Here is a 115343-nt window from a genome sequence, read left to right as displayed (position 1 = left end):
ACCTTGCCGGCCGGCAGATACCGCGTCCCCCACCGCTCGGCCAGCTGCGCCACCAGGAACAGGCCGCGCCCGCCCTCGTCCGTCATCGCCGCGTACCGCAGATGCGGCGAGGTGCTGCTGCTGTCGAAGACCTCGCAGATCAGGCTCCGGTCGCGCAGCATGCGCACCCGGATCGGGTCACCGCCGTACCGGATCGCGTTGGTCACCAGCTCGCTCAGGATCAGCTCCGTGGTGAACGACAGCTCCTCCAGCCCCCAGCCCTCCAGCGTCCGCGTCACCGCGGAACGCACCCGGGCCACGGCTGCCGGGTCGGACGGCACCTCCCACTCGGCGACCAGGTCGGCCGCGACCGCCCGGGTGCGGGCCACGATCAGCGCGATGTCGTCGCTCGGCCGGGCCGGGAGCCGGGCCTCCAGCACCGCCTGGCAGATCTCCTCCGGCGTCCGGCCCGCCCCGGTGAGCGCCTCGCGCAGCGACTCCAGACCCTCGTCGATGTCCCGCTCGCGGTCCTCCACCAGCCCGTCCGTGTACAGCACGAGCCGGCTGTCCTCGTCCAGCTCCAGCTCGGCCGTCTCGTACGGCAGCCCGCCCAGGCCCAGCGGGGGCCCTGCGGGCACCTCGGGAAACTCGACGGTGCCGTCCGGGCGGACCAGGGCCGGCGGCGGATGGCCCGCGCGGGCGATGGTGCACCGGCGGGAGACCGGGTCGTAGACCGCGTACAGACAGGTCGCGCCGGTCACCGCGGCGGTGTCGCCCTCCTGGGCCTCGTCCTGGTCGATCCGGGCGACCAGCTCGTCGAGGAGTGCCAGCAGTTCGTCGGGCGGCAGATCCAGCGCGGAGAAGTTGTGCACGGCCGTACGCAGCCGCCCCATCGTCGCCGCCGCGTGCAGCCCGTGGCCGACGACGTCGCCCACCACCAGCGCCACCCGGGCACCGGACAGCGGCAGTACGTCGAACCAGTCGCCGCCCACCCCGGCCTGAGCCGGCAGATACCGGTACGCGATGTCCAGGGCGTTCTGCTCGGGCAGGCTGCGCGGCAGCAGGCTGCGCTGGAGCGTCACCGCCATGCTGTGCTCGCGGGTGTACCGGCGGGCGTTGTCGATGGACACCGCCGCCCGGGCGACCAGTTCCTCGGCGAGCGCCACCTCGTCCGCGTCGAACGGCTCGGCCTTCTTCGACCGCCAGAAACTCACCACGCCGAGCACGAGGGACCCCGCCCTGAGCGGCACCGCGATCAGCGAGTGGATGCCGAACTCCATCACCTGCGCCGACCGCTCCAGATCCTGCGCCCGCCAGCCCGGCGCCTGCCGTAGCCGCGGCTCCGTGACGGCCTGAGCGGCGCCGAGCGCACGGGCCTGCGGCGAGGAGTCGACGAACCGGATCTGCTCGCCCACCGGGTACAGCGGCGCGTCCTTGCGTATCCCGCTGAACGCGGTGCGCCGCAGCCGGGTCACCGCCTCCGGCTGCCCGCCGCCCAGCACGGCGTCGAACAGGTCGACGGTGGCGTAGTCCGCGAACCGGGGCACCGCCAGCTCCGCCAGTTCCTCGGCGGTGCGGGTGACGTCCAGGCTGGTGCCGATGCCCACCCCGGCGTCGTACAGCATGTTCAGGCGCTCGCGGGCCTCCTCGGCGCGGCCGGACAGGGCGCGCAGCTCGGTGGAGTCGCGGAGGGTGGCGACGCTGCCGGAGGGCTTGCCCCTCAGGTGCGTGGGGCGCTGGTTGACCGCGAGGAGCCGGTCCTTGACCAGATGCACCTCGTCCGTGGCCATCCGGCCGGAGTCCAGCAGCTCGGCCGTGTCGGACGCGAGACCGAGGTCGAGGACCCGGCGGCCCTCGGCGTCCTCGGGCAGGTCGAGCAGGCGGTGCGCCTCGTCGTTGGCGAGCAGCAGCCTGCCCTCGTCGCCGACGATGAGCACGCCCTCGCGCACGGCGTGCAGCACGGCGTCGTGGTGCTCGTACATCCGGGTCATCTCGTCCGGACCGAGGCCGTGCGTCTGCCGCATCAGCCGTCTGCTGACCAGCGCCGTGCCGCCCGTGGACAGGGCGAGCGCGGCCGCGGCCGCCGTCAGGACGAGGGGCAGCTGCCGGTCCGCGGTGCCGCCCACGGTGTCCGTGGTGATCCCGGCCGACACCAGGCCGACGACCTTCCCGTCGGGATCCTTGATCGGGACCACGGCCTGCACGAGGGGTCCGATGGTGCCCGTGATCTGCTCGGTCACCACGTTGCCCTGGAGCGCGGGCTCCAGGTTCCCGACGAAGTGCTTGCCGATGCGGTCGGGCTTGGGGTGGGTGTAGCGGATGCCGTCGGTGTTCATGACGACGATGAAGTCCACGCCGGTCGCCTCGCGCGCCGCCTCGGCCCGCGGCTGGAGCACGGCGGAGGGATCCGGCTCGTCCAGCGCCTCACGGGTGCCCGGCGCGTTGGCGAACGCCTCCGCCACCGCGACCGAACGGTTGCGCGCCTCCTGCGTGCTGTCGTACCGCACCTGAAGGACCAGGGCCACGACCGCCGCGACGACCAGCAGCAGCACGATCACCACTTGCAGCAGGAAGACCTGCCCGGCGACGCTGCGCCCACCGACCGCCGACCGCAGCCAGGCGAGCGGCCCCTTGCGCTGCCCCGGATCCCGCGCCATGTCCCGCTCGGGCACGACAAGGGCGCGGTCGGGCGCACGCCGGGTGCCCGGACCGCTGGGACGGCGGGACGACCGGGCCCCGGATCGACCCGATAGTCGGACCATGTGCTCATGTCTACACTGCCGCGCCTCCGGAGGCGAGAGACGTCACGCAACGTGACAGGAGCGGTTTCCCGTCTCACCGGTGGTATGCGTCGAGTGGGGGCAACTCCCGTACCCGGGACAGGGTTACGGGCCGTCACTTCCGGCGCAGCGGCGTGGCCCGCCGGGTGGCGAGCAGCAGCGCGATGTCGTCGGGGCGGTCCGCCATGTGCCGGGCCGTCGCGGTGAGGCGGTCGGCCACGCCCGCCAGCGAGCGCCCGCCCGGCCGGGCCCCGGGAGCGCCGGCCTTGGCCAACGCCACCCGCAGCGCGCTGATGCCTTCGTCGATGTCGACACCGGGCCGCTCGACGAGGCCGTCCGTGTACAGGGCCAGCACGGCACCGGGCTCCATCCGCAGTTCCGAGACCGGGTACTGGGCCTGCTGATCCACGCCGAGCACTACCCCGCCCGGCAGGTCCACCAGATGCGTACGGCCGTCGGGGCGACGCAGCAGGGGCCGAGGATGCCCGGCCACGACCGCCTGCGCGACGCCGGTCGCCGGGTCGAGGCGGATGTAGCAGCAGCTGGCGAACAGGCCGGTGTCGAGGTCGATGAGGAGATGGTTGGTGCCGCTCATCACCTCGTCGGGCGGCCGGTCGCCGAGCGCGAACGCCCGCACCGCGCTGCGGAGCTGGCCCATCGTGGCCGCCGCCTGCACGCCGTGTCCCTGTACATCGCCGATGACCAGCGCGAGGGCGTCCCCGGCGGGCACGACGTCGTACCAGTCACCGCCCACCTCCATGCCCTGGGTGCCCGGCAGATAGCGCCCCGCGGTCTCCAGCAGCGGATGCTCGGACAGCCGCCGGGGCAGCAGCGCCTGCTGCAGGCCACGGGCCAGCGCGGCCTCGCTCTCGTAGCGCTGCGCCTTCTCCAGGGCGTGCGCGATCAGCCCGGCCATGGCGGTCAGCACCGCGCGTTCCTCGGAGCTGAAGCTGCGCGGCCGGTCGAAGCCGAGGATGCAGGAGCCGACGGGACGCCCGGAGGCGATCAGCGGCAGGAACGCGCGGGCGCCCTCCGTCGCGTCGAGGGGGATGCCCGGATAGGCCTCGGCGAGCTGCTCCATCGAGTCGAAGAACAGCGGGCGCCCACTGGTCAGCGTCTCCACCCCCGGCAGGCTCTCGTCCAGGCCCACCCCGTCGAACGGGGCGAGGAACCCCTTCGGGAAACCCGTCTCCCACGCCAGGTACAGATGCCGCTCCTGGAGCAGATAGATGGCCAGCCGACGGCCGCCGAACGCGGGCAGCAGCTCCCGCATCACCACGGCGGACACCTGACGCGGGGTGACGGCCTCCGTCAGCGCGATGGCCAGGACGATCGGCCGGTACAGCGGCGCGAGCGACGGCGCCCCCTCCGGCGCCGGCGCGGCATGCGCCTCCGGCGGCTCGGACGGGGTGTCCGCCACCCCGTGTCCTGGGCGGATCGTGCAGGTCAGCAGGTCGGGGCCGGGATAGACGGACAGGGCGAGCCAGTCGCCGGCGAACGGGCGGTCGGCGTCGTCACGCTCGGGGACGGACGGTCTGCGGACGTGGAAGTGCACCGGGTCCGGCGACAGCAGCGCCACCCGCAGATGGTCCTCGACGGCGGGCTGGTTCAACCAGGGCACGCCCTCCCACAGCGTCCGGCCCAGCAGCTCGGTGCGCGACCGGCGCAGCAGCCGCGCCGCATGCGGATTGACGTAGACGACCGAGCCCAGCCGGTCCAGGCAGAACACCCCGTCGGGGAGCAGATCGGCCGCCACGTCGGCCACCGCGCTCTCGCCCGGGTCGAGGACGACACCGCGCACCGGCGACACCCCGAAGGGCGCCGAGTCGTCGTACGGTCCCCAGACCTCGACCAGCCGCAGCGCACCGTTGGCGGCCCGCACATACAGCGGCAGCGCCGGCGGCCGGCCGCCCGCCGCCTCCCGCAGCGCCGCGAGGATCCGGTCCGCGTCCCCCGGGGCGACGGCCACCGCGAACTCCTCCACGGTGGCGTGCGCCTCGCCCGGCACCGCACCCAGAACGACGTTCAGCCGTTCCTCGGCGCTCACCACTCCCGACGCCGGGTCCCACGCGAACCGGCCGAGGTACCCGGAGGGCCGGCGTCTGGCCGGCGGGCGGACGCACAGGGGCCCGCCGTCCCAGGACACCGCCGAGGGGTCCGCGTCCTCCAGGTTCCGCAGCGCCGTACCCATCTCCTTCGCCACCTGCGCCATCCGCTCACGCACCGGCAGCAGCTCCGTGGCGTCCGGCGCCGAGGGCCGCAGCACGGTCAGCACACCGAAGACGGACGATCCGGCGGTGACGGGGACGTACAGGGACCCGAACTGGAACGGCAGACTCGCCGCGAACTGCGGATAGCGCCGCATCGTCTCCGTCGCGTTCGGCAGCACCACCTCGACCCCGAGCCGGTAGGCGTCCGCGACGGGAAACGGCCGGTCCACATGCAGTCGCCACCATGGCCGGAACAAGGGGCCCGGCAAGCCCTCAAGGACCGCCAGACGGAGCAGTCCGGGCGTGCCGGAGCGCAGATAGACCCCACCCGCGTGCCCACCGGCCGCGCTGATCGCCTCAGCCGAGGCATCGATCAGCAGCGCCGCCAGCCCGCCGGGCGTCCGCTCTGCGCCCTCGGCGCTCACAGTCATTCGGCCCTACCTCGTCCGTACGCCGTCACGCGCGCGACACAGCAAGAATGCGCCACGACGCCCCCCGCCCGCGACTGGGCGGCACGGATATTCCGGCCGGAGAGGCGTCACACGGTCCTGTTCACGGGTGGGCGGGTACCACGGAAGCGATGTCCGAAAGCAGGCCGCCCCCGGCCCGCAACCGGGAAAGCCCTCACCCCGTTGTCGGTGCGAAGCCGCACCCGCCACCGCCCCGGAGCGCAGGAGAGCAGACGCATGGAGTACTACGACCTCGGCACCCACACCCGCTCCGTCACCACGTCCTCCGCCCAGGCCCAGCTCTGGTTCGACCGCGGCCTGGTGTGGACGTACGCCTTCCACCACGAGGAGGCAGTCGCCTGCTTCGAGGCCGCCGCCCAGGCCGACCCCGACTGCGCCATGGCCCACTGGGGCATCGCCTACGCGCTCGGCCCGAACTACAACAAGCCCTGGGAGTTCTTCGACGACGAGGACCTCGCGCGTACCGTCGACCGCACCCACGCCGCCGTGGAGCTGGCCCATGAGAAGGCGGAGCACGCCACACCCGTGGAGCGGGCCCTGATCGCCGCACTGCGTGCCCGCTACCCGCAGGCCAAGGCGGTCGAGGACTGCTCGATCTGGAACGCCCCTTACGCCGACAGCATGCGCGCGGTGTACGAACTCGCCCCCGACGACCTCGACGTCGCCACCCTGTACGCCGACGCCCTGATGAACCTCACGCCCTGGCAGCTCTGGGACCTCAGGACCGGCGAACCCGCCGAAGGGGCCCGCACCCGGGAAGCCGAGGCGGTGCTCGACCGGGCCCTCGCCACCGCCACCGGACGCGACCACCCGGGCCTCATCCACATGTACGTCCACCTCATGGAGATGTCCCCGACCCCGGAGGCGGCCCTGACCGTCGCCGACCGGCTGCGCGGACTGGTGCCCGACGCGGGCCACCTCAACCACATGCCCTCGCACCTGGAGGTCCTGTGCGGCGACTACCGCCGGGTCATCTCCGACAACACCGCCGCGATCGCGGCCGACGAGAGGTACCACGCCCGGGCCGGGGCGATGAACTTCTACACCCTGTACCGCTCGCACAACTACCACTTCAGGATCTACGGCGCCCTGTTCCTCGGCCGCTCCGAGGTCGCCCTGGAGACCGCCGCGCAGCTGGAGGCGTCCATCCCCGAGGACCTGCTGCGGGTGCCGAGCCCGCCCATGGCCGACTGGCTGGAGGGCTTCCTCGCCATGCGCGTCCATGTGCTGATCCGCTTCGGCCGCTGGGACGACATCCTGGCCCTGCCGCTGCCCGCCGACCCCGAGCTGTACTGCACGACGACCGCGATGCTGCACTACGCCCGAGGCGTCGCCCTCTCCGCCACCCACCGTGTCCCCGAGGCGGAGGCGGAACGCGAGCTCTTCCGGGCGGCGGTCGCTCGGGTCCCCGAGACCCGCATGCTGTTCAACAACACCTGCGCCGACGTCCTCGCCATCGCCTCGGCGATGCTCGACGGCGAACTGGAGTACCGCAAGGGCGACCACGAGGCCGCCTTCGCCGCCCTGGAACGCTCCATCGAGCTCGACGACAACCTGCCGTACGACGAACCCTGGGGCTGGATGCAGCCCACCCGGCACGCCTACGGCGCCCTCCTGCTCGAACAGGGCCGCGTCGAACAGGCCGAGGCGGTCTACCGCGCCGACCTCGGCCTGGACGGCACCCTCCCGCGCCCCCTGCAGCACCCCGGCAACGTCTGGTCCCTGCACGGCCTCCACGAGTGCCTGCTCCGGCTGGGCCGGACGGGGGAGGCCCAGATGGTGGCCCAGCAGCTGCGCCTGGCCGCCGCGCTGGCGGACGTACCGATCGAGTCGTCCTGCTTCTGCCGCCTCGACACCACCGCCGCGGACGCGGGCGGGGGAGACTGCTGCGCCGAATGACGGTGCCGGTACGCTGGGCGCTCACCATGGCGACGACACCCGAAGAGACCCTGTCCCCGCTTCCGAAGCTCGTCGCGACGGATCTGGACGGGACCCTCCTGCGCAGCGACGGCACCCTGTCCCCGCGCACCCGCGCCGCACTGGCGGCGGCCGAGCAGGCCGGCCTCGGCATCGTGCTCGTCACCGGCCGGCCGCCGCGCGGCGTGCCCGCCCTCCGGGAGACCATCGGCCCGCACCACGTCATCGCGGCCAACGGGGCCGTCGTCCACGCACCGGACGGAACCGCGCTGCGGACCTGGCCCATCCGGCCCGCCGAGGCGGTCGAGCTGGTGGCGCGGGTACGGGCGGCGGTGCCCGGCGTGACCTTCGCCTTCGAGTACGACACGGACTTCGCACACGAACCGGCGTACCCGAGCTGGTCGTACGCCGAGGACGCCGTCGAGCTGATCGGCCCGGCCGAGGAACTGCTGTCCCGGACGCCGGACCACCCCCTGGTGAAGATCCTCGCCCACCATCCGACGCTGCCCCTCGACGTCTTCCATGACCGGACACGCCGTGCCGCGGGCAGCCGCGCCGAGACCACCTACTCGACGGGGCTGTCCCTGGTGGAGTTCAGCGCACCCGGCGTGACCAAGGCCAGCACCCTCGTCGCATGGAGCAGCGAGCTCGGGATCGGCAGCGAGGACATCGCCGCCTTCGGGGACATGCCCAACGACCTGCCCATGCTCCGCGCGGTCGGCAGCTCCTACGCCATGGCCAACGCCCACCCGGCCGTGCTGGCCGCCGCCCGCCACCGCACCTCGTCCAACGACGACGACGGCGTCGCCCGCCGGCTCGAACACTTCGTCGCGGCCCTGCGCTCCGGAACCGCCTCATAGATCGCTGTCATGGGCCGCGATCCTCGGGCGGGTCCGGCAGCGGTTGCTCGAACCACACCACCTTGCCCGTGCTCACCCGCGTCGCACCCCAGCGCTGCGCCAGCTGATCGACCAGGAACAGCCCCCTGCCGCCCTCGTCGCTCAACCGCGCGTGCCGCATCCTCGGCACCACCGGCGAGTCGTCGCCCACCTCGCAGCGCAGCACGTCCGTGGACAGCAGCCGCAGGGTGATCGGCCGGGACGCGAAGCGCACGGCGTTCGCCACCACCTCGCTGACCATGAGCTCGGTGGTCTCGATCAGGGCGTCCAGGCCCCACTGGCGGAGCGTCCTGCGGGTCAGTCGACGGGCCTGTCCCGCGGTCTGCGGGCGGGGCGCCATGTACCAGTACGCGACGGTCTCCGGGAGGATGCCCTCGAACCGGGCGGCGAGCAGCGCGATGTCGTCGTCCCGGTCACCGGTGCCCAGGGTGCCGAGCGCCTCGTCGCACAGGCCCTCCAGCGACAGCGGCGCCGGTCCGGAGGCGGCAGCGCGCAGCCGTGCGCACAGCCGCTCCACCCCGGTCAGTACGTCCGAGTCGCGGGACTCGACGAGGCCGTCGGTGTACAGCAGCAGGGCTGCCCCGGGCGGCGCGTGGGTCTCGACGGTCTCGTAGCCGCCGCTGCCCACGCCGATCGGCGCCCCGGGCGGCACCTGGAGGACCTCCGCGGTGCCGTCGGGACGCAGCAGGACCGGCGGCAGATGGCCGGCGTTGGACACCAGCAGCCGGTGCAGCACCGGGTCGTACATGGCGTACAGACAGGTCGCCGTGTGCTCGCTGCCCAGCCGGCCCGCCTGCTCGTCGAGGTGGTGCAGCACCTCGTCCGGGGGCAGATCCAGCCCGGCCAGGGTCTGCACGCTGGTGCGCAGCTGGCCCATGATCGCCGCCGAGGTCATGGAGTGGCCCATCACATCGCCGATGACCAGGGCGACCCGGTTGCCGGGCAGCGGGATCGCGTCGTACCAGTCGCCGCCGACCTGCGCGGTCCGCGAGGACGGCAGATAGCGACTGGCTAGCTGGACGCCGGGCGGTTCCGGAAGCGACGGCGGGAGCATCGTGCGCTGCAAGGTGTCCGCGATGGACGCCTCACGCTCGTACAGCATCGCCTTCTCCAGACCGAGCGCGGTGTGCGTGGCGAGCTGGGACGCGACGAGCAGGTCGTCGCCGGTGAAGTCCGGGCGGCCGGGGTCGCGGACGAGGACGACGCTGCCCAGGGCATGGCTGCGGCCGTGCAGCGGGGCGATGATCAGCGGGTGTCCGGATGGCACCGGCAGGGGGACGTCCGGCGTCCCCAGCAGCTCGGCCGCGGCGGGGGCGATGCCCGGGGTGTGCCCGAAGACCGGCCTGCCCTCGCGGAGCAGCTTCGCGAGGAGTCCGCCGGGAGCCGGGCGCACGACCTCCGGCGCCCGGATGGTGTCCTCGTCGGCCGGCGGAGGTCCGAGGCCCTGTGCGCCGGGGGCGCGGGGGGCGGCGTGGTCCACGGTGTGCAGACGCAGCACGGCCGGGGCGATCCCGGTCTCGTCGCCGACCGGCAGGGGCGCGTAGAGATGGACGAACGCCGTGTCGGCGAAGGCGGGGACGGCCGCCCGGCACAGCTCGTACAGGGTCTCGTCGAGGTTCATGCCGCGGGCGATCCGGCGGGTCGCCGCGTCGAGATAGCGGAGCCGGTCGGTCTGCGGCTCGGGGTGCGGCCGATGCGGCTCGATCATGCCTGGCCTCATGGCTCATGCCTGTCCACGCGGGCCGTCAGGCGCGGCGGCGGCACTGTAGGAAGATCTGCACCTCGGGCTGGATGTCGGCGGCAGCCGGAGCGTAGGAGTGCGAGGACTCCTCGACGATCTCGAAGCCGGCCGTCTCGACGACCGCGCGCAGGTCGTCCCGCAGATAGCCGGAGACGCGGATGTTCGTCCCGATGAACGGGATCGTGAAGTCGTCCACATCGGCCTCCACCATCGACAGCGCGAACAGGCCCCCCGGGACCAGCAGATGGCGGACCGTCCCCAGGGCGAGGGGGATCTCGGCGCGCGGCAGCATGAGCAGGGAGAAGAACGCGGTCACCGCCTCGAAGCGGCCGAGCTCCAGCGGGCCGCCGGGCCGCAGGTCGGCGATGTCCGCGTGGTGGAAGACCCCGCCGGGCACATGGGCGCGGGCGATCTCCACCATCCCGGCCGACAGATCCACCCCGACCACCGCGAAGCCCGCCTCCGCCAGCTGGCGCGCGGTCGGCAACCCGGTGCCGCAGCCCAGGTCCAGGACACGGGATCCGGGTGCCAGGGAGCGGATCAGCCAGTCGACGGCCGCGACCTGCCCCTCCTTGTGCGGGAAGGCCTCGTCATAGCGGTCGCCGAGGGCGTCGAAGGCCTCGGCCTGGCCGGTGCGGTCGAGTCGCAGCGTCCCGTAATCGAGCTCGTCGGCTGGGTTGCTCACCAGGAGTCTCCTCGCGAGAATTATGCGTCATTTTTTCATATCCATACAGATTCAGCCCTCTAGGCGTGCTCCAGCCCTTCCCCCATCTTCCGCAACTCCTCCTGTGCGGGACTGTCCTCGTCGAGGAAGCCGCCCGACTGGTGCTGCCACAGTTTCGCGTAGGCACCGTCCGCCGCCAGCAGTTCGCCGTGACTGCCCTGCTCGATGATCCGGCCGCGGTCGAGGACGACGAGCTGGTCCATGGTGGCGACGGTGCTCAGCCTGTGAGCCACCACGAGCGCGGTCCGCCCCTCCATGAGCCGCCACAGCGCCTCCTGGACGAGGATCTCGCTCTCCGAGTCCAGGGCGCTGGTCGCCTCGTCGAGCAGCAGGATCGGCGCGTCCCGCAGGATCGCCCGGGCCAGCGCGACCCGCTGGCGCTGGCCCCCGGACAGCTTGATGCCGCGCTCGCCCACCATGGTGTCGAAGCCGAGGGGCAGCGCGTCGGCGAACTCCGTGACATGCGCCGCCTCGGCCGCGCGGCGGATCTCGGCGTCGTCGGCACCGGGCCGGGCGAAGGCGATGTTGTCCTTGAGGGTGCGGTGGAACATCGCCGGGTCCTGCGGCACATAGGCGATCAGACCGCGCAGGTCGCTCTGGCGCAGCCTGCTGATGTCCTGACCTCCGATCAGGATCCGGCCGGCGTCGATGTCGGTCATCCGCAGCAGCAGCCGGGTGAGCGTGGTCTTGCCGCCCCCGGAGCGGCCCACCAGGCCCACCTTCGTCCCGGCGGGCACCGTCAGGTCGAGGCCGTCGAACAGCGGCCGGCCGCCGGCGTGGGCGAAGGCCACCCCCTCGAAGCGGACCTCGGCAGGGCCGGGCAGCAGCGGCTCCGGCACCGGCGGATCGACCACGGTCGGCGGCGTCAGCAGCAGCTCGGTGAACTGCGCGGCCTCCGTCATTGAGTTCTCCAGGCGACGGTAGATCTGGTTGAACTCGAACATGATCCGCGTCGCGTTGGAGTAGTAGGTGAACGCGACCACGACCGCCTCCACCCCGCCCCCGCCGAGCGCCACCGCGAGCAGCAGGCCCAGCGCGTTGGTCAGCACCGACATCGGTGCGACCAGGGTGTCGATGCGCAGATTGCCGTAGTCCCACGACCGCAGCATGAGCCGACGGGACGCCGCCACCCGGGAGCGGTGCTCGGCGGCCTCGCGGTCCTCGGCGGCGAACGCCCGCACCGTGTCCATGTTCATCAGGCTGTCGGCGACATGCCCCGACACCCGCGCGATCGCCTCCTCGCGCAGATCGACGAGGGCCTGCCGGCGCCGGACCAGAGGCACCACGCACACTGCCGTCAGCACGATCATCGTCAGGAGGCCGACGACCAGCATCGGTTCGTAGCGCCACAGCACGACCGTCCCGAACAGCAGCGGCACGAAGCTGCCCACGATCTGGAACGCCAGTGTGTCGACGAACTGTTCATAGCGGGCGGCGAAGCTGAGGACGCGCTTGGTCAGTGAGCCGGCGAAGTTGTCGTGGAAGAACGCCGCGTCCTTGGCGAACAGTTCGTCCATGCCGATCACATACAGGTGCTCGATGCCCAGGGCGTCCAGGCGGTTCAGGCAGTGCAGTGCGATCCGCCACAGCCCCTCCGAGAGCAGCAGCACACCGACGAAGCCCAGCACATACGGCAGTGCCGCGGCGAAGGTGATGTCCGTGTCGTCCGCGACATCGCCGACCAGCTTGGCGACGATGAGCGGCGCGATGTAGTTGAGGCCGATGTTGCCCACGGCCGTCAGCAGCATGGCGGGTACCGTCAGCCGCCGCAGCCGGACCAACTCCCGGCCGTAGTAACGAAGTGCGAGTAGCACCGAGCGCTTGCCCGGCAGGACCCTGCGTGACTCAGGCGTTCCCATCCCACCCCTGTATGGCTACGTCGAGTAATTGCGCGAGTACGCAGTGTCCCGTACGGGCGGTGGTGGAGTCCAAGCGTTTTTCGGGCCGGAATGCCCCAGGTCACGACTTTCCGCTACCACAAGTAACATGATCAACTTTCACCTCGGGTGCCCGTCGCGGTCACCCCGGCACCCGCGCTGCCGTCACCCCCCATCAGTAATTCCAAGGACCTCGATGTCGTCTCAGAGCGATGCCCTCCAGCGGGCGCGTACCGACTACGAACACCACATGCGGACCTGCCGGCAATGCCATGCCGACACCGTGCCCTGCGCGGTGGCCAAGCACCTGCTGCGCCTGTACAACAACGCTCGAAGAACCGCTGCCCACCCCTGATCGAGGCCCAACTCCCAGGCCCCATGGAGGACTTCGTGCGACTCCTGCCCCGCTCCCCGTCCGGCTGGACCATGGCCGTGTTCGGTGTCCTGGCCGCCGGCATGGGCCTGTTGGGGCTCGTCGCCCCCGACGTCCTGCTCCGGCTCATGGGATTCACACCCGTGGCGGACGCCCGGCGTGCGGCAGGGGACCACACCGAGGTCTTCGTCACCGCCTCGTCCATGGCCGCGCTCAACATGGGCGTGTACTACGTGCTGGCCGCCCTCTCCGACTGGAAGGCCTTCTTCCGCTGGACCGTGCCCTTCCGCCTGCTGACCTGCACGGTCTTCACCCTCGCGGTCCTCGGCGGCCGAGCCCCGTCTGGCTTCCTCGGCGTAGGCCTGTGGGAGGGGATCGGCGCGCTGGTCACGGGCGCGGCCCTGCGCCACGAGAACAGCCGCACCGCGGCCCGCGTCAGCTGAGGACCGTCTCCCAGGTGTCCACGGCGTAGTGCACGCCCATCCCGCGCCGGGCGTACAGGGCGGGAGCCCCTGTGGGGTTGGCCGTGTCCACGCCGAGCCCTACCGTCTGGCGGCTCCGGGCGGCGAACGGCTGCCGCAGCAGCCCTGGGCCAGGAGGCAGGCGCGTCGCGGATGTCGGTCGGGTCGCGGCCCGCGTCAGCTGAGGACCGTCTCCCACGTGTCCACGGCGTAGTGCACGCCCATCCCGTGCCGGGCGTAAAGCGCGGGCGCCCCTGTGGGGTTGGCGGTGTCCACGCCGAGGCCCACCGCCTCGCGGCCCCGGGCGGCGAACGTGGCGAACGCCTGGCGCAGCAGCAGACCGGCCAGCCCGCGTCCCCGGGCCTCGTGGACGACGCCGATGCTGCGGATCCAGCCCCTGGCCGCGAGGTCGTCGCGGGAGATGAGGAACCCCGCGTCGCCCAGGTCATCGGTGCCCACGATCCACACCAGGGACCAGTCGAGGGCGTCCGCGTCGATGTCGTGCAGCCACTGCTCGTAGGCACGTGGCTGGAAGTCGAAGTGCTCGGCGAAGCTCGACTGGTACAGCGCGTGCACCCGCGCACGGTCGGCCTCGTCGGCGCACGGACGTAGACGCACGCCCGGTGGAACCTCGGGATCCACGTCGTCGGTGGCCGTGAGTTCCCGTTGCAGCACGTGATAGCGCCGTACGACGGACCACCCCCGCCGCTCGATCAGGCCCGTGTCCAGCGTCGGTTCGGAGTTGAGGTGCAGATGCACCACCGCCCGCCCCGCGCCGTTCTCCCGGGTCTTGTGCAGCGCCCGGGCCTCAAGGGCGTCCAGGATCAGCTCGCCCGCGCGCTGATGGTCGGGCAGCACATAGTGGTCGACGTCGACGCGCTCGCCCCCCGACTCGTCCCACAGCAGGCCGTACGCCACCAGTCGGTCGCCGTCGAACACCAGCCACGAGTCGCTTTCCAGCGCGATGTCGGGCCGCTTCAGATCGGCCTCGACGGTGTGCAGATCGGTCTCGGGCCTGCCGATCTCGATGCGGTCGATGGCGTTGAGCAGATCGGTGATGGCCGCCGCGTCGGTGAGGCCGGCCGGGCGAAGGACGTAGGACATGGGCCCAGGGTCCGGGGGAGGGCGGCACGGCCGCAACGGAATTTCGGCGGCGGCCACCCTCCCCCGGCAGTGCGCGCACCCTCCCCGGCACGGTGCGCGCGGAGGTCAGCAGGTCGCGGAGGCCGGCAGGTCGCCGTACTGGTTGCCCTTGAGGTAGATGGCGCTCACATAGCCCTCGACGAGCTTGACCCACACATTGTTGGTGTAGCCGTTGTCGGTGATGGTCTCGCCCCGCACCCAGCAGTACGCGCCACGCGGCTGGCCCGCCGTGACCTTGCCGACCTTGTCGTACGAACGCGCCGGTCCGGAGCGGACGTTGACCGTCTCGTACGGCACGACGGCGTACGGCGCGGCCATGATGCGGGCGCCGCCACGGTCCGTGTCGGAGGCCGCGACGGCCGTGGCCGCGGTGAGCGGTCCCAGCAGCGCGAGCGCGCCGGCGCCGACGAGTGCGGCCCGGGCGAAGGTACGCGTGGTCATGAGATGTCCCCCTGTTTCGTCGGGTCACTCGCCCGGCATCCGGCCGGGCGCTTCGAACTGTAGGGAAACGGGAGGTCACAAGGACCCTGAGAGTTGTCAGGTACCGCCGCGGAGGCCACGGACCCTACGGTCCTGACAACAAGCGGTGCACGGCCGGGACGACGGCCGGCTCCGCGGACCGACGACCCATCAGAGAGGGCTCGCATGCGCCGCCGAACGCTCCAGACCCTGCTGGCCACATCGGGCGCCGCCGCGATGCTGGCGCTCACCCCGTTCACCGCCCAGGCCGCACCTCACTCGGGCGGCAACTACGGGGCCTACGGCTTCGAGGGCCAGTACCCGACCGTCGGCGGCTGCGCCGGATCCTTCCGCCAGGTCGGGCCGACGAAGACCGCCGACGGCATGTCGCTGAAGTACTTCTACTCCGACCGGTGCGGCTCCTTCGCCCGCATCGAGAACTCCCGCGCCAACTGCGCCGCCGTGCTGGAGCGCTCGAACTCCGGGGCCGCACGCGCCGACGGCTGGGTCTCGGAGACCGTCGACGCCGGCATCAACTACGCCTACACCAAGATCGGCAACAACCTCAGCGGCCGCGTCTCGCGCGCCCTGCTGGCCTGCGACGGCCACGCCCTGGCCAGCACGAACTGGTACTGACCGACGCAGGCCCCGCGCCGGGGCCGGAATCCGGGCAGGGCAACCAAGACGGCCAGCGGCTCGTCCTTGGGATCATGTACACCGCCAGCCCCTCCGGCCCCCTGGGCGCCCCGTTGCGCCAGCTGCTCGAATTCGCGTGGCTCCAGGCCCGGTCCTGCGCCTTCGCCATCGCCCTGATGTCCGGCGTGGCGGCGTCCACCCTGCTGCCCGGCCTCCCCGTGGCCCGCTACGACCTGCTCGTCGTCTACGGGGTGCTGCTGACGCTGCTGTTCTGGCTGCGCGGCTGGGAGAACGGGCGGGACGTCGCCGTCATCGCGGTCTGCCATGTCATCGGCCTGGCCTTCGAACTGGTGAAGGTGTCGCTCGGCTCATGGAGCTATCCGGAACCGGCCGTCCTGAAGTTCGCGGGCGTCCCGCTCTATGGAGGATTCCTCTACGCCGCCGTCGGCAGCTATGTCTGCCGCGCCTGGCGCCTGTTCGACCTGGAACTGGTCCGCTACCGCCCGCGCGCCACGGCCGTCGTGGCCGCCGCCGTGTACATCAACTTCTTCAGCCACCACTGGCTCCCCGACATCCGCTGGCTCCTGGCCGCCGCGCTCCTCGCCGTCACAGCGGGCACCTCGGTGCGCTTCACGGTGCGCGGCACACGCCGCCGTATGCCCCTCGCGCTGTCGTTCGTCCTGATCGGCTTCTTCCTCTGGATCGCCGAGAACCTCGCGACCTACGTCGGTGCCTGGCGCTACCCCTATCAACTCGACGGCTGGCAGCCCGTGGGAGTCGAGAAGTTCGGCGCCTGGTCCCTGCTGATCAGCGTCACTTTCGTCCTGGCGGCCATCACCCGGTCGCACCACAATGCCGATCATGAACGCATACGCTGACCAGCCCGCCCGGCTCGGCCACACCCGACTCCCGGAAGGGCGGACGCTCGGCTGGGCCGAATGGGGGCCGTCGGACGGCGTGCCCGTCCTGCTGTGCCCGGGCGCGGCAACGAGCCGGTGGCTCGGCTTCGGCACCGGGGCCGTCGACGCGCTCGGCGTGCGGCTCGTGTCGGTGGACCGCCCGGGGCTCGGCGTATCGACACCGGCACCCGGCAGGACCTTCGCCGACTTCGCCGCCGACATACGTCACCTGTGCGCACTGCGGGGGCTCGGACACCCGGCGCTCGTCGGGAACTCGCAGGGCGCGCCCTTCGCCCTCGCCTGCGCCGAAGCGGGCATCGCCTCGGCCCTGGCGATCGTCTCCGGAGCGGACGAGATCGCCGCACCGGAGTTCGCCTCCGCACTGCCGGCCGAACTGCGCGGCCTCGTCGAGCGGACCGTGCGGAACCCGGAAGGCGCCGAGGAGTTCTTCGCCGGCTTCACCGCGGACGCGATGTGGGACATGGTCATGGCCGGGAGCCCCGCATGCGACCTCGCGGTGTACCGGGATCCCGATTTCGCCACCGCCTACCGCAGGGCCCTGGACGAGGCCTTCTCTCAAGGAGCCGCCGGGTACGCCCGCGACACGGTCCTGGCCATGGGGCGGTGGCCGTTCACGCTCGACAGCATCACCGTCCCGGTCGACATCTGGTACGGCGCGGAAGACACCACCCACTCGCCCGACGACGGGGCACTGCTCGCCGCCCGGATCCCGGGCGCCCGGCGCCACGTCGTACCCGGCATCGGCGGCGCACTGCTGTGGGCGCACGCCGAACCGGTGCTCGCCCCGCTACTCGGGAAGGCGGGGGAGAGCGGATGAGCGACGGCGGGAGCGACACCGCCCCCGCCGCCCGCCCACTACTCGCCCTTCGGCCCCGCCTGCTGCACGACCTCGAAGGACCACAGGGTCGAACCGCTCGCCGCCGGCTTGGGACGCTCCCCGCCTCCCTCGCCGCCGCCCTGGTGGGCCGACTTCATCGGACCCTCCATCCAGGCCTGGAACGAGGCCTCGTCACGCCACCGCGTGTACACGAGGTAGGTGTCGGTGCCCTCGACCGGCCGCAGCAGCTCGAACCACTCGAACCCGTCGGAGCCCTCCACGGCGTGCGCACGCGAGGCGAACCGCTTCTCCAGCGTCTCGCGCTGCTCGGCGGGCACGGTCAGTACGTTGATCTTCACTACGCTCATGGTGCTCATCCTGCCGCACACCCACCGCCGGACACGCGGCGGCTCGTGCGAGGAGCGGCCCGGCGCCGCCGGTGACCGCCGGAACCGCTCCTCCCATCCGGGATCAGGCCGTGTGCAGGGTCAGCCCGTAGCGGCCGAGTATCTCGTTGACGGGCTGGAACCAGGTCTCCCCGCCACCGGAGCAGTTGCCCCAGCCGCCGGACGTGACGCCCTGCGCCTGCTCACCGCTGATGAAGGAGCCACCGGAGTCGCCCGGTTCGGCGCACACACTGGTCTTCGTCATCTGGTGCACCGCGCCCTGGCTGTAGTTGACCGTCTCGTTCTTGGCCAGCACATTGCCGCAGTGCCAGTGCGTCGTGGAACCGGAGCGGCAGATGGAGGCGCCGACCGGGGCCTCGGCCGAGCCGCGCACCAGACGGTCGGGGACCGTGCCCCAGCCGAGGACGACCGGTACGGTCCACCAGCCGCTGCCGACGCTCACCCAGGCGTAGTCGTTGTCAGGGAACGACGAGCCCTGGAAGGTGCCGATGTTGGAGCCGTCCCAGCCCCGGACGCCCGCGCCCGGCTGGCCGCAGTGCCCGGCCGTGATGAATCCGCCGTGCACCGAGAAGCCTATGGAGCAGCGGACGTTGCCCGTGTAGTAGGGGTCGCCGCCGACCGTGCCCGCCGCGAAGGTGCTCGGGGCCGCGGCGACCGTTTCGACGGCGACGGGGCCCGCCTCGCGGGCGCGCGAGACGAATTGGCGGACATCGTTGTCAGACCGCTGGTCGCGAACCACGTTCACGACGACGGTGTTGCCGACCGGATCGACATGCCAGCTGCTCACACCCGACGGTGCGGACAGCCGGTCGATACGTGCCTTGGCCGTGTCCAGTTCGCGCGCGCTGTGCGTGACGGTGCGCACGCTCGCCCCGGTGGACCGCACGTCCCGCACGGTCGCGGACGGGGCGTCGGAGGTGACGGCCACGGTGAGCCGGTCGCTCTTCGCGTCGAACCAGGCGCCGCCGTAGGAGGATCCGGCGGCCTTGCGGGCCTTCGGCATGACGCTCATGGCGGTGCGTTCCGCCGCCAGCCTGGCCTGTGCCCTTTCCCTCGACAGGCCGAGGTCGCGCTGCATCGCCCGGACCAGTTCGGAGGCGGCCGGTTCGCTGTCCGCCGCCGTGGGGGAGTCGACCGCCGAGGCCTGCCCGGTTCCGCTCGCCGTCCAGCCGCCGAGCACCAGGAGCGCGGCGAGGCCGGCGTAGGTGAGTCTGCTGCGTCTCAAGGGAGTTGCCCTTCGTCGTTCCAACAAGGTGGGGTGGAACAACCGCAAACTGAGAGCGCTCTCATCAGGGTCGGGCAGAGCATAGCGACGCCGGAATGTCAGGTCCATACCAAAGGCATGAAAAGGGCCGCACCGCGAATGCCGCACGGGCACCCGCGGTGCGGCCGGGGCCGCCTCGCCGTGTCTCAGCCGACGTTGCCGGTGCGGGCGTCCCGCCACAGGTCGACGCCGCCGTCGGTGGCGTACTTGTCGATCTCGGCGAGTTCCTCGTCCGTGAAGTCGAGGTTCTCCAGCGCCGCCACGTTCTGCTCCAGCTGCTCGGCGCGCGAGGCGCCGATGACCAGCGAGGTGACACGCTGGTCGCGCAGCGCCCAGGCCAGGGCCATCTGGGCGAGGCTCTGGCCGCGACGGGCGGCGATGTCGTTCAGGGCGCCCAGCCTGCGCCGCATGTCGTCCGTCAGCCACGTCTCGTCGAATGACTTGCCCTGGGTGGCGCGCGAACCGGCGGGGACCCCCTCCAGATAACGCCCGGTCAGCAGCCCCTGGGCGAGCGCGGTGAAGCCGATGACCCCGAAGCCCTCCTCCTGGGCGGCGTCCAGCAGGCCCTCGGTCTCGATCCAGCGGTTGAGCATGCTGTACGACGGCTGGTGGATCAGCAGCGGCGTGCCCAGCTCCCGCAGGATGGCCGCCGCCTCCCGGGAGCGCTCGGCGTCGTAGGAGGAGATGCCGACGTACAGGGCCTTGCCCTGGCGTACGGCGGTGTCGAGCGCGCCCATCGTCTCCTCCAGCGGCGTGCTCGCGTCGAGCCGGTGGGAGTAGAAGATGTCGACGTAGTCCAGCCCCGTCCGCCGCAGCGACTGGTCGAGCGAGGCCAGCACATACTTGCGCGAGCCGCCGCCCTGGCCGTAGGGGCCCGGCCACATGTCCCAGCCGGCTTTGGTGGAGACCACCAGCTCGTCCCGGTACGGCGCCAGGTCCTGCTTCATCAGCCGGCCGAAGTTGATCTCGGCGGAGCCGTAGGGCGGGCCGTAGTTGTTGGCGAGGTCGTGGTGGGTGATGCCCAGGTCGAATGCGCGCAGGGCGATCTCGCGCTGGGCCTCGAAGGGCTTGTCGTCACCGAAGTTGTGCCAGTACCCCAGGGACAGCACGGGCAGGTCGAGTCCCGAGCGTCCGGTGCGCCGGTATCGCATGGTGCCGTTGTAGCGCTCGGGATCAGCGACGTGGTTCATCGAGGGTTTCTCCGCAAGGTTGTGCCATGGGGGTCGTTCCGTCCCTGGTGGGGGACGTGCTCACTTTGCTCCTGACTGATTCTGACGTCCAACGCATCCTTTTCATCGGATTCAGCGACGTCGTTTCTGAATGCCTAGGCGCCGACCTTCACCGTGGGCACGTTGTGGCCTTCCACCCGCACGGCAGGCCTGCCGGACGCGAGGGAGGTGGCGGGCCAGGACAGTGCGAGGGTCCGCGACTCGCCGGGCAGCAGCCACAGGTAGTTGTCGCCGTACAGCGTGGGCAGCACCCGGTGACCGCTCTTCGCGTCCAGGAGCGAGACGCGCACCATCGCCGCGACGGTCGTGCCACGGTTGCGCAGCCGCACCGTGAGCCCGGTGCGGTCCCTGTCGGTGATCTCCGCCGACACTCGGGTGCGCCCGACCTCGTTCAGCGCGCGCATGTGGGCGGGCTCGCGGTAGCGCCAATACGTGTTCTCGGCCAGCAGTTCCCCGCGCGCGTCCACCAGCCGTAGCCGCAGGAGGTGGAAGTCGGGCAGCTCGTCCGTCCAGCCGGCGGTGAAGGCCGGCGCGGTCGACGAGGCGGCTACGTCCACGGTCGCGCGCTGCTCGGGACCGAGGGCGCGGCCGGAGAGGTCGTAGCGGTGTGCGGTGAGCGTGGCGCCGGAGATGCGCCGGGGTGTGTGGTTGACGGCGATCACCTGCCCGCTCACCGGGTGGGCCTGCACATGGACGGGCTCGCTGGCCTTGCGGACGCCGTAGTAGGCGCCGTTGACGTCGAAGTCGTAGTCGTAGTTCTGCCACACCGTGCTGTACCAGGCGGGGTGGGACATCCACAGCATCAGCCCGCTCGCGTCGTCCCACAGCCGGGCGTTCCATGCCTCGAACATGGCGCGGAAGTTCTCGTAGTTGACGAACTGCGCCTTGCGGCAGAAGTCGTCGAGGCCCGTCGCCTCGCCGAGTCGCGCCTCGATGGCCGCGCGGTAGTTCTGCGGTGCCTGATTCCCGCGGGTGCTCCAGTCGTGGTAGTACCAGGCGCCCTTGATGGGCCACTCGGGTTCGTCGCCGACGAGCCGACCCATCGTCTCGGCCGTCGGTACGACCGGCATGCCGATCTCGGTGTGGAAACCCGGACTGCTCTTGGCTGAGAAGTAGTTCTGCGGCTCGACCCAGCCGTACGGGCCGCCGCCGGAGACGATGCCGCCCGCGGAGTTGTTCTGGTACAGCAGATCGGGCGCCTCCGCCCGCACCGCCGCGCGCATGCCGTCGTCGACGGGACCGGGCGGGTTGCCCTCGTTGGCGCCGCACCACACGACGATGCTGGGGTGGCTGTGATAGCGGCGCACGGTGTCCTGCGCCAGGCTCAGGAAGGCCTCGTGGTCCGGCGGGTCCATGGCCCAGGCGTTGGGGAAGTCGTTCCAGACCAGCAGCCCGTGTTCGTCGCAACTGGCGTAGAACTCCTCGCGGTTGCTGGACCCGAGCCAGTTCCGGATCATCGTGAAGTTCATGTCGCGGTGCATGCGTACGGCCGTGTCCATCCGTTCGGCGGGCATTCGCCGCAGCAGCTCGTCCCAGCCCCAGTTGCCGCCCCGGCAGAAGACACGGACACCGTTGACGCTGATCTTCAGCGGCACGGTGGAGTTGTCCACGGACTTCACGTCCGTCCAGGTCTCGGCGTCGTCGGAGACCTGGATCGTGTAGGTCTTGGCGTACGCCTGTTCCCACAGGATGGCCACACGGTCGAACGTCACCCGCTCACCGAGGTCGATCTGGATGGACTGCTCGTCCTCATATGCCGAGGACCAGCGGGTGTTCGGATCGCCGTCCACGGCGTTCGTGGCCCTGCTGCCCGAGCCTTCCTCCGAGGAGGCGGTGGCCGTCTTGCGCAGGGCGAGATCGGTGGCGGGGGAGGAGCTGTCGATGACCGACAGGCTCCACATCGACGCGCCCCAGCTCGTGGCGCGGCTGTGGCAGAGCACCCGGACGTGGCGTGCGGTCCGGGCCTCGAACTCCACGTTCTGCAGGGCGGCCGAGCCCGTCGTGCGGAAGGGCAGGGGAGTCGCCGTGTTGTCGACCGAGGCGGCGTCCCGCCATTCCTGGCCGTCGTCGGAGACCTGGATCGTGTAGGTCTTCGCGTACGCCTGCTCCCAGGTGACGACCACGCGGTCGAAGGACACCGAGGCGCCCAGGTCGACCTCGATCCACTGGTCGTCCTCGAACGCCGACGACCAGCGTGTCTTCGGATCGCCGTCCGTGGCGTTGCCGGGCCGGTTGCCGGGATCGTCGACGGACGACGACGTGGCCGGTCGGTGCAGGGCGAGGTCGTTGCCGGGCGAGGAGCTGTCGAGGACCGACAGGCCCCACATGGACGAGCCCCAGTCGGTGGCGCGGGTGCGGCACAGGATCCGTATGTGCCGGGCCTTCTGCCGGGTGAGGTCGACGGTCTGCGCGTAGGCGTCGCCGCCCGACTGGAAGGTGAGCGGGACGTCGTACTCGTAGCCGAACTGCCGGATGCCGAACCGGGTCGTGCGCCGGTCGCTCTCCTGTCCCGCGACCGACGCGGTGAGGGTGAGCCGGTGGAGGGCGGGGTCGCCGTAGCCGTTGGGCCACCACAACTTCGGGTTGCGGAGGCGGAGTTGTGGGTGAGCGGCCGGGCTGAAGGTGACGTCGGCCGTCGCGCCCCCGGGGACGGTGACCGTCCGGGTGAGCCGTACGCCGTCGAAGGCGGCGGAGATCGTGACGCGCCGGCTGTCGGAATCGGCGTTGCGGACCGGGACCACGATCGTCAGCTCGGCCGTGCCGGTGTCGGGGAGGTCGGGCAGCCGGGTGTCCACGCGGGGGTCGCCGAGGACGGTCGCGCCGGTGGAGCGGAGGCGGACGTGGTTCCAGATGCCGGCGGCCCGGTCGCGTACCGCGGGCATCCAGTCCCAGCCCGAAGCGGCCAGATACGTGGGCGAGTTGCGGTTCATCATGTTCGCCCCGGCGTCCACGAACGCCAGGCCGGCCGGGCCCTTGTCGCCGGGGCTGCCCGGGAACGGCATGGGCGTGATCCTTACGGCCAGGGCCTGCTCGCCCGTGCCGGTGAGGAGCTTCGTCACGTCGAAGGCGGCGCGGGCGAAGGGGAAGGTGACGTCGCCGACGGGGCTGCCGTTGAGCCAGGCCTCGGCCCGGTGGTTGACGCCGTCGAACTCCAGCCAGACGTGGCGCCCGGCGCCGGTGCGCAGGCCCTTCGGCAGGCGGAACTGGCGTCTGTACCACCACGAGTGGCGGGAGAGGGCCTCCGGCACGTGCAGGTTGTTGAAGCCGGAGACGGGGTCGGGCAGATGGCCCTGGTCCACCAGCGAGGCCAGTACGGTGCCGGGCACCGTGGCCGGGAGCCAGCGGCTGGTGTCGACCGACGGCTTGGACAGGTCGGCGCCCTCCGCGCCGGCCCAGTCGTCCATCGTCAGGTCCCAGCCGGACTCCAGCGGCACGGTGCCGTCCGCGGCGACCTTCAGCGCCGGGGGAGTGCGGTGGTGTACGCCCCAGTCGGTCCAGCCGGTGGCGGCCGGGCGGTGGGTGGCGCAGGTGCCGTACACCTGGAGGCCGTTGAGGCCCAGGGGGTTGGCGTTCGAGCGCTTGTGTACGGTCATGCGCACCCAGCGTGCGGTCACGGGCCGCGCCAGGGGGATCTCCAGCACCCCGCCCCGGCCGGACTCGGTGCGGTACACGGCCGTCCATGTCCGCTGATCGCGGGAGGTCTCGACGACGAAGTCGACCGCGCAGCTGGAGAGGATCTCCTGCCCCGTGGTGTTGTCGCGCGGATTGCCCCCGGGCGCGTCGACATACGGCGGATCGTCCACGGTCGCCTCGAAGACGAGCCGTAGGGACTCCACCTCGCACATCGCCTGGAGGTCCACGCAGATCCACTGCGGGTCACCGGGCGCCGCCCGCCAGCCCGTCCCGCGCACCCCCGCACCGTCGAGGCCGTCCACCGCGAACTCGGCGGGCGTCGGGGCGTAGTCGGTGGAGGAGACCGTCACCGGGCGGTAGGCGGCGAGTTCGTCGAGGGAGCGGGCCTGGCCGGAATCGGCCGCGACGGATGCGGTCGGCAGGCTCATGCCGAGCCCGAAGCCCGCGAGTAGGGTGGACCCGGCGGTGAGAACGGTGCGACGGGACGGCGCAGAAGGCTGATCCGGCATGGGGCGACGGCTCCGATCAGGGGTGTCCGGTGAACGAGGCGGCCTGGAATCAGGCTGTGACAACGTTGCCAAAGGCTTGGCCGAGTGGTCTCTGACAACGTTGCCGAACAGTGCACCGCCGACGTGGGCGCGTCAAGACTTCCGACGGATTCGGACCCATGTTTCTTTAAATTAGTAATTAATATTGACAGGGTTTCGGCCGCGCGCCACAGTCTTCGCCGTGACGCCGACGGCCCCGGCCCTCCGAGTGGCCCGCGTCACACCTCCCCTCGCTTCCCAACCTCCGGGAGAGGCACGTGGCTTCACTCGTCCTCGCAACCGCGATCTCCGTAGCTCTGACGGCGTCCGCGTCCGCGACCCCCACCGGGACCGTCGACCAGGGCGCGCCCGCCTACTACGACAGCGGTCTGGCACCGACGCCGTACATGGGCTGGAACAGCTACTACGGGCTCGGCGCGCCCACCGAGAAGGAGGTCCGCGCGGTCGCCGACAAGCTGGTCAGCAGCGGGCTGCGCGACAGCGGCTACGACATCGTGTGGCTGGACGGCGGCTGGCAGGCCGACAACCCCCGTGACGCACAGGGGCGGTTGACGGCCCACCCCGACCGCTTCCCCTCCGGCATCCCGGCCCTGGTCTCCTATCTGCACAAGCGGGGACTGAAGGCCGGCATCTACACCGATGCCGGAACCTACGACGGCGGCAAGACCTGCGGACTCGGCAGCCGGGGCCACTACGACGAGGACGCGCGGCAGTTCGCCGACTGGAAGGTCGACGCCATCAAGGTCGACTTCCTGTGCGGCATCGGTGCCAAGCTCGATCCGGGGCCCGCGTTCAAGGAGTTCAGCGACGCCGTCGCCAAGTCGGGCCGCAGGATGGTGCTCAACCTCTGCAACCCGCTCACCGACGACTGGGGCCTGCCGCACACGCCCGAGCAGGACGCGCACAACACCTATACCTACGCCCCGACCATCGCCGACTCCTGGCGCACCGGGACCGACATCGCCTGGGGGACGCCCAGCCCGGGGCAGTGGCCCAACGTGCTGCGCAACATGGACGCCAACGCCTGGCACCCCGAGGCGCAGGGGCCCGGCCACTACAACGACCCCGACTACCTCATCCCCATGCGCCGCATGGCCGACGGCTCCCTGGAGCTGACCGAGGAGGAGTCGACCACGCAGTTCGTGATGTGGGCCGAGATGGCCTCACCGCTCGTCCTCGGCTCGGACCCCCGTACCCTGTCGGCCGCGATGATCAAGACCTTGGGCAACCCGGAGATCATCGCCGTCAACCAGGACCCGCTCGCCGTCCAGGGCGTCCGGGTGGCCGCCGACTCCGTGGGCGACGTCTACAGCAAGGACCTCGCGGGGCGCGGACAGCGGGCGGTCGTCCTGCTCAATCGCTCCGATCAGCCCGCCCTGCGCACCGTGAAGTTCGCCGACGCCGCCCTGGGCGGCGCGGTCAAGGTGCGCGACCTGCGGGCCCGCGCGGATCGCGGGACGCACACCGGGTCGTACACCGTCGAGGTCCCCGCGCACGGCACCGCGTTGCTGAAGCTGACCGGCGAGGAGGCCCTGCCGGGGGTGAGCCTGGGTGAACGAGCCAGTGCGAGCCCGGCCGTCGTGCGCACCGGTGACGCGCTGACCACCTTCTTCCGGGGACCGCGCGGGAATCTCGTCCAGCACACGACGGCGGGCGACGCCACCTCGCGGACCAGGGACCTGGGCGGCGAGATCCTCGGCCAGCCCGCCGCCTACGCCTCCGACGGCGGTCGTATCGACGTCTTCGTACGCGGCGCCGACTCCCGTGTCTATCGGCGGGTGTTCGACGGTGGACGCTGGGGTGGCTGGCAGAACCTGGGCGGGCGGGTGACCGATGCGCCGTCGGTGGCGTTCAGCGACCCCGAGCACTGGACGCTCGTCGCGCGCGGGGCGGACGGGCAGGTCGTGCGGCGTGGGCCGGCGTCCGGCTGGGAGTCGCTCGGCGCGCCTGGCGAGCGGCCGGTCTACGGCAGACCGTCCGCCGTCGTCGATGCGCGGGGGCGGGTCCATGTCGCCGTGCGCACTTCGGCGGACGACGTGTGGACGCGGTCGCGGGACGCCTCGGGGGAGTGGTCGGAGTGGGCCTCGCTCGGCGGGACCGTGAGCGGCAGTCCGACGCTCGTGGCCGTGGGGGACGCGGTGGTGCTGTACGCGCGGGCGGGTGACTACACGCTCTGGCAGCGCAGCTTCGAGGGCGATGCCTGGCAGGGGTGGACCAAGCGGCAGGAGTTCCCCAGCGCCGCCTTCGAAGGTGCGCTCGGGGCGGTCGAGGGGCCGGGCGGTGCGGTTGACGTCGTGTTCCGTGGGGTCGACGGGTACGTCCACCGGACGCAGTTCGAGCGGCCGTAGTCCAAGTTCTGGTCCTGATTCTGGTCCAAATAAATTAGTAATTAATCTTGACGTGGCCGGTGTGCCACGCGAACCTGGATCCGCCGCGCGGACCCACAGGGAGCCACCATGATCAATCCTCGACCCAGCCGACGGCGCTTCCTCGCCGGTCTCGGCGCCACCGGCACCGCCGCGCTGCTCAGCGGCTGCGTCACCTCGACCTCGTCCTCGAAGTCCTCCTCGGACGGCGCGGTCACCCTCCAGTCCAACCTGTCCGCGCCGCAGGCCAAGGCCGCGATGGAGGACGTCGTCGCCGCCTACGGCAAGAAGGGCGGCGTCAGCCTCAACACGGTCGCCGCGGAGACCTTCCGCACCCAGCTGCCGACGTATCTCACCTCCGCCAACCCGCCGGACGTCTACACCTGGTACCCCGGCTCGGTCGCGGAGGCGTACGCGAAGAAGGACCTGCTGCTCGGCCTCGACGACCTCTGGGGCACCTCCGACCTCAAGCGCTACTCCAAGGCCCTGAACTCGCTGTGCACGTCGAGCTCCGGCAAGAAGGTCTTCGTCCCGGCCACCTATTACTGGTGGGGCATGTTCTACCGGAAGTCCAACTTCGCCAAGTGGGGCGTCAGCGAGCCGAAGACCTGGGACGACTTCCTCGACCTGTGCGACAAGCTCAAGAGCAAGGGCGTCGCCCCGATCGGCCTGGGCGCTGGAGGCAACACCCCCTGGGTCGCCTCCGCCTGGTTCGACTACCTCGACATCCGGATCAACGGCGCCAAGTACCACCGTGGACTGCTGGCCGGACAGCACCGTTTCGACGACCCCGAAGTGCGCAAGGTCTTCGACCGCTGGCAGGAAGTACTGCCGTACTTCGACCCGAACGGCACCGCGGGCGCCTTCCAGGACGCCACGACGGTGCTGCTCAACGGCCGTAGCGGCATGATGCTGATCGGCACCTTCTTCGCCGACGCGGCCCCCAAGGACGCCCTCGACGACATCGACTTCTTCCGCTTCCCGGTCATCGACCCGAAGGTTCCGCTCGCCGAAGAGGCCCCGACCGACGGCTACTTCGCCAGTGCCCGCACCGGGCGCAAGGACGGGGTCCTCGACCTGCTGGGCTATCTCGCCACCGCCGAGGCCCAGGAGCTCTACATCAAGGGATCCTCCGGCACCGTCCTGCCCTGCCACCCCGACGCCAAGGACGCCGGCACCCCGCTGGTGAAGAAGGGCCGTAAGCACATCGAGGAGGCGGCCGAGCTCACCCAGTACTTCAACCGCGACTCCAGCGACGCCCTCCAGCCCACCGCCGACACCGCGCTGACCAAGTTCCTCGCCAAGCCCAAGGAGATCGGCTCCATCCTCACCGACTGGCAGCGCGAGGCCGAGAAGATCTGGAACGCCTGACATGGCCGTCCTGACCGCCCCCCACCGCAAGTCTCCGGTCCCGGCGCCGTCCCGTGGCGGCCGGGGCCGGGGACCTGGGCGCACACCTCCGCTGGTGCTCGCCTTCGTCCTCGTCCCGCTGCTCGTCGAGGCGGTATGGGTGTTCTGGCCCGCGCTCCAGGGCTTCTATCTGGCCCTGACCAGCTGGGACGGTGTGTCGGCGCCGAAGTTCGTCGGCCTGGGCAACTTCCGGGAGATGGCGGGCGACGACACCTTCCGGGGCGCCATGGGCCACACCGTGCTGTGGCTGGTGCTGTTCGGCGGCCTCTCCGCCCTGCTCGGCCTCGCCACGGCCCTGCTGCTCCAGCAGGAGCGGCGCGGCATCGGCTTCTACCGGGCCGCCCTCTTCCTGCCCGTGGTGTTCTCCCTGGTCGCCACCGCCCTGGTCTGGCAGGCCATCTACCAGCCCGACGGCGTCCTCAACCAGCTCCTGGAGTCGCTCGGCCTCGGCAGCCTGCGCCACGCCTGGCTCGCTGACCAGGACACCGCCCTGTACGCGGTCATCGTGCCCGCGCTGTGGCGGCAGATCGGCTACGTCATGGTCCTGTACCTGGCCGGCCTCAAGGGCATCGACCCCGCCCTGTACGAGGCCGCCAAGGTCGACGGCGCGAGCGCCTGGCAGCGCTTCCGACATGTCACGCTGCCTCAACTCCGCAGCGTCAACGCGGTCGTCCTGTCGGTCATCGTCATCGACTCGCTGCGCTCCTTCGACGTCGTGTGGTCGCTGACCCGCGGCGGCCCCTACCACTCGTCCGAACTGCTGAGCACCTACATGTACTCGACCGCCTTCCAGTCCCTGCGCCTCGGCTACGGCTCCGCGCTCGCCGTCGTCATCTTCCTGCTGGCGTTCGGCGTCATCGCCTCCTACCTGGTCCGCGCCTTCAGGGAGGCCGACTGATGTCCACCGCCCTTCGCCGCAGGCGGGCCGCGACCGCCGGATTCCATCTCGGCGCCGGCGCCCTGGCCGTGCTGTGGCTGCTACCGATCGCCCTGGTCCTGGTGACCAGCCTGCGCTCCTTCGACGACATCGCCGCGAACGGGCTGGGCAGTTGGCCCCAGTCCTTCACCCTGGACAACTTCCGGCTGGCCTGGGTCGACGGCGGCCAGCAGCGCGCCCTGATCAACAGCCTCATCGTCACCGTGCCGTGCGTACTGGCCACGCTGGCCCTGGCCGCCATGGCCGCGTTCGCCCTCAGCCGCTACGAACTGCCCCTGCGCCGCTCCCTGTTGCTGCTCATGCTCGGCGGCAACCTGCTCCCGCCGCAGATCCTGCTCATCCCCGTCGCCAAGCTCAGCGAACTCATGGGCGTCTACGACACACTGCCCGCGCTGATCGGTGTGCAGATCGGGTTCGGCGTCGGCTTCTACGTCTTCGTGCTGCACGGGTTCATGCGGTCCATCCCCGCCGAGATCCAGCAGGCGGCCGTCGTGGACGGTGCCGGGCCCTGGCAGATCTTCTGGCGGATCATCCTGCCGCTCACCCGGCCCGCGCTCGCCGCGCTCAGCGCCCTGTCCTTCACCTGGATCTTCAACGACCTGCTGTGGGCGATCACCGTGCTGCGCAGCGACACCAAGATGCCGATCACCGCGGCGCTCATCGGACTTCAGGGGCAGTATGTGTCGATGTGGAACGTGATCGCGGCCGGCTCGGTCATCGCCGCCGCGCCCACCGTGGCCGTGTTCCTGCGGTTCCAGCGGCACTTCGTGGCCGGGCTCAACCTGGGGGCGGTCAAGTGACGTACCAGCGCTGGACCTTGCGCACGGAGAACACCAGCTACACCGTGCGCCTCTCCCCGGACGGCCCGTGGGCCGAGCTGGACGTCTGGGGCCCGCTCGGCGTCGAGACCGGCCCGTCGGCCCTCGACTGGTCCCACCGCACCCACTTCATCACTCCCGCCGACGCGGCCCCGGCCGAGTATCTGCCGTACGGACTACGGCCGTTCAACGGAGCCGAGCTGGTGGCGGCGGGGGCGGACCGGGGCGTCTGGTGGGACTTCGCCGGGGCGGAGGAAGGGGAGGGCACCCTGCGCCTCGCCTTCACCGACGACGTCCTCGGACTGCGCACCGTCCTCTGCTACGAGACCGTGCCGGGCACCGACGTCATCCTCCGCTGGACCGAGCACACCGCCCGGGAGGAACTCCGCCTGGAGCGGTTCGACTCGGCCGCCGTGAACGTGCCCGTCACCGCAGGGGCCCGCCTCACCTACCTCGCCGGCCAGTGGTCGCAGGAGTTCCAGCGCACTCAACTCGACCTCACCAGGGGCACCTTCACCATCGGCAGCACCCAGGGCGTACCCGGTCATGCCTACGCGCCCTGGCTCGCCATACAGGACGGGGCGGCCGGGGCCGCCTACGGCATCGCTCTCGAATGGCCCGGCAACTGGCACATCACCGCCGAGGCCGAACCAGGCGGCGCGATTCGGGTACGGGCCGGGCGGGTCCCGCACGAAGGGGCGGTGACCCTGGCACCCGGCACCACCCTCACCACCCCCCGTCTCGCCTGCGCGTTCAGCCCGGACGGACTCGACGGACTCTCCCGCGTCTGGCACCGCTACGAGCGCCGTCTCGCCGGGGACCGTCTGCACCGCACCCGCAAGGTCCTCTACAACTCCTGGGAGGCCACCGGCTTCGACGTCGACGCCGCCGGGCAGCTCGAACTGGCCAAGGTGGCCGCGGACATCGGCGCCGAGCTGTTCGTGGTGGACGACGGCTGGTTCACCGGCCGTGGCGACGACACCGGGGGACTGGGCGACTGGTACCCGGACCCGGTGGCCTTCCCACAGGGCTTCGACCGGTTCATCGGGGAGGTGCGAGGCCTGGGGCTCGATTTCGGGCTGTGGGTCGAGCCCGAGGCGGTCAGCCCCGGCAGCCGACTGCACGCCGAACACCCAGACTGGGTCTACGGGATCGACGGCCGGCCTGCCCGCCTGGTCCGCAACCAGCTCCTCCTCGACCTCGGCCGCCCCGACGTCCAGGACTTCGTGATCGGCACCCTGGACCGGCTCCTCGGCACGTACGACATCGGCTACCTCAAGTGGGACATGAACCGCCCGCCCACCGAACGCGGACGCCCCGGCGACCTGGACGCCGAGCACGTCGCCGGATATCTGCGCGTCCTGGACCATCTGCGCACCGCCCACCCCGACGTCACCGTCGAGGGCTGCGCGGGCGGCGGCGGCCGTATCGACCACGCGACGCTGGCCCGCACCGACGTCGTCTGGCCCAGCGACAACACCGCCCCGCTCGACCGGCTGAGCATCCAGCACGGCTTCCTGCACGCCCACGCGCCGCACACCATGAGCTCCTGGGTCACCGACGCCCCCGGCGTCTTCGACCCACGCCCGCGCAGCCTCGCGTTCCGCTTCGTGAACGCCATGTGCGGAGTGCTGGGCATCGGAGCCGACCTGCGGGCCTGGACGCCGGAGCAGCGGGCCGAGGCCGCGCGGTGGGTCGCCCGCTACAAGGAGGTGCGCGAGGTCATCCACCACGGGGAGGCCCGGCTGCTCGGCTCCCCGGCCGACCCCACCTGCGGGGTGCAGTACGACGCCGGTGACCGCACCGTCGTCGCCGCGCTCAGCACCGGGCGGCTCGACGGAGCCCCGCTCGTGCCCGGCCGGCCGGACCGGCTGAGGCTGCGCGGGCTGGAGCCTACGGCCCACTATCGGGACGCGGCGACCGGGACGACGTACGGCGGAGCCCATCTGCTGCACTACGGGCTGCCGTTCGTATGGAGCCGCGATCATGATGCCGACCTGGTGGTATTGACGCGTGAGTGAGCCCAGTAGCCCAGTCCCCGGATCTCATGAAGGAGCAGAACTCACGATGGACCGCTTCACCGGCCGTACCGCCGTGGTCACCGGCGCGGCATCCGGCATCGGCGCCGCCACCGCCGTGCGCCTGGCCGAGGAGGGAGCCGCGGTCGTGCTCGCCGATCTGGCCGAGGAGCGCGGGGCGGAGATGGCCGAACGGATCGGCGAGGGCGGTGGCCGGGCCCGTTTCGTGCGCGCCGATGTGGCCGCCGAGGACGACTGGCGGCGGATCGTGGCCGTCGCCCATGACTTCGGGCCCGTGGACGTTCTCGTCAGCAACGCCCACACCGTCGACGTGGCCCCCGCGCACGAGACGACCCTCGAATCGTGGCAGCGCCAGCTGTCCGTGAACGTCACCGCGAGCTTCCTCGGCTTCCGGGCCGTCCTGCCCGATCTGCGGGAGCGGGGCGGCGCCGTGGTGCTGACCTCGTCCGTCCAGGCGCGCGTGGGCATCCCCGGGCACCCCGCCTACGCCGCGTCCAAGGGCGCCCTACTGTCGCTGTGCGGGCAGCTGGCCGCCGAGTACGGGCCCGACGTCCGGGTCAACGCCGTCCTGCCGGGCCCCATCCTGACCGCCGCCTGGGACGGGGTGCCGCCCGAGGACCGCGAGCGCAGCGTCGCCGAGACGGCCGCCCGGCGCTTCGGCACCCCCGAGGAGGTGGCCGCCGCCATCGCCTTCCTCAGCGCCGACGAAGCCTCCTACATCACCGGCACGAGCCTCGTGGTGGACGGCGGCTGGAGCGTCGTGAAGGACTCCGTATGACCACCGTCCCCGGATTGCTCGAGAAAGGCTGTACGACATGACGCCCTACGCCCGCCGCGGCGTGCACGGCCAGACCGTGGAGGCCCTCGCCCGCCGCATCCTGGGCGGCCGGATCCCCGAGGGTGCCACGCTCGACCTGGTGGCGCTGCAGAGCGAGTTGGACGTCAGTCTCACCGCGCTGCGCGAGTCCCTGAAGGTGCTCGCCGCCAAGGGCATGGTCGACGCCCGTCAGAAACGCGGCACCTTCGTGCGGGCCCGCGCCGACTGGAACCTGCTCGACGCAGACGTACTGCGCTGGCAGTTCGAGGGCGGTGAACAGGCCACCGACGCCGACCGGACGTTGCTGCGCAACCTCGCCGAGGTCCGCGTCATCGTGGAACCGGCCGCCGTACGGCTCGCCGCCGAGCGCCGTACCGACGACGACCTCGCCGCCCTCGAAGCCGCCCTGGAGGCCATGGGCGAGGAGGGCTTCGACCCGGGGCAGGCCGTGGCGGCCGACCTCGCCTTCCACCGCGCCCTGCTCACCGCCACCCACAACGAACTGCTCCAGCGCATGGAGATGGTCATCGAGCCGGGCCTCGCCCACCGCGACCGCATCGTGCACAGCCACCCCCACAGCGAGGACCCCGTACCCGCCCACCGCGCCGTCCTGGACGCTGTACGCGACAAGGACCCGCAGGCCGCGGAGGCCGCGATGCGGGCGCTGCTCGCGCAGGCCGGCCGCGATCTGGACCGGATCGAGGCCGACGACGATGACGACGACACGAAGGGCACCGGCGGCAAGTGAAGATCACGCGCATAGAAACCTTCCTGGTCCCGCCGCGCTGGCTGTTCTGCCGGATCGAGACTGACGACGGAGTGGTCGGCTGGGGCGAACCCGTGGTCGAGGGCAGGGCCGAGGTGGTCCGGGCGGCCGTGGACGTCCTCGCGGAGTACCTCATCGGCAAGGACCCGCTGCGTATCCAGGACCACTGGCAGGTGCTCACCAAGGGCGGCTTCTACCGCGGCGGCCCGGTCCTGTCGAGTGCCGTCGCGGGCATTGACCAGGCTCTGTGGGACATCGCCGGAAAGACCTACGGCGCCCCCGTGCACGCCCTGCTCGGCGGACCCGTACGCGACCGCGTCCGCGTCTACGCCTGGGTCGGCGGCGACGAACCCGCCGAGCTCACCGAGCAGATCACCGCCCAGGTCGAGGCCGGATTCACCGCGGTCAAGATGAACGCCGCCGGCGCCACCTCACCGATCACGACGGCGGCCGAGACCGCTGCCGTCGTCGACCGTGTGGCCGCCGCCCGCGAGGCCCTCGGCCCGGACCGGGATGTCGCCGTCGACTTCCACGGCCGCTTCACCGCCGCCAGCGCCCGCCGGGTTCTCGCCGAACTCGCCCCGCTGCACCCGCTGTTCGTCGAGGAACCCGTCGTCCCCGAACACGGCCCTCTGCTGCCCGGCCTGGTCGCCTCGACCCCGATCCCCCTCGCCACCGGCGAACGCCTCTTCTCGCGCGGCGAGTTCCTGCCCGCCCTCACCGCCGGTATCGCCGTCGCCCAGCCCGACCTGTCCCACGCCGGCGGCATCTCCGAGGTCCACCGCATCGCCTCCCTCGCCGACACCTACGGCGCTCAACTCGCCCCGCACTGCCCGCTCGGCCCCATCGCACTCGCCGCCAGCCTCCAGGTCGCCTTCGCCACCCCCAACTTCCTCATCCAGGAACAGAGCCGGGGCATCCACTACAACAAGGACGCCGACCTGCTCTCCTACCTCGCCGACCCCACCCCGTTCCGCTTCGTCGACGGCCACGCACCGCTCAATGACGCCCCGGGCCTCGGCATCACCCTCGACGAGGCGGCCGTACGCGCGGCCGACCGCGCCGGACACGCCTGGCGGAACCCGGTGTGGCGGCATGACGACGGCTCGTTCGCGGAGTGGTGACGAAGGTGCTGACGGTGACGACCGACCCCGTGCACGGCGGGCGCTGGACCTCGCTGCGCGCTGGGGGACGCGAATGGCTGTGGCACCGCACGGCCCCGGAACGGGACAAGGCCGTACCGGGGGATGCGTTCGTGGACGCGGGCGGGCTGGAGGAGTGCGTCCCGACGGTGCGGGGTCGGCCCGACCACGGGGATGTCTGGTCCCGCCGGTGGACCCGGACCGGCGACGGCGAGAGTGTGCGCGCCGAATCCTTCACCCTCACACGCTCCATCGTGCCCACGGCGGACGGCGTCGAGGCCTCCTACACCCTCACCGCACGACCCGGCTTCCGCTTCGTGTGGGCCGCGCACGCCCTGCTGGACCTGTCGGCGAACGCGACCCTGCGCATGCCGCCCGGCGCCCCCACGCGCCTCTTCCCCGAGGCCGCCCCACTCCTGAACGAGCCCTGGCCCGCCGGGGCACCGTGGATCGCCGGGCCCTGGCCCACACCTCATGGCCTGCCCCTTCATCGGCTCGGCCCCGATGACGGAACGGCCGTCGGAGCCGTCGTGGACACCCCGCTGTGCTGCGTCCACGACGGCGACGACCGACTTGCCCTGGAACTACGGGCGGGCGGCCAGCCCGTGTCGACCGCCCTGTGGCGCAACCTCAGCGGCTACCCCCAGCCGCACCCCTACCGCAGCACGGGCGTGGAACCCATGCTCGGCCGCGTCTTCGACCTCGCCGACGCGGGCCCCGACGACGCCGCGGAGGTCCCGGAATCCGGTCGGGTCCACTGGCGGCTCACCCTCACCGGGGCCTGCCGCTGCCCCGCGCTCTCCCCACCGAAGGAGCACCACCCGTGGACCTGACAGCCGCGCTGGCCACTCACCGCCTGGTCGCCATCGTGCGCGGCGACGACCCCGACGCCGCGCTGCGCACCGTACTGACCCTGGTGGAGGAGGGCATCGAGCTGGTCGAGGTCTCCCTCTCCGGCAAGGACGCCCTCTCCGTCATCGAACGCGCCCGGCACGCCCTCGGCCCCGACCACCCCCTCGGCGCCGGCACCGTACTGACCGCCGAGGACGCCCGCGCCGCCCACCGCGCCGGAGCCGACTTCGCGGTCACCCCGGGACTCGGCGACGGCGTCACCACGGCACAGGAGCTGGGCCTGCCGGTGCTGGCCGGCGTCCTGACCCCGACCGAGATCATCGCGGCGCGAGCGATGGGTGTGGCCGCGCTGAAGGTCTTCCCGATCGCCCAGTCCGGGGGAGCGGCCTATCTCAAGGCCCTGCGCGGGCCGTTCACCGACGCGCCGTTCGTCCCCGTGGGCGGCGTGGACGAGGCCGCCGCGCGTGCCTGCCTCGCGGCGGGTGCCGTCGCGGTGGGCGTCGGCTCACCCTTGATCGGCGACGCGGCGGACGGCGGCAGCATCGCTGCGCTGAGGGAACGCGCCCGTCTGTTCCGGGCGGTCGTGGCAGAGGGGGAGAACCTGTGATCGCGGGCTTGCGTTCCGTTGTGGCAGAGGCGGCGACACGATGACCGCCGACCTGCGCCCCGCCCACCCCGACCGCCTAGAACTGGGCGAGGGCATCCGCTGGACCGGCACCGACGTCGTCCTCGTCGACATCCTCGCCGGCCGCCTCCTGTCCGCACCGCGCGACGGGGCGGCACCCCTGCGCACCCTGGCCCAACTCCCCGTCCCCCTGGGTGCCGTGGCCCCCGTGGCCGGGCACCGAGGCACCTGGATCGCGGCCGCCGGCACCGGCATCGGCCTGCTCCACCCCGACGGCACCCTCGACTGGCTCGCCAGACCGGAGGAACACGCCCCGACCCGGATGCGCATGAACGACGCCGTCGCCGACCCCTTCGGCCGGTTCTGGGCCGGCAGCATGGCGTACGACGCCGACGAGGGGGCCGGTTCCCTGTACCGCCTCGACCGGGACGGCACGGTCGTGCGGGTGCTGGACGGCATCACGGTGCCCAACGGGCCCGCGTTCACCCCTGACGGCGGTCACATGTACCTCGCGGACAGCACCCGGGGTGTCGTACGGCGCTATCCCGTGGACCCCGTGACAGCCGACCTCGGCGCACCCGAGGAGTTCGTCACGATCAGTGAAGGCAGCCCCGACGGCATGGCCGTCGACATCGAGGGCGGCGTGTGGATCGCCGTCTGGGGCACCGGCACGGTACGCCGCCATCTGCCCGGCGGCACCCTCGACCGCACCCTGCGGCTGCCCGCCCGGCAACCGGCCGGCGTGTGCCTCGCCCACGACGTCCTGCACATCACGACCGCCCGCACGGGCCTGACCGCACCGGGCGATGACGACGGCGCCCTGTTCACCACCCGCGTGGACGTCCCGGGCACACCGACGCCTGCCTGCAGACTCGATGCCGTGCGGCTGCCGCACCCGACCAGCGGGGATACGGCATGACGGGCGCGGCGTGCGGTTCTGTACGGCGCCTCGTGAGGTCGGGGGCCGGGGTGTGCGATCGGTTCGGTGCCGTCCTGCGCCCCCTGACGGCCGGCACCCCCACCCCCAGCGGCCCCCGGCCCCTCCTCCCCACCGGAGCCCCGGCATGACAGCCGCCCCCACCCCCTGGCGCCCCACCCCCGGCCCCGTCGTCTGCCTGGGCGAGACCATGGCAGCCCTGGCCCCCGACCCGCCGAGCCCGCTGCTGACCGCGCCCGAACTGCGGCTGTCCGTGGCGGGCGCCGAGTCCAATGTCGCCATGTATCTGGCCGACCACGGCATCCCGGTGGTGTGGGTCTCGGCGCTCGGTGACGATCCGCTGGGACGCCGGGTCCGCGGGACGGTCGCGGCGGCCGGCGTCGACGTGTCGCATGTGCGCACCGACCCGGACCGGCCGACCGGCCTGCTGGTGAAGGACCCGGGCCCGGCAGGCACGCGGGTGCACTACTACCGGCGTGGCTCGGCGGCCTCCGCTCTCGGCCCGGAGCTGCTCGACGCCCCGCCCGTCCGCGACGCCGCGCTCCTGCACCTGACCGGCATCACCCCGGCGCTGTCCGAGTCCTGCCGCGCACTGGTGACACGGGCCCTGACGACCGAGCCCGGCAGCCGCCCGTACGCGGTGAGCTTCGACGTCAATCACCGTGCCGCCCTCTGGCCGGAGACCTCCGCCCCGGCCGTGCTGCGCGAGCTCGCCGACCGCGCCGACATCGTGTTCGTCGGCCTGGACGAGGCACAGGCGCTGTGGGGCGAGAACCTGACCCCGGAGGCGGTGCGCGCACGGCTCCCGCATCCGCGGATCCTCGTCGTCAAGGACGGGCCGAACGTCGCGACCGCGTTCACGGACGACGAGGGCGACGTCACCGTGCCGACGCCACGCACGACGGTCGTGGAGGCGGTCGGCGCCGGGGACGCCTTCGCGGCCGGGTTCCTCGCGGGCCTGATGCGGGGCGCGACCCTGGCCGGTGCCTTGCGCCTGGGCCACATCACCGCCGCATCCGCGTTGCGGGTGACGGGGGACCACGGCCCGTTGCCCGAACCGCGGGAGATGGAGGCACTGCTCGCCCTGTCGACGCGGGAGTGGGCGGAGCGCGCGGTGGTGGTGCCGCAGGCCTGAGCGACCTCGCTCAAGGAGGCTCGACGCGCGATCGGCGTTTTGCCCGCCTATGCTCCATTCGTGTGACGACTATCTTTCAAGAGCTCGTGGCCAAGGAACGCGCGGCCGAGCAGGCGCACAGCCGCGTCGAGGAACTGCGGGACATGTACGGGCCGCCGACGCAGCAGGGCGGCTGGAGCCCGCGGCAGACCGAGACGTACAACACCGCACTGCGTGCCTGGCGGGACCTGGCCAGGGAGGTCCAGATGGCGCTCGCCGAGTACGCCAGGGAGCGGGGCGAGACACGCAGTGAGGTCGAGGAGCAGGTGAAGAAGGCGGTCTGAGGCGGTGCGGGACCGGCGGTGTCGTACCTTCTCTTGACTCGGTAAGTCTCGTTACGCAACTCTGAAGGTCACAGACGCTCGGCGGGGAAGGGGTTGGTGCGGGGTGGAGTGGACGGGCGCACGCTACGCGGACATGCCCACGGTCGAGGTGCGGGCGTGGATCGACGCCCCGCCGGGCCGGGTGTGGGACATCGTGGCCGACGTGACACTGATGCCGGCCATGAGCGACGAACTCCAGTCGGTCCACTGGCTCGACGGCGCGGACCGGCCGGCCGTGGGCGCCCGATTCGTAGGCCGGAGCCGGCACCAGTCCCTCGGCGAGTGGGAGACCACCTCGCACATCATCGAGTGCGCGGACCCACGCGTCCTGGCCTGGGCCGTGGAGGACGCCTCCCGCCCCTCCGCCGTCTGGCGCTTCCGGCTCGCACCCAAGGACGGCGGAACCGAGCTGTCCGAGTGGATGCAGATGGGACCCGGCCGGTCCGGGCTGTCCTTCGCCATCGACGCGATGCCGGACAAGGAGCAGAAGATCGTGTTCGTACGGATGCGTGAGTTCGAGCGCAACATGACCGCCACCCTGGGGCACATCAAGAAGCTGGCGGAGGCGTGATGAGGGCCGCGACGACGATCGAGGCGTCCGATCTCGGCTCCTGGCGGCGGCAGGCGGACTTCGTCGTCGAGGCGGAGAAGCTCGGCCTCGACATCTGCTGGGTGGCCGAGGCATGGGGTTCCGACGCGCCCTCCGCACTCGGCTACTACGCCGCCCGCACCGAACGCATGCTGCTGGGCTCCGGCGTCATGCAGGTCGGGACACGCACACCGGTCGCGCTCGCACAGACCGCGATCACCCTCTCCAACCTGTCCCAGGGACGCTTCCTGCTCGGCCTCGGACCCTCGGGACCCCAGGTGATGGAGGGCCTGCACGGCGTGCCCTTCGCCCGACCGCTGGCCCGCGTCCGTGAGACGGTGGAGATCGTGCGGCAGGTCCTCAGCGGCGGCAAGATCGACCACTCGGGCGACGAGTACCGCATCCCCCTGCCCGGCGGGGACGCCGTACCCATGAGGCTGTCGATGCGCGCCGAACACCCCGTGCCGCTGTATCTGGCAGCCCTGTCACCGGCCATGCTCAGGCTCACCGGCGAGGTCGCCGACGGCTGGCTCGGCACCAGCTTCGTGCCCGAGGGCGCGGCGGACGCCTACTTCGCGCCTCTGGACGAGGGGCTGGCCCGCGGCGGGCGCGCCCGCGCCGACCTCGACATCTGCCAGGGCGCCGAAGTCGCCTTCGCCCCCGACGAGGAGGCGCTCGCGGCCATGGTGGCCAGCCGCAAGAAGGAACTGGCCTTCAGCCTCGGCGGCATGGGCTCGGCCTCCACCAACTTCTACAACCGCGCCTACAGCAGACAGGGCTGGGCGGAGGTGGCCACAGAGGTACGGCAGCGCTGGCAGGCCGGCGACCGGGACGGCGCGGCCGCGCAGATCACCGACGAGATGGTGCTCGCGACCACCCTGATCGGCACCGAGGACATGGTCCGGGAGCGGCTGCGCGTCTGGCGCGACGCCGGAGTCGACACCGTCCGCCTGTACCCCGCCGGGGAGGACCTGACGGCCCGCCTCGACACGCTGGGCCGGGCGATCGAGCTGGTCCACGAGGTCGGAGTACGGCCGTGAGCGCGCGCACCTCCTTCGCGAACTGGCCGTGCTCCATCGCACGGACCCTGGACATCGTCGGCGACGCCTGGACCCCGCTGGTCCTGCGCGAGGCCTACTACGGAAGCCGCCGCTTCGACGAGTTCCAGGGCGAGTTGAGGATCGCCCGGAACACCCTCACCGACCGGCTGCGGCGCCTCGTCGAGGCGGGGCTGCTGGAGCGGCGGCTCTACGAGAGCGAGCCGCCCCGCCACGAGTACCTGCTGACGGAGCAGGGCCGGGACCTCTTCCCCGTCCTCGCCGCGATGGCGCACTGGGGCGACCGCTGGCTCGCCGGGCCCGAGGGACCCCCGATCACCCTGCATCACGAGACCTGCGGCCACGACGCCCACGCGGAAGTGATCTGCTCCGCCTGCCATGAGCCCCTGCATGCCGACGACACCGTCGCACGCCTGGGCCCCGGCTATCCGGAACGGCTCAAGTCCCGCCCCGACGTACGGCGCCGCTTCACCGAGGACCGAGCGGAGTAGCCGCGACCGGCTTTGGTACCGGTCGCTCAACCTTCGCGAGCGCCGCGCGGTCTTGCCCGGTGGCAGGAGCCGGAAGACGACTCGCCGAGGGCCTGAGCGAGGGTGGACATGACGAACCTGAACACCGCGGTGACATGGATCGACGCACGCGAGAGGCTGCCGAGCAGCGGTACACCGGTGGCCGCGGCCATCACCGGCCGCTATCCGGCCGACGGCGACACCGACCTCGACGCGGCGTCGGGTGAGGAGTTCTGGCTGGTCAGGCCGATGACCTTCACGACTCTGCACTGGAGCGAGGACGGGACGCAGCACACCGACTGCTTCGTCGACTCCGACGGAGTCGTCCGTCTGCCCCACGGCCGCCCCAGCGCCGAAACGGTGACCCACTGGGCGGCGCTGCCAACCCTCCCGGGCGGGACGACGCACGGCGTTCTGGGGGAGGACGTGCAGGCGGCACTTCGTGACGCGTGGGGTGCCGGACCCCGCGCCTGATCCACCGCCTTCTCTCGACTACGGCAGGCGGACGACACGTCCGAGTGCTCCCACAGCGCCGACACCGTCCCCGAACTCCCGCCCCTGCGCCCGTCAGCGCATCCAGGCCCGGGTGCCGAAGGAACCGCACGACCGTGCGGCCACCAGGGACGCCGCCCGCAGAGCACGGACGAAGTCCTCCGAGGTCGGTTGCCGTCGGGTGGCCAGGTGATGGGTGAGGGCGCCGTGCAGGACGTCGCCGGCGCCGAGCGTGTCCGCCACCGGCACGCTGGGCACCTCGACCGTGCCGTTGCTGTCGGGGCCCGCCCACAGGATCGGCCGTCCGCCTTGGGTGACCGCCGCCCAGGTCACTCCCTGCCGCCGGAGGAGACGCAGGACGTCGGTGGCCGTGCGGGTGCCGGGCGGACGGAAGTCGGCGGAGCACACCGCGACGTCGATCCACTCCAGCAGGATCTCCGTCCCCGGCTTCCAACTGCCGGCGTCCAGGACGGTCAGGCGGCCGGCGGAGCGCGCCGCCTGGGCGGTGGCCGTGGCCAGTTCCATGTGGTGGCCGTCGAACTGCACGATGTCGCAGGCCGCCACCAGCGCACCGAGATCGTCGGGCGGCGCGAGCCGGTGCGCGGTGGCGTTGGTTGAGGCGACGGCACGTTGACCGGTGGAGGCGGTGACCATGATGGAGGACACCGCGGGCGGGCCGGTCGCGTGCGGCGCGAGGTCCGTCACGCTTACGCCCGCCCGGTCCAGGTCCGCCGTGACCGCCAGGGCCAGTGGATGGGAGCCGATGGCGGTGAGCAGCCGGGCAGCGCCGCCCAGGTGGGCGAAGGTGACGGCCGCGTTCGCCGCGGGACCGCCCGCCGCCACGGTCTGCTCATGCGCCGTCAGCTTCTCGTCGGGACCCGGGACGTGATCGACGAGCTGGATGACGTCCAGGGTGCACAGCCCGACGAACAGCCCCTCGGCCCGCCGCCCCGCTCCTCGCACCACCGGCTGCGCCTCCTCTCGACCCGTCTACAGGTAATCGCGAAAGTCCTCTCCCCGGCTTGGTCGGCTGACTTGTTGTCGGGGGCTTGTGGTACGCCGACGCCTTTGCCTGAGGAACGCGGATCCCGTCACCACAGCCAGCGCGGTCAGAAGGAGGAAGAACCACCACTGTGTGCCGCCGTCTCCGGTGCCCGACTTTATCGGTGTGGCCTGGGTGTCCGCCGCACCGCCGGAATCGGATGTACCGGCGTCGCGTTTCGTCACCGCCTCTCCGCCCAGCCAGACCTGATCATGTGCGGCATCGGTCATCGGCGTGGAAAGCGAGCGGCTGATGTTCCGGGTCAGGTCAGGAGCCGTTGCGTCTAGCTGGGCCGGGGTCAGTGAGGTGAAGGGGATGTTGGTGAGATCCACTCCGCCGTAGATATAGGTGTTGGTGTAGACGTAGTCGCCTTTGCGTGTCCGGTGGGTGACCTTGAATTCGCCCTTCTTGTAGGAGTCGACGTACTGATTGAAGGTGTCGACGGGCTTCCAGTCGTGCTGCGTGGTGTAGGCGCTGATGTCGCCGTTGTCGATCATCTCCGCGTAGGTGGTGCTCTCGCGCTCGCTCAGTTTGCGATACCACTCCGCTGCGACCCGGCTCAGATAGACCCGTCGCAGGTCGGCGTATTCAGGAGCGGTGTTGACCGCTTCGACCACCTTGGGGAGGATCAGGCTGCGGAACAGCTCCTCATTGTGCGCCTGCACGGACTCGGGCTGTTTGGCGCAGGACACGGCGGATTTCTCGCCGCGGACCTTCAGGTACTGCGTCTCCATCTGGACGTTCAGCGGCGCCTTCAGGATGTACAGCTCGTTCCCCTCGGTATAGACCGTGGCCGGCGACGGCACGATCCAGGTGCGGAACGAAATGCATTCGCCGGAGAGCTGCTTCCAGAAGCGTGCCCCGAGTTCCGAGTCGGGGTGGATCAGCCGGCCGGTCGTCTTCTTCAGGGTCAGGTCGGCCTGCAGCATCACACGCCCGGCGTCCGTGCGGCCGAGATCGGGGTCGATGATGCGGTCGGGCTCATTGGGATTGAGGTTGACCCAGAAGGTCGACGGCCTCAGCTCCAGCCAGGTGAAGAACGCGTCGGAGGCTTCCTGGGTGTTGGTGAGCCCCGTGTCGGAGTTCTGATCCCCGTCGGCGGTGGCAGGGGCCTGGAAGGCGTACTTGAGTCCTCCGCCTGAGCCGACGTCGGACAGGTAACGCAACTCCAGCCTGGAGAAGTCGATTCCGCCGGGATCGGACAGCCGCTGCGCGAGACCGCTCGGCGGCGCCTTGCTGTCCTCAGCGTCTTCGCACGGGTCCGCCGCCGCTGCCTGTGCGGCCAGGGCGATATGTCTGCCGGATCCCAGTGAGCTGTCGCCGTGTCGGGGGAAGAGCGCCGGATCGACGCAGCCCCCCTTCTTGGCTCCCTTGAACGTCTGCCGCAGTTTGCGTTCGAAGCTCATCGTCTGTCGAATGAGCCGCTTCATCTTCTTGATGGCTTCCGCCCGCGACGCCTTGTCCCCGGAGTAGCCAATGGCGTAGGTGACTTCCCGGACGTTCTTGAGCTGGGTCGCGATCGCCTTCTTGCAGTAACCGCCGGGTATTTCGCACGGCTCCAGGTCGCTGTAGACGCGCCGGACATTGTCCAGGGGGATGCCCTGTTTCTTCAGCCATGCGATGAGGTTGCGTTCGGAGTGGCCGCCGTTGTTCTCCGACTCCCCGCTCGCCATGGCCTTCATCTGCAGGTTGCCGTCGTTGTCGATGTACTCGAAGACGGCGACATTGCGGCCGGCGGAGATTTTGTGCGACTTCCGGTACAGCCATGCGAAGCGGGCCAGGTCGGTGCTGAGCCAGCGGATCTCGTTGGGCTCGGCCGGTGTCGTATCGGACCGCACCTGCTGGTGCACCTGCCCGCCGACGGCGGCCGCACCAGGCGTGACGGCCACGCCTCCGGCGAGCAGGACGGTTCCGGCCACGAGCGCGACGGTGCGCCGGAACAGGGTTCGTAACGCGGTGCTGTGTACGCGTGGTGACTTCTGCGATCTATGCCGACGCACGACGTGGTACCCCCGTATTGGTTTGTCTTGTCGCTTGAACTATGCGTGGACTACGCGGGACCGGTCACAGCAACCCCTGCGCGCGCTGCTCAAGGATGACGCTCCACCAGGACTCGGTGTCGTCCAGTGCGGCGGCGTCGTAAGTGGCCAGCTCACGGCCGAGTTCCGCCACCGCCGCCGCACGCTTCCGGTCGCTCAGTGCCGCGAGGTTCCCCGTGCTTTCGTAGAGTCCCAGGAAGAGGACGAAGGCGTCGAGACTCGCATTGACGAAGCGTGGAGGCGAGTCGTCGTCGGTCTGGAACGACCACAACTCGCCCGACCCCGGCGTCAGTCCCAGCGTGGTGCCGAAGTCGTCGCCCACCGTCAGATACGAGGCCCCCGCTCCGGACGACACGGGCAGCAGAAGCCGCTCGTCCCGGTACAGCGTCACATCCAGCGGACACTCGGCCGGCAGCCCGATGTCCGTCAGCAGACGCCACGTCGACTCAGGGACAGGAGCCTGCGGCGACTTACCGGCGAGGGCCGTCCGCGCGAGACCGTCGGCCCACAGCCGGCGGATCTCCTCATGCCGAATGTCATTCATCGTGTTCGGCTCCCCCACACGCCGGCGGCTCGGCAGTTGCTGCTCACACAACCGTGCATTCCCCATACGGGCGGTGCGCTCCCCCTGACGGCCGCGAAAGTTCCACCGAACGCCACCGTTTCACACACATGCCGGACAGGCCTCGTACGGCTCGTCGCTCACAACGCACGGCGGACCACATACGGCAGAACCCCACCATGCCGCAAATAGGCCAACTCCTGCCGTGAGAACACCCTCAACCACACATCCACCGACGCACGGCCCCCCTCTGCTCCCCGCAGCTGAAGCACGACGCGATTGGTGCCCACCCTGAGTGGGTCGAGTCCCTCGAAGGACAGCTCCATGTCGGCGGTGAAGTGGCAGGACGAGGCATGGTCACCCTCGGCGAACTCCAGCGGCAAGACACCCATGCCGATCAGATTGCTGCGGTGAATCCGCTCGTACGACTCCGCGATGACCGCCCTCACCCCCAGCAGCGCCTGCGCCTTGGCCGCCCAGTCCCGGCTGGAGCCCGCCCCGTAGTTGCGGCCGGCGACGACGACCAGGTCGTAGCCCGCGTCCCGATACGTGGGGGCCGCCAGGTGGACGGGGAGGACGTCGCTGCCGTCGGCCGTGTATGCGTGGCCGGCGGGGGCCGTACGGCCTGTCAGCAGCAGGTTTCTCACCGCCGGGTTGGTGAACGCGCCGCGCAGCATGACCTCGTGGTTGCTGCGGCGCGTGGAGTACTGGTTGAGGTCGCGGCGGGCGACCCCGCGCTCGGTGAGCCACCGCCCGGCCGCGCTGTCGGCGGGGATGGAACCGGCGGGGGAGATGTGGTCGGTGGTGACATCGTCGCCGAGTCGGAGGAGGACCTTGGCGCGGTCGATCTTCAGTGCTGCTGGCGGTCGGGTGGACAGGTGGGTCAGGTGTGGGGGACGGCGGATGTATGTCGACTCGGGGGCCCAGCGGAAGTGGGTGCCGCCGGGTGCCTCGATCTCCCGCCAGGCGCGGGTGCCCCGCCGGATGCGTGCGGCGTTGGCGCGGAACATCTCCGGCCGTACGAACTCCGCGACGTAATCGGCGACTTCCTCGTCCGAGGGCCACAGGTCCTTGAGCAGGACCGGGCGGCCCTCGGGGTCGGTGCCGATCGCTTCGTGGTCGAAGTCGTGCAGGACCGACCCGGCGAGCGCGTAGGCGACGACCAGCGGCGGGGAGGCGAGGTAGGACTGCGAGATACGAGGGTTGACCCGGCCGGCGAAGTTGCGGTTGCCGGACAGGACGGCCACCGGCTCCACGGCACCGTCCTGCGCGAGGCGCTCCAACTCGGGATGCAGGGGGCCGGAGTTGCCGATGCAGGTCATGCAGCCGAAGCCGACGATGTGGAAGCCGGTCTGCTCAAGGGCGGGGAGGAGTCCCGACGCGCGCAGGTAGGCGTCGACGACCCGTGAACCGGGCGAGAGCGAGGTCTTGACCCACGGTCTGGCCGTCAGCCCCCACCGCGCCGCCCGCTGGGCGAGCAGGCCCGCCTGGACGACGAGGGCCGGGTTCGCGGTGTGGGTGCAGCTGGTGATGGCGGCGATGGCGACCGGGCCCTCGGGCAGCTGCGGCTCGCCGAGGTCGCCCGCCCCGGTGCTCGTACGGACCCGCGGCCCGCGGTAGGACGCCGGTACTCGGGACAGCGGCAGCCGCTGATGCGGCAGGTCGGGGCCGGCCACGCTGGGCTCGACCGTGCCGAGGTCGAGGTCGAGCAGCTGGTCGTAGCGGGGGACGGGACGGTCGTCGGTGCGCTTGAGGCCCTGGGCGGCGAGATAGGCGTCGACCAGGCGGACATGCTCCTCCTCCCGGCCGGTCAGGCGTAGATAGGCGGCGGTCTCGTCGTCGTACGGGAAGAAGACACAGGTCGCCCCGTACTCCGGTGCCATGTTGGAGACCGCGGCGCGTTCCGCCCAGCCCAGTGTCGTGACGCCGTCGCCGCAGAACTCGACGAACTTGTCCACCACGCCCGTGGCGCGCAGCAGTTCGGTCAGGGTGAGCGCGAGGTCGGTGGCGCCGACGCCCTGGCGGAGCCGGCCCGTGAGGCGGACGCCGACCACCTCCGGGTAGGGGATGGTGACCGGTTCGCCGAGCATGGCGGCCTGTCCTTCGAGCCCACCGACGCCCCAGCCGACGACGCCCAGGGCGTTGATCATCGGGGTGTGGCTGTCGGTGGCGACGAGGACGTCCGGGTGCAGCCAGGGCGGACCCGCGTCCTCGGCCTCGGTCGTCCACACCACCCGGGCCAGCACCTCCATGTTGACCTGGTGGATGATGCCGGTGCCGGGCGGCACGACACGGAAGCCGCGCAGGCTGCGCTCGGCCCACTTCACCATCTCGTACCGTTCGCCGTTGCGGCGGAAGTCGATCAGCAGATTGCGCTCGACGGCGTCCGGACGGCCGTACTCCTCGACGATCACCGAATGGTCGACGGTCAGGTCCACCGGGATCGACGGCTGGAGCCGCCCAGGAGCCCCGCCCAGCTCGGCGACGCTGTCCCGCATGGCCGCGAAGTCCGCCAGGGCCGGCAGACAGGTCGTGTCATGCAGCATGATCCGGTTCGGATGCACCGGCACCTCGCACCCACCGCGCCCGGCCCGCGCCCGCGCCACCAGATCGGCGAGCGACTCCGGTGCCCGCCGGGCGACATTCTCCAGCAGCACCCGGATCGCGTACGGCAGCGAGTCCAGCTCCGCGGTCGGCAGGACCCGGCCCAGGGGCAGGTAGCGGTAGGCGCGGTCCTCCACGGTGAGCACGGCGGTGCGATCGGTGTTCATGATCCCCTGCGGTCGTAGGAGCGCCCGGCGGTGGCGGTATCCGAGCTGGATTGTTCTATACCGCTCATTAATACAATCGATCGGGGCGTGCGTGAAGAGGGCGAGTGGGATGCCCGAAGTGGTTCAGTCCCTCGCCCGGGCACCCGTCTTGATCGACCGCACGTTGTCCAGATGCCTGCCGAGGAAGGTGGACGCCTCCTCCATGTCCCCGCGTTCCACCAGGTCCAGGAGCCGCAGATGCTCGCGGGCCTGGTCGGCGAGTCGGGAGCGGTCGAGCTGGTGGCGGTACTCGATGAGACGGCGCAGCCGGTTCTGGCGGCGTACGGCGTCGAGCAGGAACTGGTTGCCTGAGCAGCCGGCCAGCATCTCGTGGAACGAGGCGTTGACCTGGAACAGCTCGGCCCGCGGCAGCAGCAGGATGTCCCCGCGCAGCAGCTCCTTCTGTTGCCGCCGGTGCAGGGCGAAGGCGGCGGCGTCCACGGTGAACCCGGGCTCCAGCAGCGCGGCCGGCTCGACGATCATCCGGAAGCGGTAGCTCTGGTCATGCGCCGCCACGGTCGCCATGACGTGCTGGAACTCCCAGCCCCGGCCGCCCGTCCTGCGCCGCAGCAGATCCTCGGCCTCCATCCGGGAGAGCACCCGGTCGGCCTGGCGGGGCGTCAGCCGGTAGCGGCGGGCGATGTCGGCCGCCGTGAACGACCCGGTGAAGCGGCCGCCGACATGGTCGTCCGCGATCTGGAAGTACGCCGACTCCTCCACGTCCTCGGCCAGGCCTGCATCGGGTCGGCCGAGGGTGCTCGCGTCGCGGGTGAGGAAGAAGCCGCGCTGGGGGACCCGTTCCAGGATGCCGACCTCGGTGAGGAACAGCATCGCCTTGCGCACCGGGGTGCGGGAGACGTCCAGTTCGTCGGCCGCCCACTGCTCGGTGATGTGGGCGCCCTCCGCGAGGCCGCCGCGACGCATCAGGTCCACCAGCCGCGTGGCCAGGGAGGTGGTCAGGTTGGGCCTCGGCATCGGTCCTGCGCTCTTCCGGTCGTGGGGCGGCGGAGCCTCGCCCCCTATGCGTCCCTCCGAACTGTATCTTGCCTCGGTTCGATACAAGAGTCGGAAGCGACGAGATCGGAGTGCAGCGCGCCCAGGCGGGACGCCCGGAGTTCCTCCCGGGCCCGTGACCGCTGGATCTTGCCGCTGGTGGTGCGGGGCACGCTCATCGGCCCGACGATGACGACCCGCACGGCGAGCCGCAGGTCCCGGGCCACGCGCTCCCTGATGAGACCGGCGAGGGTCGCGGCGCTGCGACCGTCGAGTTGGCGTGGACGGATCTCCTGGACCAGCACGATGTGTTCGCGACCGGAGCTGTCGGGCAGCGCGAAGGCGGCGCTCGGACCGGTGGCCGGGTCGGCCGTCTCACCGACGCGTTCGATGTCCTGGGGGTGGATGTTGCGGCCGTTGACGATGATCAGGTCCTTGGCGCGGCCCGTCACATACAGCTCGTCCTCCTGGAAGAAGCCGAGGTCCCCGGTGCGCAGATACGGGCCCTCGCCGTCGGCGGTGGTGGCCGCGAAGTGCTCGGCGGTGGCTCGGGGATTGCCGAGATAGCCCAGGGCGACGCTGTCGCCGCGCACCCAGATCTCGCCGACCTGCCCGTCCTTGACGGGGTGTGAGGTGACCGGGTCGACGATCCGGACGTCCACGCCGGAGGGCCGGCCGCTGGCGACGAGCTCGACGCCGTCCGGGGCGGGCAGCGCCTGACCGGCCTCCAGCGCGTCCCGGTCGAAGCGCCCCACGGTCGGCCCCTGGCCGCAGCGGGTGCCGGTGACCAGGAGTGTGGCCTCGGCGAGGCCGTAACCGGGGGCCCAGATGTCCGTGCGGAAGCCGACCGGGGCCAACCGGCGGGCGACCGCGCCGAGGACGTCCGCCCGGACAGGCTCGCCGCCGCTCAGCGCGTACCGCAGACAGTCCAGGTCCAGCTCCGGGTCCAGGTCGGTGAGCTGGGTGCCCTTCAGGCTTCTCAGCAGCCAGTCGTAGCCGAAATTCGGGGCGAAGGTGTAGAAGGCCCGGTACCGGCTGATCATCCGGAGCCACAGCTCGGGGTGGGCGATGAAGGCCACCGGCGAGCAGAAGACGAGATTGCCGTAGCTGGCGAGCGGGCTGAGCAGCATCCCGACCAGGCCCATGTCGTGGTAGTGCGGCAGCCATCCGGCACCCGTCGGGGCCGGGTCGTGGCGCAGTTCGTCCAGGACCTCGTCTGGGACCAGCCTCTCCCTGATCGACAGCAGGTTGTGCAGCAGATTGCGGTGGCTGATGACGACACCGCGCGGCTCGCTGGTCGATCCCGACGTGTACTGGATGTACGCGGTCGCCGAAAGGTCCTGTGAGACCGGTGACCAGTCGTCCGGCGCCGGCGGTACGTCCTTGTCCGTCGCCACGCATTCGACCTGGCGCTCAGGCTCCGCACCGGCCAGCCACTCGCTGAGCGCGGGCCTGCGCGAGGCGTCGCTGAGGATCAGGCCGATGCCGGCGTCGCGGATGATGCCCTCGGCGCGCCGCAGTGCCCGCCGGTCGGTGTCCGGCAGCGGAGCGGGAACGGCGACCCGGCCGGCGTACAGGCAGCCCAGGAAGACCGCGAAGAACTCCAGGCCCGATGGATACATCAGCATGACGTGCGCGCCGGGCGCCGTACGGTCGGCCAGCAAGGCGCCCACCGCGCGGGCCCGCGCGTCGAGCTGCTCGTAGCCCAGCCGCTCCACCTCGACGAGCTCGCCCCGGACACTGTCCACGCGGGCGTACCAGCGGGTGTTCCCGAGGAGCCACACCTTCTCGCGCAGGAACCGGACGAGTTCACTCACCACCGGCTCCGATCCGTCCCACCAGGGTGTCCTCGACGTAGGTGACCACGGAGCCGACCGTGTGCAGCTCCCAGGCGACCTCGTCGGGGATACGCACCCCGAACCGCTCCTCCGCTACGACGGTCATCCGCACCAGGACCAGAGAGTCCAACCCCAGGTCCGCGACGAACGACGTCTGTTCATCGACCTGTTCCGGGGCGATGTCGCCGAACTCGGCCAGCATCGCCTTCAGTTCGGCGAGGATCTCGTCCCGCTTCACCGCGCCCCCTCCCACGCCACAGGCAGACAGCTGAGCCCGCGTTCGAACATGCTGGGCCGCCACCGCGGCGTACCGTCGAGCCGCAGTCCGGGCAGTCGGCGCAGGACGGTGGTGACGGCAGCCTCGGCCGTCATCCGGCCGATGTGGGCGCCCAGGCAGTAGTGGGCGCCATGGCCGAAGGTGAGATGCCCCGGGGTCGGTCGGCGCAGGTCGAGCCGGTCGGGATCGGGGAACCGCGCCGGGTCCCGGTTGGCGGCGCCGATGCACAGGAACAGGGACTCGTCCGCGGGCACGGTCACCTCGCCGAACTCGACGGGTTCCAGCGTGCCCCGCCAGCTCGTGAAGGGCAGAGGGCTCTCGTGGCGCAGCAGTTCGCCGAGGCCGGTGCCGAGCAGGGACGGGTCGTCGCGCAGCGCCGTCAGCTGGTCGGGGTGGGTGAGCAGGGCGTGCAGGCTGTTGCCGACGCTGTTGATGCTCGGGTCCTGGCCCGCCACCAGCATCATCATGACCAGCCCGTGCAACTCGTCCTCACCCAGGAGCCCTTCCTCGTCCCGGGCCCGCACGAGCAGCGAGATCAGATCGTCGCCGGGGGAACGGCGTTTCTGGGCGACGGCCCCGCGCACGAACCCGTCGACCTCGTGGGCGAGCGCGGCGACGTACGGCACGTCGTTGTTCCACTCGGCGGTGCGCCAGATCATCGCCCGCAGATGGTTCATCTGCGGTGGGGTGGCGCCGAGGACGGAGAACAGGACGTTGCCGCCGAGCGGATAGGCGACCGCCGTCATCAGGTCGCCGTGCCCGCGGTCCACGATCTGGTCGATCCGGTTGTCGACCAGCCGCTGCACCCGGGAGCGCCACTCCTCCTGCCGGGCCGGAGTGAAGAACGGCTGCATGATCCGGCGCAGTTCGCCATGGCGTGGATCGTCACTGTCCAGCAGATGCACGAACAGCCGCTCCCGCAGCTCGGTCGGCCAGTGCCGCAGCCACATCATCCCCGCCGGGATGCGTTTGCTGTCGCAGGTCACCCGGGGGTCGGTGTGGGCCTTGCGGACGTCGTCGTAGCGGGTCAGCAGCCAGCCGGGACCGTCCGGGCTGACCACACGGCTGACGGGGCGGTGCTCGCGCAGCCAGTGCAGGGTGGGGTAGGGGTCGTGCTGGAACGCCTCGGTGAACGGGGCGGGCAGGCCTCCGGGCAGTGGATCGGGTGGCCAGCCGGGCGGGTAGTCGCGGGCCGCCTCGACCCTCGGCCTCGTCTGCGCCGGGACGTACGGTCCTGGATCGGTGACCGCCGGTGGGGTGTCGTCGGCGACGGAGACGCCCTGGAGGCGACTGGTGCGCAGCATCGGGTAGTTGAGCTCCGCGAAGCGGTCACCGCTCAGGCCCGGGCCACCGTGGTTGGAGAGGTACGGCACTCCCGCGAGGTGGGAGTCGTTCACCCGCAGCTGGCCGCAGGAACGGACGTCGCGCACGAAACGTTCGATGATCTCCGGGCTGCGTGTCCACAGGGAGTTGCGCAGGCCGTAGGTGCCGGAGGACACGAACGACAGCATCTCGGCGAGGAGTTCGTCGTCGGAGGCGGGGCGGGGGACCGCCAGGGTCAGCAGCGGGAAGAACGTCTCGTACCGCACCGACCGCAGCCGCCCGGCGAAGGAGAGCCCGTCGGCCCGGACCAGCGCCGGCTCCGCGAACACGGCGACATCGCTCTCCCGGCCGCCGACGTCCAGATGACGCCCGCCCGTCAGGACCCGTGCCCCCGCCCGCCGCGCGTCGGCGAGCGTGGCGTCGTACCCGGCGGTGTTGGGCGTCGCCGCCAGCACCACCTCCGGGTCGTCGGGGAAGCCGGGCCGCAGCGCCCGCACCCGCTCGGTCAGCAGGTCGGTGAGCCGGTCGGCGATCTCGGGGTGGACGAGGGCGATGTTGGGCGCACAGCAGATCTGGCCGCTGCCGTGGTACGACTCAAGGAGCGCCTCGACGGCCTGGTCCAGGGGCGCGTCCCGCCACACCACGACCATGTCGTTGCCGCCGAGTTCCAGGATCGGCTTCTTGCCCGCCGCGAGACACGCCTTCTCCAGATGCTCCCCGCGGATCGAGTCGCCGAAGTACAGCACGTCGTCCACCAGCGGGCTCTCCAGCCAGGTGTCCAACGCCAGCGTGGGGTCGGTGCACAGCGCCGACAGGACGCCGGGCGGAGCACCGGCCTCGTCGAGCGCGGGCACGGCGACCCGCTCCAGCAGATACATGGCGGCGATCGGGGCGTGCCGGGACAGCCGCACCACCAGCGCGTTTCCGACCAGTACGGCCTGGAAGGCGGCGCCGACACTCAGCGCCGGGGTGTTCTGCGGCGGCTGTACGCACACCACACCGTCCGGCACCCGGCGCAGCGACACCGTCCGGCCGTCGACGGTGTGCCGTGTCTCCAGCTGCCGCAGACACCAGTCGGTGGTCTCCGGACCGAAGAAGGTCAGCAGGTTGGCGACCTCCATCCGGGCCAGCCGGACGGGATGCCCCTCCTCGACCAACAGCCCGGTCAACGCGTCGGCGTGGTCCCGCAGCCGGGCGCGGAACGCCTCGGCGAGTCCGGCTCGCTGGGCCGTGGAGGCGCCGCCCCACTCGTCCGCCGCCTGCCGGGCGGTGCGCAGCGCGGCCTGCATATGGTCGGGGCCTGCCAGGGCGCAGCGCCCCAGGATCGCCTCCGGATGGACCTCGGGCCCCATGCGTCCCGCGTTCAAGGCGTTGCGGTAGCAGGTGGCGCCGATGGGATCGTCGATCAGGGCGCTCGCGCGCATCGCGTGCACCCACTCGACCGGGCCGGGGACGGTGGTGCCGCCGATGAGGGGGCCGAAGTCGAGCGGGCCTCCGGCGGCGGCCACCGCCGGGCCGCCGGGTTCCTGACAGGTCACCATGAGGAGCCTCCCCTTCAGGCGTTGGCGGTGTCGGTGCCGCGCATGCCGAGGCGCAGCAGCACATGGCGGGACAGGTCGGTCAGGGTGATGCCGCCCTGGAGGAGCTCCATCGGCGGGATCTCGACGTCGAGGCGCCGGCGCAGCGTGGTGAGGAGTTCGGCGGCCATCAGGGAGTCGACGCCGTAGTCCTGGATCGGTGTCCTCGGATCGATGCGGGCGACATCGGTCTGGAGGATGCGGGCCAGCAGCTCGGCCAGCGCGTTGTTGACGGCCTCCAGCGCCTCGTCCTGGCCGAGCCCCGCCAACGTGGCCAGGAGGTCCTGGCGGTTGTGCCCGCCGAGTTCGCCCTCCGCCGGCAGCAACGCCTCGAAGCGCGGCATGCTCGCGGTGGGCAGGAACGTACGCAGCCTTGCCCAGTCGAACCGGCCGATCCCGGCGACGGCCTCACCGGACGCCGCCAGTGTCTCCAGCGCGGCCAGCGACTCGCGCGACCTCGACGGCTCGGCGCCCAGCGCTGTCATCGCGGACGCGAGCCCCTCGCGCGCGACATGGCCGCAGTCCCCGATCGCACCCCAGCCGACGGCCAGGGCCGGTGCGGTGCCGTGCCGCCGCCGGGCCAGCGCGTCGAGGAACAGGTTCCCGCCGACGTAGGCGGACTGCTTGATGTTGCCGATCACCGCGGTGAAGGAGGAGTAGAGCCAGAACAGCCCCAGTTCGCGATCGCGGGTCAGGGCGTCGAGGACCGCTGCCCCGGCCAGCTTGGGGGCCAGGACCGCGCGGATCCGCTCGTCGTCGAGCTCGGTGAGCGGGGCGTCGTCCAGGGTCATCGCCGCGTGCACCACACCCGCGAGCCGGTGCCCCGTGGCGTCGATCCGGTCGATCGTCTCGGCCATGGCCACGGCGTCGGTGACATCGGCGGCGTACGGCGTCGCTGTCACGCCGCGATCGGCCAGGTCGGACAGTACGGCTGCCGCCTCGGGTCCATCGGCGCCCCGCCGTGAGACCAGGGCCAGATGCCGGGCGCCGCGATCCGCGAGCCAGCGGGCGGTCGCTGCGCCGAAGCCGCTCAGGCCGCCGGTGACCAGGTAGCTGCCGTCGGGATCGAGCCGGAGCGGCTCGGGCCGGGTACGGACCGCGACCGGCGCGTCGTCGGGTTCGAGGCTCACGACGACCTTGCCGATGTGCCGCGAGTGCTGGAGCAGCGTGAACGCCTCCTTGACCCGTGCGGCGGGATACACCGAGTGCGGCAGCGGACGGTACCGGCCGTCCGCCACGCGCTCGGAGATCTCGGCCAGCAGACCCAGGCCCCGCTCCATTCCGGCCTCGTCGAACAGCAGGGCGGTGATATCGGCACCGAAGAAGGCGATGTTGCGGCTGAACGGGCGCATCGGCAGCGGCTTGTTGGCGTACATGTCACGCTTGCCGAGTTCGATGAACCGGCCACCGGGCCGCAGGATCTCCAGACCCCGGTCGATGGCCTGCCCGGCCAGCGAGTTGACGACGACATCGACGCCGCGTCCCTCGGTGATCCGCAGTGCCTGGTCGGCGAATTCGAGGGTGCGGGAGTCCAGCACGTGGTCGACGCCCAGCGCCCGCAGCAGGTCCCGCTTGGCCGGGCTGCCCGCGGTGGCGATGACGTTGGCGCCCACCAACTGGGCGTACCGGACGGCGGCGAGGCCCACGCCCCCGGCGGCGCCATGCACGAGAACGGTCTCGCCGGCCGTGAGGCGCGCCAGCTCGTGCAGCGCGTAGTGGACCGTCACGAACGCCACCGGCAAGGTCGCGGCCTCCGCGAATCCCAGTCCGTCGGGAATCCGCATGGCAGTCGGCGCCGGGGTCACCGTGTGCGAGGCCAGAGAGCCCACGGCGATCGCGCACACCCGGTCCCCGACGGCGGGCTCCTGGACCCCCTCGCCGACCGCCGTGACGATCCCCGCGCATTCCAACCCGGGCCGGTTCTCCCTGCTGATGCCCTCGGCCGCCTCCGGGGGCAGCAGTCCGGTCGCCAGCATGATGTCGCGGTAGTTGAGCGCCGCCGCCCGCACCTCGATCACCACCTCGCCGGCCTTGGGGACGGGGGGTTCGATCCGTGTCCAGACCGGTTCGTACGACAGACCGGACGCCGGAATCTCCAGCGCGAAGGGCGCGTCGCCCCTCGGTTCGAAGTGCTCGTCGCAGGGGAATCCGATCTCACGCGGCACGAAGCGGCCGTGGGAGGTGAGCACGATCTCGTCCTCGCGTACCGCCGTGCTCCCGTCGTCGCCGGACGGCGTGACGGATTCCAGGAGTTCACGGGCCAGCCGGTGCGCGTCGGCGGCCGGGTCACCGGCGCGTTCCAGCGACAGGCGGGTGATGCGCAGTCCCGGATGTTCGTTGGCGAGGGTGCGGGCCATGCCCCAGGCGGCGGCGTCCTGCGGACGGTCGGCTCGTTCGGGCGCGGGCAGCGCTCCGCTGGGCCGGGTCACCAGCCACAGCGCCGGACGTACACCCTCCGGGAGGTCCCGGCACGCCGAGGCCAGGGCACGCAGCGTGGCGGCGCGTCGCACGGCCTGGTCGAGCATGGCCCGGGGGTCGGTCGGGGAGTCGCCCAGTACCAGGACGACGACCGGATCGCCGTCCCCGGTGAGCGCCGTGGCCCAGGACGCCGGGTCGGTCGGCGCGGTCGCCACGGGCACGGACCGCTCTCCGCCGTCGTCCAGGAGTACGGCGAGGCGCTCGGCCAGGGGCGTCTCGGTCTCGCTCTCGACGGCCAGGACCCAACGGACGCCGTCACGGGGCCGTGCCGGTGCGGGCAGCGGGACCTCGTGCGAGGGAGTCGAGGCCAGCAGCACCGAGGCGCCGTCGCCGGTGTCCGTGATGGCCTCACCGAGGCAGACGGCATCGCGGAAGCCGCACGCGGTCAGCAGACCCTGCCACTGGTCCCGGCGCAGCGTGGGCGAGTCCGTGCGCAGGGGGTCGGCGGCGGCCCAGAAGCTGCCCAGGGTGCCGAAGAACGGCAGCAGATAGTCCAGGTCATGGATCTCCAGGGCCAGCAGACGGCCCCCCGGTGCGAGCAGCACCCGCACCCGGCGCAGGGCCGCCTCCAGATCGGCCGCCGTGTGCAGGGAGTTGGCCGCGACGACCAGGTCGTAGGTGCCGTCCGCGAAGCCCTGCTCGGCGGGGTCGGTGTTCAGATCGAACGTGCGGTAGGCGACGAAGGGGTGGTCCCCGAACCGGTGCTGGGCGCGGGCGAAGAACGCCGTGGACACATCGGTGAAGTCGTAGACCGTGCGCTCCGGAGGCAGCAGCGGGAGCAGTGCGGCGGTCGTGCCGCCCGTGCCCGCGCCGATCTCCAGGATCCGCAGGGGCCGGTCCGCCGGCCAGCGCCGTACGATCTCGGCCGCGACGGCTGCGACGCCCCGGTTGTAGGTGCGGCAGGACGGCGCCACGTCGTACATCTGCTCCAGGGCGTCCTGTGCGCCCTGCCCGGTGAGCAGATGCAGCGCGTCCTGTTCGCCGCGCAGCACCTGCGGCAGACGCGCCAACTGCCGTACTACCAGCTGAACTTCGGCTACGCAGGCCGGGAAGTCGAGTGGCAGCCGGGACAGCAGCGGGGCCGGGTCGGCGGCGCCGGTCAGCCGCCACCGCCCGTCCTCGCCGACGGCCGCCAGGCCCTGCCGGGACATCAGCCCCAGCAGGGCCCGCGCCGGCCGTTCGTGTGCGGGGAGCATGCCGTGCCGAACCAGATCGGCCGGCGTGAACTCGGTGACGTCCGGGGGCAGCAGGCCCGCGAAGGCGGCGGCCGCCGCATGAGCGGTCACCACTTTGAGTCGGGCCACGAACTCCGTGAAGCGTACGGAGCGCGAGTCGGCCTCCGCCCTTGCGACAACGCCCCCGACGGCTTCCGCGAGTTCGTGATTTCCGCACAGCGGCGAGGCCTCGGCCGGGAGATGAGGATGGGGCGCGGCGCGCAACGTCGTCCGGTATCGCCGGGGCGTGCGGTCGGCGAGGCCGTGCACCCGCCGCATCCGGATACCGTCCAGCTCGACGGTGACGCTGCCGTCCGGATCGGTGACGACGGCGTCGAAGCAGAGTTCGGTGGCCGCGCGCGTGCGATCAAGGATGTGCAGCATCCCCGTCGGGGACGGGCTCCGCCACACCCGTACGGCACCGATCGAGGCCGGGAGCCAGAACTGTCCGCCGCCGGACCGGACGGCGGCCAGCGGCACGCACGCCTGGAGCGCGCTGTCGAGCAGCGCGGGGTGCGCAACGTACTGCGCGGTGTCCGCCTCGTCCGTGGTGTGCCGGTAGGCGCCCAGCAGTTCCCCCGGGCCGAGATGCACCCGCGTGAGCTGCCGGAAGGTGGGTCCATAGGCCAGGCCGATGGCGGCCATCTCGGAGTACAGGGCATCGGAGTCGCCCCGGCGGGTGCAGCGGGCCCGCACCTCGGCCAGGTCGATCCGCGCGGGCGGGCGGCCGAGCAGCTCACGGACCCGGCACCGGGCATGCGGGCGGGGCAGCGGGTCCTCGGCCTCGACGCCGTCCTCGTTGGTCTCGGTGGCGGCGATCGACACCATGCCGTCGTCGGGGGAGTACGCGACCCGGATCCGGACGTCCCCGGCCCGGCTCCAGGGGATGACCAGCGGGCGCTTCACCTCCAGCCAGGCCAGTTCCACCGGCGCGTCCAGCACCCGCCGCCCGGCGGCCAGGGCCATCTCGATATGGCCGACGGCGGGGAACAGCACCGATCCCGCCACCTTGTGGTCGGCCAGCCAGGGGACCAGCGCGGGTTCGACCGGCCCCTGCCAGGCGGGCTCGGCGGTCGGCAGCCGTTCGCCCAGCAGCGGATGGTCGAGCAGCCCTGAGCCGCTGCTGGTGACCCAATGGTGCGGGGCACCGCTCCAGTGCCGCTCCCGCTGCCATGGGTACGCGGGGAGTTCCGCCGGCGGGGCGGGGCGCGGGAACCAGCGCGTCCAGTCCGTCTCCGCTCCGCTTGCGAGCAGTGCTTCCACGGACTGACGCAGCGCGGCCGGACCGGCCGTGTCACGGCGCAGGGTCGCCAGTACGGCCACCGGACCGGATCCGACGCTGATCCGCCGCAGGTACGTGCGCAGGACGGGATGCGGGCCGACCTCCAGCAGAATGTCGACGCCCGCGTCCAGGGCGTGTTCGACGGCGGCGGCGAAGCGGACCGGTTCGCGGACGTTGCGCCACCAGTAGTCGGCGTCCAGGCCGGACTCGGGCACCGGCCCGCCGGTCACGGTCGAGATCAGCCCCTCCGTGCCTCCTTCAGGAGCCAGCCCGTCGAGGGCGATGGCCAGCGGAGCCCGGACCCGTTCCATGGCCGGACTGTGGAAGGCGTAGTCGAGATCCATGAGATGGAAGAACACCTCCCGGCTCGCCAACTCGTCGCCCAGCGACTTGAGTTGGTTCACCGGCCCGGCGATCGTCACATCCCGGGCGGAGTTCACGGCCGCGACGACCAGACCCGGGTATGCCGACAGAAACCGCTCCGCCTCGTCCGGCGACAGCCCCGCCGCGGCCATACGGCCCCGCCCGGCCGTGCCCGCCTGGGCCCGGCTGCGCTCGGCGACGACACACGCGGCCTCCTCCAGGGTCAGCGCGCCGACGGCATACGCGGCGGCCACCTCCCCGACGCTGTGCCCGAGCGTGACCGACCAGGTCACGCCCCGCCCACGCAGCACCGCGACGACGCCCGCCTGCACCGCGAACAGCAGCGGCTGCGCGACCTCGGTGGCTTCGAGCCCCCACTCGTCCACCGGCCGCCCCAGAGCGGCGGTGACCGACCAGCCCAGCCGGGGCGTCAGCGCGGCGTCGACCGCCTCCACCTCTGCCCGGAACACCGGGTCGTCCAGGAGGTCGGCGGCCATCCCCGCCCACTGGGAGCCGTTGCCCGAGAAGACCAGCCCGACCCGGCCGCGCTCGACCGCCTCACCCGTCCCGCACTCGCCGGTCAGGATCCGCGCGGCCTCGTCCGGCGTCGACGCCAACGCCACCCGGCGATGGCGATGCCGGGCCCGGCGGACACCGGCCGTGGCCGCGATGGCGTAGAACTCCTCCGGCGAGGCCCCCGTCAGCCGCACCGCCAGCCGCCGCGCCGCCTCCTCGGCCGCCCGCGCCGTACGCCCAGAGGCGATCACCGGCAGATCACCCGTCACATCGACGCCGGACCTCTCAGATCCCTCAGGCGGCCCACCGACGACCACATGCGCGTTCGCCCCGCCGAACCCGAAGGAGTTGACACCGACGAAGCGCCGTCCCTGGCCCGGCACCAGCGGACGGGCCCGGTCGACGGGTTCCAGGCCCAGTCCGGCGAAGTCGATGCCGGGATTGAGCGGCTCCAGATGCAGCGACGCGGGGATCGTGCCGTACCGCAGCACCGCCAGCGCCTTGAACAGCCCCGCCATGCCCGAGGCGGGCTCCAGGTGCCCGACATTGGACTTCACCGACCCGATGGGCAGCGGGCCCACGGTCCGCCCGGCGCCCAGTGCCCGGCCCAGCGCCGTGCACTCGGCCGGATCGCCCGCCTGGGTGCCGGTGCCGTGCGCCTCGACGTACACCACCTCGTCGGGCGCGATGCCCGCCCGCTCGTACACCTGCCGCAGCAGCTCCTCCTGTGCCTCGGTGCTCGGCAGGGCCAGGCCCATGGTGCGCCCGTCGCAGTTGCTCGCCGCGCCGGCGATCACCCCGTGGATGCGGTCCCCGTCCGCCACCGCGTCGCCCAGCGGCTTCAGCACCACCACACCCGCGCCCTCGGCCCTGACGAACCCGTCGGCGTTCGCCGAGAACGCCGCGCAGCGCCCCCGCCGCGACAGCATCGACGCCTGACTGAACCCGACGAACCCTCCCGGGTTCAGCAGCACGTTCACCCCGCCCGCCAGCGCCACCCGGCTGCCGCCCGAGGCGAGTTCCCGGCAGGCGCGCTCGACGGCCACCAGCGACGAGGAGCACGCGGTGTCGACGGCCATGCTCGGCCCGCGCAGATCGAAGAAGTGCGACAGCCGGTTCGCCGCGATGGAGTGGGCGAAGCCCGCCATCGAGTAGGCGTTCATGGACCGGCCCCGGGACATCTGCAGCCCCGCGTAGGAGAAGTCCGAGATGCCGACGAACACACAGGTGTCGGAGCCGGCGAGCGTCGCGGGGTCGATGCCGGCGTCGTCGAGCGCCTCGGCCGCCGTCTCCAGCAGCAGCCGGTGCTGCGGGTCCATCTGCGCGGCCTCGCGCGGCGAGATACCGAAGTAGTCCGCGTCGAACCCCGCGATGTCCGTCAGGAACCCACCGCGCGCGGTGTACGACTTCCCCGCCCGCGCCATCTCCGTGTCGACGAACCGTCCCGCATCGAACCGGTCCTCCGGGACCGTGCCCACCAGGTCACGCCCGGCCTCCAACGCCTCCCACAACCCGGCCAGATCGGTGATCCCGCCCGGCAGCCGGCACCCCAGGCCGACGATCGCGAACGCGTCCGCGGCGCACGAATCCCCAGTCAACCCCACACCCCACTCCTGAAGAAGAACGATGACGTGTGCCACTGCTTGCGGATGGTCCCGGGGCGGGCCGCGACGGGTGGGTCGGGGAAGTGGCCGAGAGGGGCCCGGGCCTGGGCACACACAGCGGAGAGCACACTGATCACGGTAGGGCGAATGGGGTCAAGCAGCCGCTTCCGTACGGCATTTCGCCATAACGGAGGAACGCGCGATCAAAAGGGCGAAGTGTAAATTGACGTCAATTTGGGCACATTGAGGGCTTCGCCCCGGACGGTCACCGGATGCGGTGCTGCTTCCAGAAAGCGGTGAGGTCCTTGTCCGTCACGGACTGCGCGGCCTTCTTGAAGTCGGCCGTGGTGGAGACGCCGTACCAGTGGTCGTGGGCGTAGCGCTTCAGGAGCCGGGCCATGGTGTCCGCGCCGAGGGTGCGCTCCAGGTCGGCGAGGGCGCACGAGCCGGCCGTGTAGACCAGGTGGTACTCGTCCCGGTGCGCGGCCCAGTACGCCATCGAGTTGGTCAGCGCCGTACTGTTGCTCGGCCATTCGACCTCCGACCAGCAGTCGCGGGTCTCCCAGCCGTAGAAGCGCGCGTTGGCGTACTGCGCGAAGCTCTCGTCCAGCCAGGGCGCGCCGTACTCGTCGTTGCCGACGATGCCGTACCACCACTGGTGCGCGACCTCGTGGACGACGGCGCCGCCCTCGTCGGTGGTGCCGAGCAGGACCAGGCCGGGGTACTCCATCCCGCCGCCGAACTCGCTCGTCATCACCAGGTCGATCTCGCCGTACGGGTAGCGCCCGAACTCCTCGCCGAACCGGTCGACGGCGGCGGCGCCTTCCTCACGGGTGAGGCGCACGCCCGCCGCGGAGGTGCCGGGAGCCCAGTACGACTTGACCCGCACGCCCCCGGGTGTGGTCGCGACGGCCGTGTGGAAAGGGCCCGCCGCCCAGGCGAAGTCCCGCACTCGATGCGCGACACTGACGGTGACACTGCGCCCGGGCCCGCCAGGGACGCTCCAAGTGCGGCCCGTCGCAGGGACCTTGAGCTTCGAGGGGTGGTCGAGCGCCACGCGGAAGTCGCTCGCCAGGGCGTAGAAGCTCTCACCGGTCGACACATACGGGTCGAGGTGCCACCCCTTGGCGTCGCGCACGGCGAGCACGGGCAGCGCGTTGCCCAGGAAGCGGACGGCGCCCTCGCGGCCGAAGCGGTCGTTGCGCTTCGGCACGGTGATGGACACGCCGAAGGACACGGTCGCCCGCTCACCGCGCGCCAGCGGCTTCGGCAGGGTGATCCGCAACGCCGTGCAGTTCACGGTCAGCGGGCCCGCGGTGCCGCCGCGCACATCGGTCACCTTCACCGGGGACGGCGTGCCGGCCGTGCCGCACTTGTCCACGCCGTTGCCCCACAGGCGTACGTACACCTCACGCAGCGGACGGTCGGAGGAGTTGCGGAACGTCACCCGCTCCCGGCCGGCCCAGCGCGAACCGTCGGCGTCGGCGCGCAGGGTCACGTCGTAACGCGGCCGATCCGGGGACGCGGCGGGTTCCGAGAGGGCGTCGGCCCCGGTGCCGGCCAGCGCCGCGAACAGTGCCAGCAGCACAACGAGCAGTCTGCTTACGGTCCTTGACGTCCACGCGGGAAACGAGGGCATGACAGCGGATCATTCCACAACGAGTGAAGTCTTGGCCCAGACTGCCGGAATGGAGTTCTTTTGCTACCACCGCGACCGGTCCGACTCCCTGCCCCTGCGCGAGCGGCTGGGGGAGGAGCACTGGTCGTACATGGACCGGTTCGCCAAGCGACTGATCGCGCGGGGCCCGACGTTCGCGGCCGACGGCGAGACACCCACCGGCAGCGTGCACATAGTCGACCTGCCCGACCCCACCGCCGCCCGCGCGTTCGCCTTCGACGAGCCCAACCACCAGGCCGGCGTGTACCGGGACGTTCTGCTGCGCCGGTGGCGCAACCTGCTGGGGCGCACCATGTGGGACTTCCCCGGGGGCAGCACCGGCGGCAACCGGTATCTGGTACTCGCCCTCGGCCCGGAGCGCCCCGACGGCCCGACCGAGCCACCGGCCGGCCACGAACTCGTCGCGTACGGGCCGCTGCTGTCCGACGACGGCACCGCCTGGCTCGGTACGGCCGCACTGGTACGCGCTCCGGACGCGGCTACGGCACGCGCGGTACTGGCGCCGCATCGGTACGCCGAAGTCGAGGTCCACGCCTGGGAGTTCGGCGGGCGGCGCTGAGAGGGCCGGGGCGCCTTCAGCCGTGTGACGGACGCAGAGTCGCGGGCGTCGGACCGTCCGGGCGGACGGTGATGCCGTACCTCGCCTTCGCGGGGGTGGACGAGAACACCACCCTGTGGGCAGGCAGGAGGTGCTCCAGCAGCACCGTGGCCTCACGGAGCGCGAACTGCATGCCGAGACAGGTGCGCGGACCCAGCCCGAAGGGGAGATAGGCACCCGGGTGACCCGGCCGGCCGCCCGGGGTGAGGAAGCGGCGGGGGTCGAACCGCTCGGGGTCCGCCCACAGTTCGGGATCGCGGTGGGTGAGGTAGGGGCAGACGAGGATGTCGGTACCTGCCTCGACGGTGTACCCGGCCAGGGTGTCGTCCTCGGCGGTGTGACGCGGCAGGACCCAGGCGGACGGGTACAGCCGCAGCGTCTCGTGAACCAGCGCCTGGATGGCCTGGCTGCGCTCCTCCGAGCCCTCGACGCCGGCGGCGAGAGCCTGTTCGCGGGCGTCGGGGTACTCGTCGAGCAGGAGATGGAGCCAGGTCAGGGTGCCGGCCGTGGTCTCGTGCCCGGCCGCGAGCAGCGTGACCAGCTCGTCGCGGATCAGCCGGTCGGTGTACTCGGGCCGCGCGGCGGAGGCGTCGATCAGCACATGCAGCAGGCCCGGGCCGTCGGGGCCGGTCTCGCCGCGGCGGGCCGCCTCGATGGCGTGCCGGGCGAGGGCGTCGATCCGGGCGAGGTCTTCGGCCACCGCCTCCCTGGCGTCCTCGGCATCGGCGGGCAACGTCGGAAGGGCGGCAGCCACGGCCTCGACGGCGGCCAGTTCGCGCTCGGTGTCGTCGTCAAGGGGAAGGCCGGTGAGCGAGCGCCAGATGGCGTCCAGGGCGAAGCGGTGCATCTCCCGCCCGACGTCGAGGGTCTGTCCGGTCCGCGCGTACTCCGACCAGCGCCCGGCGGTGACCCGGGCCGCCTCGGCGATCCGCCGGTCGTAACGGCGCATGCCGGTGCCGGTGAACTGCGACTGGAGCAGACGGCGTTGCCGTTTCCATGCCTTTCCCGCGGTGGACAGGACCCCGTCGCCGACCAGCAGGCGGGCGCGGTGCGAGCGTTTGACGTACTGCTCCGGGTGGCGGGCGAGTACGTGCTGGACGGCTTGCGGCTCGGTGACCAGGACGGTGCGGGCGGGCCCGAGACGGAACGCGGCGACACCACCGACCTGCTCACGCACCAGGGCCAGCAGTTCGACCAGTTCACCACCCCCGGCATGCCACCGCTTCACGACGTCGGGCTCGACTTCGGGGACCGGCGGAGCCGTTCGGGGGGTGTGGGGGAGGGGGCCGAGGCCCGCTTGGGCGTCCGTGTTCATGCGACGGACTGTACGGGAGCGGGCACGTCGCGTGACAGGTGGCTTTGGCGCCTTGAGGTCGGGGCACCATGGCTGCCATGGCCCTGTCGACGGAGTTCACGGAACTGTTCGGTGTCGAGCACCCGATCGCCCTGGCCCCGATGGGTGGTTCGGCCGGAGGCGCCCTGACGGCGGCGGTCTCACGCGGCGGCGGTCTCGGGCTCCTGGGCAGCGGGAACGGCGACCCGGACTGGCTGGCCCGCGAACTGCCCGTCCTGGCCGCCGAGTCCGCCGGGAAACCCTGGGGCATCGGCTTTCTGACGTGGGCGATCGACGAGGCCGTGGTCGCGTGGGCACTGGAGCTTCGACCGGCGGCGATGATGCTGTCCTTCGGGGACCCCGGCCGCTTCACGGAGCGTGTCCATGACTCCGGTACGGCGCTGATCCTCCAGGTCACCGATCTGGAGGAGGCCCGCCGGGCGGTGGATCTCGGCGCCGATGTGATCGTGGCGCAGGGCACCGAGGCCGGTGGGCACGGGGCCCGGCACGGACGCTCCACGCTGCCGTTCGTACCCGTCGTCGTCGACCTGGTGGCACCGGTGCCGGTGCTCGCGGCCGGGGGGATCGCCGACGGGCGCGGCGTGGCGGCGGCTTTGGCGCTGGGGGCGGCAGGCGCTGTACTCGGCACCCGCTTCCAAGCCACGGCCGAGGCCCTGGTGGACCCCGCGACGGCCAAGGCGATCATCGAGGGACGCGGCGAGGACACCGAGCGCAACAGGGTGCTCGACATCGCCCGCGACTCGCCCTGGCCCGCGAGGTACACCGCACGCACTCTCGCCCATCCCTTCCTCGACGCCTGGCGGGACCGCGAGGACGAGCTCGCGGCCGACCCGAACGCCCGGCAGGCGTACCGGGACGCCGTGGCACAGGGCACGATCCCCGCACTGCCCCAGTGGGCCGGCGAGGCCATCGACCTCATCGACGACCTGCCGTCCGCAGCGGACCTGGTCGCCGCACTGGCCGCGCGGGCCGAGGCGGCGCTGGCCCGAGTGGCCGGACACTGACCGGGCGGCTCGGTCAGCCCGTCGCCGACGGAGTCTTCCGCGGCTCCTCCGCACTCTGCTCCGTCACGGCCCGCCCGCCCGGATGCCGCAGCGCGCACAGGAAGCCGACGCCCAGGGCGATGGCCATGCCGTAGAAGACCCACTGGTTGGCCTCGGCGAAGTCCATGCGTACGGCGTCCATCGCGTCCCGCATCGCCGATGCCGCGGGCCCCGTGCCCGTCGGTGTGCTGTCGTCGCCGTTGCCGGTGATGGACTCGGTGACGTCGCGGGCGACTTCGTGGGCGACGTTCGAGGAGAAGCCGCGGGACTCCAGGGTGTTCACCACGTTGGTGTTGGTGACATGGGTCAGGATCGTGCCGAACACGGCCATGCCCACGCTCGCCGCGAAGTTGCGCACGGTCTGGGTGATGCCCGTGACCTCGCCGTAGGAGGGGCCGATGGCCCGGTTGACGGCGTCCGTGGACGCGGGTGCCAGGATGAAGCCGATTCCCGCGCCGGCGAGACAGGCGTAGGGCCACTGGTCGTGCATGGAAAGGTCGGTGAGCTTGCCCGCCCACAGGGCGAAGCCGACGGCGCCCACCACGGTGCCCATCTTGAGCGCCGGACGCGCCCCCTGCTTGTCGAGGATCCGCCCGCCCCACTGGGAGGCGATGGCGAACCCCGCGAAGACGTACAGCAGGAACAGCGCGGCCTGGTTCGGCGAGGCGCTCAGGGACACCTGGGCGTACACGGAGGCGAAGAAGAACAGCGGGACGAAGGCGAGCATCGCGAAGAACAGCACCGCCGCGTCCACCGTGAACGCCTTGTCCCGGAAGACCCGCAGATCGATCAACGGGTGCCGGACCCCGCGCTCGTACCGGACGAACGCGTACAGGATCACCAGGCCACCCGCGATGCAGCCCCAGGTCGCGGCGCTGTCCCAGCCCCATGCCCAGGCCTGTTGGAAGCCGAGCACACTGAGCCCCATGCCGATCGCCATCAGCGCCGCGCCGGGAACGTCGAGGGTGCCCGCCCGCCTGCGGTCCGAGATGTGCGCCAGGCCGGTGAGGACGAGGGCGACCACGGCCACCGGGACGTTGACCCAGAACACGGCACGCCAGGTCCATTCCGTGAGCCAGCCGCCGAGCAGCGGCCCGATGGCGGTCAGCGCACCGGAGATCCCGAAGAACAGGGCGAGGGCACGGCCGCGCCGCTCGGGCGGGAACACCGCCACCACCACGGCCAGCGCCGCCGGGAACAGCAGTGCCGCCCCGAACCCCTGCGTGGCCCGGAACGCGATCAGCCAGCCCTGTGCCGCGTCGCCCTTGGGGACGCAGCCGCACAGCACCGACGAGACGACGAACACGATCGTGCCGATGACGACCACCCGGCGTGGCCCGTAGAGGTCCGCGAGGCGACCGCCCAACGCGAAGAAGGCGGCCAGGGCGAGCAGATAGGCGTTGACGACCCATTGCATTCCGGAGGCCGACAGACCCAGTTCACGGACGATGTCGGGGGCGGCGATGGAGACGATCGTCTGGTCGATGAACGTCATCGCGACCGCGAACATCATCGCCGCGAGCGCCACGGACTGCCGTGGTGCCGGCCGGGGTACGGACGCGGCTTCGCCACGTCCGGGGGACGTGCCACTCACCCGTCCAGTGTGCGCCCGCCCCGACCACCTCGCATCACCAGCACCTCACGTCACAGGGCGGAGCAACCGTCTTGTCATCGAGGGCGGTCAAAGGGCCTTGTCCACCGCGGAGTCGAGCAGGGGCCCCAGCTCCCCGGCCACGGTCGTCAGCGCGCGTACGTCCCGCTCCGCCCGCGCCATCAGGATCGCCCCCTCCAGCGTGCTGATCATGAGCGTGGCCAGCGCACCGGCCCGTTCCCGGGGCACTCCCATGTCCACCAGCGCCTCGCTCACCGGCCCCGTCCAGGCGGCGAACGCCGCTGCCGCCGCCTCTCGTGTGGACCCGGTGGACTCCGCGCAGTCCACGGTGGCCGCCGCGACGGGGCAGCCGCCCGCGAACCCGGCGGTCTCGTACTCGTCGGTCCACTGGCGCACCATCTGCGCGAACAGCCGACTCGGCGTCGGTTCGGGCAGCGCGGCGAGGAATCGGCCGACCCGCCCGGCCGCGTACCGCCCCGCCCAGCCCACCGCCTCGTTGACCAACTGCTCCTTGCCGCCGGGGAAGTAGTGCTGCAGTGAGCCGCGCGGTGCCGAGGCGTGCACGGCGACCTCACGCATCCCGGTCGAGGCGACCCCGTCCCGCCGGATGAGCTGGGCCGCGCTGAAGACCATGCGTTCGCGTGGCCCCCGTTCGGACATTGCCATGCCTGTCCTCCCTCGCTGTTCCCGGTGGCCATTCTATGACCACGGTCATAGTGACACCGCTATTATGACCGTGGTCATAGTGGAAGGCGGCGGTGCATCGTGTACGTGGGTTTCATCGGTCTCGGCGTCATGGGACAGCCCATGGCGCTCAACCTGGCTCGCGCGGGAACGCCCCTGGTCGTGTGGAACCGCACCCCGGACCGCTGTGTGGCCCTGCGCGCCGCCGGCGCCGAGGTCGCGCCCGGCCCCACCGAGGTCTTCGCACGGGCGGAGACGGTGATCCTCATGCTGGCCGACGAGACCGCCCTGGACACGGTTCTCCGGCGCGGCACCGCGGACTTCGCCGCACGCGTCGCCGGCCGCACCGTCGTCCACATGGGCACGACCTCACCGGAGTACTCCGCCGCCCTCCAGGACGCCGTACGGGCCGCCGGCGGACGCTATGTCGAGGCCCCGGTCTCCGGCTCACGCGTCCCCGCCGAACAGGGCGCGCTCGTGGGGATGCTCGCGGGCGACGACGACGCCGTGGCGGACGTACGCCCGCTCCTGGAGCCCATGTGCCGTGAGACGTTCACGTGCGGGGGCGTCTCGGGTGCGCTGCTGATGAAATTCTCGGTCAACCTGTTCCTGATCACGCTGGTCACCGGACTGACCGAGGCGTTCCACTTCGCTGACCGGCACGGGCTCGACCAGCGCCTGCTCAAGGACGTCCTGGACGCCGGGCCTATGGCCAGTTCCGTCTCGCGGGGCAAGGCGCCCAAGCTGCTGAGCCGGGACTTCGCCGTGCAGGCCGCCGCCGCGGACGTCCTGAAGAACAACCGGCTGATCGCCGAGGCCGCCCGCAAGGCCGACATCGCCTCCCCACTGCTCGACGTCTGCCATGCCCTGTTCGGCGAGGCGGTCGCCCAAGGACACGGCGGCGAGGACATGGTGGCCGTACTGCACGCGTTGGAGTCCCGGACGGACGGAGCGCGCCAGGCGCCCTCTCAGGAGGTGGCCCGCTCCTGAAGCAGGGCGCGCTCCGCGGGGTTGGTGGTCAGGTCGAGGGCGAGACGGTCCGCCTGGCGGGCCTCGTCGGGGCGGTCGAGGGCGCGCAACAGGTCGGCTCGGGTGGCGTGGAACAGGTAGTACCCGTCCAGCTCCGGGGCCAGACCTTCCACTTCGGCCAGGGCGGCGCGCGGCCCCTCGGTATAGCGCAGGGCGATCGTGCGGTGCAGCCGCGTGACCGGTGACGGGGCGAGGTGCAGCAGCATGTCGTACAGCAGCACGATCTGCTCCCAGTCGGTGTCCTCCCAGCGCACGGCCTCCGCGTGACAGGCCACGATCGCCGCCTGCAACTGGTACGGGCCCGGACGCCGCCGTCTGATGGCACGGGTCAGCAGCGCCGCGGCCGCCGCGATCGCCTCGTGGTCCCACAGCGAGCGGTTCTGCTCCGCCAGCCGCACCAGCGTGCCCTCGGGGGTGAAGCGGGCGGCCGTGCGCGCCCGGTGCAGCCGGATCAGCGCCAGCAGCCCGGCCGCCTCGGGCTCGGTCGGCATCAACCGGTGCAGCAGCGCGGCCAGCCACTCGGCGTCGTCGGCGAGATCGTGCGACTGCGCCTGCCCGGCGGTGGACAGGTAGCCCTCGTTGAACAGCAGATAGATCACGGCGAGGACCTGGGAGAGACGCCCGCCCAGCTCCTCGTCGTCGGGCACCCGGTACGGGATACCCGCCCTGGTGATCTTCTGCTTGGCCCGGGTGATCCGCTGCGCCACGGTCGACTCCCGCACCAGAAAGGCACGGGCGATCTGCGCGGTGGTCAGCCCGCACACCATCCGCAAGGTGAGCGCGATCTGCGCCTCCTGCGTGAGCGCCGGATGGCAGCAGGTGAAGATCAGCCGCAGCCGCTCGTCCGGCTCCGACGCCTCACCCTCGTCCGGCCAGCGCAACTGCGCCAGCTTGCGCCGGTAGTTCTCCTGACGCCGCAGCAGATCCAGCCCGCGCCGTCGCGCCACCGTGAACAGCCAGGCGTCCGGCCGCTCCGGAACACCCTCCTGCGGCCACCGCTTCAGCGCCACCAGCACGGCGTCCTGCACCAGGTCCTCGGCGGTGGAGAAGTCACCGGTCACCTGGATCAGCGAGGCGGCCAGCCGGCCCGCGTGCTCCCGGACCACGCGGGCCAGCCGGTCGTGCGACTCGGCCGTGCCGTACGGCGATGAGGTCACCTGGCGCTCACTCCAGCGGGCCGGTCTCCACCGGGCGGATCTCCACCACCGGGCAGCCCGGCCAGGTACGCACCATCCGCAGGGCCTCATCGAGATCGGCGACGTCGATCTCGGCGTACCCGCTGACGACCTCCTTGCCCTCGACGAACGGCCCGTCGACCACCACCGGCTCCCCGCCCTCCAGCCTTACGGTCGTCGCCGTCCCCGGGTCCCGCAGCTTCTGCCCGCCCGTGACCTTGCCGGCGTGGGCGGCGAACCACTCGTCGACCCGCCCGAACGCCCGCGCCCGCTCGGCCGGGCCCATCGCCTCCAGCTCCGCGGCGAACTCCTCGGTCTCTACGAACAACAGCACGTACTTCACGCCTCGCCTCCCATCATGGCGGCCATCCGACGCCGCGCCTCCTCGGCGCTGACGTCCTCCACATGTGTGGCCACGGTCCAGCAGTGCCCGTACGGATCCACGATGGTCCCGTCCCGGTCACCGTAGAACTGGTCCTCCGGTGCCCGCTTCAGCGTCGCCCCGAGCTCCACGGCGCGCGCGACGACCGCGTCCACGTCCTCGACGTACACGAACAGGAAGGCGGGGCTGCCGGGCAGGCCGCCGACGGGCGGTGCCTCGGTGCCCAGCATGGGCGAGGGGTCCTCGACGAACACGACCGAGTCCCCGATCTCGATCTCGGCGTGCGCGACGGTGCCGCCAGGCCCCGGGAACCGCATCCGCTCGGTGGCCGCGAACACCTCGCGGTAGAACTCGAGCGCCTTGGCGGCACCCTCGACGACCAGACACGGGGTGACCCGGCGATAGGTGTCGGGAATCGGCTGTGGCGTGGTTGACGGTGACATGGGATCGACTCCTTGAGTGGCTGCTGTGCAGGGCGGGAATGCCCTGCTACCAAGAAGACGATCGGGAGCGCGGCGGATACGACAGGCACACCGACCGGATGCATGAGCCGCCGCGTCGCTACCCGGTCTGCCGTTCCTCCTCCGGCGCCACCACCGCCCGCGCCAGCGGGATCCGGGACAGTGCGAAGACACCCGTGGCGATCAGCGCGACGCCGAGCAGCTGGGGCAGCAGCCACCACCCGGAGCGGACGGTCTCCTCGTACAGGGTGATCCCGAGGGCGAGGCTCACCAGCGCGTCTCCGAGGGTGAGGGCGGGCTGCGAGGCGACCAGCGGGCCGGCCTGCATCGCGTGCTCCAGCAGGAGCAGCGCGCAGACGCCGGTCGCCGCGAAGGCGTACGTCTGCCAGGCGGAGAAGAAGCCCACGGGACCCTGATCGTCGAGGATGTGCATGGCGGCCTTCATCAGGGCCGCGGTCAGCGCGTAACTGATCGCCGTCGCGGCACCCAGGCACGCCGCCCGGGCACGGCCCTCCGGACGCCGGAAGGCGGCGAGAGCGAGAGCGACGACCAGGCCCATGCACACGACGAGCGCGGGCACCCAGCGGTCCAGGGCCACATGGGTGCGATTGCCCGCGGGCGCGGCAGCGGCGAGCGCGACCCCCAGCCCCGCCACCACCACGCCCACGGCCAGCCAGCCGGTGCGGGGCAGATTGCGGTGCAGCAGCAGCGAGGCGACGACGAGGGTGAACGGCAGTTCCAGCACGAACAGCGGCTGCACGATCGTCAGCGGCCCGGTCGCCAGCGCCAGCGCCTGGCACACGGCGGCGACGATCACCGTGAGGATGCCCGCCAGCCACACGGGCCGCCGCAGCAGATCGAGGATCAGCCCCGCCCGGAACCCTGCGGAGCGCGGCACCGTGAGAGCGGCCTTGCGCTGCAGCACGGTGGCGACGGCGTTGCTCAAGGCCGCGCACAGCGCGAAGACGACGGAGAGCGGGGTGTGCAGCGCGGTCACCTCCCGGCCCGGCGGAGGGGGGCGACACCGGCGGGACCCCTCCAGCCATGGTCGCCTGCCGCCCGCGCGTGCGCACGGGGACCGCGGGCGAGGCGGGCCGGAACACGGCCGGTCCACCTCGCCGCACCGTCACGGTCGTGGTGCCCGGCGGTCGCGCCGCTCCTCGAGTTCCTCCTCGCTCACGAAGGTCAGCACCGGCTGCCCGGGCTCACCCACCAGCGTGGCCGTGAACACGGTCTCCGCATCCGCGAGGTTGTTGGCGCCCTGGTAGTGGATGACGTCACCGCCGGGCTCCCAGAACGCCTCCCCGGCCTTGATGACGCGCTCCGGCTCGCCCTCCAGCTCGAAGATCACCTCGCCTTTGATCACATACCCGAACGCCGGACCGGGATGGCGGTGCGGAGGGGATCCGGCGCTGCCCGGCGGCAGTGTGATCAGGACGGTGGTGACCTGGGCGTTGTCGGGGATCGGGGCGTTCGGGACCGACGCGAGGATCTCCACCGCCGGCGGCGGAGGCGTGGCGGGACTTTCGATGCTCATGGGGAGGGAACTCACCTTCTGCGGTTGCCGTGACCGCGGTTGCCGTGACTGTGTTTGCCGTGGAATTCACCGACTGAGACAAAGCAGCGCGGTGATCTGTGACAGGCGCAGCCCTCCCCGCATGCCCCGATCAGTCGGCCACGGCCTCGATGAGGCAGAACGGCTCCGCCTCCGCGAGCGGGGTCACCGACTTCAGGGCCAGACCCGCACGCCGGCACACCTTCGCGAAGTCCGCGCGGGAGCGTTCCCTGCCGCCCAGGTTCACCAGCATGTTGAGGTCACTGAGATAGGTGATCTCGGCATCGGCGGTGGCGTCGACGGACTCGGGCAGCACGGGCTCCACGATCAGCACGAGCCCTCCGGGCGGCAGCACCTGACGGCAGTGCGTCAGGATCGTGACCACCTGGTCGTCCGACCAGTCGTGCAGGACGCTCTTGATCAGATACAGGTCCGAGCCCTCGGGCACCGAGCGGAAGAAGTCTCCCGCGACCAGGGAGCAACGGCCGGTCAGCCCATACCGTTCCAGCGTCCTCGACGCCCCGGCAAGCCCCTGCTCCGTATCGAGGACCACGCCGGAGAGCCCCGGATGCGCACCGAGAACCCCGGCGAGGAGAGTTCCGTCGCCCCCGCCGACATCCGTGACCGAGCTGAACTTGCCGAAGTCGAAGGCGTACGGCAGCACGGCGGCCGTCTCGGCGACGGCTTGGCTCATCGCGGCGTTGAACTCCGCGGACAGCTCCGGGTGTTGGGCGAGATGGCTGAAGAAGTCGGTGCCGAAGACGGTGTCGAACGCGACCTCCCCGCTGCGGACACTGTCGTCCAGGTGCTCCCACGCACGGATGATCGCCGGCTCGGTGAACATCCGCACGAACGAGGTGAGCGACTCGGGATGCCCCGGGGCGAGGAGCGCCCCGGCCGCGGTCACCGAGAAGGAGTCGGGGCCGTGCTCCTTCAGCAGGCCGAGGCCGGCCAGGGCACGCAACAGCCGTGCCATGGCCTGCGGTTCGGTTCCGGCGTCGGCGGCCACCGCGGCGGCGCCGCGCGGTGTGTCACCGACGAGTTCCGCGACCCGTAACCGGACCGCCGCGCGCAACGTCTGCGCGGCCATGCTCCCGAACGCGAGCCGGGCGATCAGATCGCGGTCCGCCATGGCCGCTGCTCGGACATCGATTCGGACATCGGTGTTCGACACAGGTGCTGTCCTTCCGTGCGTGGTCGTGTACGTGCGTCGATCGGCGTGCGCACATGGCCGACTTCCGGCGCGCGCGAGGCGTCAGCCGGCGGTCGTGTTCAGGTCGGTCAGAGCCCCCGGAGTGCACCCGGAGAGGGCCAGAACATCGCGATGGAGATGCGACTGATCGGCGTATCCGCAGGTCAGCGCGACGTCGCTGAAAGACTGGCCCGCGCACAGCGCCCGGGCGGCATGGTCGAAGCGGACCAGCATCGCGGCCCGCTTGGGAGTGAGCCCGATCTGCGCACCGAACCGGGCCCACAGCCGCTTGCGGCTCCAGCCGCACAACGCCGCGAGGTCGGCGACCCGGACCCGGCCCCGGCAGGCCACGATGGCATCCCATACGGCGGCCACCTCGGGCGACATGGCCGGTGCCGAGGCCGCCCGCTCCGTGAGGAACTCGTCGGTCAGCGCGAGGCGTTCGCGCCACGTCCCGGCGTCGGCCAGCCGTTCGCCGAGACGGCGCGCCCCCGGCCCCCACAGATCGTCGAGACTGGTGACGGACCCTTGCAGCTCATGCGGGGAGACACCGAGCAGCGCATAGGCGACCCGGGGCGACAGGTGCACTTCGACGCACTCCACACGCTCACCCCGGATGCGGGCGGGCCCCGGCGCCAGCGAGGCGACCAGGCTCCGCATGGGCCGGTGACCGGCTGGGCTCTCCACCGTGAGCGGGGTGTCCCCGAGCCCGATGACGACGATCACGGCGGGCTGGGGGAGTACCCGCAGGTCCAGCCCGACGTCCATGCGATCACGGAATCCGGCCATCCGGACGCCGTCGAGAGACAGCCCGCCGAGCGGTCGGGCGACCTCCCAGCCGTCGTCGGCATCGCGTTCCATGGGGGCCGAAGCCCCCACTTCGTGTGTGCGCATACCTCTACGGTCGCCTACTTCGCCCGCCCTGTCTTGGACGAAAGTTCCGCCGAACGCTTGGCCTCAGGCCGAGGCCGGCAGCACGTGGTCGCCCACCTTGTCCGTACTCAGGCACAGCGAGCAGACCACCGCGTCATGGGTGACACAGGCGGCGAGGTCGGGACGCTCGTACGGCTGGTGGCAGACATGGCAGTCGAGGGTGAGCGCGCTCGGATTGCCGTCGCCGTCCAGGAAGGGCTCGGCGATGCCGTCGTCGGTGCGGCGCAGGTAGTAGCGGCCCTTGGTGACGATCGCCATGACCGGCGTCAGGACGAACGCGATCAGGGCCGCGGCGACGGGGGAGTACGGCTGGAGGGTGTCGCCGAGAGCGTGGAAGTACATGGCGATGGACAGCCCGGACGCGGCGACGAACGCCACGACACCGACCGGGTTGACGGCGTACAGCATGCCGCGGCGGAACTCCGGCCGTAGCGGGGACAGCTTCAGCAGGTACTTGTTGACGCCGATGTCGGTGGCGACGGTGACGACCCAGGCGATGGCGCAGTTCGAGTAGAAGCCGAGGATGCTGTTGAGGAAGCTGAACATGTCGGCCTCCATCAGGATCAGCGCGAAGGCCAGGTTGACCAGGACGAAGACCATGCGCCCGGGATAGTGCCGGGTGACGCGCGTGAAGGAGTTCGTCCAGGCCAGCGAGCCGGAGTAGGCGTTCGTCACATTGATCTTGATCTGGCTGATGACGACCAGGACCACGGCCAGCGGCACGACCATCCAGGACGGCATCATCGTGTCGAAGGCGCTGCGGAACTGCTGGATCGGCTCGGGCGCGGCGGCCGGACCGACCTCGGCGAGGATGTACACCGCGAGGAAGACACCGATGGCCTGCTTCAGCGCGCCGAGCACCACCCACCCCGGCCCGGCCATCACCACGGCAGTCCACCAACTGCGCTTGTTCTCCTCGGTCTTGGGCGGCATGAAGCGCAGGTAGTCGATCTGCTCGCCGATCTGCGCGATGAGCGACAGACATACGCCCGCGCCGAGCAGTACGGAGGCCGTGTTGACGCCGCCCTCGCCGTCGGTGCCGGCGTACGCGAGGAAGCGGTCCACCGTGCCGGGGTCGGTGGCGACCAGATAGACCAGCGGGCCGACCATCAGCAGCAGCCAGATCGGGGTGGTCCACACCTGGAGCTTGCTCAGCGCCTTCATGCCGTAGATCACCAGCGGGATGACCATGAGCGTGGAGACCAAGTACCCCAGCCACAGCGGCAGTCCGAGGCCCAGCTTCAGCCCCTGGGCCATGATCGAGCCTTCGAGGGCGAAGAAGATGAAGGTGAAGCTGGCGAAGATGACGCTGGTCAGGACGGACCCGTAGTAGCCGAAGCCGGAGCCGCGGGTGATCAGGTCGAGGTCGATGTTGTAGCGGGCCCCGTAGTACGCGAGCGGGAAGCCGGTGACGAAGATGACGACGGCGGCGACAGCGATCGCGACCAGCGCGTTGCCCGTGCCGTGGGCCAGGCCGATGCCGGCGCCGATGGAGAAGTCGGCCATGTAGGCGATCCCGCCGAGCGCGGTGGTGGCCACGACCATCGGGCTCCAGCGGCGGTAACTGCGCGGCGCGAAACGGAGGGTGTAGTCCTCCAACGTCTCCTTGACCGCCTGGTCGGCGGCGGCCTTCGGCGGTTCCGACGTCGGCTGCTCCGATGGCGTCAGTCGTGACTCGGTGGTGCTCATCACGTCTCCAGGTGGGGCTGGGTGCGGGTGCTGCGTCGTAGTGGCAGCCAGCCGGTCACGCTAGAAAGCCGTTGTTACCGCCGGATTCACCTTGTCGTGAACACGGTGTTTCGGTGTCGGGGCTGGTGACGGCGTCAAAGCCGCCGCGACACCCCCAGCTCGAAGAGGTACCGCTTGGTCACCCGCCCGCCGTACCGGCCGTCGATCAGACCGGTGATACACCTCAGCAGCCCGTCCCTGGCGTCCTCGGCGAGAGCGCGATGGCCGGAGTAGGTGAGCAGCAGATCGAGATACTCGGCAGTGGTGTACGTGAGGTCCCGCTCGAAGCGCCGAAAGACGGTGGGCCCGAACCGACCACTGCCTGCCACTTCCTGCACATGGTCCGAGTGATCGACGTCGGCCGCCGCGGGAGGCCGCAGCCCGGGCGGCGTATCCGGATCGAAGCGCTCGTAGCAACCCTGGACCTCCGCGAAGAACTCCTCGCTGCCGCCCCACACATGCTGCGTCCGCACCACGGCCAGCGCCCCACCCGGACGCAGCGCGTCGGCGGACTTGCCCACCCGCACCGCCGGGTCGATCCAGTGGAAGGCGGTCGCCGAGACGACCGCGTCGAACGGCTCCCCGGGCAGCGGCCAGCTCTCGAACTCCGCCGTCACCACCTCAACGGCCCCGCCGAGCTTGCGGCGGGCGACCGCGGCCATACGCGCCCCCGCCTCCACGGCCGTGACCCGACACCCCCGCCCCACCAGCGGCACCGTCGCCTGCCCGGTCCCGCAGCCCACCTCCAGCACCCGACTCCCGGCGCCGACACCGGCGAGCTCCGCCAACTCGTCGTAAAGCTCCGTGGGATACCCGGGCCTGGCCCGGTCGTACCGCTCCGCGTCCTCGTCGAACGTCCGCCTGAGACGCGCCCGCCGTGACTCCTCGGGCTGGTCGTCGCGTTGGGGGTGCGTGAGGTGGTCGGGCATGGGGAGCAGGTTAGCGAGGAGATCGCGAGCGGTGTGCCCGGTGGCCCATACCTTGTCTCCATGACCGAAGCCACGGACCTCGCGGAACGACTGCGCCATGTGTACTGGATCGGCGGCGGCAGTGGCGCGGGCAAGTCGACGATCGCCCGCCGATGCGCCGACCGTTACGGCTGGCGGCTCTACGCGACCGACGACGTGATGGGGGATCACGCTCGCCGGACCACGCCGCGTGAGGCCCCGTTCCTCCATGACTTCATGGCCATGGACATGGACGAGCGCTGGGTGAACCGTTCTCCGCAGGCGATGCTGGAGACGTTCCACTGGTTCCGAGGCGAGGGCTTCGGTCTGATCATCGAGGACCTGCTGCGCCTGCCGCGGGAACCCCACATCATCGTCGAGGGCTTCCGACTGCTGCCGCACCTCGTGAAACCGCTGCTCGCCCGCCCCGGGAACGCGGTCTGGCTCCTGCCCACCCCGGAGTTCCGCCAGGCCGCTCTACGGAGCCGGGCCGTGCCGGGAGAAGGGTTCATCTGGGAGACCAGTGACCCGGAACGGGCCGGCCGGAACCTCGCCGAACGTGACCGTATGTTCACCAGCGGCCTGCGGGACGAGATCGAGCGTCTCCACCTCCGCGCCATCCAGGTCGACACCACGATGGACGAGGGCGATCTCACCGAACAGATCACCGCGGCGTTCCGGCCGTGACGTCGGCCGGTGCGGGAGCCGCACCGGCCGACGCACTCGCGGTGTCAGTGCCTCAGCACTCGCCGCGCCAGACGACCTTGACGATGCGGGTGCCCGGAACCGCGTTCGCCTTGTAGCCGCCGGGACCCGGGTTGTAGTGCAGACAAGCCGTCTCCGTGCCGCCCTCGACGGTGTAGGTCACATCGACGTGGTCGGCACCGGGGAAACGCACCCCGTTGTTGAACGCGGAGCGGAAGGCGACGTTTCCGTTCCAGTTCCCCTTGGTCTTCACGACGAGTCGACCGGTCTGGTTCTCACCGCTGTAGGCGCAGAAGTACTCCTTCTCACAGCCGGGCGGATTGGGCTCCGCCGACGCACCCGGGGCGGTGGCGAGCACAGTGGCGAAGGCCGCGGCCAGCACGGCCCCCACGGCAGCACGTTTGCGCATGTCGTTCTTCCCCCTTGGTCGGAATACCGAAGGCATGACTCATGTACGTATCGAAGCTCTTGGTCACGTACACCTCTCAGGCTGCCGGTCACCGGCCGTTCCCTGCCAGATGATTCGGCGCGCGTCGAAAACGCATGGTGAGAGGCCTGATCGACGGTGCGCGCAGGGCGAATTGGCGTGAAAGGAGATGTCGCGATCACATAGCGCGAGGGACCATGGAGCGCGTGCTCCGAGTGCATTTCACGCGTGAGGACCTGCTCAGGACACGCGTCGCCGCCGCGCCCGACCCTTTGTGGGAACTCGTGCTCAGCGTGAACCTTCTGGCGACACGTCAGGGACGCGCCGTATTCGACGCATGGCGTGCACAGGCGCGGGCCGGGCTGAGCTCTCTGCCCCGCCCGCAGCTGCACCTCCTGCGGGCCCTGGCTCCACCGCACGGCAGCTTCCCCGACTTCCTCAACCCCGCCGAATCCGCGCAGGGCCTGTCGGAGGGCATTCGGGCGGTGCTGTCCACGCCTCGCAGACGGCTCGGCGAGGAGATGAACGTGCTGACGGCGGCGCCGGCATGGCTACGTCCTCTCGCGGACGGCGAGCCCTCGGCGCTGGAGAACCTCGGTCAGGCGCTCCACGGGTACTTCCACGCGGCACTCGCCCCGTGCTGGTCCGCCGTACGATCGCAGATCGAGGCCGATCGCGCCGTGCGGGCGCGGGACATGCTGCACGGCGGCGTGGAAGCGATGCTGTCGGGTCTGGGCCCGTCGCTGCGCTGGAAGTCGCCGGTGCTGGAGACTGAGTACCCCTTCGACCGTGAACTGCGCCTCGAAGGCAGGGGATTGCTGCTGGTGCCGTCCGTGTTCTGCTGGCAGGAACCGATCACCCTCACCGACCCCGGCCTGCCGCCCGTACTGGTCTATCCCGTCACCCGCACACACCGCTGGTGGCTGCCCCCGCAGACGGACACCGAGTCCCGAACCCTGGCCAGGCTGCTGGGACATGGACGGGCCGCCGTGCTCCGTTCCGTGGCGGACGGGTGCACCACGAGCGAGGTGGCCCGGCGCGCGGGTGTCACCCCCGCGACGGCCAGCGAACACGTCAGGATCCTGCGCGAGGCGGGCCTCGCCACCTCGGTCCGCGACCGGAACACGGTCCTGCACATCCTCACCCCGCTCGGCACGAACCTGCTGACAGCGAACCGGTCCGACCAGCCGCCCGCCCCCGACCCCTGACCGGCCGAACAGAGCGCCCGGTGCTCACACCTCACGGGTGGGCTGCAACAGGAGCAGAGCGATGTCGTCCGTGTGCCGATTGGTACTGCGGGTGTGGTGGACGAGGCTGTCCACGAGCTGGTGCAGGGAAAGGTCGCCGGACGCACCGAGATGGTCGGCGAAGTCGGCGATGGCCCGGCTGATGTCGGTGCCGGGTTCCTCCACGAGGCCGTCGGTGTAGAGGGCGAGGAGGGTTCCGGGGGCCAACGGCAGGGTGGTGAGCGGGTAGGAGGGCGTACCGATGCCGAGACCGAGCGGGGGACCGGGACGTATGTCGACGGTCTGCGCCCGGTTGTCGGGGTGCCGGACAAGCGGCGGCGGATGCCCGGCGCTGGCGAGGGTCACCTCCTGACGGGCGAGGTCGAGATGGGCGTAGAGACAGGAGACGAACCGGCTGGCGTTGAGGTCGGCGAGGTCCCGGTCGGTGCGGGTGAGGACCTGGTCGGGGGCGGCTCCGGCGGTGGCGTGCGAGTGGACGGCCACACGGACCTGGCCCATGAGGGCGGCCGCGGTGATGTCGTGGCCCTGCACATCCCCGATGACGGCCGCGGCGGTGGTGTTCGTCAGGCGGATGAGGTCGTAGAAGTCGCCGCCGATGTCCATGCCCTGACCCGCCGGGAGATAGCGGGCGGCGACGTCGAGCCCGGCGACCGTGGGCAGGGTGTGGGGGAGCAGGGTCTGCTGCAGGGCGTGGGCGAGGCTGTGCTTGGCGTCGTAGAGACGCGCCCGGTCCAGCGCCTGCGCGATGAGACCGGCGAGGGGCGTGAGGATGGAGCGCTCGGCGGTGGTGAACGGATGAGGCCTGTTGTAGGCCAGCAGGAGACAGCCGATGGGGCGTCCTGTGCTCAGCAGCGGCAGAAAGGCCCACGCGTGCTTGTCGCTGAGCTGCGGCGCCCTGGGGTAGAGACGGGCCAGCTCGCCGCGGTCGGCGAAGAACACCGAGGCGCCGGTGGCCAGGGTCCGGCCCGCCGGTGTCAGATCGGCGTCCGTGGACAGGCCGTCGTACTGCTCGATGACGGTGCGGGCGTAGCCGCGGTACCCGATGATCCGGATACGGCTGGCGTCCACGGTGGACATGATCATGCCGTGGGCGCCGAAGGCGGGCAGAATCTGGTCGGCGACCAGATCGACGACGTCCTGCACCCCGACGGTCTCGGTGAGCGCGGCCGCCAGCCCCATCAGCAGATGAATACGGCTGTCCGGCGGCGCGACGGCGGAAGCCGACGGCGTACCGGCAGGCCTTGAGGACCGGTCGGGCGCGATCACGATGCTGGTGCCGCTGCGATCCGTATGGAGCCGCAGATCCAGCCAATGCCCCGGCGGACGCAGCACGGTCAGGGCGACCGGCTCACGGCTGCTCAGAGCCGTGCGGTACGCGTCCATGTACGAGATGTTGTCCAGCCACGGCAACGACTGCCACGGCTCGGTCCCCAGCAACTGCTGCTCCGGCCTGCCCAGCAGCCCGGCGGCCGCGCCGTTCACATAGTCGATCCGCCCTCCGAGATCCACCCCGAGCACACCGAGCGGAAGACGCTCGACCAGCGCGGCAGCCGCCGCCGCGGACTGTGGCGTCGACTCGCCCCGGCCGGGACTGACGAAACGAGGCCGCTCCGGCAGGCCCGCCGGAGCCCCGGCATCGGCCAGCACCCGGGCGATCCGCCGCGCACTGAACGCGATCCGCCCCCGCTCACGCCGGCTCAGACCAGGAGATCGACCGGCGGCCCAGATCAGCAGCAGCGCACCCTGGGAGCGCCGGGCCTCCCGGATCGGGGCGACGGCGAACGCGAGCTGATAGGGGATGCTCGCGGCGACACGCGGATAGCGCCGGGCCAGCTCCTCCAAGGAGTCCACCCACACGATCCGCTCACCGCGCACCGCGTCCTGACTGGGCCCGTGCGCGGCCAGTGAGGCCCGCCACCACGGCATGAAGGCGTCGACGGGTATCCCGCACAGCGCGACGAGCCCCAGCACCTCCTCGTCCGGGTCCAGCAGATACACACCCCCGGCCATGGCCCCGGTACGCCGTACAGCCGCCGCCAGTCCCTCACCGAGGGGATCGACCGCCCCCGGCCGCTCCCCGGTCCCGGTCATCCGGCGCGACACCTAACGCCCATATCAGGAACGCTAAGCCAGCGAGGCGGGACGGGCATGTGGATCAGACAGGGAGTCATGCTCTACGTCATGCCCTACGTCATGCCCCATGGAATTAATTGCAGGGGACTGATACCTCCGCTGGCATATAGAAGGCGTACGCATCTGATCTGCCGGGTACCCAAGGAGCACATCCGCACGCGAAGTCCGCGTGAGGAGTTGAGTGCGAGGAAGAGGTTTCCGAGGTATGCAGATCGATCTGAAGGGCCGCACCGCCCTGGTCACCGGTTCCACCCAGGGCATCGGCGCCGCGATCGCCGCCGGCCTGGCCCGCGCTGGAGCCCGGGTGGGTGTGAACGGCCGTAGCCCGGAGCGGGTCGAGCAGAGCGTCGCCGAGTTGGCCAGGGAGGTACCCGGAGCCGAATGGGTGCCGGTGGCGGCGGACGTGACCACGCAGGAAGGCGCGGACCGGGTCGCCGAGACGCTGCCGGACGTGGACATCCTCGTCAACAACCTCGGTGTCTTCGGCGCCGCGGACCCCTTGGAGATCAGCGACGACGAGTGGCGCCGCTACTTCGAGGTCAATGTGCTCTCCGCCGTGCGCCTGACCCGGATGTTCCTGCCGGGGATGACCGGGCGCGGCTGGGGGCGCGTGCAGTACATCGCCAGCGACTCGGCGATCGTCACCCCGGCGGAGATGATCCACTACGGCATGTCCAAGACGGCCCTCCTCGCGGTCAGCCGAGGATTCGCCAAGCAGGCCGCCGGCACCGGCGTGACGGTGAACTCCGTCATCGCCGGCCCCACCCACACCGGCGGCGTCGAGGACTTCGTCTACGAACTCGTCGACCGCGATCTGCCCTGGGACGAGGCCCAGCGCGCCTTCATGCGCAAGTACCGCCCGCAGAGCCTGATCCAACGCCTGATCGAACCGGAGGAGATCGCTCACATGGTGGTCTACCTGAGCTCCGACCAGGCATCGGCGACGACGGGCGGTGCGCTGCGCGTGGACGGGGGATACGTCGACGCGATCCTGCCGTGACGGGTGAGGGCTATTCCGTGCGCAGGCCCTCCGGACGCATCATCCGCAGCAGGGGTGGCAGGCTGAGCAGGGTGACCACGCCGACCACGGCCGCGCCCACGCCGGTCATGGTCAGCACGCTCGCCCAGTCCATGGCCACCGGTGTATCGGTCATCTTCAGCAGCACCGAACCGAGGGTGATACCCACCGTTGTGGCCAGGACGAGGCCGAGCCCGACCGGGAGGGCCGTCTGCCACAGCACCGACAGGCTCAGTGTGCGGCGCCGGGTGCCGAAGGCGACCAGCGCGGAGAGCAGCTTCCTGCGCTCGCGCAGCTGCTCCAGCTGGGAGACCAGCAGACTCGCGCCGATCAGCGCCAGCACGAAGGCGGAACCGACGTACAGGCCGGTGCGGAGGGAGGTGTACTTCGCGTCCTCCTGGGTCGCCGACCAACTGTAGGTGCGCGCCAGGGGGTCGATCCGGGCGACGACGTTGCGTGCGTACTCCCGTGAGTCGGGCACCGACGGGTCAAGACGCAGGTAGACCCCCTCCGAGAACAACGCGGACGCGGCCTCGGCGGGCAGGGCGGCCGGGGTGACCAGCAGACCGTTGTAGTCCTGCAGTGAGTCCTTGCGCGCCTCCACGACCCGCACGTTCGCCGGAACGGTCCATGCCGCCTCGATGCCGCGTTCGGTGGTGTCGCCGCTGTACGACGGGTCGATGTAGAGCCGCCGACCGGGCTTGACCAGGGCGATCTCATCGGCGTTGCTGGGGGACCCGTAGTGGCTCCTGGTCCGGGTGACGAACACGTCGCCGTCCTCGCAGGAGGGAAGCGTGGCGAGTTCGCGCAGGGCGGTGCAGTCGGCCACGGTGAGGCCGCCCGTCTTCTCCGGGTCGCGACGGGTCTCCCCGTACTGCAAGTTGGCCAGGTTCACCGCGGCCCGCACCCCCTTCGTGCCGGCGAACTCGCGCTCGATGCCGGACAACGGCTCGCGGTCGCTGAAGCCGACCTCCATCTGGACCCGGGCGGGGTCCTCGCCGGTGGCCTTGGTGTACTGGCTCTGCGTTCCCGTGAACAGCATCTGCAGGGCGATCGCCCCGGCCACGGCGACGGCGATGCCATTGACCATGCGCGCGGCGGTTCCGCTGCTCAGCTGCAGCCGCCGTACCGCGAGCTGCCAGGACAGCGCGCCCTTGCCCAGACGGACGACGACCGCCTCCACGACCCAGGGGAGCAGCGCGGTGATGCCGATGAGCAGCAGCAGCACGCCGCCGATGACGAGGTACTTGTTGAAGTCGCCGTTCCCCCGGCCCTTGCCGATCATCGGGTAGAGCATCGCGATGCCGGCCAGCGGCGGCAGCAGCCGCCACCACAGCCGACGGCGGCGCTGCGTGGCCGCGCGCACCACGCCGAGCGGTTCCACCACCACCCCGCGCATCGCGAGCAGTGTGACGAGTACGGCGGCGACCGGGACCGCCACCGCGACCAGGGCGGCGAGAGCGGGGGAGGGATCGAGGTAGCTGGGCCAGACGCTCACGTCCAGCACCTCGGTGGAGCCCAGCGTCTGACGGCCCAGCAGGAAGAAGCCGGTACCGACGACCAGGCCGAGCAGGGCGCCGGCGAGTGCTTCGCCCGCCGCGATCCGCCGGGTCATATGGCTGTCCGAGCCGACCAGACGCAGCGCGGCCAGCCGACGGTCGCGGCGCTCCCCGCCGAAGCGGACGGCGGCGGCGATGAACACGGCGACCGGGGTCAGCAGCACCACGAACACGACCAGGACCATGAGCAGCAGCACCGGGTCGGTCTTCCCGGGTTGTTCGTCCGGCTTGCCGTACTCGCTGAGCCGACGCACCGGGGAGTATTCAGTGAGCTTCAGCCCCGAGGCGCCCGCGTAGTAGGCCAGTTCGTGGGAGCCGATGAGTCCGCTCTCACTGATCGTGCCGGTGATCCGGTAGGGCAGCCGCTCCCGCAGCAGCTCGGCGTCGCCCGAGGCGAGCAGGTCCCGCAGCGCGGGGGAGACCACCATCTCGCCCTTGCCCGGGAAGCTGTCGACCCCGGGAGGCAGCGGCGCCCGCTTCCCCTCGGGCTCGACCAGCCGTCCCCGGATGTCGTCGTCGTGCCAGGTGGTGTCGGTGTCGGCCACCAGGAAGGTGTTGTCGGCTTTCGGAGGGGCCTTCTCGGAGTACGCGTAGTCGAAGCGGGCGTCCTCCACCTTCGCGCGGGCGGCGAACACATTGGGCAGGGCGGTGCACAGCAGGAGCAGGGCCACGCCGAGGCCGACGCCGACGGCGGTGAGCGTCATCCGCACCCACCCCTCGCGTCCGCGGGTGAGGGCGAAGTTGGCCCCCATGGCCAGGTCTTTGGCCCACTGGCGAGGACTCATACGGCGCGCTCCATGTCGCTGGATTTTCCGTCGCGGACGACGATCTCGCGGTCGGAGTAGGCGGCCACGCGTGTCTCGTGGGTGACGAGGACGACGGCGGCGTTGGTCGAGCGGGCCGCTTGGGTCAGCAGTTCCATCACGCGTTGGCCGTTGAGGGAGTCGAGAGCGCCGGTGGGTTCGTCGGCGAACAGCAGACGCGGTCCGGTGACCAGCGCGCGGGCGACGGCGACACGCTGCCCCTGGCCGCCGGAGACCTCGCCGGGGAGCTTGATCTGCAGCTCGTCGACCTCAAGACGCTCCATCCAGCTCAGGGCGGCCTTCTCGGCTTCCTTGCGGGAGGTGCCGTTCAGACGCAGCGGCAGGGCGACGTTCTCGACGCAGGTGAGCTCCGGCACGAGCTGCCCGAACTGGAAGACGAACCCGAACTCGGAGCGGCGCAGCGCACTGCGCTGGGCGACGCTCATCGTCGTCAGTTCACGCCCGTTGTAGGTGATCGACCCGGAGTCGGGCGGCACGATCCCCGCGAGACAGTGCAGCAGCGTGGACTTGCCCGACCCGGAGGGGCCCATGACGGCGACGACCTCGCCGGGGTGGATGGAGAACTCGGCGTCGTCCAGCGCGTGGGTCAGGCCGTACGTCTTGCGCAGGTCGTGCGCGGTGAGCAGGGAACCGGGGGGAGAAGTCGTCATCGAGCCAGGGCCTCACGGAGTCTGTCGAGTCGGGCGGCGGTCAGTTCCAGCCGGCGCAGATCGGCTTCCAGGTGGAACAGGGCGTGGTCGCAGATGAGCTGGTCGGCCAGATCGCCCTTGCGCTAGAACTCTACACTGGGTGTATACGACGCATGTATACACGGGGTGTGTAGGGTGTGGCGGGACGTACGGCAGCGCAGGTGAGGGAGCGGGCAATTCCATTCGTCACGGTTCGGAAACGGCGCTCAAGTCCTATGCCACATCGTGCAGTTGACGGGCCGCGTCCAGCGTGACGAGTGGTGGATGTGTCGCTCGCCTACGACCGTGCGGGCTGATTGGCGATCAGGAGGGTGGTGTCGGCAGGCCGGAAGCCCAACCGGGCGTATATCCGGGCGACGGTGTCCTCCGCATAAGCGAGGAACACGGTCCGCACCCCGTGTTCGCGGGCATGAACGACCAACGCCGCCGTGACCGCCGCGGCCAGACCCTGGCGGCGAGCCAGCGGGAGGGTGCCGACGCCGCCGATCTCTGTGGTGCCGTCGGCCGGGTGGTAGTGGCCGACGGCAAGGGGAGTGCCGTCCGGCGCAAGGGCGGCGACCAGCACCTTGTGCCCGGCGCGGATGGTGGGCCGAACCGCCGCCACCGTGCCGTCCGCAGCCAACTCCTCAGCCACCGCCGACAGTTCCGCGTGCCCCGCGAGTCCCTCCGCGGTCCCCGGCTCGGCGAAAGCCAGACGCGGGAGGGCGACTGCTTCGGGCAGGACCGGGTCGTGGTCCGTCAGCACATGCAGCGTGACCCCGTATGGCAGGGGCGGCGTAGGCACAGGGTGGCGCGGGTCGAGAGCCATCAGTGGGCGCTCTTCCACCGGGAGGCCGGCGGCTTCGATCCGGCCACGCAGCTCCGGAGCCGCCTCGGCGAGCCACTCGAAGGCTTCCGGCACACCGAGTTCACGCTGCCGTGCCCGCACCCGGGCGATGTCAGCCGCGGTGATGCTCCCGGAGCGCTCCGCGACGGGTTGAGCGTGGCTCGGGCCGCCGTAGTAAGGAGTTCCCGAGTCCTTCCGTACGAACAGCCGCAATGGACCGAACTCTTCGGCGTCGGCGAACAACAGCGGCACGGTGGCGTAGTACTGCTCGATACGGACAGCCAGGGAGTCGGTCATGCGGCGCATCCCACCATGAGGCGTGGACATGCCGCATCCGAAAATAGCCGCCCGGATCGGGGACACACGTAACGGAGCTACGGCTTGCGCGCTACGCCGCCGAAGTCGTCGACCTCGGCAGGCGCTTCGGAACCGGTCGTCGCGGGACGCCACCGGGAGACCGACACCAGACCGGGCTCCAGGAGTTCCAGACCGTCGAAGAAACGGGCGAGTTGTTCCGGGCTGCGGTTGATACGGGGGTTGTCGCTGGCCTCGTTCCACTGCTCGATCATCAGGCGCATCTGCTCGGGATTGAGGACCTCGGTGTCGTCGCAGAGCACGAGGTGGCTGCCGGAGGGCAGGGCCTCCACCAGGCGGCCGACGATCCCGTAGACCGAGTCGTCGGTGACATGGGCGGTGATGCCCAGCAGCACCAGGGCGATCGGCTGGGTGAAGTCCAGTGTCTTGGCCGCGTGTTCCAGGATGGCCTCGGGGTTGTGCAGGTCGGCGTCGGTGTAGTCGGTGGCGCCTTCGGGAGTGCTGGTGAGCAGGGCCTCGGCATGGGCCAGCACGATCGGGTCGTGGTCGGTGTAGACGATGCGAGCCTCGGGGGCGAGCCGCTGGGCGACCTCGTGGGTGTTGTTCGCGGTCGGCAGGCCCGTGCCCACGTCCAGGAACTGTCGGATGCCGACCTCGGTGACCAGGTACTCCACGGCACGGACGAGGAACGCCCGCTGCTCACGCGCGATGTCGAGGATGGCCGGATTGGCCTGGGCTATCTGGTCACCGACCTGCCGGTCGATCTCATAGCAGTCCTTGCCGCCCAGCCAGTAGTTCCAGATACGGGCGGAGTGCGGCACGCTGCTGTTGATGATCGGACGATGAACTGACATGAGATCTCCCCGAGTTGGCCGGATGTCGCACAATCTAGCCGCATACGGCGCCCGGCGCCCGGGCGCACTGGATCTTCCCCATCCGGCCCGCCAGACCGTTGAAGAACGGGGCGCTCTACAAGGCGCATAACTCGTACGACACTGTATGTGGACCGTACGGACGGCAGACGCATCGGCACCCTGTGGCTGCTCGCGGCACGGTCGCCGCCCTTCACGCTGGAAGCGGATCCGGGAACATCTCAACACCGCGAATGCCGCCCGAGAACTCCGCACCGCCAGTGTGCCCGAGCGGGACCTCCCCGACCTCGACGCCGACCACATCACTCCGGACGACCCGAAAGAGGAGAACGAATACCTCCTCCGCAAGGACATCCACGCCGAGACGCTGATACTGACCGGCGGCACCGCGGCTTTCCGAGAAGGATTCAGTACGTCAGTCCTCGCCCCGGACGATGTTCCACTCCGCGCTCGCGCCGGCCGGGCGCTGTGAGCCCGTGTTCTCCACGGCGGCGATGCAGGTGCGGATCACCTTGCCGCGGCGCTGACGGGACTTGGTCCAGCCGGTCTCGGGTACATGCAGGACTTGCTTCTTGAGGCTGCCCGCGGTCACGGCGCTTCAACTTCTCTCTGATCTGGCTGTGGAAGGAGCCCGGAACGGCTCACGTTGACGTACGCGCCGGGTTCCCACGGGCCTGGCCGGAAAACGTCCACGCCGGTGCCCTGCCGGCCGCGCTGTGCCGCCACCGAGCGAACCACCGGCGTGGGCAGTGCGTTTCACCGCCGCCGCGGCTCGCGTACCCGGCGACGGCGCGTCTCCCACCTCGCGGCGGACGGGTTGCCGTCTGAAACCAGGGGTACTCGCGGGGCCATGAACATCGCTTGGACCGACATCGCGGCGGAAGGCGCGCTCGGCATTGGGCTGATCGTCGCCGGCCTGGTGGTCGTGGGGATACTCCTCGGGGCCTTCGTACTGGGCGCCCGTATCAAGAGTCGGGAGCCGTCCCCGCCACGACCGGAGGAGCAACCCCGGCTGCCTGCCGACGGCCCGGTCCATGAGGCCAGAGAGCACCGGGAACCGGACGAGGTACCGAGAAGCGAAGAGCGGCTGACCCCGCACGAGATGCCCGGCCACGGCAACATGCCCTCCCGACGCAGCGCTTCGCAGCGACGGCGCCGTTGGGCCGAGGGCGGAAGCTGATCGTTCGGAAGCGGCGGACGCTGAGTTGCCCGGTTGCTATGCGCTCATGCGGCGACGGTAGTAGGCGTACGTCACCGCTCCCAGCAGCGGTCCCCAGGCGAGCAGCGGAAGGTAACTGGCCGTCAAGAGGGCCTTTTCCGTGGTCGAGTGGCCGGGCGGAAACCCTCCGAAGACGATGGCGAGGAAGAAGTAGTACACCGTCGCCATGGAGACGAGCGCGCCCAGTGTGGCCGGGACCACCGCTGCGAGTGGGGGGACCGAGCGCCCGCCGAGACGCGGTATCCAGCGGGGCACCGTCTCACCCCAGGGCTGGACCAGCCCCAGGGTCAGCAGCCCCAACGCCTCGGAGACCACGAAGAGCAGAATCAGATACAGATCGAACCCGGCACCGTGGTCGCGAGCCTCCTTCGATTCGTCATGCATCGTTCGCGCGACGCATTCGAAGATCGCAGCCTTCTCAGTCTGTCGGTGTCGGCACGGTGCAGGCGTCGGCGATAGCCCGCGTGTCCCAGTAGAACGGACGGACCTCGGTGATTCGCCCGTCCTTGACCGTGATCGCTTGCAGAATCGGGAAGGTGAGTTCACGGCCGGTCGCGCGAGCGCGAGCACGAACCTGTGTGAGCACGACCGCGGTCTCGCCGGTGGCGAGGAACTCCTGCTCCACCATGTCGAACGACTCCCACACTTCTCCCATCATCCGGAAGAACTGCGTCATGCCGTTGTGCCCACGCCAAGTACCTCCATAGGGCAGAGCATCTGCTTGATGCAGCTCGACATCCGGCGCAAAGAAGGGGGCGAGCAGGTCGAACGAAGCCTCGCCGGGGCCTCCCGCGGCCAAGTACTCGGCCTCAGCCGCATACATGCCGGAGAGGACTGTCACTGAGTTCGTAGTGGATGACATCGTCATGCCGCCAGCATGACCACCACAGATGGATATGGCTGGCGGCAATCAGACATCGTTGTGCGGCGCGGGCGGCATTTCCACAACACGTCCTGGACGACTTCGAGATCCTCCTCCAGGAACCGCTGGACAAGGTCAGTCGATGCAGAATTCATTCCCCTCGATGTCCAGCATCGGGATGCACGAATCAGTGCCGTCATACAGTGTTTGGACATGCACTGCGCCCAGCGGGACCAGTCGCGCGCATTCGGCCTCGAGTGCGGCGAGGCGCTCCTTGCCCACGAGGCCGGTGCCGACCCGTACATCAAGATGTACGCGGTTCTTGACGGCTTTTCCTTCGGGAACGCGCTGGAAGTAAAGTCTCGGGCCGACACCTGAGGGATCGACGCAGGCGAACCATGAGTCCCGCTCCTCGGGCGGCTGCGAGAGCTTGAACTCGTCCCACGTGGCGAAGTCGTCCGGCGGGGGCGGTACGACGTACCCCAACACCTCGCACCAGAAGCGAGCCAGGCGCTCGGGTTCTGCGCAGTCGAAGGTGACCTGGAACTTCTTGATCGCTGACATCGGCGCACCCTACCAAGGGGACCATGTGGCTCATTTTCTCAGGTCAGTCAGGATGCCGCTCCTTCGCGCCGGGCCGGTCCGCGCGGTGGCGGTGACCGGGCAGCAGTTCCTGGACCTTGGCCTTGAAGCCCTGGCGGACCATGGCCGTCCGGTCGCTGTCGCCCTTGAGGACCGAGGACACCGCCGCCTCGATCTGGTCGAGTGACGCGTGCGGCGGGATCGGCGGTACGGCGGGGTCGGTCACGAAGTCCAGGACGCAGGGCCGGTCGGCGGCCAGTGCCGCCTCCCAGGCATCCACGACCTCACCCGGCTTCTCGACCCGTATGCCCTTGAGACCCACCATGCGGGCGAAATCGGCGTAGGCGACATCGGGGATCGACTGGGAGGGCAGGAACTGCGGGGCGCCTTCCATGGCCCGCATCTCCCAGGTGACCTGGTTGAGGTCCTGGTTGTTCAGCACCGCCACGATCAGCATGGGGTCCTCCCACTCCCGGTGGTATTTCGCGATGGTGATCAGCTCGGCCATGCCGTTCATCTGCATCGCTCCGTCGCCGACGAGTGCGATGGCCGGCCGGTCGCCGTGCGCGAACTTGGCACCGATCGCGTACGGCACCCCGGGCCCCATCGTGGCGAGCGTGCCGGACAGCGAACCGCGCATGGCGCCGCGCAAACGCAGATGGCGGGCGTACCAGTTGGCGGCCGAGCCGGAGTCGGCGGACAGGATCACATTCTCCGGCAGCAGGCCGTCCAGCGCGTGGATCACGTACTCGGGGTTGACCGGATCGGCGTCGACGGCGGCGCGCCGCTGCATGATCTCCCACCAGCGGGCGGTGTTCTTCTCGATCTGCTTGCGCCAGCTGTGGTGCCGGGCCGGGCCGAGCAGCGGCAGCAGCCGGGTCAGCGTCTCACGGGCGTCGCCGACGAGATTGACCTCGAACGGGTAGCGCAGCCCGACCATGTGCGGGTCGATGTCGATCTGCACGGCCCGTGCCTGCTCGAACTCGGGCAGGAACTGGGTGTAGGGGAAGGAGGAGCCGACGACGAGGAGGGTGTCGCAGCGCATCATCAGCTCGTACGAGGGCCGGGTGCCCAGCAGTCCGATGGAGCCGGTGACATACGGCAGGTCGTCGTCGAGGGCGTCCTTGCCCAGCAGCGCCTTTGCCACTCCGGCGCCGAGCCGGTCGGCGACCGCCATGACCTCCTGACGGGCCCCGCGGGCGCCCTGCCCGACGAGGAGCGCGACCTTCTCGCCCGCGTTGAGCACCTCGGCGGCACGGGCGAGGTCCTCGTCGGCCGGCACCGGAGCGGACTGCGGCGCGCCCAGGCTGGAAGGCACCATCTTGAAGGCGTGGCCGGGTGGCGCGTAGTCGAGTTCCTGTACGTCGGCGGGGATGATCACCGCGGTGACGGAGCGGCGGGCCAGGGCGGTGCGGATCGCCCGGTCCAGGACATTGGGCAACTGCTCGGGGACGGTGACCATCTCGCAGAAGTCAGAGGCGACGTCCTTGTACAGGCTCAGCAGGTCGACCTCCTGCTGATAGGAGCCGCCCATGGCGCTGCGGTTGGTCTGTCCGACGATCGCGACGACGGGGACGTGGTCGAGCTTGGCGTCGTACAGCCCGTTGAGCAGATGGATGGCGCCGGGCCCGGACGTGGCGGCGCACACCCCGACGCGGCCGGAGAACTTGGCGTAGCCGACGGCTTCGAATGCCGACATCTCCTCATGCCGGGACTGGATGAAGCGGGGATCGTCATCGGCACGGCCCCAGGCTGCGAGCAGACCGTTGATGCCGTCGCCGGGGTAGGCGAAGACATGCTCCACCCCCCATTCGCGCAGGCGCTCAAGGAGATGGTCGGAAACCTTCTGCGACATTTCGAGGACCTTTCCGCTAGTGCCTGTGTGCCTTTGTGCCTGTGAAGAGGGGGCAGAGGCGGCGCGGCGAGCGCATGACCGCTCGGCCGGCGGCCGTCGCGGCGGTCGCCGCCAAGGTCTGCGTGCGGACAGGCCAGCGCCGAATCGACCAGCTCTCCGTGATGGGACCGCCACAGGCCGAAGTGTTGATCATGTCGATCACGATGAGAGGGAGCCCTGTCGCGCCTGCCGTTCGTCCCACGGCCCTCGCCGCCCGTCCAGTGCTTCCCGTGCCATCAGTCGCGCAGGGCCGGCAGGACCTTCGTACGGTAGAAGTCGAAGAAGCCCTGCTGGTCCTTGCCGATCTGGTTGACGTACACGGCGTCGAATCCCGCGTCGACGAACGCGGCCAGGGCCTCCACACGCGCATCCGAACTCGGGCATCGTCTCTCCATCCGGAGCATGTGGTCCGGCAGCGGGGATCCGGTGCCGAGTACCCGGTGGCCCATGGGCCTAACGAGAGGAGGTGAACGGTGCCCTGGGCGGCGGTGACGGGGGGTGCACGGGAGGAATCGGCGCGGTGAGCCGTAGGCCGATCGTTCTGCGTCCGTGGGTGCCACGGCGCGGCTGCTCTCCAGGACACCGGCGGCCCGTCAGCATGGCCGGACAACCCTGATGTCGGACGTGGAGGTCTCGTTGTCGTGCTGGAGAAGCTCCGGTCTGGCGGCGGTGGCCTGCGTCGTTTGCCTGAGCGCCTGCGGCACGCTCGGCGAACGGGAGGCGGCCGCTTCGCGGGCAGCCGTGCGGTTCGAGGAGAGCGTCCGGCGCGCCGACGGCGCACGCGCCTGCGCGGCGCTGGCCCCCGGGACCAGGCAGGATCTGCAACAGTCCGCGAAGACGTCCTGCGCCGAAGCCTTCGTGCAGGAGCAGCTGCCCCCGGCGGGAGCGGTGCGAACCGTCCAGGTCTACGGGCGGCAGGCGCGGGTGGTCCTCGCCGACGACACCCTGTTCCTCTCGGCCTTCTCGTCCGGCTGGAAGATCACCGCGGCGGGGTGCGTACCGCGCCCGCACAAGCCGTACCAGTGCCGGATCAAAGGCGGGTGACCGGAACATGCGCACCCTGTTCACGCTGCTGCTGCTCACGGTCGGCGCCGGACTCGGCTACTTCACCGCCGTCGGATTGATGCAGCGATGAGCCGACCGACGCGGTTCCTGAAGGACAACGGCCTCACCCTCGCCTTCGGCACCGGTTTTCTGCTCACCCTCGCCGGGCAGGCCGTGTCCGGCCACGCCGACTTCAACAACCAGCTCGTCGCCGACGACTTGCAGCCGATCGGTTTTCTCCCGTACCTGACGACCTCCGACTTCGCCGTGGACGTCACCGAGAACTGGCAGTCGGAGTACCTGCAGTTCTTCCTCTACGTCTTCGGTACCGTCTGGCTGCTCCAGCGTGGTTCGCCCGAGTCCAAGAAGCTCGACAAAGCCGGTGTGGAAAGCGACCGGGCGCAGAAGGTCGGTGAGCACGCCGAGCCCTCCTCACCCCGATGGGCGGCCCGCACGGGGTGGCGGCAGACGGTGTACTCGCGTTCCCTGGGCACCGTCATGGGCGCGATCTTCCTGTGGTCGTGGCTGGCCCAGTCCATCACCGGCGCGGCCGCCTACAACGAGGAGCACCTGCGCGGGCTCCAGGCCCCGGTCTCCTGGGCGCAGTACCTGGGCTCGGCGGACTTCTGGAACCGCACCCTGCAGAACTGGCAGTCCGAACTCCTGGCCGTCGCCTCGATGGCCATCCTCTCGGTCTACCTGCGCCAACGCGGATCCCCCGAATCCAAGCCCGTGGGCGCGTCACATACGTCCACGGGAGTCGAGGGCGGATGACCCAAGGGACCCAGGGAACGCGGACGTCAGCTCCACGCGTTGGGGCCGGTGCAGCCTCACGACGGCTTCGAGCAGGTCGGGATGGCGTCGCCGGGAGACGGCCGCTCGACCGGGCCTTCGCTTGGGCGGGCCGATCACGGCGAAGGTGCGGTCGTCGGAACGGCTCGCCGGCTGCGCGGCGCGGTCAGAGTGGGGCGCCGCCGAATCCCAGCTCGTTTCCGTCCGGGTGGTGGTAGATGACCGTGCACACGCCGTTGGGGTAGGTCCCGCGTGTCGTGAGCTGACTGGCCGTCATGGGCCCGCGTGCACCTGGCAGGCCCACAGGCTCGGGGTCCGGGGATACTTGTCGCGCAGGGTGCGTACGGCGCTGTGCAGAGCCTCCGCCGTGCGGGCGACGTCGAGCGTGCCGTCGCCCCGGTTGAGGGCTTCGTAGACGCGCAGCGCGACCTCGGCCCCGATCGTGTCGTCGATGTGCCACAGGGAGCCGACGACATGGGGGAAGCCCGCCATCTGGAAGGCGCTGACGATGTGGACGGCCTCGTCGGCGAGCTCGGGGCTGGTGCGCAGGGTGTCGCAGGAGGACAGGTAGGCGAGCCGTACCGACGGCAGTCGCAGCCGGGCCAACTCACGTACGGTCAGCGGGCGTTCGGTGTGGTCGTGCAGGACGAGGCGGCTGCCGGAGGCGCGTTCCAGGTCGCCCCGGGCGTGACAGGCGAAGTGGGCGTAGGCGTGGCGGTGCAGGGCCGACACGACCGCCGAGTGGGAGGCGTCGGCGTCCGCCAGCAGCGTCGCCCGGGGGAGCAGCCGGACCAGCTCGTCGGCCTCGTGGCGGGCGCCCGGGAGCGGGGCCTGTCCGGCCGCCGCGGCGACGCTGACGACCAGGGTGCCGCCACCTGCCGGGCGGGCGACGCGCCGACGGGCGTGGTGCAGGGCCCGCAGGGTCGGCGTGTACGAGGAGACGACCCGGTCCAGGGCGCCGGGAGCGCCGTCCGCGGGAGCCGCCGCGTGCAGCGGCAGCGTGCCCAGGAGGCCGCCGGGCGACCACCACAACCGGGCCGCCCCGGGGACCCGGTCGAGAACCGGGCCGGTCACCGCCCGCCACAGCCAGCCGAGGGTCTCCCGTACGTCCTTCTGCGCGCGCTGCGACTGCGAGCGCGAGGTTTCCGGTGCCTCGATGCGCATCAGCGCGTCCTCGAAGGTCCGCCGACGTGTCGCCGTCGTCTCCGGGTCGAGGTCCGGGAGCGGTACGGCGTCGATGGCGTGCTCGGTGACGATCAGGGCGTCGCTGCCGTACGGAGAGACGTTGACCAGGACCACCGGGCCCGCGTCGGCCGTGGCGCGCAGTTCGCCCTCGTCCCAGTCCCGCACCGGCCGCAGCAGGCCCAGTCCGGGGTGCTCGGCGCGGATCCGGGCGGTGAGGTCATGCCACTCGGCGGCCAGCCGCTGCCGTACGTCGGCGCGGGCGTCGACCGGGCCGGACGGTTCCTCCGCCAGGAGCCCCTGGCTGTGGGTCGCCGTGTCGAGGGCCTCCCGTAATTCCTCGAAGCGGTCGGCGAGGCCGGGGGCACTCTCCCGTAGCCGGGTCAGATCGCTGTCGGCGTCGAAGGCATGGGAGAGGAGCACGCCCCTCGCCTGTTCGAGCAGCCCGACCGCGAGCCCGGGCCGGCCGCAGCGCACCGCGCAGGCTGCGGCGGCGGCGCCCAGCCCGACGGTGCGGCTCAGCAGGAACTCCTGGTCATCGCGCAGGAGATGGCGGGGCGCCACGGAGGGCAGCAGGTCGACCGCCACGACATATCCGTCCAGGGCGCCGCCCCAGTCCCCCAGCTCCGCCCGGACCTCACCCCAGGCCCGAGCCGCGTCCAGACGCAGGGCGGGCGAACACTGCTGCTCCAGGGCGGCTTCCTGGAACCGCTCGGCCGCTTCCACCAGATCGGCTCTACGGCGACGGCGACGGCGGAGGGACACCGAGCCACTCAGGACGTTGCCGAGATTCGTCAGTCGCTGCGTGCGCATGGGGTGGCCGGACCCGGTGGCCTCGACGGCCCGCCGGTAGAGCACGACCACTTCGTCCCGGGCGGTCGACGACAGCAGGATGCGGGGGCTCAGGAGCCGTGCGTTCGCGGCCACCGTGAGGGCGCCGGGCAGGTCCGGGGAGTTCGGGGGCAGGGTCGCGATGACCGCGTCGGCCAGTTCGCGGGCCTCGCGGGCCTCGTCGATCCGCATCGTCTGTGAGATGCGCAGCAGCAGGGCGACGGCGAGGTTGTGGCGGCGCCGGGGCAGCTTCGGGTCGCCCACAGGGGTGAGGGCGAGGGCCTCTCTCAGGAGCCGTACCGCCTCGTCGAGTCGGGCGACAGGGTCGGGGGCACGCTCGATGCCGGCCATGAGACTGAGCCCCGTCGAGCTCGCCAGCGCCGCCTCGTGCGCGGGACCCAGGCCGGGCAGCTGGGCGGCGCGACGTCTGCACTGCTGGGCCTCTTGGAGGTCGTCGCCGTCCTCGGTCAGCTGGTGCCGCAGACTCAACGCGGCACCGAGGTTGAGCAGCCGCAGTCCGAGCGACCCGTGCCCCTCCCGGGTGAGTGCCACCGACTCCCGATGGGCCAGCACGGCCTCGTTCAACTCCTCGGGGTCTCCCGAGCGTTGATGGCAGGCCACCAGCAGCAGGCCGAGGTCGTCGAGCGCCGCGGGACGGTCCGGGTGGCCCGGTGGCATGAGGGTCACGGCGTGCCGTAGCCGACGCAGCGCCTCGTCCAGATCCGCACTGTTCGCCCGAGGATCGCGCAGGTAGCGGTTGTACAGGGCCATCGCCGGGGCGATGAGCGGCAGTCGCGGGCCGTCATCGGCCTCCGCGGACGCGTCGGAGCGGTCGGAGAGGTCGAGCGCCGCGTCCAGATCGGCCTGGGAGCCGGTCGCGACGGAACGGGCACGCCGGGCGTTGCCCAGTGCGTTGCGCAGAGCGGCGGTCTCTCCCTTGTTCGTCGCCGCCCGCAGTGCCTCGGTGAACACGGCGATCGCCTCGTCCAGATCGGCCATGCGGCCGGTGTGGTGCGCCCTGAGGACGAGGGCCATGCCCAGGTTGTGGCCCGCCACCGCAGGCCCCTTCAGATGGCCGGCGACGGCCCGGCGCGACAGGTCCACCACCTCGTCGCACTCCTCGGGCGTCGCACCCTCCACCTGCCGCAACAGCATCAGCGCTTCCCCCAACGCGCCGAAGTAGTGCGGCAGATGAGGGTCGCCGGGCGGCAGTTGGGCCCGTACGTCCCGCGCGATGCCCACCGCCTCGTGCAGATCCTCGGCATCGTACGAGGCCAGGTAACGGTCGAGGAACCGGCGGCCCAGACCGTCGAGGACGAGGAGTCGTTCGGGGGAGTCGGCCGGGATGCGCGCGAGGGCCTCACGGATGAACCGCACCGGATCCGCGTCCGCCAGATCCCCGAACGGCCAGGTCGCCCCCGCGCGGCTCACGATGTCGCGCACTCCTCTGAGGCGACCCGGAAACCACGGGTCGTACTCCGGAGTCGCGAGGAGGGCGAGACTCGCGAGCCCGATCGCGGTGGACAGCCGAACCTGTCGTGAGGGCGCAACGGCGGCCAGCAGCACAGCCATCTCGTGGAGCCGACGGTCGACCTCGGAGGCGTTCGGCGGCGGGTTGTGCTGCCGCCCCTCCAGCACGATCTCGAACGCGGCGACCTGGGCCGCCCATTCGTGGGGCCCGTCCGCGTTCGCCGGGTCGGGGTGGATCGCGGGATCGTTGGACGCGTAGCCCTCCGCCAACACCGGTGGCACCAGCCCCGGTTCGGCGACCCACACCGGGTAGAGCAGGGTCCCGGCCATGCACCCGTGGATCACGCCACGGTCCCCGGGATCGGCCATCGCACGGGCGACGCAGAGCCAGCCGGCCGCATGCCGGGCCTCCATGTCGGTCCTCGTGTCGCAGGTTCGCAGCAGTCCCCGGAATTCGGCATCCGCGGCCGGGCCGAACACCACGTCCGCGGCCACGCCCCCGTTCGCGGTTCCCGCCCGGTCGAGGCGCTCGCGAACCGCCTGAAGAAACCAGTCCCGCTCGTACCTCACGCCGTCGCTCCCCCCGGCCGCCACAGTCGACAGCATGTCAACTCATGTTCAACTCCGCTCGTTCTCCGGCAGACTTGGACCATGACCGCGTCTCCCAACCTCCCGCACGACGACCATCACGCCGTGGCGGCGTTGTGCACCCTGCTCGGCTCCTCCGGGGCCATGCGGCACTCCCGCGTCCGTGAGATGGCCGAGCGGGCCCGGGACCTGCTGCGGTCCGGTGCCGGCGCCGACGAACTCGCCGCCCACTACAGCGCTCTGGACACCCTGGTGCGCCAAGAAGTGGACGCGCGAGGGCTGGTGGTCACTCAGTCCCGCACCGAGCGGGTTCCCGGCATCGTGCACCACATCAAGGTCGCCGAATGCCCCGGACCGCTCCACTGCACCCGCGTCGAGCGGGCCCGCGACCTGCTCCCCGCCCCGCCCTGCGCCGTCAACGGCACCCGGATGCGCAAGGGCCGCCTGGGCCCCGCCCAGTGACCCCGCCCGAATGAACCCCCTCCTCGCCACCCTGGGCGGCAAACTCGCCGAACGCTGGCTGAATCTGCTGATCCTGCCCGGCGGCCTCTTCCTGGCCGTCACAGCCGTCGGCACCACCCTCGGCCACCGCGACTGGCACGACGTCGACCGGCTGCGCACCACACTGGACACCCTTGCGGCCCGCCCCGCCCTCGACCGCCCCGGCACCGGCGCGCTGCTGCTCGCCCTCGTCCTGCTCGCCGCCACCGCGACCTCACTCGCCGCGCAGTTCCTCGGCGGCGCGATCGAACGGTACTGGCTCCGCTTCGGCCGCGACCCGCTGTCCCGCGCCCTGACCGCCCGCCGCGCCCGCAGATGGCAGTACCTGGACGCGCGCTTCGAGGAGGCCGTCACCGCTTCGTACGGCGGCTCGGACCCGGCGGGCACCCGGGCGCGGATCGAGGACCTCGCCGAGGCCCGCGCCCGCGTCGCGATGCGCAGACCGACCCGCCCCACCTGGTACGGCGACCGAGTGCAGGCGACCGCCGACCGCGTCGACGCCGCCTACGGTGTGGACCTCGCCGCGCTCTGGCCACGACTGTGGCTGATCCTCCCCGAACCTGCCGTGCGTCAGATCCAGTCCTCCCACGACTCCTTCACCGCGGCCGCCCGCCTCGCCGCCTGGGCCGTGGCCTACGCGCTCCTCGCCTGCTGGTGGTGGCCGGCCACCCTGGTCGCCATCGGCTGCGCCACCGTCGCCCGCTCCCGCGCCCGCGACGCCATGGACGCCCTCGCCGGACTCATCGAGGCCGCGGTCGACGTCCACGTCCGCGAGCTGGCCGAACGCGTCGGCCTGACCGGGGCGGACTCGGCGGTGCCGGGCCACGAGGTGGGGGACCGGATGTCGGAACTGTTCAGGAAGGCCGAGTAGGCGACCCTGCGGTTGGATCCGTCGGGACACGGCCCGCCGCCCGCTGCACCCTGGAAGCTTATAGGTGCCCTACGAACAGAACGCTTCCTAGTCTTCCCACGCGGTCGAATCCGCGCGTTCGAAGCTCCCGCTGACCGACACGGAGGACAGGTTGAAGGGCAAGCGAATCGTTACCGTCCTAGGCACACTGACCGCAGCTTTCATGCTTGCGATCACCCCCGCCTCCGCGCGGAACCAGGACCCGAACGACAGGATCCTCAGGGACGACCCCGGCCGCTTCGAGTACATGCGCCCGTGTCTCTCCAGCTACGAGCTCATCGTCAGTCGGACCCAGATCCTGGGTACCAAGGACACGACCGGGTCCTGCGCGGGCCACGTCTGGGTCCGGGCGATGGGTGACTCGCTGGGCTCCTGGCACGACGACAAGGACGCCGTCCTCCTCAACAGCCCCAACAAGAAGTTCCGTTGGGCCTACATCAAGGGTTGCAGCACCTGCTACGCCTACATCGTCTACCCGGAGTAGCGCCTATCTGGAGATGGTCGGGGGAGCGCCCCCGATCGCCCCTGAGCGGACCCCGAACCAACCCGGAAAAGCCCCTGACAGGGGCGCCACATGGGTGACCGTGCGCCTAACGTGACAACGGTGCCCCGGCCGGGTCGGCACGTCTGACGCAACCGCTCTCCTCACAAGGAGGATCCATGCCGTTACGGGGTAGATCCGCACTGCGGCGCATCGCCGCACGGGGCACGGCCATGGCCGTGGGGGCCGCCATGGCCGCCATCACCGGCGTCGCCGCCGCTCCCGCGGTCCACGGGTCGCCGTCGGCGGACGGCGCCCTGCGGTGGGCGCCGTGTGACGACCCGGCAAGGCCAGGAGCGGAGTGCGCCGCTCTGTCCGTGCCGGTCGACTGGGCCCACCCGGACGGGCCGACGCTCGACCTGGCCGTGGCCCGCCGCAAGGCCACCGACTCCGGCGCACGCGTCGGTTCGATGGTCTTCGGCCCTGGCGGGCCGGGCGACTCGGGCGTGGAGATGGTGGTGGGCCGAATCAGCCGATTCAGCCCCGAGGTCCGACGCAGATTCGACATCGTCAGCTTCGACCCACGCGGCGTGGGCGGCAGCAACCCGGTGACCTGCTCCAGCGACCTGCTTGCCCAGCGGCCGTCACCGGAGCTGAAGAGCCAGGCGGACTTCGACGCCACCATGGCGTACAACAGGCGGCTCCGTGCCGACTGCCGGGCCCGCACCGGCCCCGTGTTCGACCACCTCGACACCGCCCAGACGGTCCGGGACCTGGACGCCCTCCGAACCGCCCTCGGCGAGCGGAAACTGACCTTCCACGGCAGCTCGTACGGCACGCTGCTCGGCGCGCAGTACGCCGAGACCTACCCGCGCCGCGTGCGTGCGATGGTGCTGGAGAGCGTCATGGACCACAGCGTCGCGACCACCCGTGAATTCCTGCGGTCCGAGGCTGCCACGGCAGAGGATTCGTTCCAGGAGTTCGTGAAGTGGTGCGACGGCGCCACGGACTGCGCGCTGCACGGGCGAGACGTCCGCGCCGTCTGGCAGGGGCTGTTGGCCCGGGCAGGGCGGGGCGAGTTGGAGGATCCGGCGAAGCCGGGGACCTCGCTGTCGTCTTCGGATCTGGTCAACAAGATCGCGTTCCGGAAATTCTATGAGGCCGACTACGCAGGCCTGGCCACGAAGATCGCAGGGATGGACGCGAGCAAGCCGCTGCCCGCGTCGCCGACCACGATTGCGCCGCTGCCGCCGGCCACTCCGGTCTTCTGCTCGGACTGGCGCCTGCCGGTGCGCGACCACCAGGAGTACGCCTCGCTCGTCGCCATGATGAACAGGACCGCGCCTGACCTGCCTCAGTTGCTGCCGATCCACATGGTCGCGGCGTGTCTGGGCGCACCGACCAACAACCCGCAGCACCGCCTGGATGTACACGGTGCCCCGCCCATCCTGGTGTCCAACGCGCTGCACGATCCCGCCACCGGCTACCCGTGGGCGGTCTCGGTGGCCCGGCAGCTCGGCCGCAGCGGCGTGCTGCTCACCTACGAGGGCCAGGGGCATGGCAGCGTCACCAGCGGACCGTGTATGGAGGACGCCGTGGACAGTTACCTCACGGACCTGCTGATCCCACCACGGGGCACCAGTTGTCCCGCCGTGCCGTCCTGACGGGTTGCCGAACCGGATCCGTCTGGAAGGCGGATCCGGTGGGAAGGCGGTCGTGACGCGCGGGCGGCATCTCACCGACGAGAAGCGGCAGTTGATCGACTTGGCAGGACCCGACGTAGGGGATCTTCACCTGCTGGACCAGTAAGTCGATGTCCTGCCAGATCTCCTCGAACGGGGTGTTCCGGTCGATGTGGTGGAACTGGTAGATGTCGATGTGGTCGGTCTGGAGCCGCTTGAGCGACGCGTCCGCCGCCCGGCGGATGTTCACCGCGGACAGCCTCTCGTGGTTGGGCCACGCCGTGTCGTCCGCGCCCATGCAGCCGTACACCTTGGTGGCGAGGACGACCTTGTCGCGCCGCTCGCCGCCCTTCGCGAACCAGTTGCCGATGATGCTTTCGGTACGGCGCTTGTTCTCGCCCCAGCCGTACACGTTCGCGGTGTCGAAGTAGTTGATGCCGGCGTCCAGCGCCGCGTCCATGATCGCGTGGCTGTCGGCCTCGTCCGTCTACGGACTGAAGTTCATGGTGTCGAGGGAGCCGGTAAGCGTGGGTGCGTCGACGCCGAGTGTGCCGCGGACGTGGTCGAGGAGGTCGTCGGGGGCGTCCGGGTTGTCGAGGGGTGTGAGGGCGAAGTTCTGCTCCAGGGCGCGGGTTCGGAGGAGTTCGCGCAGGTTGGCGGCTTCGACGTAGAGATCGCCTTCGTCGCCGAAGAAGATGACGGGCAGGGTGGCGAGATCGGTGCGGTCGTCGCAGCGCCACAGGGCGTAGAAGGAGCCGGAGTGCGTCGCGTAGGCGAAGGGGATCAGCCGGTCCAGCAGGTTCAGTTCAGGGGTGGGGGAGTACGCGTCACTCAAGAGAGGTCCAGTGAGGCCTGCACCGGCAGATGGTCGCTCGGCGTCCGGCCATTCATCGTGAATGTGTTGATGGCTGCCGAGAGCGTGGTCACCCGGGGAGTGGTGAGGATCCAGTCGATGCGCTCCCCGTCGGGCTCCGGCGGCCGGAAGCCGTTGAAGGTCGCGTACAGCGGACCGCGCGCACCCGCCGTGTCCCAGGTGTCCACGAGCCCGAGGGCCAACATCGCGTCGTAGACCCGGTTGTGGTGCGCTGCGACGTTGAAGTCACCGGTCACCACAACCGGCAAGGAGCTGTCGAAGGCGGCGAGCGTCTCGCCGATCAGCTCCACCGAACGCTCACGCGCGTACTGGCTCCGGTGGTCCAGGTGGGTGTTGAGGACGTAGAACTCCCGGCCCTCGCGGGCGAGATCACCGAACCGCACCCACGTCACCACACGCGGCAGGTCCGCGCCCCAGGTGTTGGAGGCGATCACGGACGGTGTGTCGGAGAGCCAGTAGTGGTCGGACTCGATCGGCTCCAGACGTCCGGTGTCGTAGAAGACCGCCGCGAACTCGTTCTTCCTGCCGCCCATTCGACCGGTGCCGATCCAGTCGTAGTGCGGGCCGATGTCCTTCTTGATCGTCCGCAGTTGTCGGTACAGGCCTTCCTGGGTACCGATGACGTGGGGGCGCTCGCGGCGCAGCAGTTCCCGCATCACCGGGCGCCGCACGGCCCAGCGATTGCCGCCGAAGCCGTGGGCGACCTTCAGGTTGTACGTCATGACGCTCAGCGCCGTGGCCGCCGCCCCGGTCCTCACTCCCACGTCGTCCGGCACTCGATCTCCTCCCTTTGGGGTCCAGGATGAGGTGCGCACTGAGCTACGGGAATACCTCGCTGGCGGAGCATGACGGAGGCGTGATCCCCCGTCTGGCGGATGTGGTCCAGGGCGGTCGCCTCGGCCGGAAGGTCCCTGGCGCTATCTCCGCCGACCTGAACATGCCGAAAGGGGTAGATGCTCAGTATCGCTGCGCCTTGGCGAGCCGTGGTGTCAGTTCTGCGTCTTGCGGCAGTCGGCTGAAGGCGATGGGTTGCTCCTGCTTGCCCGGCTCAAGGTCCTCCGCCCCCACAAATCTCGTCTCGACGACTTTGCCGTTGGTGTCTTCGAAGTCGATTTGCACGGCGTAGGAGGCCGTGCGGTCGGTTTTGTTGGTGATCGTGACGAGGACGGCGAGCAGACCGCTGGTCTCGGCCCTGGGCAGGCCCTTCATGCCGACGTCGGATACGGCGTTGCCGCGTCCCTTGACGTTCTTCAGCTCCTTCTCGGCGGCGGCGCCGGCGCGGGCGGCTTCCGCTTCCACGGAGGCTTCGAACTCCGAGGCGCGGGCCGACGCGGAGGAGGCCGCTGCTGAGGCGGAAGCGTGAGCGGAGGCGATCGCCGAGGCCGCCTGGGAAGCCAGCGCGGACGGCGGCGCTCCGGAGAAGGATGCCGCATCGGGACTGCTGGACGTGGGCCGGGGCGACGGAGCCGTGTCCTGATCGCTGTCACCGCAGCTGACGAGGACGCCGGTTCCCAGGGCCAAGCTCAGCGTGGCCACGAGGGCACGGTGACGGGACATGGTGGTCTGGCCGGTGTGCCTTCGGGGCATCTCGCATCCTTTTCGCCTTGCCTTGTCGGTCGCATCCATCGTCCGCGCCGAGGCCAAAGCCTGCGAGTTCGCTGTGAGCCGTTCGGAACGGCGTCCCTGGCGGCGGAAGTATCCGGCCCTCACCCGGCCGTAGCACAAACACGAACACGGCTCGGGCCGGTCCACCGCACGCGGGCGCACTTGAGTGGCGGAACTCGTCGTGACCCTGCGTGGTGGCCGGTGGGCCTCTAGGCAGAAGGCGGGTCGAAGGTCTTCACCGGGAGCGAGCCCTTCTGCACAGCGAGACCGACCCATACGTTCGCTTCTGCGAAGCTCCCGTCCGGCCGTCCAGGTGAGGTCGGCCTCGGAACGAAGTCCGTGAATCCGCAGGCCGACGGTCCGCTCGTCCCATGCCTGCGCTCATCTGCGGACGCCGGGCCGTATGCGTGTGAAGCAGTGATGCTTCCTCGGTGCGTCCGTACGGGTGCGGTCTGTCCACTCGGCTGCTTCGTCGTGCGCGGTGACCAAGCTTGCGTGACCGACATCAGTGACATCGTCGTTAGGAGTCGACAGGACGGTCGGGCGACAGCCAGCGGCTCAGGACAGAAAGCGGCCGTAAGGGCCGTTCAGCATCCCGGTCTTCTGCTGCTGGTTGAAGTGGCAGTTCGGATAGTCGTAGAACGAGGCGGACATCGGCGTGCCGTCGGTGTGCGTGGAGTCGGGCAGACCGAAGGCGTGGCCCAGTTCGTGCACCATGCCGCCGTACCACCGGTTCATCGCGCCGTTGGTCCCGGCGGCGCCGTCGGCGTCGTGGCCGCTGAGGATCACCCAGCCGCTGCCGCCACCGCCCCCGGAGACGCCCGCCTTCTCGGCGCTGATCTCGCCGACGCACAGCCAGCGCGGGTCCGGGGAGCCGAGGCCGAACCTGGCCATCAGCTCCTGCTGCATGTTGAAGACCACCCACCAGTACTCTTCCCCGCCGTTCGGCGTGTTCTCGTACCAGGCTCGCCCGTGGTTGCCCGAAACCACCTCCACCGCCGGGTTGTTGAGCCGGAACGTGACTCCGAGTTCCTGGCGGTAGAAGCGCTGCGACTCCTGCATCACGCGGGTGATGCCGTCGGGGTACCGCGGATCGTTCGCGACGTCCGAGGGCAGGGTGCGCAACGCGGCCGCCGCCGCGTCCAGTTGCCCCGCCGGTACGGAGGCGAAGTACACGGCGGTGACCGGCCAGCCGGTGAGCGGGCGGGCGAGGCTGCAGCGCAGGACCAACTGGCCGGCGGCGAGCAGGTGACCCAGCCTGCGACGAGCCGTGGCCACGCTCGTACCGGCGCGTTCGGCGAGTTCACTGACCGGCATCCGCCCGTCCTCGCCCAGGGCCACCACGATGCGCCGGTCCAGCGGGCGCAGCGGCTCGGCGGGCACGGACGGCCTCTCCGGCGGGCGCATCAGGGCCCGCTGCTCCGCCGAGAGCGCGCGCAGCCGCCATCGGCTTCCCTCGAACGGGGCGTCAGTGATGACATGTGAACGAGTCGAGCGGACCCCGGGGCAGCGGGCGATGCGCTCACCGATGTAGTCGGCGAGTTCATCGAGGCCGTAGGCCCACACGATGGCCAGGATGTCCCGGGCGCCGGAGGTCTGCTTCACGCTCAGGGTGGAGATGTCGCGGGCGAGGACCTCGGCGACGCGGGTGGCCTGCGCGGCCGCGGTGACGATCTCGACCTGGGCCATCACCCGGTCGTCCGTCGTCGGCGCCATATGGCCGCTCACCCAGGCGGCCCCGCTGTCCGTGAGCCGCTGCCAGCGGCGGGCGACGGTGACCGGGTCCACGCCGAGCACCTGCCCCAGCAGGGACCAAGGGGCTCGGGGTTGGATCTGCAGGGCGTTGACGATCGTCAGATCCAGCTCGCTGAGTTCCTGATCCTGCATTTCGGATGCTCCGGTGAACGAATCCTGCAATTCGGCGTCCGTGCTGCCGACGGACCTGAGGCTACCGCGACATCCGACCAGTACGAGGAGCGGTGGCAGTGGCCTTGAAAATCATCAACGCGCGGATCGTCGACGGCACCGGACGCGCGCCCGTGGCCGACGGCGTGGTCGTCACGGACGACAACGGCGACCTCGTCCATGTCGGCCGCGCCGAGGACGCCCCGGCAACGGCGCCGGACACGCACGTGCTGGACGTGGCGGGCCGCACCGTACTGCCCGGTTTCATCGACTGCCATGTGCACCTCGGCGCCGAGAGCGGCCGGGCGCTGTCCGAGCGCTTCGCCAGAGACGACACGGTGGAGACCTTCCGCACCGCCCGCCGGCTGCGCCGCACCCTCGACGCCGGCATCACCACCGCTCGCGACCTCGGCGGCCTGCCCGCCGGATTCCGGGTCGCGGTCGCCGAGGGTCTGATCGAGGGGCCCCGGCTGCACACCGCGGTCCGCATCATCGGCCACACCGGTGGTCACGCCGACTTCACGACCCCCTCGGGGTTCGACCCCAGCGGCGGCGTCGGCGAGATCGCGGACGATCCGTACGAGGTGCGCAAGGCGGTACGGCGGCTGCTGCGTGAGGGAGCCGACGTCATCAAACTCTGCGCGACCGGCGGCATGGGCAGCCCGCACGACCAGCCCGAGGACGAGGGGCTGACGGTGGAGGAGATCCGCGCGGTCGTGGACGAGGTGCGCCGGCACGGCGGACGCCCGGTGGCCGCGCACGCCCAGGGCACCGCCGGCATCCTCAACGCCATCCGGGGCGGCGTCACCAGCATCGAGCACGGTTACGGCCTGGACGCCGAGGCCCGTGAACTGGCGGGGGAGCAGGGCGTGTTCGTCGTCCCCACCCTGTCCACCGTCTTCGACGGCATCGACAAGGCGACCATGGCGCCGTACCACTACGAGAAGAAGACGCGCTGGTCCGGCATCACCAAGGAGAACATCTCCGCAGCGATCGCCGACGGGCTGCGGATCGCGATGGGCACCGATGCCGCGATCAGCCCCCACGGTCAGAACCTCCGCGAACTGCTGCACCTCGTCTCCCTGGGGATGTCCCCGAGGGACGCCATCGCCACCGGCACCCGGGTCGCCGCCGAACTCCTCGGACTCGACGACCGGGTGGGCACGCTGGAGGCCGGCAAGGCCGCGGACCTCGTCGTGTGCGACGGCGATCCGCTGGCCGACATCTCCCTGCTCGCCGACCCCACGCACATCCGCTGTGTGATCCAGCAGGGCGTCATACGCAAGAACACCCTCACCGCACGAGCCGAACTCATCGACTGAGAGGCGACCGCCATGCAGGACACCCTCGCATCGCCATCCCCGTCACAGGACGCCGGCGGCGGCTACGGCGGCGGTCGACTCGACCGCGTCATGGGCGGCCTGGAACGCCTGGGCAACAGGCTGCCGCATCCCTTCTACCTCTTCACCGCCCTCTTCGCCCTCCTCGCCGTCGTCTCCACCGCGCTGGCATGGGTGAACGCCGGGGTGACGGTGCCGGGCACGAACGAACGCCTCCCGATCCACGGGCTGCTCACCGGCGACGGCATCAGCTGGTTCCTGGAGAACGCGCTCACCAACTTCACCGGGTTCCCGCCCCTGGGCACCGTCCTACTGATGATGATGGCGGTCGGAGTCGCCGAGCGGACCGGCCTGCTGGAAACGGCGGTCCGGGCGACCGTCGCCAGGGCGCCGAAGTGGCTGCTGCCGTATGTGGTGGCGTTCGTGGCCTGCCAGGGCCATGTGATGAGCGACATCGCGCTCCTGGTGATCCCGCCGCTGGCCGCGCTGGTGTTCAAGGCGGCCGGCCGTCACCCGGTCGCCGGCCTCATCGGTGCCTTCGCCTGCGTGTGCGCCGGCTACTCGGCGGGCTTCACGGTCGGCGCCCTCGACGCGCTGTACGCGGGCATCACCGAGAAGGTCGCGGCCGTGCTGCCGGCCGGACAGGACGCGCCCACGCACCTCCTCGTCAACTACTTCTTCACCGCCTCGGCCAGCGTGGTGCTCGCCCTCATCGGCGGTTTCCTGACGGCCCGGGTGCTGGAGCCGAGGCTGCCCGCCCTGGGCACGGCCGAGTCGTCGGACGGGTCGGCCGGCGAGAAGACCGCTGAGCCGTCGTCCGACGAGCCCGCCGGCATCAGCGCGGAGCAGAAGCGCGGACTGCTCTGGGCCACGTCCGCGGTATGTGCGTACGCCGTGATCGTGCTGGTCGCCTGGCTGCTTCCCGGCAGCCCGCTGCGCGGCGAGGGCGGCGCGCTCGTGCCGTCGCCCGCGCTCAGCGGCATCGTGCCGATCCTGTTCGGCGCGTTCGTGATCGCGGGCACGGTGTTCGGGGTGAAGGCCCGCACCGTCACGCACCCCAACTACATCCCGAAGATGATGGGCGAGTCGGTCACCTCGATGTCCGGCTACATCGTGCTCATCCTCGTCATCGCGCAGTTCATCGCGGTCTTCACCTGGTCCAACCTGGGCACCTTGCTCGCGGTGGAGGGCGCGGAGCTGCTGAAGTCCGCGGGGCTGACCGGCTTCACCGCCCTGGTGCTCTTCGTGCTGGTGGTCAGCGTGCTGAACATGCTGATCAGCTCCGGGTCGGCGTTGTGGTCGCTGATGGCCCCGGTCTTCGTGCCGACCTTCATGCTCATCGGCATGTCCCCGGCGCTGACCCTGGCGGCCTTCCGGATCGCGGACTCGGCGACCCAGATGATCTCGCCGCTCAACCCCTACCTCTTCCTCTCCCTGGCCCTGATGCGCCGCTACGAACCGGGCGCGCAGCTGGGCACCCTCATGTCCCGGCTCGCGATCTACGTCCTGCCCTTCATCGGGGCATGGCTGGCCGTGCTCGGCATCTTCTACGCCTTCGACCTGCCGCTCGGGCCGGGGGCCGGGATCGGACTGCCGTGATCGTCGGGCAGCACGATCGGGTCGGCCGGGTCGGTGGGCAGGTGAATCCTGCGGCCCGTGGCCCTGGTCGCTCGCCCCGTGCAGGGTCTTGAGCGCGACAGGGCGGACGGCGGGACGGCGGGACATCGGTGATCCACTCATCCACCGTCGCCGTCCCGTCGGCGTCCCGCCGGCAGGGAGGCCGCTCCGGCCTCACACCGGCCCTGAGCGTGTCATCCGCCCGCAGCCTCCATGGCCTCTTCGGCCTCCTCGGTCTCCGCGGCCTCCCAGCGCAGCAGGTCGCCCGGCTGGCAATCGAGCACCTCGCAGAGCGCGGCGAGGGTCGCGAAGCGCACCGCCTTGGCGCGGCCGTTCTTGAGTACCGCCAGGTTGGCGGGCGTGATCCCTACACGGTCCGCGAGCTCGCCCACGGACATTTTCCGTTTGGCCAGCATCACGTCGATGTCGACGGCGATCGGCATCAGATCACCTCGTCCAACTCGGCCTGCATCTGCGCCGCTTCGACATCGCGCGCGACGGCCTGGGCGAGCAGCATCCGCAGCACGAGCACGATGAGCGCGACCCCCAGGATGGCCACGCCGACCCCGCCCATGATGACGGTGACGCCCGGATCCTCGCGCTGGCCCGGCGCATTGATGGCCGTGACCGCGAACCAGACGAGGGCGGCCGCCACGATCGCGCCGATCACGCCGTCCACGTACCGGAAGGCATTGTGGGAGAACACGGTTCCGCGCCGCACCATCGTCACCAGCCGCCATACGCAGACGAGGGCGACCTGGACCGACACCATGCCCAGGATCGTGATCACGCGCAGCGGGGTCAGCGGGAGCGATCCGTCCTCCGGGTCGTTCCCGCTGACCAACGCCCACACCATCCCAGCCTGTACGAACACGGTGCCGGCGACCACCACCACGAGCACGGCGCGCAGTGCGCCGACTGTCAGCTTTCCCACGACCTAACCTTCCATCGAGTTACGATGGGAATCTATCGAATTTCGATAGGTGAGGCAAGTGCTGGCGGAGGTGTGTGGTCTATGTCGACAACCCTTGTCCCGGTAGCCTCACCAGTGCTCAGTAGTGCACCACCATCCCCCCACCCCCCAGGTCGCGTACCGGCGTGGACGACACCCCGTGCGCCGCCTCAAGGAGGATCACGGTGAAAGTTCGCACAAGAAGCTCGGCGATCATCGGCACCCTCTGCCTCGTCGCTTCCCTCGCCTTGACCACGGCGTCCGCCGACGAGCCCGCTGCCCCACGTCAGGCAGCGAAGGTCGTACTCAAGAAAGTGGCCACGGCCCAGAACCCGACCGCCGGCACCGCCGGTCCCAACGGCACGGTCTGGATAGCCGAACGCGCAGGCACAGTAAGGGCCTTGGGCGATCAGGGGCTCGGCGAGCCCGTCCTCGACATCACGAGCGAGACCACCACCGACGGCGAACGCGGCCTGTTAGGCATCGCGTTCGACAACGAGTTCGCGCACTTCTACATCTCGTTCACGAACCTCCAAGGCACCAGCACTGTGGACGAGTTCGCCGTGCGCAACGGCGAGATCCAACCGGACACCCGGCGCACCGTCCTCACCCAGACACAGCCCTACGCGAACCACAACGGCGGCGACATCACGTTCGGCCCCGACGGCTACCTCTACATCGCCCTCGGCGACGGCGGCTCCGGCGGCGACCCGCACGGCAACGGCCAGAACCTCGACACACTGCTGGGCAAGCTGCTGCGGATCGACCCGAGCGGCGGCAAGCCGTACGCGATCCCGTCGGACAACCCGTTCGTGGACGACCCGAACGCGAAGGACGAGATCTGGGCGTACGGCCTGCGCAACCCGTGGCGGTTCTCCTTCGACACAGGCACGGGCGACCTGCTCATCGGGGACGTCGGGCAGAACGCCTGGGAGGAGATCGACTGGGCCCCGGCGACCAGCAAGGGCGGCGAGAACTACGGCTGGTCCCAGATGGAGGGCAACCACCCCTTCCGGGGCGGCACGGAGCCCGCGAACCACGTACCGCCGATCCACGAGTACGACCGCAATGGGCTGGGCTGCTCGGTGACGGGAGGCTACGTCTACCGAGGCAAGGCCATCCCGGACCTCGTGGGCCAGTACGTGTTCAGCGACTACTGCGACGGCACCGTCCGCGCTCTGCAGATGGAGAACGGCGACGTGACCGGCGTGAGCGACCTCGGAGTCGACGGCGGCCAGGTCGTCTCGTTCGCCCAGGGAGGCAACGGCGAGCTGTACGTGCTCGACCTGGGAGGCAGCGTCTCCCGCATCGACCCGGCGTAACAACTACTGGCTGAAGAACCAATCGGTGCGGCACGGCCCGCGAGTCCCGTGCCGCACCGACCACCCGCCGGTCAGAGCGACGTGGGAGGTTGGTTGGCTGACTGCGTGCAGGGCACCGTGGAGTGGACCGGCCGGCGCGTGGTGGATGAAGGCGTCCGGGAGACAGCGTTCCGTTTATCGCGCAGGGCGGGCGTTGTTCCGGGTGTGCTCTGGCTGCCGCCTTCGCCTTCTGTGTCGCCTCCTGCTGTGGTTCTGCTGGGGCACGGCGGTAGCGGGCACAAGAGGAGTGCGCGAGTGAGTGGTCTGGCCTGCTGGTTCGCGTCACGTGTGGGAGTTGCCTCGCTCGCGATCGATGGGCCGTACCACGGCGACCGGGTCCGTGGTGCGTTGTCGGCCGCCGACTACCAGTCGCGCATCGTCGAAGAGGGCGTCGAAGTCGTGCTCGACCGGATGACGGACGACTGGCGGACGGTCGTGGGGTCTCTCGGGACCCTCGGCATCGTGGATGCCACAAACCTCGCCTACCTGGGCATGTCCATGGGGACGCGCTTCGGCCTCCCGTTGGCGGCTGCCCTGGGGGACCAAATCCGGTGCGTGGTCCTCGGCAAGTTCGGCCTCCGGCAAGGGCCCGGCATGCCCGTCGGCCTGAACGTGCCGCAACGCGTCGTAGCAGACGCGCGGCGGATCACCGCGCCCGCTCTCTTCCACGTCCAGTGGTACGACGAGGTCTTCCCCAGAGCGGGCCAACTGGCCCTCTTCGAGGCACTCGGATCACACGACAAGCAACTGATCGGTTACGCGGGCTCCCATGCGGAGACCAAGCCCGAAGCCCTCGCGTCCTGGCGCGACTTCATTGCGCGTCACCTCCGCAACGAGACACTGGAGCAGTGGATCAGATACAGCAGATCGTGAAGCTGGTCGATGGTGTCCTGGGCCCGGCAGTCATCGGCACCTACCTCCACGGGTCCGCCGTGCTCGGCGGCCTCAGGCCCGCCAGCGACCTGGACGTGCTGGTTGTCTCCCGGCGGCGGATGGACGAGCGGCAGCGACGAACGCTCCTCGGCAGGCTGCTCGGGATGTCCGGCTCCGGTGACAGCCTCCGCCCGGTCGAGCTCACCGTGGTCGTCCAGTCCGAGGTCCGGCCGTGGCGGTACCCGCCGACGTGCGACTTCCTGTACGGCGAGTGGCTGCGCGCCGAGTACGAGGCCGGGGAGGTCCCCCGTCCGGAGCCGATGTCCGATCTGGCCCTGCTGATCACGATGACGCTGGCCGGCAATCACCCCCTCACCGGCCCGCGCCCGGCGAAGGTCCTCGCCCCCGTCCCACACACCGACCTGATCCTGGCCAGTGTGGCGGGCATCCCCACCCTGCTCGACGACCTGGACGGCGACACCCGTAACGTCCTGCTGACCTTCGCCCGCATCTGGACCACGCTCGCCACCGGCCAGATCAGGTCGAAGGACGCCGCGGCCGACTGGGCCCTCGCCCGGCTCCCGCCCGAGCACCGCCCCGCCCTCGAGCACGCCAGGCAGCTCTATCTCAACTGCGGCTATTCCGAGGAGAGCTGGAGCGACGCGCTGCGGGCACAGGTGCGTCCGCATGTGAACCGGGTGCTCGCCGAGATCGACCAATGTCGCCGACTGTCAGGCCACTTCGCTCGTTGATGCTGGACTGCTCGGCGGCGTCCCACTCGTCAGGGTGCGGGTTCGGTCAAGTGCCCTCCACCCGGGCGACGGACGCTTCGCTCCGTTTTCACGATGGCGCGGCGCAGTGTTGAAAACCATCACACCGGTGACGATGAGGGTGAGCGCGGCGCTCACTCCTGGAGTGATGGGCTCGTTGAAGAGGGGGATGCCGAGGAGTGCTGTCAGGACAGGGCTGATCGCGCCGGCTGTTGCCGTGAGGGTGCTGCCGAGCGCACGCACCGCGTAGGCGTAGCACAGGGTCGAGAGCAGTCCCGTCCCGATGCCCTGGAGGCCGGTGAAGAGCAGAACGTCGGAGGTGGCAACCGTGCCGGTCATCAGGTGTGAGGGCATGGCGGAGGAGGCGGCCAGCAGGGCAGCTGCGATCGTGGCGGGAGTGCAGACGGCGAGGACGACGCCGGTAAGACCGAGCCCCGTCCGGCGCAGCCCGATCGTGTAGATGGCCCAGGCGCATCCGGCGGTGAGGAGAACACCTATGCCCGTGGTCGTCGCGGTGGACGTCGTCTGTATCGCGGTCGCTGCGATGCCCGCGGTGATCGTGGCCAGGGCGATCAGCTGGCGGGGAGAGATCCGTTCTCGCCATCTGAGGTACACGATCACGGCGACGAACAGCGGGACCGTGCCGGGGATGAGGAGACCGATGAGCGCGGCGGAGGTCAGGCGTCCGCCGAGTGCGGAGAGCAGAAAGTGCGGCAGTCCACCGATGCCGAGCATGAGAAGGACACCCATCCGTTCGTGACGGAGCGCGCGGACGGTGCGCGGAAGCCATGGCGCCAGGATGACGACGGGTGTCGCGAAGCGGAGAAACGCCACGTCGATCGAGGTGAGGCTCGACGAACCGATCCCCCTGACCGTCAGGGCGAACGAGGACCACAGAACAACCGCGGCCACGAGAGCGGCCACTCCCATCAGCCTTGAATGCACCTGATTGCCCATGACCAGCTCCTTCCAGCGTTGCTTCGCGGTGAGCAATCCTAGGAAGGTGGGGGTAGCAGGCGATTGCGAATCCTGCCGCTCGATCGGTCTTCTGTGGCAGAATCTGCTACGTGGTGACTATGGACGACATCGACCGGCACATCCTCCTCGAACTCCAGCGAGACGGCAGACTCACCAATCAGGAGCTGGCGGATCGCGTGGGCCTCTCACCGTCACCCTGCCTGCGGCGTGTACGGCTCCTGCAGGAGAGCGGCGTGATCAGCGGCTACGCCGCGATGCTCTCCCAGGACGCGCTCGGGCTGTCGATCACGGCCTTCGTACGGATGACGCTCCTCGCACATACCTCGGAGGTCGTCGACGCCGTTGAGGAGAAGATCCGCTCGATTCCCGAGGTGGTCGAGGCGTACCTGCTCGCCGGCGATGACGACTACCTCGTCAAGATCGTCATCGACTCCTTCGCCGCTTACGAAGATCTCGTACGGCGAGAACTGCGGACCCTCCCATCACTGTCCTCGATCAAGACGACATTCGCCTTCGCCGTCACCAAACCGCCTTCGCCGATCCCCATCCCCTGAGCCACGCGCCCTCGGTAGGCGTGACCACGATGACCACCGGCCCCGGGGCCTGGTCGGAAACCCCAGAGCCGGCCCGGGGCAGCCGGGCGCTCAGTCGATCCACCGTTTGCGTTCGAACGCGGCCGGTCCGGTCACCAGGGTGTTGGGGGGTACGTCCTTCGTGACGACGGCCCCGGCGCCGACCACGGCACCACGTCCGATCGTGACGCCGGGGAGAACGGTGACCGCCGC

Annotated in this window: 96 protein-coding genes and 3 pseudogenes (2 of these 99 only partly in view); 43 read left to right on the top strand and 56 right to left on the bottom strand. The window is 70.9% G+C overall.

Annotated elements, in window-relative coordinates; all coding sequences use genetic code 11:
- Together IE325_RS13365 and IE325_RS13360 are read right to left on the bottom strand one after the other, a co-directional pair.
- A protein-coding gene (locus tag IE325_RS13365; RefSeq protein ID WP_190070047.1) for a SpoIIE family protein phosphatase crosses the window boundary here: on the bottom strand, nucleotides 1-2741 show its 5' portion. It extends 28 nt beyond the left edge of the window; only the first 2741 of its 2769 coding nucleotides appear in the window; its start codon is at nucleotides 2739-2741; its stop codon lies beyond the left edge, outside the window.
- A 133-nt stretch (nucleotides 2742-2874) separates the two neighbouring features.
- Nucleotides 2875-5400: a SpoIIE family protein phosphatase gene (locus IE325_RS13360; RefSeq protein ID WP_190070046.1), complete on the bottom strand. Its 2526-nt coding sequence runs from the start codon at nucleotides 5398-5400 to the stop codon at nucleotides 2875-2877.
- A 255-nt stretch (nucleotides 5401-5655) separates the two neighbouring features.
- Between IE325_RS13360 and IE325_RS13355 the strand changes: the two genes are divergently transcribed.
- A complete protein-coding gene (locus IE325_RS13355; RefSeq protein WP_190070045.1) occupies nucleotides 5656-7338 on the top strand; it encodes a tetratricopeptide repeat protein in 1683 nt (560 codons plus the stop codon).
- A complete protein-coding gene (locus tag IE325_RS13350) occupies nucleotides 7335-8216 on the top strand; it encodes an HAD-IIB family hydrolase (protein WP_229911802.1) in 882 nt (293 codons plus the stop codon). The genes IE325_RS13355 and IE325_RS13350 overlap by 4 nt, the downstream gene beginning before the upstream one ends.
- A 7-nt stretch (nucleotides 8217-8223) precedes the next feature.
- On the opposite strand, the gene IE325_RS13345 is transcribed toward IE325_RS13350, so the two are convergent.
- From IE325_RS13345 to IE325_RS13335, 3 genes are read right to left on the bottom strand one after another with little or no spacing between them, the layout of a single operon-like run.
- Nucleotides 8224-9963 (bottom strand): SpoIIE family protein phosphatase, encoded by a 1740-nt coding sequence (locus IE325_RS13345; protein WP_229911801.1) that lies wholly within the window; start codon nucleotides 9961-9963, stop codon nucleotides 8224-8226.
- A 37-nt stretch (nucleotides 9964-10000) separates the two neighbouring features.
- Nucleotides 10001-10681 (bottom strand): class I SAM-dependent DNA methyltransferase, encoded by a 681-nt coding sequence (locus IE325_RS13340; protein ID WP_190070043.1) that lies wholly within the window; start codon nucleotides 10679-10681, stop codon nucleotides 10001-10003.
- 59 nt (nucleotides 10682-10740) lie between these two features.
- Nucleotides 10741-12579, bottom strand: coding sequence for an ABC transporter ATP-binding protein (locus IE325_RS13335; protein WP_190070042.1), 1839 nt, complete (start codon nucleotides 12577-12579; stop codon nucleotides 10741-10743).
- A 214-nt stretch (nucleotides 12580-12793) separates the two neighbouring features.
- Between IE325_RS13335 and IE325_RS13330 the strand changes: the two genes are divergently transcribed.
- Entirely contained in the window at nucleotides 12794-12952 is a 159-nt protein-coding gene (locus IE325_RS13330) for a hypothetical protein (RefSeq protein ID WP_190070041.1), read from the top strand.
- Between the two features lie 71 nt (nucleotides 12953-13023).
- Entirely contained in the window at nucleotides 13024-13413 is a 390-nt protein-coding gene (locus IE325_RS13325) for a hypothetical protein (RefSeq protein ID WP_229911820.1), read from the top strand.
- A gap of 195 nt (nucleotides 13414-13608) precedes the next feature.
- On the opposite strand, the gene IE325_RS13315 is transcribed toward IE325_RS13325, so the two are convergent.
- Both IE325_RS13315 and IE325_RS13310 read right to left on the bottom strand, forming a co-directional pair.
- The gene (locus IE325_RS13315) at nucleotides 13609-14535 is read right to left on the bottom strand and encodes a GNAT family N-acetyltransferase (RefSeq protein ID WP_190070039.1); all 927 of its coding nucleotides are present in this window, start codon (nucleotides 14533-14535) and stop codon (nucleotides 13609-13611) included.
- 105 nt (nucleotides 14536-14640) lie between these two features.
- Nucleotides 14641-15015 (bottom strand): SH3 domain-containing protein, encoded by a 375-nt coding sequence (locus tag IE325_RS13310; protein ID WP_190070038.1) that lies wholly within the window; start codon nucleotides 15013-15015, stop codon nucleotides 14641-14643.
- Nucleotides 15016-15219: 204 nt separating this feature from the next.
- On the opposite strand from IE325_RS13310, the gene IE325_RS13305 reads away from it, so the two are divergent.
- The 3 genes from IE325_RS13305 (at nucleotide 15220) to IE325_RS13295 (ending at nucleotide 17406) form a co-directional block, all read left to right on the top strand.
- Nucleotides 15220-15669 carry a hypothetical protein gene (locus IE325_RS13305; protein ID WP_190070037.1) on the top strand — a complete coding sequence of 150 codons (450 nt, stop codon included), beginning with the start codon at nucleotides 15220-15222 and terminating at the stop codon, nucleotides 15667-15669.
- 74 nt (nucleotides 15670-15743) lie between these two features.
- Entirely contained in the window at nucleotides 15744-16547 is an 804-nt protein-coding gene (locus tag IE325_RS13300; protein WP_190070036.1) for a DUF817 domain-containing protein, read from the top strand.
- Nucleotides 16531-17406 (top strand): alpha/beta fold hydrolase, encoded by an 876-nt coding sequence (locus IE325_RS13295; RefSeq protein ID WP_190070035.1) that lies wholly within the window; start codon nucleotides 16531-16533, stop codon nucleotides 17404-17406. Before IE325_RS13300 ends, IE325_RS13295 begins: the two co-directional genes overlap by 17 nt.
- A 38-nt stretch (nucleotides 17407-17444) precedes the next feature.
- Here the strand turns inward: IE325_RS13295 and IE325_RS13290 are convergent, their stop codons facing one another.
- From IE325_RS13290 to IE325_RS13275, 4 genes are all read right to left on the bottom strand, one after another.
- The gene (locus IE325_RS13290; RefSeq protein ID WP_190070034.1) at nucleotides 17445-17774 is read right to left on the bottom strand and encodes an antibiotic biosynthesis monooxygenase family protein; all 330 of its coding nucleotides are present in this window, start codon (nucleotides 17772-17774) and stop codon (nucleotides 17445-17447) included.
- Between the two features lie 103 nt (nucleotides 17775-17877).
- Complete coding sequence (locus IE325_RS13285; protein ID WP_190070033.1) at nucleotides 17878-19038, bottom strand: S1 family peptidase; 1161 nt, start codon at nucleotides 19036-19038, stop codon at nucleotides 17878-17880.
- Nucleotides 19039-19223: 185 nt separating this feature from the next.
- Complete coding sequence (gene mgrA / locus IE325_RS13280; protein WP_190070032.1) at nucleotides 19224-20267, bottom strand: L-glyceraldehyde 3-phosphate reductase; 1044 nt, start codon at nucleotides 20265-20267, stop codon at nucleotides 19224-19226.
- A gap of 134 nt (nucleotides 20268-20401) precedes the next feature.
- Nucleotides 20402-24448 (bottom strand): discoidin domain-containing protein, encoded by a 4047-nt coding sequence (locus IE325_RS13275; protein WP_190070031.1) that lies wholly within the window; start codon nucleotides 24446-24448, stop codon nucleotides 20402-20404.
- A gap of 296 nt (nucleotides 24449-24744) precedes the next feature.
- Here IE325_RS13275 and IE325_RS13270 point away from each other — a divergent pair, with 296 nt between their 5' ends.
- The 17 genes from IE325_RS13270 to IE325_RS13190 all read left to right on the top strand — a co-directional run bounded on the left by IE325_RS13270 (nucleotide 24745) and on the right by IE325_RS13190 (nucleotide 41323).
- The gene (locus IE325_RS13270; protein ID WP_190070030.1) at nucleotides 24745-26835 is read left to right on the top strand and encodes a DUF8189 domain-containing protein; all 2091 of its coding nucleotides are present in this window, start codon (nucleotides 24745-24747) and stop codon (nucleotides 26833-26835) included.
- A 108-nt stretch (nucleotides 26836-26943) separates the two neighbouring features.
- Nucleotides 26944-28224 carry an ABC transporter substrate-binding protein gene (locus IE325_RS13265; RefSeq protein WP_190070029.1) on the top strand — a complete coding sequence of 427 codons (1281 nt, stop codon included), beginning with the start codon at nucleotides 26944-26946 and terminating at the stop codon, nucleotides 28222-28224.
- Nucleotide 28225: 1 nt separating this feature from the next.
- Nucleotides 28226-29161 (top strand): carbohydrate ABC transporter permease, encoded by a 936-nt coding sequence (locus tag IE325_RS13260; protein ID WP_190070028.1) that lies wholly within the window; start codon nucleotides 28226-28228, stop codon nucleotides 29159-29161.
- Nucleotides 29161-30000, top strand: a complete 840-nt coding sequence (locus IE325_RS13255) for a carbohydrate ABC transporter permease (RefSeq protein ID WP_190070027.1) — start codon at nucleotides 29161-29163, stop codon at nucleotides 29998-30000. The genes IE325_RS13260 and IE325_RS13255 overlap by 1 nt, the downstream gene beginning before the upstream one ends.
- Nucleotides 29997-32039, top strand: coding sequence for an alpha-galactosidase (locus IE325_RS13250; protein WP_190070026.1), 2043 nt, complete (start codon nucleotides 29997-29999; stop codon nucleotides 32037-32039). The genes IE325_RS13255 and IE325_RS13250 overlap by 4 nt, the downstream gene beginning before the upstream one ends.
- Before the next feature lie 46 nt (nucleotides 32040-32085).
- Nucleotides 32086-32835, top strand: a complete 750-nt coding sequence (locus IE325_RS13245; protein WP_190070025.1) for an SDR family NAD(P)-dependent oxidoreductase — start codon at nucleotides 32086-32088, stop codon at nucleotides 32833-32835.
- Nucleotides 32836-32872: 37 nt separating this feature from the next.
- Nucleotides 32873-33622 (top strand): FadR/GntR family transcriptional regulator, encoded by a 750-nt coding sequence (locus IE325_RS13240; protein ID WP_190070024.1) that lies wholly within the window; start codon nucleotides 32873-32875, stop codon nucleotides 33620-33622.
- On the top strand, nucleotides 33619-34764 hold the full coding sequence (gene dgoD, locus IE325_RS13235; protein WP_190070023.1) for a galactonate dehydratase: 1146 nt from the start codon (nucleotides 33619-33621) through the stop codon (nucleotides 34762-34764). The genes IE325_RS13240 and dgoD overlap by 4 nt, the downstream gene beginning before the upstream one ends.
- Before the next feature lie 5 nt (nucleotides 34765-34769).
- The gene (locus tag IE325_RS13230; protein WP_190070341.1) at nucleotides 34770-35615 is read left to right on the top strand and encodes a hypothetical protein; all 846 of its coding nucleotides are present in this window, start codon (nucleotides 34770-34772) and stop codon (nucleotides 35613-35615) included.
- Nucleotides 35606-36241 (top strand): bifunctional 4-hydroxy-2-oxoglutarate aldolase/2-dehydro-3-deoxy-phosphogluconate aldolase, encoded by a 636-nt coding sequence (locus IE325_RS13225; RefSeq protein ID WP_190070022.1) that lies wholly within the window; start codon nucleotides 35606-35608, stop codon nucleotides 36239-36241. Before IE325_RS13230 ends, IE325_RS13225 begins: the two co-directional genes overlap by 10 nt.
- Before the next feature lie 40 nt (nucleotides 36242-36281).
- Nucleotides 36282-37178: an SMP-30/gluconolactonase/LRE family protein gene (locus IE325_RS13220; RefSeq protein WP_190070021.1), complete on the top strand. Its 897-nt coding sequence runs from the start codon at nucleotides 36282-36284 to the stop codon at nucleotides 37176-37178.
- 145 nt (nucleotides 37179-37323) lie between these two features.
- Entirely contained in the window at nucleotides 37324-38331 is a 1008-nt protein-coding gene (locus IE325_RS13215) for a sugar kinase (protein ID WP_190070020.1), read from the top strand.
- A 62-nt stretch (nucleotides 38332-38393) separates the two neighbouring features.
- Nucleotides 38394-38654: a hypothetical protein gene (locus IE325_RS13210; protein ID WP_190070019.1), complete on the top strand. Its 261-nt coding sequence runs from the start codon at nucleotides 38394-38396 to the stop codon at nucleotides 38652-38654.
- A gap of 103 nt (nucleotides 38655-38757) precedes the next feature.
- A complete protein-coding gene (locus IE325_RS13205; RefSeq protein ID WP_190070018.1) occupies nucleotides 38758-39264 on the top strand; it encodes an SRPBCC family protein in 507 nt (168 codons plus the stop codon).
- Nucleotides 39264-40322: an LLM class flavin-dependent oxidoreductase gene (locus tag IE325_RS13200; protein WP_190070017.1), complete on the top strand. Its 1059-nt coding sequence runs from the start codon at nucleotides 39264-39266 to the stop codon at nucleotides 40320-40322. Before IE325_RS13205 ends, IE325_RS13200 begins: the two co-directional genes overlap by 1 nt.
- Nucleotides 40319-40831, top strand: coding sequence for a winged helix-turn-helix transcriptional regulator (locus IE325_RS13195; protein ID WP_190070016.1), 513 nt, complete (start codon nucleotides 40319-40321; stop codon nucleotides 40829-40831). The genes IE325_RS13200 and IE325_RS13195 overlap by 4 nt, the downstream gene beginning before the upstream one ends.
- Before the next feature lie 108 nt (nucleotides 40832-40939).
- Entirely contained in the window at nucleotides 40940-41323 is a 384-nt protein-coding gene (locus tag IE325_RS13190) for an AQJ64_40280 family protein (RefSeq protein ID WP_190070015.1), read from the top strand.
- Between the two features lie 93 nt (nucleotides 41324-41416).
- On the opposite strand, the gene IE325_RS13185 is transcribed toward IE325_RS13190, so the two are convergent.
- The 10 genes from IE325_RS13185 to IE325_RS13140 all read right to left on the bottom strand — a co-directional run bounded on the left by IE325_RS13185 (nucleotide 41417) and on the right by IE325_RS13140 (nucleotide 62898).
- Nucleotides 41417-42307, bottom strand: coding sequence for a PfkB family carbohydrate kinase (locus tag IE325_RS13185; protein ID WP_229911800.1), 891 nt, complete (start codon nucleotides 42305-42307; stop codon nucleotides 41417-41419).
- Nucleotides 42308-42331: 24 nt separating this feature from the next.
- A complete protein-coding gene (locus tag IE325_RS13180; RefSeq protein WP_190070014.1) occupies nucleotides 42332-44302 on the bottom strand; it encodes a nucleic acid/nucleotide deaminase domain-containing protein in 1971 nt (656 codons plus the stop codon).
- Nucleotides 44303-44447: 145 nt separating this feature from the next.
- Nucleotides 44448-44966, bottom strand: coding sequence for an SUKH-4 family immunity protein (locus IE325_RS13175; protein ID WP_190070013.1), 519 nt, complete (start codon nucleotides 44964-44966; stop codon nucleotides 44448-44450).
- 158 nt (nucleotides 44967-45124) lie between these two features.
- Nucleotides 45125-47755, bottom strand: a complete 2631-nt coding sequence (gene acnA, locus IE325_RS13170) for an aconitate hydratase AcnA (protein ID WP_190070012.1) — start codon at nucleotides 47753-47755, stop codon at nucleotides 45125-45127.
- Nucleotides 47756-47878: 123 nt separating this feature from the next.
- A complete protein-coding gene (locus IE325_RS13165) occupies nucleotides 47879-48769 on the bottom strand; it encodes a GntR family transcriptional regulator (protein ID WP_190070011.1) in 891 nt (296 codons plus the stop codon).
- A gap of 44 nt (nucleotides 48770-48813) precedes the next feature.
- The gene (locus IE325_RS13160) at nucleotides 48814-50604 is read right to left on the bottom strand and encodes a fatty acyl-AMP ligase (protein WP_190070010.1); all 1791 of its coding nucleotides are present in this window, start codon (nucleotides 50602-50604) and stop codon (nucleotides 48814-48816) included.
- Nucleotides 50597-50863 (bottom strand): acyl carrier protein, encoded by a 267-nt coding sequence (locus IE325_RS13155; RefSeq protein ID WP_190070009.1) that lies wholly within the window; start codon nucleotides 50861-50863, stop codon nucleotides 50597-50599. Before IE325_RS13155 ends, IE325_RS13160 begins: the two co-directional genes overlap by 8 nt.
- Nucleotides 50860-53766, bottom strand: coding sequence for an aldehyde dehydrogenase family protein (locus tag IE325_RS13150; RefSeq protein WP_190070008.1), 2907 nt, complete (start codon nucleotides 53764-53766; stop codon nucleotides 50860-50862). Before IE325_RS13150 ends, IE325_RS13155 begins: the two co-directional genes overlap by 4 nt.
- Before the next feature lie 14 nt (nucleotides 53767-53780).
- Nucleotides 53781-61259 carry an SDR family NAD(P)-dependent oxidoreductase gene (locus tag IE325_RS13145; RefSeq protein WP_434095388.1) on the bottom strand — a complete coding sequence of 2493 codons (7479 nt, stop codon included), beginning with the start codon at nucleotides 61257-61259 and terminating at the stop codon, nucleotides 53781-53783.
- A gap of 265 nt (nucleotides 61260-61524) precedes the next feature.
- Entirely contained in the window at nucleotides 61525-62898 is a 1374-nt protein-coding gene (locus IE325_RS13140) for a M1 family metallopeptidase (RefSeq protein ID WP_190070006.1), read from the bottom strand.
- Between the two features lie 49 nt (nucleotides 62899-62947).
- Here IE325_RS13140 and IE325_RS13135 point away from each other — a divergent pair, with 49 nt between their 5' ends.
- Nucleotides 62948-63496 carry a YciI family protein gene (locus tag IE325_RS13135; protein ID WP_190070005.1) on the top strand — a complete coding sequence of 183 codons (549 nt, stop codon included), beginning with the start codon at nucleotides 62948-62950 and terminating at the stop codon, nucleotides 63494-63496.
- A gap of 16 nt (nucleotides 63497-63512) precedes the next feature.
- Here IE325_RS13135 and IE325_RS13130 read toward each other — a convergent pair whose 3' ends face one another.
- Nucleotides 63513-64850 carry a cytochrome P450 gene (locus IE325_RS13130; protein WP_190070004.1) on the bottom strand — a complete coding sequence of 446 codons (1338 nt, stop codon included), beginning with the start codon at nucleotides 64848-64850 and terminating at the stop codon, nucleotides 63513-63515.
- A gap of 77 nt (nucleotides 64851-64927) precedes the next feature.
- On the opposite strand from IE325_RS13130, the gene IE325_RS13125 reads away from it, so the two are divergent.
- Complete coding sequence (locus tag IE325_RS13125; RefSeq protein WP_190070003.1) at nucleotides 64928-65893, top strand: NAD(P)H-dependent flavin oxidoreductase; 966 nt, start codon at nucleotides 64928-64930, stop codon at nucleotides 65891-65893.
- 13 nt (nucleotides 65894-65906) lie between these two features.
- Here the strand turns inward: IE325_RS13125 and IE325_RS13120 are convergent, their stop codons facing one another.
- Both IE325_RS13120 and IE325_RS13115 read right to left on the bottom strand, forming a co-directional pair.
- Nucleotides 65907-67445, bottom strand: a complete 1539-nt coding sequence (locus IE325_RS13120; protein ID WP_190070339.1) for an MFS transporter — start codon at nucleotides 67443-67445, stop codon at nucleotides 65907-65909.
- A gap of 168 nt (nucleotides 67446-67613) precedes the next feature.
- Complete coding sequence (locus IE325_RS13115; RefSeq protein ID WP_190070002.1) at nucleotides 67614-68210, bottom strand: TetR/AcrR family transcriptional regulator; 597 nt, start codon at nucleotides 68208-68210, stop codon at nucleotides 67614-67616.
- Between the two features lie 99 nt (nucleotides 68211-68309).
- On the opposite strand from IE325_RS13115, the gene IE325_RS13110 reads away from it, so the two are divergent.
- The gene (locus IE325_RS13110; protein WP_190070001.1) at nucleotides 68310-69218 is read left to right on the top strand and encodes an NAD(P)-dependent oxidoreductase; all 909 of its coding nucleotides are present in this window, start codon (nucleotides 68310-68312) and stop codon (nucleotides 69216-69218) included.
- Here IE325_RS13110 and IE325_RS13105 read toward each other — a convergent pair.
- From IE325_RS13105 to IE325_RS13065, 9 genes are all read right to left on the bottom strand, one after another.
- Nucleotides 69197-70414: an RNA polymerase sigma factor gene (locus tag IE325_RS13105; protein ID WP_229911799.1), complete on the bottom strand. Its 1218-nt coding sequence runs from the start codon at nucleotides 70412-70414 to the stop codon at nucleotides 69197-69199. The two genes, IE325_RS13110 and IE325_RS13105, sit on opposite strands and share 22 nt — an antisense overlap.
- A gap of 7 nt (nucleotides 70415-70421) precedes the next feature.
- Nucleotides 70422-70775 carry a YciI family protein gene (locus IE325_RS13100; RefSeq protein WP_190069999.1) on the bottom strand — a complete coding sequence of 118 codons (354 nt, stop codon included), beginning with the start codon at nucleotides 70773-70775 and terminating at the stop codon, nucleotides 70422-70424.
- Nucleotides 70772-71257: a VOC family protein gene (locus IE325_RS13095; RefSeq protein ID WP_190069998.1), complete on the bottom strand. Its 486-nt coding sequence runs from the start codon at nucleotides 71255-71257 to the stop codon at nucleotides 70772-70774. Before IE325_RS13095 ends, IE325_RS13100 begins: the two co-directional genes overlap by 4 nt.
- A 118-nt stretch (nucleotides 71258-71375) precedes the next feature.
- Nucleotides 71376-72263 (bottom strand): DMT family transporter, encoded by an 888-nt coding sequence (locus IE325_RS13090; RefSeq protein ID WP_190070338.1) that lies wholly within the window; start codon nucleotides 72261-72263, stop codon nucleotides 71376-71378.
- A 138-nt stretch (nucleotides 72264-72401) separates the two neighbouring features.
- Entirely contained in the window at nucleotides 72402-72812 is a 411-nt protein-coding gene (locus IE325_RS13085; RefSeq protein WP_190069997.1) for a cupin domain-containing protein, read from the bottom strand.
- A 130-nt stretch (nucleotides 72813-72942) separates the two neighbouring features.
- Nucleotides 72943-73962 carry a methyltransferase gene (locus IE325_RS13080; RefSeq protein WP_190070337.1) on the bottom strand — a complete coding sequence of 340 codons (1020 nt, stop codon included), beginning with the start codon at nucleotides 73960-73962 and terminating at the stop codon, nucleotides 72943-72945.
- A 123-nt stretch (nucleotides 73963-74085) separates the two neighbouring features.
- The gene (locus IE325_RS13075) at nucleotides 74086-74916 is read right to left on the bottom strand and encodes a helix-turn-helix domain-containing protein (protein ID WP_190069996.1); all 831 of its coding nucleotides are present in this window, start codon (nucleotides 74914-74916) and stop codon (nucleotides 74086-74088) included.
- A 63-nt stretch (nucleotides 74917-74979) separates the two neighbouring features.
- Entirely contained in the window at nucleotides 74980-76644 is a 1665-nt protein-coding gene (locus IE325_RS13070; protein WP_190069995.1) for a purine-cytosine permease family protein, read from the bottom strand.
- Between the two features lie 134 nt (nucleotides 76645-76778).
- The gene (locus IE325_RS13065; protein ID WP_190069994.1) at nucleotides 76779-77612 is read right to left on the bottom strand and encodes a class I SAM-dependent methyltransferase; all 834 of its coding nucleotides are present in this window, start codon (nucleotides 77610-77612) and stop codon (nucleotides 76779-76781) included.
- Between the two features lie 60 nt (nucleotides 77613-77672).
- On the opposite strand from IE325_RS13065, the gene IE325_RS13060 reads away from it, so the two are divergent.
- Nucleotides 77673-78317 carry a hypothetical protein gene (locus IE325_RS13060; RefSeq protein WP_190069993.1) on the top strand — a complete coding sequence of 215 codons (645 nt, stop codon included), beginning with the start codon at nucleotides 77673-77675 and terminating at the stop codon, nucleotides 78315-78317.
- A gap of 52 nt (nucleotides 78318-78369) precedes the next feature.
- Here the strand turns inward: IE325_RS13060 and IE325_RS13055 are convergent, their stop codons facing one another.
- Nucleotides 78370-78744, bottom strand: a complete 375-nt coding sequence (locus IE325_RS13055; RefSeq protein ID WP_190069992.1) for a peptidase inhibitor family I36 protein — start codon at nucleotides 78742-78744, stop codon at nucleotides 78370-78372.
- 215 nt (nucleotides 78745-78959) lie between these two features.
- On the opposite strand from IE325_RS13055, the gene IE325_RS13050 reads away from it, so the two are divergent.
- Nucleotides 78960-79970: a winged helix-turn-helix domain-containing protein gene (locus IE325_RS13050; protein WP_373315154.1), complete on the top strand. Its 1011-nt coding sequence runs from the start codon at nucleotides 78960-78962 to the stop codon at nucleotides 79968-79970.
- Nucleotides 79971-79994: 24 nt separating this feature from the next.
- On the opposite strand, the gene IE325_RS13045 is transcribed toward IE325_RS13050, so the two are convergent.
- Entirely contained in the window at nucleotides 79995-82100 is a 2106-nt protein-coding gene (locus IE325_RS13045) for a SpoIIE family protein phosphatase (RefSeq protein ID WP_190069990.1), read from the bottom strand.
- Nucleotides 82101-82347: 247 nt separating this feature from the next.
- On the opposite strand from IE325_RS13045, the gene IE325_RS13040 reads away from it, so the two are divergent.
- A complete protein-coding gene (locus IE325_RS13040; RefSeq protein WP_190069989.1) occupies nucleotides 82348-83142 on the top strand; it encodes an SDR family NAD(P)-dependent oxidoreductase in 795 nt (264 codons plus the stop codon).
- 10 nt (nucleotides 83143-83152) lie between these two features.
- Here IE325_RS13040 and IE325_RS13035 read toward each other — a convergent pair whose 3' ends face one another.
- The 7 genes and pseudogenes from IE325_RS13035 to IE325_RS13005 all read right to left on the bottom strand — a co-directional run bounded on the left by IE325_RS13035 (nucleotide 83153) and on the right by IE325_RS13005 (nucleotide 88837).
- Nucleotides 83153-85504 carry an ABC transporter permease gene (locus IE325_RS13035; protein ID WP_190069988.1) on the bottom strand — a complete coding sequence of 784 codons (2352 nt, stop codon included), beginning with the start codon at nucleotides 85502-85504 and terminating at the stop codon, nucleotides 83153-83155.
- Complete coding sequence (locus IE325_RS13030) at nucleotides 85501-86193, bottom strand: ABC transporter ATP-binding protein (protein WP_190069987.1); 693 nt, start codon at nucleotides 86191-86193, stop codon at nucleotides 85501-85503. Before IE325_RS13030 ends, IE325_RS13035 begins: the two co-directional genes overlap by 4 nt.
- Nucleotides 86190-86315, bottom strand: a pseudogene (locus tag IE325_RS13025) (PadR family transcriptional regulator); the annotation flags it as partial. The gene IE325_RS13030 and the pseudogene IE325_RS13025, both read right to left, overlap by 4 nt.
- Nucleotides 86316-86509: 194 nt before the next feature.
- Complete coding sequence (locus IE325_RS13020; RefSeq protein WP_190070336.1) at nucleotides 86510-87364, bottom strand: GNAT family N-acetyltransferase; 855 nt, start codon at nucleotides 87362-87364, stop codon at nucleotides 86510-86512.
- 68 nt (nucleotides 87365-87432) lie between these two features.
- The gene (locus tag IE325_RS13015; RefSeq protein ID WP_190069986.1) at nucleotides 87433-88227 is read right to left on the bottom strand and encodes an SAM-dependent methyltransferase; all 795 of its coding nucleotides are present in this window, start codon (nucleotides 88225-88227) and stop codon (nucleotides 87433-87435) included.
- A 211-nt stretch (nucleotides 88228-88438) separates the two neighbouring features.
- Nucleotides 88439-88603: a hypothetical protein gene (locus IE325_RS13010; RefSeq protein ID WP_190069985.1), complete on the bottom strand. Its 165-nt coding sequence runs from the start codon at nucleotides 88601-88603 to the stop codon at nucleotides 88439-88441.
- Between the two features lie 57 nt (nucleotides 88604-88660).
- Nucleotides 88661-88837 (bottom strand): hypothetical protein, encoded by a 177-nt coding sequence (locus tag IE325_RS13005; protein ID WP_190069984.1) that lies wholly within the window; start codon nucleotides 88835-88837, stop codon nucleotides 88661-88663.
- Between the two features lie 258 nt (nucleotides 88838-89095).
- On the opposite strand from IE325_RS13005, the gene IE325_RS13000 reads away from it, so the two are divergent.
- Complete coding sequence (locus IE325_RS13000; RefSeq protein WP_190069983.1) at nucleotides 89096-89425, top strand: DUF6479 family protein; 330 nt, start codon at nucleotides 89096-89098, stop codon at nucleotides 89423-89425.
- Between the two features lie 36 nt (nucleotides 89426-89461).
- Here the strand turns inward: IE325_RS13000 and IE325_RS12995 are convergent, their stop codons facing one another.
- From IE325_RS12995 to IE325_RS12975, 5 genes and pseudogenes are all read right to left on the bottom strand, one after another.
- Nucleotides 89462-89848: a hypothetical protein gene (locus IE325_RS12995; protein WP_190069982.1), complete on the bottom strand. Its 387-nt coding sequence runs from the start codon at nucleotides 89846-89848 to the stop codon at nucleotides 89462-89464.
- Nucleotides 89849-89882: 34 nt separating this feature from the next.
- Nucleotides 89883-90332 carry a nuclear transport factor 2 family protein gene (locus IE325_RS12990; protein WP_190069981.1) on the bottom strand — a complete coding sequence of 150 codons (450 nt, stop codon included), beginning with the start codon at nucleotides 90330-90332 and terminating at the stop codon, nucleotides 89883-89885.
- A gap of 129 nt (nucleotides 90333-90461) precedes the next feature.
- Nucleotides 90462-90890 carry a VOC family protein gene (locus IE325_RS12985; protein ID WP_190069980.1) on the bottom strand — a complete coding sequence of 143 codons (429 nt, stop codon included), beginning with the start codon at nucleotides 90888-90890 and terminating at the stop codon, nucleotides 90462-90464.
- Nucleotides 90891-90933: 43 nt separating this feature from the next.
- The gene (locus IE325_RS12980) at nucleotides 90934-92763 is read right to left on the bottom strand and encodes a thiamine pyrophosphate-requiring protein (protein ID WP_190069979.1); all 1830 of its coding nucleotides are present in this window, start codon (nucleotides 92761-92763) and stop codon (nucleotides 90934-90936) included.
- Nucleotides 92764-93038: 275 nt separating this feature from the next.
- A pseudogene (locus tag IE325_RS12975) lies at nucleotides 93039-93167 on the bottom strand (LLM class F420-dependent oxidoreductase); the annotation flags it as partial.
- A gap of 250 nt (nucleotides 93168-93417) precedes the next feature.
- On the opposite strand from IE325_RS12975, the gene IE325_RS12970 reads away from it, so the two are divergent.
- Both IE325_RS12970 and IE325_RS12965 read left to right on the top strand, forming a co-directional pair.
- Complete coding sequence (locus IE325_RS12970) at nucleotides 93418-93846, top strand: hypothetical protein (RefSeq protein WP_229911798.1); 429 nt, start codon at nucleotides 93418-93420, stop codon at nucleotides 93844-93846.
- Between the two features lie 87 nt (nucleotides 93847-93933).
- The gene (locus IE325_RS12965; RefSeq protein ID WP_190069978.1) at nucleotides 93934-94620 is read left to right on the top strand and encodes a DUF6766 family protein; all 687 of its coding nucleotides are present in this window, start codon (nucleotides 93934-93936) and stop codon (nucleotides 94618-94620) included.
- A gap of 291 nt (nucleotides 94621-94911) precedes the next feature.
- Here the strand turns inward: IE325_RS12965 and IE325_RS12960 are convergent, their stop codons facing one another.
- Nucleotides 94912-98727: a CHAT domain-containing tetratricopeptide repeat protein gene (locus IE325_RS12960; protein ID WP_229911797.1), complete on the bottom strand. Its 3816-nt coding sequence runs from the start codon at nucleotides 98725-98727 to the stop codon at nucleotides 94912-94914.
- 45 nt (nucleotides 98728-98772) lie between these two features.
- On the opposite strand from IE325_RS12960, the gene IE325_RS12955 reads away from it, so the two are divergent.
- The 4 genes from IE325_RS12955 (at nucleotide 98773) to IE325_RS12940 (ending at nucleotide 102265) form a co-directional block, all read left to right on the top strand.
- On the top strand, nucleotides 98773-99171 hold the full coding sequence (locus tag IE325_RS12955) for a hypothetical protein (protein ID WP_190069977.1): 399 nt from the start codon (nucleotides 98773-98775) through the stop codon (nucleotides 99169-99171).
- A gap of 10 nt (nucleotides 99172-99181) precedes the next feature.
- The gene (locus tag IE325_RS12950; RefSeq protein WP_190069976.1) at nucleotides 99182-100081 is read left to right on the top strand and encodes a hypothetical protein; all 900 of its coding nucleotides are present in this window, start codon (nucleotides 99182-99184) and stop codon (nucleotides 100079-100081) included.
- A gap of 202 nt (nucleotides 100082-100283) precedes the next feature.
- Entirely contained in the window at nucleotides 100284-100604 is a 321-nt protein-coding gene (locus tag IE325_RS12945) for a hypothetical protein (RefSeq protein WP_190069975.1), read from the top strand.
- Between the two features lie 176 nt (nucleotides 100605-100780).
- Complete coding sequence (locus tag IE325_RS12940) at nucleotides 100781-102265, top strand: alpha/beta hydrolase (RefSeq protein WP_190069974.1); 1485 nt, start codon at nucleotides 100781-100783, stop codon at nucleotides 102263-102265.
- Nucleotides 102266-102371: 106 nt separating this feature from the next.
- Here IE325_RS12940 and IE325_RS12935 read toward each other — a convergent pair.
- From IE325_RS12935 to IE325_RS12915, 4 genes and pseudogenes are all read right to left on the bottom strand, one after another.
- A pseudogene (locus IE325_RS12935) lies at nucleotides 102372-102788 on the bottom strand (aldo/keto reductase); the annotation flags it as partial.
- A gap of 326 nt (nucleotides 102789-103114) precedes the next feature.
- Nucleotides 103115-103933, bottom strand: a complete 819-nt coding sequence (locus IE325_RS12925) for an endonuclease/exonuclease/phosphatase family protein (protein WP_373315152.1) — start codon at nucleotides 103931-103933, stop codon at nucleotides 103115-103117.
- Between the two features lie 181 nt (nucleotides 103934-104114).
- Nucleotides 104115-104744 carry a hypothetical protein gene (locus IE325_RS12920; protein WP_190070332.1) on the bottom strand — a complete coding sequence of 210 codons (630 nt, stop codon included), beginning with the start codon at nucleotides 104742-104744 and terminating at the stop codon, nucleotides 104115-104117.
- 576 nt (nucleotides 104745-105320) lie between these two features.
- Entirely contained in the window at nucleotides 105321-106649 is a 1329-nt protein-coding gene (locus tag IE325_RS12915; RefSeq protein WP_190069973.1) for an Lrp/AsnC family transcriptional regulator, read from the bottom strand.
- A gap of 104 nt (nucleotides 106650-106753) precedes the next feature.
- On the opposite strand from IE325_RS12915, the gene IE325_RS12910 reads away from it, so the two are divergent.
- Complete coding sequence (locus IE325_RS12910; RefSeq protein ID WP_190070331.1) at nucleotides 106754-107989, top strand: metal-dependent hydrolase family protein; 1236 nt, start codon at nucleotides 106754-106756, stop codon at nucleotides 107987-107989.
- 12 nt (nucleotides 107990-108001) lie between these two features.
- Nucleotides 108002-109606: an AbgT family transporter gene (locus IE325_RS12905; protein WP_190069972.1), complete on the top strand. Its 1605-nt coding sequence runs from the start codon at nucleotides 108002-108004 to the stop codon at nucleotides 109604-109606.
- A gap of 212 nt (nucleotides 109607-109818) precedes the next feature.
- Here IE325_RS12905 and IE325_RS12900 read toward each other — a convergent pair whose 3' ends face one another.
- Nucleotides 109819-110067: a helix-turn-helix domain-containing protein gene (locus IE325_RS12900; RefSeq protein ID WP_190069971.1), complete on the bottom strand. Its 249-nt coding sequence runs from the start codon at nucleotides 110065-110067 to the stop codon at nucleotides 109819-109821.
- On the bottom strand, nucleotides 110067-110558 hold the full coding sequence (locus tag IE325_RS12895; RefSeq protein WP_190069970.1) for a DUF2975 domain-containing protein: 492 nt from the start codon (nucleotides 110556-110558) through the stop codon (nucleotides 110067-110069). Before IE325_RS12895 ends, IE325_RS12900 begins: the two co-directional genes overlap by 1 nt.
- A gap of 203 nt (nucleotides 110559-110761) precedes the next feature.
- On the opposite strand from IE325_RS12895, the gene IE325_RS12890 reads away from it, so the two are divergent.
- The 3 genes from IE325_RS12890 (at nucleotide 110762) to IE325_RS12880 (ending at nucleotide 113562) form a co-directional block, all read left to right on the top strand.
- On the top strand, nucleotides 110762-111898 hold the full coding sequence (locus IE325_RS12890; protein ID WP_190069969.1) for a PQQ-dependent sugar dehydrogenase: 1137 nt from the start codon (nucleotides 110762-110764) through the stop codon (nucleotides 111896-111898).
- Nucleotides 111899-112192: 294 nt separating this feature from the next.
- The gene (locus IE325_RS12885; protein ID WP_190069968.1) at nucleotides 112193-112810 is read left to right on the top strand and encodes a dienelactone hydrolase family protein; all 618 of its coding nucleotides are present in this window, start codon (nucleotides 112193-112195) and stop codon (nucleotides 112808-112810) included.
- On the top strand, nucleotides 112786-113562 hold the full coding sequence (locus IE325_RS12880) for an aminoglycoside adenylyltransferase family protein (protein ID WP_190069967.1): 777 nt from the start codon (nucleotides 112786-112788) through the stop codon (nucleotides 113560-113562). Before IE325_RS12885 ends, IE325_RS12880 begins: the two co-directional genes overlap by 25 nt.
- Here IE325_RS12880 and IE325_RS12875 read toward each other — a convergent pair.
- Nucleotides 113542-114537 carry a DMT family transporter gene (locus IE325_RS12875; RefSeq protein WP_190069966.1) on the bottom strand — a complete coding sequence of 332 codons (996 nt, stop codon included), beginning with the start codon at nucleotides 114535-114537 and terminating at the stop codon, nucleotides 113542-113544. The genes IE325_RS12880 and IE325_RS12875 overlap by 21 nt on opposite strands.
- Before the next feature lie 119 nt (nucleotides 114538-114656).
- On the opposite strand from IE325_RS12875, the gene IE325_RS12870 reads away from it, so the two are divergent.
- Nucleotides 114657-115112 (top strand): Lrp/AsnC family transcriptional regulator, encoded by a 456-nt coding sequence (locus IE325_RS12870; protein WP_190070330.1) that lies wholly within the window; start codon nucleotides 114657-114659, stop codon nucleotides 115110-115112.
- Nucleotides 115113-115202: 90 nt separating this feature from the next.
- On the opposite strand, the gene IE325_RS12865 is transcribed toward IE325_RS12870, so the two are convergent.
- A protein-coding gene (locus IE325_RS12865; protein ID WP_190069965.1) for a DapH/DapD/GlmU-related protein crosses the window boundary here: on the bottom strand, nucleotides 115203-115343 show its end. 408 nt of this gene lie beyond the right edge of the window; the window shows 141 of its 549 coding nt (coding positions 409-549); the start codon falls outside the window, past its right edge; it ends in the stop codon at nucleotides 115203-115205.

Source organism: Streptomyces lanatus, assembly GCF_014655715.1.
GTDB lineage: Bacteria > Actinomycetota > Actinomycetes > Streptomycetales > Streptomycetaceae > Streptomyces > Streptomyces lanatus.
Note: the sequence above shows the minus strand (reverse complement) of the source record. Positions and strands in the feature narration are given on the sequence as shown.

Bases quoted from the DNA above. Each gene is read 5' to 3' on its own strand.
- IE325_RS13055 (WP_190069992.1), bottom strand. From the start codon at position 78,744: ATGCGCAAACGTGCTGCCGTGGGGGCCGTGCTGGCCGCGGCCTTCGCC.
- mgrA (WP_190070032.1), bottom strand. From the start codon at position 20,267: ATGAACCACGTCGCTGATCCCGAGCGCTACAACGGCACCATGCGATAC.
- IE325_RS12995 (WP_190069982.1), bottom strand. From the start codon at position 89,848: ATGCATGACGAATCGAAGGAGGCTCGCGACCACGGTGCCGGGTTCGAT.
- IE325_RS13095 (WP_190069998.1), bottom strand. From the start codon at position 71,257: ATGTCACCGTCAACCACGCCACAGCCGATTCCCGACACCTATCGCCGG.
- IE325_RS13355 (WP_190070045.1), top strand. From the start codon at position 5,656: ATGGAGTACTACGACCTCGGCACCCACACCCGCTCCGTCACCACGTCC.
- IE325_RS13015 (WP_190069986.1), bottom strand. From the start codon at position 88,227: ATGTCAGTTCATCGTCCGATCATCAACAGCAGCGTGCCGCACTCCGCC.
- IE325_RS13035 (WP_190069988.1), bottom strand. From the start codon at position 85,504: ATGAGTCCTCGCCAGTGGGCCAAAGACCTGGCCATGGGGGCCAACTTC.
- IE325_RS12980 (WP_190069979.1), bottom strand. From the start codon at position 92,763: ATGTCGCAGAAGGTTTCCGACCATCTCCTTGAGCGCCTGCGCGAATGG.
- IE325_RS12960 (WP_229911797.1), bottom strand. From the start codon at position 98,727: ATGCTGTCGACTGTGGCGGCCGGGGGGAGCGACGGCGTGAGGTACGAG.
- IE325_RS13085 (WP_190069997.1), bottom strand. From the start codon at position 72,812: ATGAGCATCGAAAGTCCCGCCACGCCTCCGCCGCCGGCGGTGGAGATC.
- IE325_RS13200 (WP_190070017.1), top strand. From the start codon at position 39,264: ATGAGGGCCGCGACGACGATCGAGGCGTCCGATCTCGGCTCCTGGCGG.
- IE325_RS13135 (WP_190070005.1), top strand. From the start codon at position 62,948: ATGGAGTTCTTTTGCTACCACCGCGACCGGTCCGACTCCCTGCCCCTG.
- IE325_RS13045 (WP_190069990.1), bottom strand. From the start codon at position 82,100: ATGACCGGGACCGGGGAGCGGCCGGGGGCGGTCGATCCCCTCGGTGAG.
- IE325_RS13260 (WP_190070028.1), top strand. From the start codon at position 28,226: ATGGCCGTCCTGACCGCCCCCCACCGCAAGTCTCCGGTCCCGGCGCCG.
- IE325_RS13000 (WP_190069983.1), top strand. From the start codon at position 89,096: ATGAACATCGCTTGGACCGACATCGCGGCGGAAGGCGCGCTCGGCATT.
- IE325_RS13220 (WP_190070021.1), top strand. From the start codon at position 36,282: ATGACCGCCGACCTGCGCCCCGCCCACCCCGACCGCCTAGAACTGGGC.
- IE325_RS12940 (WP_190069974.1), top strand. From the start codon at position 100,781: ATGCCGTTACGGGGTAGATCCGCACTGCGGCGCATCGCCGCACGGGGC.
- IE325_RS12970 (WP_229911798.1), top strand. From the start codon at position 93,418: ATGTCGGACGTGGAGGTCTCGTTGTCGTGCTGGAGAAGCTCCGGTCTG.
- IE325_RS13190 (WP_190070015.1), top strand. From the start codon at position 40,940: ATGACGAACCTGAACACCGCGGTGACATGGATCGACGCACGCGAGAGG.
- IE325_RS13080 (WP_190070337.1), bottom strand. From the start codon at position 73,962: ATGGCGGACCGCGATCTGATCGCCCGGCTCGCGTTCGGGAGCATGGCC.
- IE325_RS12990 (WP_190069981.1), bottom strand. From the start codon at position 90,332: ATGACGATGTCATCCACTACGAACTCAGTGACAGTCCTCTCCGGCATG.
- IE325_RS13255 (WP_190070027.1), top strand. From the start codon at position 29,161: ATGTCCACCGCCCTTCGCCGCAGGCGGGCCGCGACCGCCGGATTCCAT.
- IE325_RS12965 (WP_190069978.1), top strand. From the start codon at position 93,934: ATGAGCCGACCGACGCGGTTCCTGAAGGACAACGGCCTCACCCTCGCC.
- IE325_RS12955 (WP_190069977.1), top strand. From the start codon at position 98,773: ATGACCGCGTCTCCCAACCTCCCGCACGACGACCATCACGCCGTGGCG.
- acnA (WP_190070012.1), bottom strand. From the start codon at position 47,755: ATGAACACCGATCGCACCGCCGTGCTCACCGTGGAGGACCGCGCCTAC.
- IE325_RS13275 (WP_190070031.1), bottom strand. From the start codon at position 24,448: ATGCCGGATCAGCCTTCTGCGCCGTCCCGTCGCACCGTTCTCACCGCC.
- IE325_RS13310 (WP_190070038.1), bottom strand. From the start codon at position 15,015: ATGACCACGCGTACCTTCGCCCGGGCCGCACTCGTCGGCGCCGGCGCG.
- IE325_RS13350 (WP_229911802.1), top strand. From the start codon at position 7,335: ATGACGGTGCCGGTACGCTGGGCGCTCACCATGGCGACGACACCCGAA.
- IE325_RS13315 (WP_190070039.1), bottom strand. From the start codon at position 14,535: ATGTCCTACGTCCTTCGCCCGGCCGGCCTCACCGACGCGGCGGCCATC.
- IE325_RS13050 (WP_373315154.1), top strand. From the start codon at position 78,960: ATGGAGCGCGTGCTCCGAGTGCATTTCACGCGTGAGGACCTGCTCAGG.
- IE325_RS13345 (WP_229911801.1), bottom strand. From the start codon at position 9,963: ATGATCGAGCCGCATCGGCCGCACCCCGAGCCGCAGACCGACCGGCTC.
- IE325_RS13115 (WP_190070002.1), bottom strand. From the start codon at position 68,210: ATGGCAATGTCCGAACGGGGGCCACGCGAACGCATGGTCTTCAGCGCG.
- IE325_RS13300 (WP_190070036.1), top strand. From the start codon at position 15,744: ATGTACACCGCCAGCCCCTCCGGCCCCCTGGGCGCCCCGTTGCGCCAG.
- IE325_RS13030 (WP_190069987.1), bottom strand. From the start codon at position 86,193: ATGACGACTTCTCCCCCCGGTTCCCTGCTCACCGCGCACGACCTGCGC.
- IE325_RS13335 (WP_190070042.1), bottom strand. From the start codon at position 12,579: ATGGGAACGCCTGAGTCACGCAGGGTCCTGCCGGGCAAGCGCTCGGTG.
- IE325_RS13130 (WP_190070004.1), bottom strand. From the start codon at position 64,850: ATGAACACGGACGCCCAAGCGGGCCTCGGCCCCCTCCCCCACACCCCC.
- IE325_RS13070 (WP_190069995.1), bottom strand. From the start codon at position 76,644: ATGAGCACCACCGAGTCACGACTGACGCCATCGGAGCAGCCGACGTCG.
- IE325_RS13175 (WP_190070013.1), bottom strand. From the start codon at position 44,966: ATGAATGACATTCGGCATGAGGAGATCCGCCGGCTGTGGGCCGACGGT.
- IE325_RS12870 (WP_190070330.1), top strand. From the start codon at position 114,657: ATGGACGACATCGACCGGCACATCCTCCTCGAACTCCAGCGAGACGGC.
- IE325_RS13125 (WP_190070003.1), top strand. From the start codon at position 64,928: ATGGCCCTGTCGACGGAGTTCACGGAACTGTTCGGTGTCGAGCACCCG.
- IE325_RS12905 (WP_190069972.1), top strand. From the start codon at position 108,002: ATGCAGGACACCCTCGCATCGCCATCCCCGTCACAGGACGCCGGCGGC.
- IE325_RS13120 (WP_190070339.1), bottom strand. From the start codon at position 67,445: ATGATGTTCGCGGTCGCGATGACGTTCATCGACCAGACGATCGTCTCC.
- IE325_RS12945 (WP_190069975.1), top strand. From the start codon at position 100,284: ATGCTTGCGATCACCCCCGCCTCCGCGCGGAACCAGGACCCGAACGAC.
- IE325_RS13075 (WP_190069996.1), bottom strand. From the start codon at position 74,916: ATGCGCACACACGAAGTGGGGGCTTCGGCCCCCATGGAACGCGATGCC.
- IE325_RS13140 (WP_190070006.1), bottom strand. From the start codon at position 62,898: ATGCCCTCGTTTCCCGCGTGGACGTCAAGGACCGTAAGCAGACTGCTC.
- IE325_RS13150 (WP_190070008.1), bottom strand. From the start codon at position 53,766: ATGGTGACCTGTCAGGAACCCGGCGGCCCGGCGGTGGCCGCCGCCGGA.
- IE325_RS12985 (WP_190069980.1), bottom strand. From the start codon at position 90,890: ATGTCAGCGATCAAGAAGTTCCAGGTCACCTTCGACTGCGCAGAACCC.
- IE325_RS13020 (WP_190070336.1), bottom strand. From the start codon at position 87,364: ATGCGCCGCATGACCGACTCCCTGGCTGTCCGTATCGAGCAGTACTAC.
- IE325_RS13360 (WP_190070046.1), bottom strand. From the start codon at position 5,400: ATGACTGTGAGCGCCGAGGGCGCAGAGCGGACGCCCGGCGGGCTGGCG.
- IE325_RS13290 (WP_190070034.1), bottom strand. From the start codon at position 17,774: ATGAGCGTAGTGAAGATCAACGTACTGACCGTGCCCGCCGAGCAGCGC.
- IE325_RS13060 (WP_190069993.1), top strand. From the start codon at position 77,673: ATGACCGAAGCCACGGACCTCGCGGAACGACTGCGCCATGTGTACTGG.
- IE325_RS13295 (WP_190070035.1), top strand. From the start codon at position 16,531: ATGAACGCATACGCTGACCAGCCCGCCCGGCTCGGCCACACCCGACTC.
- IE325_RS13040 (WP_190069989.1), top strand. From the start codon at position 82,348: ATGCAGATCGATCTGAAGGGCCGCACCGCCCTGGTCACCGGTTCCACC.
- IE325_RS13165 (WP_190070011.1), bottom strand. From the start codon at position 48,769: ATGCCGAGGCCCAACCTGACCACCTCCCTGGCCACGCGGCTGGTGGAC.
- IE325_RS13265 (WP_190070029.1), top strand. From the start codon at position 26,944: ATGATCAATCCTCGACCCAGCCGACGGCGCTTCCTCGCCGGTCTCGGC.
- IE325_RS13330 (WP_190070041.1), top strand. From the start codon at position 12,794: ATGTCGTCTCAGAGCGATGCCCTCCAGCGGGCGCGTACCGACTACGAA.
- IE325_RS13245 (WP_190070025.1), top strand. From the start codon at position 32,086: ATGGACCGCTTCACCGGCCGTACCGCCGTGGTCACCGGCGCGGCATCC.
- IE325_RS12900 (WP_190069971.1), bottom strand. From the start codon at position 110,067: ATGCCGATCGCCGTCGACATCGACGTGATGCTGGCCAAACGGAAAATG.
- IE325_RS12915 (WP_190069973.1), bottom strand. From the start codon at position 106,649: ATGCAGGATCAGGAACTCAGCGAGCTGGATCTGACGATCGTCAACGCC.
- IE325_RS13065 (WP_190069994.1), bottom strand. From the start codon at position 77,612: ATGCCCGACCACCTCACGCACCCCCAACGCGACGACCAGCCCGAGGAG.
- IE325_RS12875 (WP_190069966.1), bottom strand. From the start codon at position 114,537: ATGGGCAATCAGGTGCATTCAAGGCTGATGGGAGTGGCCGCTCTCGTG.
- IE325_RS12920 (WP_190070332.1), bottom strand. From the start codon at position 104,744: ATGCCCCGAAGGCACACCGGCCAGACCACCATGTCCCGTCACCGTGCC.
- IE325_RS13325 (WP_229911820.1), top strand. From the start codon at position 13,024: ATGGCCGTGTTCGGTGTCCTGGCCGCCGGCATGGGCCTGTTGGGGCTC.
- IE325_RS13240 (WP_190070024.1), top strand. From the start codon at position 32,873: ATGACGCCCTACGCCCGCCGCGGCGTGCACGGCCAGACCGTGGAGGCC.
- IE325_RS13215 (WP_190070020.1), top strand. From the start codon at position 37,324: ATGACAGCCGCCCCCACCCCCTGGCGCCCCACCCCCGGCCCCGTCGTC.
- IE325_RS13305 (WP_190070037.1), top strand. From the start codon at position 15,220: ATGCGCCGCCGAACGCTCCAGACCCTGCTGGCCACATCGGGCGCCGCC.
- IE325_RS12950 (WP_190069976.1), top strand. From the start codon at position 99,182: ATGAACCCCCTCCTCGCCACCCTGGGCGGCAAACTCGCCGAACGCTGG.